The sequence below is a fragment of the Alishewanella sp. WH16-1 genome, assembly GCF_001441695.1.
GTDB lineage: Bacteria > Pseudomonadota > Gammaproteobacteria > Enterobacterales > Alteromonadaceae > Alishewanella > Alishewanella agri.
Map to the genome: position 1 here is coordinate 56,567 of NZ_LCWL01000009.1, position 105,661 is coordinate 162,227.

Here is a 105,661-nt window from a genome sequence, read left to right on the forward strand (position 1 = left end):
CTTGCCCAGATTATATTTGCGCATTTTCTCAACCAGGGTAGTGCGGCGCAAACCTAGCACCTCTGCAGCCCGGGCCACAATAAAGTCATGTCGCTCCAGTGCCTGCGAAATAAAACGTACTTCCAGCTCAGCCAAAAACTCTTTTAAATCCAAACCACTATCCGGCAAATCTTGTAATCCAAGGGGTTGCGTACCCGCAGCAAAGGCGAACTGGATTTCCGCTAAGGTTGTCTCAGATTCCGCTGCAGACTCAGCTTCTTCATCGGGTGACTGAAATAAGGAATTCAGTAAATCCCGTTCTTGCAGCTCTTCGGGGTACACCGGCTGATAAGAGTCTACTTCCAGGTGTTGATATTTTTTCGGTAACTCTGCGACGTCAACCACTTGATCCGGATACATAATTATCATCCGTTCTAACAAATTAGCCAACTCACGGACATTACCAGGCCATGGATGTAACTTCAGACTTTCTAATGCCCGCTCAGTAAACTTTACTCTGGCCTGATGCGCCTGATACTGCCGCTGTAATAGTTCATTGATTAACAATGGTAAATCGTCGGCACGCTCACTAAGAGCAGGGGTTTCAATTGGAAATACATTTAACCGGTAATACAAGTCTTCACGGAAGCTGCCATCGCTAATCATCGTTTCCAGATCGCGATGCGTAGCGGCGATAATCCGTACATCCGCTTTAATGGTTTGTGCGCCCCCCACCCGCTCAAAAATCCGCTCCTGCAGCACCCGCAGTAGCTTAACCTGCATTGGCTGCGGCATATCGCCTATTTCATCCAGAAACAGCGTGCCGCCCTGCGCCAACTCAAAACGGCCTTTACGGGTTGAAATGGCGCCGGTAAAGGCCCCTTTTTCGTGGCCAAACAGCTCGCTTTCTAATAGTTCCGCCGGAATCGCACCGCAGTTAATCGGCACAAAGGGGCCACTGGCCCGGTTTGACAACAAATGGATATTGCGTGCCACCACTTCTTTACCGGTACCTGATGGCCCCAACACCAGCACATTGGCTTCGGTTTTTGCCACCTGCTGAATTAAAAACCGTACCTTCTGCATCGCCGGCGTTTGCCCAACCATGCCATCAAACTTGGCCTGGCTATCTGCCTGTTTATGCGTGGGCAGTAAACGATGATACTGCTGCGCATCGCGCAATAATTGCGTCAAACTGGCGTAAGCAAAAGGTTCGGATAGCACGCCAATGACGTTAGCATGCTCCAGCAAGAAACTAAGACTCTCGCCGACAACTAAAAAAGCCGAAGCCGGAAACTGCCGTACCAGTTTGTCAGGTGCCAGCTCTCCACAAGCCCCCAACAACACTACCGCTTCGGGCTGCTGCTGTAATTTGTCCAGCACATTTTCAGCGGTCAATACTTGCTGTGCCTCGCCAATAAAACTCAGCACAGTGGCTAAACGCTCAGCACGATTTAATTGTAAATCAAAGATATACAGCGGCGGTGTGGAGGACATAGCAGCACAATTTATTCTGGTTATTTGACTTTATTGTACAAGCTAAGTGTGGGTATGCAAGGTGGAATGCTGGTTTTTTGACGCTAAAACAAGGTTTACGTCAAAAAACCAGCGAAAAATCACCCCAGTTAACTCAGCAGGGATAACGCCTGCTCCGAAGAAACCCGGGCCTGCAGCGCTACGTTAATTGAGCTTTGTGTCAGAATATTCGCTGCCGCCCGATCACTACTGGCACGGGCATAATCTAAATCAGCGATGCGGCTTCGCGCTTCAGAAGTCGCCACTTCACGTCCGGAAACGGCATTTAATGCACTTTGCAAACTATTAATCCCGGCGCCGGTTTCAGTCTGAAAAGCACTGATTTGTTCACTGGCAGCGCGGATACTGCTTTGTGCAGCCGTTAAACCCTGAGGGTTGGTGAGGTCGAGATTAAAGATATTCTGTGCCGACAACAGCGCCTGCGCATCACGGGTTTGCAAGCTCAATTCACCATCGCCGGCATTAAAGCTGCGCGTCGAATCAGTAAATAAGCGGTTACCGGCAAATTCTGTTGCTAAACCTTGCTGAATATTGGCCAGATAACCCTCGGCTTCTGCCTGCAACGCCTGCCGATCTTGCGCACTGTAGATACCATTGCCCGCAGCTATCGCTAAACGATCTAACTCCAGAAGATTATCATTAACCCCCTGCAACGCCTGATCGTAAACCCGTGCAAAGGCGATACCATCTGCCAGATTCCGCTGCCCTTGTTGCTGGGCATTGATGGTACTGGTTAAAGAATTGCTAATTTGCAAACCGGCAGCATCATCCGCTGCGCTGTTGATACGTTTGGCAGTGGCTTGTTGTTGCGAGAGCTTTTGTTGCTGCTGCAGTACGTTATTTAGGATATTACTGTTGGGGGGTGTAACCTTCATCAGACACCTCAGACATTTCAGATCGCTATTGGTTAAGCATAGCTGGGATTAGCAGGGTGCTCAACTTTCAAGTACATTTGTCGATACTAAGAAATTAAAACTTGACGAATCTTGCCCAATAGCAGAAAGAAACTACACTGAAGCCAAGAGCTATTGATTAGTATGACTTTTTAGATAAAACCTGCTAATTTGGCACACTAACTGCTTAGCATAATTAGTTTTTAACTACGGATGTTTATTATGTTTGATGGGAAAACGATCCTGATCACAGGCGGCACCGGCTCCTTTGGCCATAAGTATACTCAAACATTGCTTAATCGCTATAAACCCAAGAAAATCATCATATACTCGCGTGATGAGCTAAAGCAGTACGAAATGCAGCAAAAATTTAATCAGAGCTGTATGCGTTATTTTATTGGTGATGTTCGCGACGAGCAGCGCTTGATTAGAGCGATGCATGGTGTTGATTTCGTTATTCATGCAGCAGCGCTAAAGCAGGTGCCCGCCGCCGAATACAACCCTACCGAGTGTATCCGCACCAATATTAATGGCGCAGAAAACGTTATCAATGCAGCCATCGAAACCAACGTTGAGAAAGTGATCGCTCTCTCCACAGACAAAGCAGCTAACCCTGTTAATTTATATGGTGCAACGAAACTTGCCTCAGATAAATTATTTGTTGCAGCCAATAATATGACCGGTGGCAGTCGTCCACGCTTTTCAGTTGTGCGCTACGGCAACGTGGTAGGCTCCAGAGGATCTGTGGTGCCCTTTTTTCAGCAACAGATTAATCAAGGTTCCGACCATCTTCCAGTAACACATGAACAAATGACTCGCTTTTGGATCACCCTGCAGCAAGGGGTCGATTTTGTTTTGAAGAATTTCGAGCGGATGCTGGGCGGTGAGATTTTTGTCCCTAAAATCCCCTCTATTAGAATTACAGATTTGGCAAAGGCCATGGCACCCGATTTACCGATAAAAATTGTTGGTATTCGTCCTGGGGAGAAATTACATGAAATGATGTGCCCGGGCGATATGTCTTTTCATACCTATGAATTTGCTGATCATTATGTAATCGCACCGGCAATTAAGTTTTTTAACCGCAGCAATGATTTCACCACTAACGCTCTGGGTGAACAAGGTCAACTGGTTGAACAGGGTTTCGAATATGTGTCGGACACCAATCCGCACTTTTTAACCATTGATGAAATCCGTCACTGTAATCTGGTAGCTGCGCAATGATACCCTACGGCAAGCAACAACTGGATGCAGCCGATCTTGCTGCAGTACAAGAGGTTCTGCAGTCCAACTGGCTCACTCAGGGGCCTAAAGTGCCGGCTTTTGAACAAGCCATTGCCGATTATTGTAAGGTCTCGTTTGCCGTTGCTGTTAACAGCGCCACTTCCGCCCTGCATATCGCATGCTTGGCATTGGACGTTGGCCCAGGTGCTCGGGTTTGGACTTCGCCTAACTCTTTTGTGGCTTCGGCTAACTGTGCCCTGTACTGCGGTGCCACTGTCGACTTTGTCGATATTGAGCTTGAGACCGGCAATATGTCTGTGGCGGCACTTGAAGAAAAGCTAAAACAAGCGCAGCGGCAAAATCAGTTACCTAAAGTGGTGATACCAGTACATTTTGCCGGCCAGCCCTGTGATATGCAGGCAATAGCTGCCCTGGCTGAACAATATGGCTTTCATATCATTGAGGATGCCTCCCATGCGATTGGTGCCCGCTACCAAAATCAACCCGTGGGTAACTGCCGTTATTCAGATATCACTGTGTTTAGCTTCCATCCGGTGAAAATTATTACCAGTGGTGAAGGTGGCATGGCGACCACGCAAAATCCGAAACTTGCACGGAAGATGCAGATGTTACGCAGCCACGGTATCACCTCTGAAGCTACAGAGTTGACCGAACCAAGCCATGGTGTCTGGTATTATCAGCAGCAATTACTTGGGTTTAATTATCGTCTAACCGATATTCATGCCGCGCTGGGTTTAAGCCAGTTTTCAAAACTGGATAGCTTTGTGAATGCGCGCCAGCAACTGGTTGAGCATTACAACCAGGCTTTTAACCGTTATGCCGAGATAAAGCCGCTGAGCCAACACCCTGATAGCTATAGTAGTTATCATCTTTATGTTGTAAGACTAATAAGTCTGACGCAGGAACAACACAAAGCCTGTGTCGGATACCTAAGACAACAGGGCATAGTTGGGCACTTGCACTATATCCCTATTTACCTGCAACCCTATTATCAACAGTTAGGATTTAAAGCAGGCTATTGCCCACAAGCTGAAAACTATTATCAACAAGCGGTGACCATACCATTATTTCCCGGTTTATCCTTGCAGGAGCAAAACACTGTTGTTAATACTCTGGATAGGTTTTTATGCCAGCTATAAATGCTATATCTCTGGCAAAATTGGCAGAGCGGTTTCCAAAACTAAGCTGTTTAGTCTTAATTGGTAGCCGCGCCAATGGCACTTCACAACAAGAGAGCGATTGGGATTTTGCTTATTTTTTTGACGAGCCAGATGAATTTATCCGACTTGGGCAAGCTGAAGCATTACGCCAGCAACTGGCAAGCATAGTAAAGTGTGATGTTGACGCTATTGATCTGGTGGATATGCGCTCAGCCCAACTTGCGATGCGGATTGTTATTGTTAACGATGGGCAGCTAATTTTTTGCCAAAAACCTCAATTCTGGTTTAAGTTTCAAGAAAAAACATGGCGCGAACATGAATACTGGCAGTGGGAAGAGTCTCATGCAACTTGAAATCTATTTACGAGAAACAGCAAACCTTGCTACTGAGTATCAATCAATACTGGATCAAGCTGCAACAGCTATTAATGTTGGACAATCCTTTTCAAAATTAGAGCAAAATGGTCTTTTGCATGTGCTACAGGTCATTACAGAAAACGCCATCGGCAAAGCCAAGCACCTGTTAAAAGCCAATGGCCAACCCACACCGGTTTCGGCTTATGACGCGATGCAAAAATTAGCTAACTTGCAAAACTGGCCTGATGCCACATTAACACAATGGCAAGCCATTATTGGCTTACGCAATCGTATTGTGCATGAATATATGAATATTGATATGCGCTTGGTATTGAAATTAATCGAGCAAAAACGCTACCAACTCATTCTCGATTTTTTATTGAATGAAAAAATATGAATATCGCGATTATCCCGGCACGTGGTGGTAGTAAGCGCATACCCCGGAAAAATATTAAGGATTTTTGTGGTAAGCCAATGCTGGCTTATCCGATCCAGGCAGCATTACAAAGTGGCGTAATTGATAAAGTCGTGGTCTCGACCGACGACGCTGAAATTGCTGAAGTCGCGCTAGAATATGGCGCCGAGGTGCCTTTTCTCCGACAGCCGCAACTCGCCGACGATTATACCGGTACTACAGAGGTTATCCGGGATGCGATTTCGCAACTGCAATCTTTGGGTTGGCCACTCGAGCACTGCGCTTGCCTTTATGCTACTACCCCCCTATTGGATGCTGGGCTAATTGCTGAACTGCTGCATAGACTTGTCGCAACTAAGGCAGATTTTGTGTTTACGGCAGCGCGCTTTGCTTTTCCTATTCAAAGAGCATTAGTGTTAACCGAAACCGGCGGAGTTGCCCCTTTTGACCCAGCCAGTATCAGTAAACGCTCACAGGATCTGATACCGACATTTCATGATGCCGGTCAGCTTTACTGGGCTAAAGCATCGACCTGGCTTGATCTGAAAAAAAGTGTGTTTAGCACTAACTCACAACTTTACGAACTGCCATCGCATCGGGTTCAGGATATCGACACACCAGATGACTGGCGGCGGGCTGAATACCTATATCGGATGTTGCAACAGGAACAAGACTAAGATGCGGGTACTGTTTCGGGTTGATGCGTCAGTAACAATAGGTAGTGGGCATATTATGCGCTGCCTAACCCTGGCAAAAGCTTTGCTAAAACATGGAGCTATATGCCATTTTGCCTGTCGGAACAATAAAGGGCATTTATTAGACTTGCTACAACAAGCTGGCTTTAAGACGTTAAGTTTGCCAGCAGAGCTTTATTGCGAAGAAGATGATGCACTCGCTACATTAGGGCTAATTACAGAACCCTATCAGCTGTTGGTTATTGATCATTACCAGCTTGGTCAACGATATGGCAAGCTACTGCGCCAACGTTGCCAGAAAATTATGGTGATTGATGATTTGGCAAACCGTCCTCTTGAATGCGACCTGCTGTTGGATCAAAACCTGCTTCCGGATATGGATAGTCGCTATCGTTCGCTGGTACCAGCGGGTTGTCAGCAGCTGTTAGGTCCACGTTATGCTTTACTGCGCGAAGAATTTTATCAGCCGCATTGTCAAAGAGTTCCAAACCACCTTTTGGTCAGTTTTGGCGGTAGTGATGAACAAAACTTAACCTCTCTGGCAATAGCAGCCATTGCCAGCCTAAAGTCTCTCCCTGTTACTGCCGATATAGTGATAGGGTTAAATAATCCCTGGCAAGCCAGTATCAAACAGCAATGTGCACGGCTGTCGAACGTTCAGTTACATATTCAAACTGATGCTATGGCGGTATTAATGCAAAAGGCTCAACTTATGATAGGCGCCGGCGGTGCAACCCATTGGGAGCGCTGTGTTACCGGTTTACCCGCTTTGGTGGTAACGGTGGCAGAGAATCAGCTGGCGACCACGCGGTATCTGGATAAACTGGGAGCCTGTGTTTGGTTGGGATCACCAGCTGATATTTCAAAAAAAATTATGGCAGAAAAGATTGAATACTATCTGCAACAACCAGAGCTGCTGCTATCGATAAGCAAAGCAGCGACGATGATCATTTCAAATGATGCTGGCACACCACTGGTCGTCAGGCAAATTATTAATTTAGGGGCAGAAAAGACATGACAGAAATCAAAATTGGCAATCGGTTAGTCGGCCCTACACATACGCCTTTTATTATTGCCGAAATGTCCGGCAATCATGGCCAGTCACTGGACAAAGCAATGGCACTGGTCGATGCTGCCGCAGCTGCTGGCGCGCACGCATTAAAGCTACAAACCTACACACCAGATACCATTACGCTTGATGTTCACGAGCATGAATTCTTTATTGCCGATAAAAATAGCCTTTGGCAAGGCAACTCACTGTATAACCTTTATAAGGTTGCGATGACACCATGGGAATGGCATAAACCAATCTTTGACTACGCTAATAGCAAAGGTATGCTAGCTTTCAGTTCACCATTTGACTTAACCGCCGTCGAGTTTCTGGAAACGCTTAATGTACCTTGCTATAAAATCGCTTCATTCGAGAATATCGATCATGGTCTGTTGGCGGCGGTGGCGAAAACCGGCAAGCCGATTATTATTTCGACCGGCATGGCAACCCAAGCTGAACTGGCTGAATCCGTTGAGGTGCTGCGCAGCAACGGCTGTAAAGACCTCATTTTGCTAAAATGCACCAGCAACTACCCTGCCCGCCCGATAGATGCGAATTTACGCACCATTCCCCATTTGGCGCAACTGTTTGATTGTCAGGTCGGTCTCTCTGATCATACTCTTGGCTTAGGTGTTTCTGTCGCAGCTGTTGCATTAGGCGCTACCGTCATTGAAAAACACTTTGTACTGGATAGAAACGGCGGCGAAGTGGATGCTGAGTTTTCATTAGAGCCGTTTGAACTGAAAATGCTGGTAGAAGAAACTGCTCGTGCGCATGATGCGCTTGGTGCTGTGCATTATGGCTGTACCGAAAAAGAGATAGCTTCAAGGGTGCACCGCAGGTCACTTTATATCGCCAAAGATATGGAAGCAGGTGACATTTTTACCACCGAAAACATTCGCTCCGTACGACCAGGGCTTGGTTTAGCACCGAAATACCTATCACAGTTTCTCGGCCGTAGAGTAAAACAAGATGTTAAAATAGGTACCCCAATAACCTGGGAGCTAATTTAAAGCATGAAGGAGCTTTTGGAACTTAGATTAGCAACTTTGCAAGATGCTGAATGCCTATTGCTTTGGCGTAATGATGTCGGAACACGAAAGTTCAGCATTAACAAAATGAAAATTACTGAGCATCAACATATGGAGTGGTTACACCAAAGCTTAAGTAATCCGCAACGCAAGCTTTATATTGTAGAATGTCAAAAACAACCTGTGGGCACAGTCAGGGTGGACACAAAAAAGGACTATCATTATATTTCATGGACTGTTGCGCCTGACCATCGGGGTAAAGGAATAGCTAAAAATATGGTAAAACTATTGGTAAACAAGCTTAAAGGAAGAGTAGTAGCTGAAATACTACCTTTAAATACAGCATCGATAAAGGTTGCAGAATATGCTGGTTTAACATTTAAAAGACTATACAAAGGTAAAGTATATTATGAACTAATACACTAAAGATAAATCTACAGATGCTTACCAATTATTAAGATCTACCAATAAATTTATGAGAGTATAAAAAAATCTGTGTAAGTGGCATTCTATCCATGTATTTGAAAGGAATAAATAATGCCAGTATCAGACCAGCTTATCGACCAGTTATTAGCTGACTACAAATCCCCGGAAGACCTGCTTGGTGAGCAAGGTATCCTTAAGCAGTTGACCAAAAAGCTTGCCGAACGCGCCCTTGAAGCCGAGATGGAGCAGCATCTAGGTTATGCCAAACATGATGCCGCCGGTAAAAACACCGGTAACTCCCGCAACGGTAAAAGTCGTAAATCAGTGCGCAGTATTCACGGCGATATTGAGCTTGAAACACCGCGAGACCGCAATGGCAGCTTCGAGCCTAAGCTCATCAAGAAAGGCGAGAAACAGCTCGGTGGCTTTGATGAGCGAATTGTCTCCCTGTATGCCAGAGGTATGTCAACCCGCGATATTCAGGCCCACTTTGAAGAAGCCTATGGTGTTGAAGTCTCGCCGACGTTTATCTCTCAGGTCACCAATGCCGTACTGGACGAGGTCAAAGCCTGGCAGCAGCGGCCATTAGCATCGGTATACCCGATAGTCTATCTGGACTGTTTGGTTGTGCGCAGCCGCGATTCCGGCAGTATCCAGAACAAGTCTGTCTACCTGGCCCTTGGCGTAAACACCGATGGCGAGAAAGAGTTGCTGGGCTTATGGATAGCGCAAACCGAAGGTGCCAAGTTCTGGCTCTCGGTGATGAACGAGCTGAAAAATAGGGGCGTGGAAGACATCTTCATCGCTTGTGTCGATGGCCTCAAAGGCTTCCCGGATGCGATTGAAGCCGTTTACCCTAAAACGCAGGTGCAACTATGTATCGTGCATCAAATCCGCAACAGCCTGCGCTTCGTCAGCTGGAAAGAGCGTAAAGCTGTTGCAGCAGACCTTAAAACCATTTATGGCGCAGCAACCCTGCAACAGGCAGAGCAGGCGCTGGAGCAGTTTGCCGAAACCTGGGATAACCAGCATCCGAGCATTAGCAAATCCTGGCGCGATAACTGGACAAGGCTGAGTGTGTTCTTCGACTATCCACCGGAGATACGCAAGGTCATACACCACCAATGCCATCGAATCGCTTAATGCCAGCCTGCGTCAGGTCACCAAGACCAGAAGGTCATTCCCAAGTGATGATGCGGTGCTGAAGTTGCTATATCTGGCTTTACACCAGATTGCTAAAAAGTGGACAATGCCACTACGAGATTGGAAGCCAGCCATGACGCAGTTTATGATCATGTACGGTGACCGAGTATCGTTATGATAAACAGCCACTTACACAGAAAATTTTATAGTCTCAAATTTATTTTCACTTCGCTCTAAACACCGGGTAAAATTTCGGCGACTTTACAAGAGTCCGCCCTACATCAACTATCGCTAAATAATTTTAAAAATCAGATAATTTCCAACAACTTAACCGCTAACCAATCATAATAATTCTGGCCGCCATGAAAATAATCAGGTGTGCCATCGGAGTAAATTAAATCAGAAGTGTAGTCTAATGGGTTAGTGATTTCTTCGTTAAATAATTTTGCTGTATGCAAATATTCAAAACCAAGTTCTTGGAAAAGGTATTCCATTGCATCCATGTACGCTATCGCTATCGGATGCAAGTGGCTTGACTTTTCGAAATACTGCCAAAAAGGTGTGTCCGACACTACAATAACTCTGTGCCCTTGATTTTTCAGAGAAAATACTATAGATAATTGCTGGTTGAGTTTTTCATTAAAGAAATCTAAAAAATCCTGAATGGATATTTTTGAAATGCTTTCTGTTCTATTTGATTGCATCCACTCTAAAAACATTGCCACGCTTTGATGTGTTTGATGACCAATATTCGTTATAACACAGGACCGATTAAGTAAGTTTTTCTCACTGATAAATTGTAAGTTATTCGTTATTTTCTGCCACAGGTTTCGAGAAGCTGCACTCTCTAGAGGTACGAAAATATCAGTATCGTGTGTCAACAGAAACTTTTGTTGAGCAAAGCCAGAACCATTCATCACCATACCACCACTAAATTCTATGCCAAGTTTTTCTAATGATCTTGCTAGCTTAGAAAAATGGCTATCGCCAATTAAAGTGAGTAGTTTAATACTGTCTAACGAAGTATCTTGGTTTTTACTCTTTGCTATGGATTCTAGCATCTCCTCGTCGCAATCGACTTCGTAGTTCGTATCATCTGAAGCGGTAACGATGGGAGAAGCTAAAGCGTCAGCCCAATGTTTCATGACAAAATCAACCCCTTCTTTTGAGACTGTACGTCTATTTTCTAAGAAGCGAAAATCGTTTTTAAGAGGCGTAGTTATGAGTTCAAAAGAAGGAAAATAATTAATATCGCTTCTGCTTTCTGAAATAGCACCAGCAACAGCTCGCAGTACAGATTTAGAGTAGGTATTTGCTATAAGTATATGCTGATCTGTAGCTGTTGCGGTAAGTGGAACTGGTGAAACGGTAAGAATGAAATGAATATTTGAATTTATTTTTTTTACTTCCTCAAGCATTAAAGTTACATCTTTATATATTTCATTATAACTAAATACTTTTAGACTATATTTATTCGGGTCAAAGGAGCCGAACTTAACACCAGGACAAACAGGATAACAGATACCGTTTGCATCTACCCAAGATTCTATTAAACCCAATGTAAATATGAAACAGTCTGCCTTACCCAAATTTGATTTAGCCTCGGCAAGAACTTTTTTTCTAAACTCTTTTATCTCGCTTATGCTTGAATATCCGCCACCCCCAGCATTAGCAAAAAGTAAATCGTAGAATCTACCATTATCTTCATTAAAAAATATACTGAACTCAGCTAGTTCATTTTCTGATTTTAATAACCACTGTGTTAATGCAGCAGGGGTATAAATATTACCAAAAGCAAAGCTACTGATTTCTTCTGAGTTAATCTGACTTCTAATATAATCATACTGATTGGCAGTCAACCATTTACCAATGTGCTGAGCAAAGCATGAACCAGCAGAGGTTAACTTCAAGTCTTTTGAATAATTTAATCGAGGTACTAATTTTTTAAAAAGCTCGAACTCAGGATTGACATTCGCTACTCCTGTTCGCCAGAAAGATTCGTGACGACTTTTATCATAAGGTGTATTATTCATTGTCATGATTACCCTTTGAAAATCAATTTATATTTATCTATAAATTAATTAAAAGATTGTATAATTTAGCACTCAAAAAAACAAATCAAGAATTAAACATGTGACTAACATCAACCTTACAACTTGATAAAGGTGCTTTTTGAAAAGCGTCACTGGCTTTATTTAGATAATCTTTCCAAATATTGACTATAGAGTTAAATTCTCCATAAACATCAGTATGTTCAAGTTGGCCTCGGGGTATAAAACGAGTTAACACACTCAGCATATAAAGGGTCGAGCCTGAGGCCAGATAAAAAAATAGCTCTTCTCCCTTCCTATAGTTATGAAGCAACATATCCCATTGCTTTTTAATCAAATTCTCCGCATCCTCTACAGAATTAACTTCATGTAAGCTATCGGCGAGATCTTTAAATAAATGGGATACATCAGTATTTGCAATACAGGTTTTAAAAAACTCGTAATGAGAACTTAATGCTGAGTTCAGCTCATTACTGTCAAAAATAGAATTTAGCAAAGTTTTAACTTCAAACTCAGGTTTGCTTACCAATATATTGCTAGCTAATAAGGAAGATGCGCCTTCTATTAAAGCTCCATCACTACAGTTATAAAATTCGATATTTTTATTTTTTTTATTTTTAATAACTGCTTGCAGGATACTCCTTGAGAAATCAAACTCGGGTTTAGTAAAAACTTCAGGTCGAAAATTTCCAGGTATCCGTAAGCCATTGTCAAAACCGATATCTGCCTTAGCAACTGCCTGACCGTCTTCTCTGAAATAAGCTGAGTGCTTAGAATGGTGATTCTTTGGATCGAGATATCCAAGATCAACTCCAAATAAATATATTTTATTAAAGCCTAATTCAGTAAAGAGATCGAAAGCCAAATTTGAAACGGTTGGGTAAGAATATCTGAGAGAAATTATTTCGATATTCTTCTTTTCCAAATAATTTTTAAAAAAGTTTGTTGACGACTCACCTGCTTTAAAGGCTAAGTGAACAGACTTAAATAGCGAAGCTGTATCAGGATGAGCGCCATTAACAGATAAAAACCTGATCGTCTTTAACCAAGCCTTATCATTAACTTGGCTAATCCAACCAAAGGTTGCTCTATTTTGTTCAATTTCTGCATGAAAATCTGGTGTGATACCAAGTTTGTATAAAGAACGCAATGCAGTACCACAGCTAATAACAATGACATTATTACGATGCTCTTTAATGTAATGATGACTTTCATCCAGACTAGGGCCGTTACCAACAATAAAAACAGGTATATTTTGTAGTTGACGGAGGCCTGCCGAATTACAATTTTTCCTTATAAATTGATGACCTAGACGTAAACTTTCACAGGTATGAGCAATGCCATAACGAACATGGTCAAAACTTTCTCCTAATGCCAATATTTGTTGTAGTTGTGAATATAGCTTGGTTAAAGATTTACGCATTTCCGGGGTTAAAAATGAAGGAAAAATCAGACTATTCGCAATTCCATAAGCACCTGTCTGATAATACTGGGACATGACATCATTGAAATATTCCTCGCCATTTCCACCAATATTAAAGTATATTTTGCTGTCGTTCTTTTCTGCTTGCTCAAATAACTCATACCATTTTGTCGCGAACAAACTGGCATAAAAGAAATCAAGGTTTGGCTCAAATAAAAATAAATTTTTAACATCAATTTTACTTTTCAACAGTTCAATATGACGACCTAAACCAATACCTAATACTATCAAATATTCTATACGGGAAATTTCACTAAAATTTCTAGTTGGCAAGTTTTTCAAAAAAGGCTGAAGCTTCTCGACTGTTTGATAGTGAATATAACTGCGGAATTTTTCAATGCCTCCCTGATTTAAGATAACCTTGTTTTCAAGCGGATTCTGCTTAAATCTCTCGACCATTTTTTCAGAATCAGCCAGCACATTTTGATAAAAAAAACTTGAGCGCTTATTACAAAACAGATTTAACTCTTCATCCTTAACAACACACCGCCAACTTCTTGGCTTGTAGTCACGAAATACTTCATAAATAGATGGATAATACTGCTGCAGAGCATTCAGGTTTTTTTGAAAAACTTCATTCTTCGGAGCCTGTTCATAAACGCGATTAGCAAGCATTCCCATTGAACGTTCTGCGACAAATAGAGCATCTTCTGAATAACCGAGAAACTGAGGCTGACTGTTTAGCAACGCTTTTATATCACTACTATTTTCAACAAGATAATTAAAAACCTCATCTGAAACGGGATGAGCCAAATGCCTGAAGAGATATACCTCTTTAATACCGGAAACGTACTGAGTTAACTCATTTAGGTCACTGATAATTGTTGAGCCGCTATTTCCTACTTGCAGTGAAATCATTGTATTAAAAACTGTCGCCTGACCAAAAATAACCGACCAATCAATGCAGTAAAGTGAAGAAATAAATAAGTCTATAACAGGCTCATAAATTACCAGGACTCTCGGTGGCTGTAACTTGAGCAAGTTTGAAATATGCAGACCCAAGCCGACTCCGAAGATTAACACCACTGATTTTTCTGGCAATGCGACAATTTTTTTGGAGCTTTCAGTATTCACTAACCGTACTACTGGCGCTGAACGGCAAAAATCTGCAGTCTCTTCCAATAGTTCTGACGCAGGATTTTCGGAGTAGAGAACACGAGCAGTTTCGACTTCAACGATATTCAGCTCCATGTTTTTTGAACAAAACACCGAATAGTGTTTAACCTTGTGCTCATTGATACGTTGATAAATATCAGGGTAAGACTTTTGAAAAAAAATCAGGTTTTTCTCAAAAAGTTTCTGCAGTTTTAGAAATGCGGCCTGCTCGGCCAAAGATTGTAAATCCGGGTTATCGTGAACAAACTCACTTATTAGGTTTAGCATCAAGCACTCGTTTAACGGTTTTGACGATAATTGTAATCTGCTTTTCTTGCAGCACTAAGCTTTTTTAGATTATCCGCTATAGAGTCTTTATAAAGTCTCACTTTGTGCAGCGCTGAACTATACCAGATATCCAAATCAGCTAAATACTGTGCAGCCACCTCATCTGTTTTAGCAAGCATTGTAAGTTGTTTTAGCAGAGGCGTTAAACTGTTAAATTCATCTGAGAGCAGCTTCAGTTCAATATCCTGATTCTGTAACAGCTGCTCTACTTTACGTTTTTTAGCTGTAATAGTAGCTATAATTGTTTCAGCCGCCACTAAGCACCCACAACCATTTTTTGGTCACGTTGGGACTGCATACGGTAGCCAGCTTCACGATCTGCAACAGGTATTTGATCCCAAGCTGACTTAATAGTGACCATAAGTGAAATAACATCATCAATCTTTACCAAATCCAAATCACGGCTGGCGATAGTTAGATGATTCAACATAAAATCGTACAAATCAAATAAGTTCTGTGATATGTCACCACCTGAGCTCATATCCAAAGAACCTTTCAGGGCACTTATGATTGAAAGGGCTTTAGAGATAGCATGAGCTTTACCAGAAAAATCTTTACGTTCAATAGATCCTTTAGCTTTCGCCATATGTTCTAATGCACCTTGCATTAATAACTGTATCACGCGATGCGGATCGGCAACAGCTAAATCATCTTTTATACCAACAGCTTTATAAGCTTTAATACCGTAACTCATAAGAAAACTCCTTAACTAGATTTCTTTACATTAAAGCCTGGCAAGCTGGATAGCGCTGCATTGACGCTTGCTTGTTGTCTTTGCATTTGACCTAACAAAGTATCTAAAGCAGCATAACGCTTGCGAAGCGAATCTTCGAAACTAGTTAGATATCGGCTTGCAGCCTCAGAAGCTTTAGTATTTTCTTTTAATCTGGCTTGTAAATTATCTTGTCTATTCTGAATAATACCACCTGGTTTATTGTATTCAGATATCAGTGCATCTAACTTACTGACTACCCCATTCTCTCCACCGAACAATTTAGCTAGATCATCGTAATTATCTGTTAGTGCTCTATCGAAGCGCATCTTGCCAGTTTCAGAGCTAAATTCCGTACTTGTAGAAATTTCTAATTTACCCGCCTTATCAAGAGTAATACCAAGAGCAAATAAACCTTTAAGTTGTTCTGGAGCGTCGGCAATTTCAGAGCCCAAAATGCCTCGGATTTGATTTAATATGTTTCTCGGTAATGAATCTCCAGACAAAGCTCCACTATCAAGAGTAACAGTACCATCAGCACCTAAAATACGATTGCGTGTTAATGAAGCAGTCTTGTCTACCAGGTCGTTATAACTTTTAATAAAAGCTTGAAGGTTTTCTTCGACAGCTTTTTTATCTGTGGAGACTGCCAAACGCGCATTTTTCCCTAATGGTGTTTCATTTAGCACTGTTATTGAGATATCTTGTACAGCGTTTTCAAAAGTATTGGTGGCACTGGTTATTAAGATACCGTCTAATTCGATAATGGCATTTTGTGCCGCCGCTACCAAGTTAAGTCCCGGTGAAGTGGCAGTTGCAACCGTAGAAAGGTTATCCAATTCTGCATTATTATTGCGAATAACCAGGTCGTTACCTTGACCTGTGACATTAGACGTTAACACTAACTTAGTACCTGCGGTGCCGCCGGTATTCAGAATATTTGCATTAACACCAAAGTTTTGGGCAGATTCATTAATACTCAAACGTAACTGATTAAGGGTCATACCTGCTGTTACAGCAACGGTAAAACTTTTATCTCCAGCTTCAAATGTCAGTTCACCATCTGTTGAGGAAACGACTGCATCGGCACTGCTAAACAGATTATCAGACGACTCTATGCGGCTACCTTTGGCGAGTTGGTTAACCATGACATCAAAGGATGCAGCAGAAGCGGTATTTTTTGCCGTTGCCTGAATAAATGTTTTACCTTCTTCCGGTTGCGTAATACTTACGCTGCGGGCTTTTAAATTTTCACCACTTAGTTTTTTTGTTGCATCCAAAAAATTTGAAAGTGCAGAACGTAGCTGACCAACGCCCGACAAAGACGCATTCAGTGTGGTATTTGTCTTCTCAATCCGTGCCATTTTGGTCTGGCGCTCAACATTGACAAAGGTAGAAACCAGCTCATCCAGCGGCAGACCTGAAGCAGCACCTAAAAAATTAATGGACGACATGACTTACCTCACTCTGTAATAAGTTTATACTTGGCGGTCTATTAGAAACCCCAGAGATTGACCCATCTCTTCCTGTAGTTTTTTAATATCCTGCGCGACTTTTAACAATTCTTCGGATGGAATCTGCCGAATTATTTGATCATTAGTCTTATCCATCACTTTTATTATAGACCGGCCTGAGACTTCATCTATCATAAAACTTAATGACCGCTGCTCAAACACCGCTGCTTTATTGACAATCTGCAACGCCTCATCGACTTGCTCTGTACTAGGTTCTGCCTGCACTGGATTACTGCGTTGTTTTTTTAAATCAGCGCTTTCCGCGACTTTACTATTCTGAATATTGCTATCTAGGTTACCTTGCAGCTTAAAATCAGCTGTTGCCATACTACCTGTTAATACCGTATTACCGGGCATCGTATTCATAGTTTACCCCTTTTAAACAGTAAAGGCCGGGTAACAGTATCGCTATACCCGGCACTCACGCAGTATTTTAGCCTAAAAGCGACAGCGCTGCCTGTGGCCGTTGGTTAGCCTGAGCTAATACCGTTTGGCTAGTTTGCTGCAGGATTTGGGCGCGGGTTAACTCTGCCGTTTCTTTGGCAAAATCTGTGTCACGAATCCGCGCACGCGCGCCAGAAACGTTTTCAGAAACATTAGTTAAGTTACGAATGGTTGCCTGAAACCGGTTCTGAATGGCACCTAAATCAGCACGTTTAGAGTCCACACGCGCAATAGCACTATCAATACGTGCAATCGCAGTTCCTGCATTAGCTGAGGCATTTCCTGCAGATGTTCCAGAAACAGTTATAGCGTTAACGCTCAGGCCGTTAGCTCCCCAACCACCAGTTCTAGATAAACCTACTTTGATATATTCGTTAGTAGCGCCCTTTGCACCAACTAGAAAATTAAAGCTTGGTCCAGCGGCTGAACCATTTAATAATTTTTGATCACCAAAGGCGGTTGTTTGTGCAATACGACTAATCTCGACTTTTAAAGCAGATATTTCTTTTTGTAACGCTGCCCGGTCCGTCAACGAATTGATACCATTCTGAGACTGCACCGCTAAAGTCCGCATGCGCTGCAATGAAGTGGTAATTTCCTCCATCGCGCCTTCCGCTACCTGCGCCAGTGATATACCGTCATTTGCATTACGTGCGGCCTGATCCAAGCCATTAACCTGGCTGGTTAAGCGGTTTGAAATCTGCAAACCTGCAGCATCGTCTGATGCGCTGTTAATCCGGAAGCCAGATGATAAACGCTTAAATGCGACATCCAGAGCGCCGCCGGAATTCATTAACTGCCGCTGAGCATTTAATGAGGAGGTATTGGTATTGACAAATAAAGCCATGAGTCACTCCTTAGTTCTTAGCCATCTAATATAGGCCGCAAACTGTTGTTAAAAATACGGTTTTACCGTTTAGCTGGCCAAGCTGCAACTTGGCTTACCTTATATATCGGCAGCGCTGTTGAGAACTTTAGAAGAATTTTTTAATTATTTTTTGAAAATTTTAGAGAGGAAGTTGGTAGGTATTTAGAACAAAGGCTGCCAGTTGGCAGCCTTTTAAAAAGCGAGTCACTCCGCTGAAGCATTTCTGGCAAGAAGCAGAGGCACTGCAATACCTCTGTTGCTTCAGCTGGTATAATTAGCCTTGTAGTAAGCTTAATGCCCCTTGTGGCCGCTGGTTTGCCTGAGCCAAAACAGTCTGACTGGTTTGCTGTAAAATTTGCGCCCTGGTTAGCTCTGCGGTTTCCTTAGCAAAGTCAGTATCGCGAATCCGGGCACGGGCACCAGCTACGTTTTCAGAAACATTGGTCAGGTTGCGAATCGTTGCCTGAAACCGGTTCTGCACTGCACCTAAATCAGCTCGTTTGCCGTCAACGAATCCAATGGCACTATCAATACGGGCAATTGCATCTCCTGCAGCAGCAGAGGCAGTTCCAATATTTGTGCCGGAAACAGTTATAGCGCCAATGCTTAGGCCGTTAGCGCCCCAACCATTAGTTCTTGATAAGCCTACACTTATATATTCGTTACCCGTGCCTTTCGCGCCTACCAGGAAATTAAAGCCTTTATCAGTTCCGCCATTTAGTAACAGCTGATCACCAAACCGTGTTGTTGCTGCAATACGACTGATTTCAACTTTTAGAGCTTGAATTTCTTTCTGGATTGCGCCGCGATCCGAAATAGAGTTGATACCATTTTGCGATTGAACAGCTAAGGTTCTCATACGCTGTAAGTTGGTGGTAATCTCATCCATCGCCCCCTCGGCAACCTGCGCCAGAGAGATACCATCATTGGCGTTACGAGCTGCTTGATCCAGGCCATTGATCTGACTGGTTAACCGGTTTGAAATCTGTAAGCCGGCTGCGTCATCAGCTGCACTGTTAATACGGAAACCTGATGATAAACGCTTAAATGCAGTATCTAAAGCGTTACCAGAAGTGATCATCTGACGTTGTGCGTTCAGTGATGAAGTATTGGTGTTTACGAATAAAGCCATGATGTTTTCCTCGCTTTTTAACCTGTTGAGGCAATTTAGACTGCGTATTGCCTGTATCTTGCCGTGTTAATTATTTATCGGCGCTGGGCGGGGAAACTTTAGAATTTTTTTCGCTGGATTTTTAAGCTTAATATTCAGAAAGTTAAAAGCAGGCTTTGCGCCTGCTCTTACTTATTAGCGGATATAGTCGAATAAGGTCGTAGCATTAACTTTCTGAAAGGTTTGCGATGCTGCCTGCAACGCCACTTCCTGGCGCTTAATTTCGGTTAACGCAGCAGCTAAGTCGACTTCTGAAATATCCGCTTTATATTGCTGGTTAGTAATTAATAAATCGGCATTAGTGTTAAATACACTATCAACCACATTTAACCGCCCACCCAGATTAGCTAAAGAGCCATCCACATTGTTCGCAGTGGCGGTTACTTGCTGCAAGGTGTCAGCCAGTGCCTTAGCTAAATCGTCAGCGGTGGCGAGTGGGTCATTCAGGATGTCGATATAACGCTGTAATGTATTCAATACGTTAGTCTGAGTCGGTGCAGGTAACTCAAAATCAACTTGTGTTGGTAAGGTAGTGGCTGGATCGAGGTTAAACGCCAAGCCATTAAAATTAATTTGCTGACCGGCAATATAGCTCCCGCTAAAAGGCGGCGTTAAAGCTGAACCGTTTTGCAACAGTTGATAGGTACCCGCGGCATCAATTTGCAAGCTGTATTGATTATTCAGTGGGTTAAGGTTGTCAAAGTTTGCACGGTAAAAATTATCAAAAGCGGTCTGATTACTCACTTCCAGACTGGAACCGGCTGGTGCGGCTGATAACTGCGGCTGAAAACGCACAAACACGCTATCAAAAATGGCCTTGCCACTATCATTACCTGGCAAGCTAATAGACTGTGAAATTTGCAGCGCGCGACTTCCGTCATCACCTTTAAATACAAAAACACCGCTATTAGGGTCGCGCTCATAAGCCGGTGATTTATCCTGGTAACCGGCAAATATATAACTGCCATCAGCTGCCCGGGTGTTCATTAAATCGAATAATTCGGTTTGGATATTCTGCAACTCAAAAGCCACTGCGCGACGTTGCTCCAGAGAGTAAGTACCATTGCCGGACGCGATTGCTAAGGTTGAGATACGGTCATAAGATGTCCGCATACTGGTCAATACCGTTTCTTGTAACGCCAGATTATTCTTCAGCAGCGCGCTATTAGTTTGGTATTGCTCGATTTGAGTCTTGCTCTGGTCCAGACTCAGCACCTTAGCAGCACCAGCCGGGTCGTCTGCTGGTGACAGGATACGGGTTTGTTTACTTAGCTGTGATTCGGCTTTCGTCATCCGCTGTTGGGCGTTAAGAATACCATTCAGGCTTTGATTAAATTGCATATTAAAGGTTAAGCGCATGATATTACCTCACTGCCTGTAACAGGGTATCGAACACAGTTTGCGATGTTGCCAGAATTTTGGCGGCAGCAGCATAGCTTTGCTGGAAGCGCACTAAATCTGCCGCTTCTTCGTCTAAATTAACACCAGACAGTGATTCGTACCACAAGGTTGTTTGCTCTAAAATTGCAGTATTAGCTTCATCTGCTGTGCGCGCTTGCCGGGTCCGTTCCCCAATATTACCTACCATAGTAGCGTAACTTTGGTTCAGACTATATTGATTAACTCCCGCCCCAAAAGGTTCTGGATTACGTCTGACCAAAGACGCATTTTGCAATGCGGAAAGCTCCAGACCATTACGGTTATCATTAAAACCATTTTCATTAAAGGCAATGGTAAAGGTATCACCAGGGCGTGGCACACCAGTAAGATTAAAATCGAAGCCAAGAGTCTCTTTTAAGGATGGGGAACCAACGCTATTTGCCAGCACGTTATTAAAGTTGTTGCTGGTAAAACGCGCTTCACCTAAAACCGCACCAGTATTATCAGTAATGCTAAACACAAACCTATCGTTGTCGGCACTGTCCTGCCCCTGATAAGTGACCGTATAGGGGCCATTTACTAACGACGAGCTGGTAAATGCCGGGGTGTCAGTCGCAAAAATTTTCACACCATCGATCCGACCATTCCCCAGATTAGCAGATGCAAATTCGCCACGCAGCGGTCCGGCAAGCGCAACATCCTCAGCGCGATTGGTCGCCATTTGCATCGACCGCGCGGCGGCGCCTAGCGGTTTTAACACGAATTTGTCATCGACCGCCACATTACCTACCTGCAATTTCAAACCGAAGAGATCAAAGTCTGACGGTGGAACTGGCGCATCAGAAGCGTCAAAATCTGCCGGAAATCCCGTAGGGCTGTTCAAGGTCCGACTATTAGCTGTCGGGCGCCCGAATTCATCCAACGCCGTGATGGTGATATTGTTGGCATCAATCACTTCTACCAAAAAATCATTAGGTGGTAGCTGATTAGATCTACCAGGTTCAATTTCAACATTAATACCACCGCTACCGGTGTTAGCAGCAAAAGCCAACCCTTGCGAAACCGGCAACCGGAATAAATCCTGACCAAGGGTGCCATTGAGTGTTAACCCCAGTTTATTTTGCGTATTCATGCTATCAGCGAGCGCAAGGGATAGCTGCCCTAATTGGCGCTGTGTCGGGTTAACGACCTGTAAGCGATAATCGGTAAGGGCACCGATTTTGCCGCCGACGCCCTGCGCATCAAGCTCTAATTTAACTTTATCATTGGATTGTAAAGTTAACTCAATGATTCGGTCGTTGGGATCTGGCTCACCACGCATTGACAATAAATTAAATTCACCACGCTCTACTACCAGCGCCTGACCACTGGCCATAAACACCAGCTTTTCGCCACTATTGGAGTTTACGGTTTGAATATCGACGTATTCTGCCAGCTTTAAAATTGCGTTATCGCGCCGATCCAGCAAATCAAGCGGAATCGGGCGGCTATTACTGCTGCCATAAGAGACAATATCATTGTTGTAAGTCGCGATTTGGCCGATTAAGTCATTAACCTCATTAACACTGGAATCTAATTGTTGATTTAGAAACTGCTCTTGATCCGCAATCAGGGTCGACATACTTTTAAACTGATCCAACAGCGACTGACTAGTACCGATGACCAATTGCCGGTTTGACAACTGCGTCGGGTCATTATTTGCGGTTTGAATTTGTTGGAACAGATTATTCATGCCGGTCGCAATACTATTGGCAGCATTTGAAAATAAAGCATCTAGCCGGTTGGCTTCAGCCAGATATTGCGAGCTATAAGCAGCATTAGTGGTATCACGCCGTAATTGTTTTTGGGTAAACTCATTTACCAAACGTTCGGTAGTGCCCTGCCCAACCCCTAAACCGAATTGCTCAGAAACAAAGGTCGTGCGCTGGCGCACATAACCAGGTGTATTAATATTGGCAATGTTGTTACCTGTGGTATTGAGTAACCGGCTATTCGCCAACACTGCTGTTTTACCAATACTTAATAAACTATCTGCCATTAATTGCTCCGCCCACCACTGGGTATTGGCTACTCATCGGCTGCTGCCGCAAAATCTTGAGTACTTTCTAACTCGGCCCGAACCTGCTCAAAGGCAGTACTACGGTAAACCGACATGATTTTTTGTGCATAATTAGGATCTGTCGCATAACCGGCAGCTTGCAGTTCACTGAAATACGCCGCCGGTTCGGCTGCCGCAGCTACGGCCTGCTGGTAACGCAGACTGTTGGCAATAAATTCAGTATAGTCTCTTAAGCTATCTTCCGGCGAGGTATAGGCGCGGAATTTTGCCTGCTCTTTGCGCGCCACGCCCTGGCGGTATTCCAGAGTATCGACCACCGCCGTATCGCCCTGCCAGTTGCGGCTGGCTTTAATACCGAACAAATTAAAACTGTTGTCGCCATTGGCAGTTTTAATCATCCGTTTACCCCAACCCGTCTCCAGTGCAGCCTGAGCAATCAGTGCCAACGGATCTAAACCCAGGGCTCCTGCTGCTTTGCGGGCAGCAGGTAATAAACTTTTAATAAAGGCAACTGGCGAGTCAACCTGCCATGGTGCAGGGCTTGTTTGCGTTGTGGCTAAATCCGGTGTCGCCGTTTGTTGCACGGCGCTCTGGGCCGCTTTTTCCCGTTGCTGTTGTAACTTTTCCAGCAGCGGTGTCAACAACGAGGCGTCACGCCGACCAGGTTGGATCACCCCTGTCTGCACCAGCTGCTGGGCAGATTGGGCCTGTAATAGTGCCATTTCCGGCTGTTCGTTAAACTGTTGTGCTTGTGGCATGGCAAGCTCGCGATTTTGCTCGCCCGGTAGCAGTAACGCTGCCGCTTGCTGACGATTTTTAGCCGCGGCAGTCGGATCCAGTTGCTGGACTAAAATATCTGCCAGCCCCAAGCTACCTTTTTGGGCTAAATCGGTTGCCATCTGATTATCATGCATATCCCGATAAAATTCGGTGGTCTGGCTATTCATTAAACCTTCGGCTTCAAAGGCTTTGTTTGCCTGGCGCATGCTTTTCAGCAGCATATTAAAGAAAATGGCTTCAAACTGCTCCGCCGCCTGACGTAAGGCGCCTTGCTCATCCTTTTTTGACGCTGAGCGGATCTGCTGCAAACTTTGCAGATCATGGTAGGAATGCTGCAGTTTGGCGCCGTTCATCTTAGATCACCACCAGCTCACCATGGATAGCACCCGCTTCTTTTAATGCTTCCAGGATGGCCATTAGATCGCCGGGGGCGGCACCGACTGCATTTACAGTACGCACTAAATCATCCAGGGTGACACCGGGATCAAACTTAAACATCCGCGAGTTTTCCGGGCTAACGTTGATAATACTGTCTTGCACAATAGCGGTATCACCGCCCGCCAGAGGGTTGGGTTGCGAGACCTGTGGATTTTCCTCAATGGTCACAGTTAAACCACCGTGCGTTACTGCGGCGGGGAATAACCGCACGTCTTTGCCAATGACAATGGTACCGGTACGGGAGTTAATAATAATTTTCGCTGACTGATCAGCAGGTTGGAACGTCAGATTCTCCAGTGTTGATAAATAAGACACGCGCTGACTGATATCGCGTGGTGCCCGCACCTGCACAGAAGAGGCGTCCAGCGAGAAGGCTGTTTCCGGTCCCATAAAGCCATTAATGGTTTCCGCCAGCCGTTTGGCCGTAGTAAAATCCGGCCGCTTTAGATTAAAGGTAATAAAATCCCCTTTGGCAAAAGGTGACTCAACTTCACGCTCTACCACAGCGCCATTGGGGATACGGCCTACTGTCGGCGTATTGACCAGGATCCGTGAACCGTCTAACCCTTCAGCACCCAAGCCACTAACAATTAAACTGCCCTGCGCGACTGCATACACATTACCGTCTAAACCGGTTAAGAAGGTTTGCAGTAAAGTTCCGCCGCGTAAGCTCTTCGCACTGCCGACTGAAGACACCGTAATATCAATAGTCTGGCCTGGCTTGGCAAAGGCCGGTAGCTCAGCGTGAATGGCTACTGCTGCTACATTTTTTATCTGGGTGCGGGTGCCGGCAGGTAAATTAATACCAAAGTTGGCCAGCATGGTACGAAAGCTTTGTTCTGTAAAAGGGCTTTGCTCGCCGGTACCTGGTAACCCGACCACTAGACCATAGCCGACCAGCTGGTTCGAACGAACCCCTTCGATATCGGCGACATCTTTAATCCGCGCAGCATCGGCGGTGACACTGATTAGCGCCAGCAACAGACCGATAAGCAAGAATCTACTACGCATTATGTGCTCCTAGAATGGCCACAAGGGGCCATTAAAAAACCGTGCTAACCAGCCAGGTGATTGACCATGATGGTGGGCACCGGTACCACTGTACTCAATTCGCGCATTGGCAATCTTGGTTGACTCGACAGTGTTATTCACATCGACATCTTGTGGCCGGATCACCCCGGTTAAACGGATATATTCTTTCCCGGTGTTCAGCGTTAACCATTTTTCACCGCGGATCACCAGATTACCGTTCGATAATACCTGCAATACATTGACCGAAATGTCACCGACCAGGCTGTTGCTCTGATCTGCCTTAGCATCGCCCTTAAAATCCTGGGTACTACCCGCGCCAAACTGCAATACATTGCCACCAATAGACGCATTGCGTCCGGCGATATTCAATGGCTCAAAGGCCACATTGCTATCTTTCTGCGTTTCAGTTTTCGCTTTTTTTGACGCCTGAGTTTTTTCACGCAGTACCACGGTAATAATGTCACCTTCATGGCGCGCTTTATTATCGGAATACAAGCTGTTTGAATGCGTTTGAGTAAACAACGAACCCGTCTTCAGCACCGGCCGTGGTGCTGGCTCGGGCGGTAAAGGCGCAAAATACGGGTCGTCGGGCATCGCCTCACGGGTCGAGGCGCAAGCTGTGAGTAAACTAAACAGCAAGACTAACGATAACGTACGCATCAATGCCTCCTTAAAGCTGCTGAATGACATAACCCAGCATCTGATCGACGGTAGAGATCACTTTGGAGTTCATCTCATACACCCGCTGACTTTCAATCAGACTAACCAACTCTTCCGTGACATTAACGTTAGAGGTTTCCAGCGCCCCCTGCACAATAATGCCCAGCCCCTCCAGGCCCGGAATACCTTGTACTGGATCGCCACTAGCCGGCGTTTCTTTAAACAGGTTCTGGCCTATCGGTTCAAGGCCAGCCGGGTTAATAAAGTTGGTTACCGTCAACTGGCCCAGTACCGCATTTTCGACCTGCCCGGCTAAGCGCACAGACACTTCACCATCTTGCGAAACCATGATGGAAGTCGCGTCCGGCGGAATCACAATATTCGGTTGCACCTGATAGCCGGCTCCGGAGGTGACCATATTGCCATCACCGTCTACCGTAAATTGACCATTACGGGTGTAAGAAATGGTGCCATCCGGCATTAATACCTCATAAAAACCATGGCCCTGAATCATCAGGTCCAAACTGTTTTCGGTGGTAATCATATTGCCCTGGGTAAAGCTTTTTTGTGTCGCGACCACCTTGGTACCGGCACCAATCATTAATCCGTTAGGCAGTTCCGAGTTTTGTGAAGAACGGCCACCTGGCTGATTAATATTTTGATAAAGCAAATCCTCGAAAATCGCCCGGCTTTTCTTAAAGCCGACGGTGCTGGCGTTAGCCAGGTTATTCGAGATCACCGAAATATCACGCTGTTTGGCGTCTAAACCTGTTTTGCTAATCCATAAAGCCGGATGCATTTGAACCTCCCGGGCCTGAGCCCTTTGAACCGAATGATTAAGGCGGTTACCTCAATCGCTAAAACCTGATTTAACCGATAATCCGTAGCAGTTGGTTTTGTTGCTGATCCATTTGCTCAGCCTGCTTCATCATTTTCACCTGCAACTCAAACTGTCTTTGTAAGCTAATCATGCTGGTCATCTCACCAATGGCATTGACGTTACTGCCTTCATAGGCACCATGCAGCAAGCTGACTTCGGCACTGACTTCAGCTAGCTGGCCATCTTTACGCCGGAATAAACCATCATTACCTTTTTCAATTTCCGCATAAGGTGGCTTAACTAATTTAATTCGCCCTACCTGTTCCATTACGTTAGCCGGAGCGCCCTGCACTCTTGCGCTCACCGTACCGTCCTGACCAATCTCCATTTTGGCAAGCGGTACCGGCAACTGGATCGGACCGTCATCGCCGAGCACTGGCAAACCGCTGGCGGTTAACAGCATGCCGGTTGGGCTTAATTGCATATTGCCGGCGCGGGTATAGGCTTCATTACCATCTTTATCCTGAACTGCAAACCAACCGTCGCCCTGAATCGCCATATCCAGCTCACGCTCAGTAATAATCAGCGCACCGCTGTCAAAGTTTTGACCAGGTCGTTCGGTCATCGAAAACACCCGGGTTGGTAAACCTGCGCCAAAAGCCTGCATCGCGCGAGCCTGCTCAAAATCGGCTTTAAAGCCTACTGTACCGGTATTTGCCAGGTTGTTAGCTCTGACACTGATACCATGCATATTTTCTTTGGCACCGCTCATGGCGATATAAAGCAAACGATCCATCAGCAACCTCGTGTAAAGGAATTGACTCTTGGCAAGATACTAAGCAAGGAAAGTGCCAAACTGATTAAGCTTGCGGCGAAGAACACAACAGTGGTCTTAGCAATGAACAGCGGTTAAGAAATTAGTAGGTAAAAAAACAGCAACCATAAAACTCAAAAGCCACGCAACAGCTGCGTGGCTTTTGTACCGGTCAAATCGAGATTACCGGATCTGCAGAATCGTCTGCTGCAGCGAACTGTTGACTTCCAACGCTCTGGAGTTGGCCTGGAAGTTACGCTGGGCATTAATTAAATCCACCAGTTCAGTGGTTAGGTTAACGTTAGATTGTTCCAGTGCAGAGCTTTGGATACTGCCAAAAGTTCCTGTGTTAGGCTCACCGGCCAACGGTTCACCAGATGCAAGACTCGCTTTCCATGACGTATTACCAACCTGGTTTAAACCTTGTGGATTAGCAAAACGTACCATCGAGACTTGTGCTAAATATTGCTGATCACCATTTGAGTAGGTAGCCATCAGCCTGCCGCCGGTATCGATATCTAAGCCGGTTAAACGTCCAACAGTGGTACCGTTTTGGCTTAAAGTACCCACCTCAAAATTTGATGAGTATTGTGTTGGATTTCTTGTACCTGACTCATCCTGATAACGAACAGTTACATCTTGTGGAAATGTAGCACCATTTTGCAACAGACCATTTAATTCAGTCTGTGACAAGATACCATCTGTAAAGGGATTAGGTGAACCTACCGGAATCCCAGAAGGAGTAAACTGCAACGTGGAAATTGGTGCATTACTATTGAGAACATCCCCATCGAATGCACTATATACAGACCAGGTATTGTCTGTTAACGGAGCTTCCCGCACAAAATACAAACTAATAATATGAGCTTGGCCTAAACTATCGTATACGGTTGTTGAAGTCGTACTATTATAAGAAGAGCGATCTCCCACACTGAAAGCAGTAGTTGGAGTCGTTGCCCGGGAGTCCAGATTCATAGAAAGAAAAATTGAGCGCGTTGCACTTGGAGCTCCAGCTGTAGTCGGAATTTGAATTGGGTTAGTCGTACTCAAACTGACTGAGGTTGTTGAGCCAGTAGATCTATCTACCGGATAACCCTGGAGAAAATCACCATTATTGTTCACTAAAAAGTTATTTTTATCCAGCTTAAAAGCTCCCGCACGAGTATAGCCATAATCGCGGGAGCCAATTTCAGAGGCTGTAACAAAAAAACCGTCACCGGTAATCGCTAAATCAAGAGCGTTATTAGTAAATTGCAGTGAGCCCTGCTGGAACTGCTGGGCAATTGAGGCTGTCCGCACACCATCGCCAACTTTGGTTTTAGCTGATTGAAAAACTGATGACGCGTAAACATCAGCAAACTCGGCACGCGACTCTTTAAAGCCGGTGGTATTCACGTTCGCAATGTTATTTGCTGTGGTATCTAAATCTTTCTGCGCAGCAGCAATGCCGCTTAATGCAATTTGAAAACTCATATGTCACCTCACCTTAAGCGGTTGTTTAACTGTAAGAAACTTCTAACACATCGGCTAGCTTGACCGATCCTAAGCCAATCAGGTTTAGCATAATGCCATTGCCATTGTTGCCCATGCTGACACTGGAAACCGGGGTGTAGACCTGCACGGGTACGGTTTCGGTTTTACCGTTGGCACTAACTTCCACCTTGATATTGTAAAGTCCGGGTGGCATGGCTTCACCATCACCATCGGTACCATCCCAGACAAATTCATTCTTACCCAGTTGTGGATTGTCCACGTTAAAGGTATTTACCAATTCGCCATTGGGTTTGGTAATAATCACTTTCATATTGTCTGCCACAGTATCGACGTTTATCTGCCCCCGTGATAACGAATCACCGGTAAAAACCAACTGATCTGACTGCGTCAACACACTGCGGCCAACCAGTGACGACGCCTGCAGCGCCTGATTCGAACTCATACTCTGCGCCAGACTGGTAAAGTTTTCATTTAACTTTGAAATACCATCGGCCATGGTGAAGTTAGTCATCTGCGCAATCATCTGATCATTCTCAACCGGCTTGGTTGGATCCTGAAATGCCAACTGCTGGGTTAACAAGGCAAAAAAATCAGATTGGGTTAAGGCACCATTATTCTTGTCTGGCACCTTGTTTTTGTTATCCCAGTACATCCCGTCCAGGGCAGAGTTGTTATTAACGGTCGTCATCAGTTAGTCCTTAAGAGCTCTGCCCTAAGCGTAGAGTGCGCATTAACATTTGCTTGGCAGCATCGGCAGTTTGCACATTAGTTTCATAAGAGCGTGATGCCGAGATCATGTTGGCCATCTCTTCCATAATGTTGACGTTAGGCTTGTAGACATAGCCGTTTTCATCTGCCAGCGGATGATTAGGTGCATACTCCACCACCGGTGGCGCCTCTGACTCGACAATACCCAGCACTTTTACGCCGCTACCGGCATCTTGTTGCCGCCTCGCTTCGGACAGCTCTGCCGCAAATACTGGATGCCGGCCTTTATAAACCTGATCAATACTACTACTGACGCTATTAGCATTCGCGATATTACTGGCGGTGGTATTCATGCGTACCGACTGCGCAGTCATGCCTGAGCCGGCAATATCAAACACTTTAAATAAGCTCATAATTATTGTCCTGTACCTGTGATAGCTTTTTTCAGGCCACTGATTCGGCTATTCAGAAACTGCAAACTGGTTTGATACTCAATGGCATTTTGCATCATGGCATTACGCTCGCGATGCATATCGACGCTGTTGCCGTCGCCAGTATCGGGTTGATCCGGGTTACGAAACTTCACTTCCTGCCGGACTTCAGTAGAAATATGAAAATGCCCTTCATGGGTTCGGCTTACCGGCCGCGCCTGACGGGACTGCGCATTATTCAGTGCTTGTTGAAAATCGAGCTCTTTGGCTTTGTAGCCGGGGGTATCGGCATTGGCGATATTCTCAGACAGAACCTGGGCACGGCGATCACGGATCAGCAGTGCTTGCTGGTGCATGCCAAATGCTTTGTCAAAACTGATAGCCATTTTTTTGCCACCTTAAGTTGAACACTCAACCAGGTAATGCAAAGAGCAGGCCAAAAATTAGTGAAGTGTTATCAGGCTAGGTTTTCTTGCGGTAGATAATGCCGGGATTACAGCGCAGCATCTCAAAGTCTTCATTCAGACTAGACAGTGACTCGGAAGCGCCCAGAATTAAATAGCCCCGGCTGTTTAAAGCCTGCGCAAACTGGCGGATGATCTTGGTTTTTACTTCGGGAGAGAAATAAATCAACACGTTACGGCAAAAGATAATATCGAACTTTCCTAACAAGGTATAAGAGTCGAGTAGGTTTAGGTGGCGAAAACTGACGTTTTTACGAACCTGCTCTTTTACCCGCATCATCCCCTTGCCGCTATCTTCAAAAAAACGACTACGCCGCTCTGGCGACAAGCCCCGGGCTAAGGCTAAACCGTCATACTCGGCTCGCTGGCAATGTTCCAGCATAGTATTGGAAATATCGGTACCAAGAATACTGACGCCACCAGCAAAGGCGCTTGGCCGACCTTGTTGGTACTCCAAGGCAGTCATGGAGATAGAATAAGGCTCTTGCCCTGACGAACTGGCAGCTGACCAAATTTTGACGCTGCGGCAAGTTTTTTCCAGCTCCGGAAAAATTTGGCTCTTTAACAGCTCGTAGGGATAAGTATCCCGAAACCAGAGTGTTTCGTTAGTAGTCATGGCGTCAATAACGGCTGAGCGTAATTGCCGCTCAAACGGATTCATGGTTTTGGTGAGCAACTCAGACAAGGTAGCAATACTAAAACGCTGCATTAAGGGCCCAAGCCGGCTCTTTACCAGATACTGTTTGTTCTCACCCAGCACAATACCGCACTGCTGCTCCAAAAAATCACGGAACTGGCGGTATTCACTTTCTTGTAATTGCTTATCTGTCACCGAAGGTCCTCAGTGCTTAATCAGTGTGTAACCACTTTTGTACTGACTGTGCCAGCTCATCAGGATTAAATTTGGCAATAAAATCCTCAGCACCAACTTTTTGTACCATCTGCTGATTAAAGACCCCGCTTAATGAAGTATGCAGAATCACGTGTAATTTGCGCAGTTTCGGATCGGCTTTGACTTCTGCTGTCAGAGTGTAGCCATCCATCTCTGGCATTTCGATATCGGAAATCAATAACCCTACTTTTTCCGTGATCGAGGTCTGACAGTCTTTCGCTAGCTGTTGTAAATAGGTTAAGGCTTCCCGGCCATTATTTACCAAATGCATTTGCACGCCCAGCGGTTCCAGCGCCCGTTTTACCTGATTGCGCGCTACGGCAGAGTCATCGGCAATCAGAATTAAGCGGTTACCCAAATCTGTTGTAATACTCTTGGTTAGGGCTTCATCCCGGATCATCGTTGGCGAAGGAGAAATCTCTTCCAGAATTTTCTCCACATCCAGGATCTCGACCAATTCTTTGTCAATTTCCGTTACCGCCGTCAGATAACTTTGTTTGCCGCTGGTGCCTTTGGGTGGCGGCATAATCGCCTCCCAATTAATATTGACAATCCGTTCAACCCCACTTACCAGGAAGCCCTGCACTGAGCGGTTATACTCAGAGATAATAATAAAGGCCGTCGACAAATCGGCAATCGGCTTGCCGCCAGTGGCAAGGCTTAAATCGATAACAGAAATGGTTTGACCACGGATATGGGCAATACCGCGTACAAATTTATTCCGCTTCGGCATCGCAGTTAATTGCGGGCACTGCAGCACCTCTCGCACCTTAAACACATTGATGCCATACCGTTGCCGACCATTGAGTTTAAACAACAGTAGCTCAAGGCGGTTTTGCCCAACCAGCTGCGTGCGTTGGTTAACGGAATCTAGGATACTAGACATCAATGGCTCCTTTATCTGCTAATGGGCGCGGTACTTGCATAATTGGCTAGCAGTGACAGAAAAATGACTAAGCCGTACTTGGCGGTCATGTTATAACCCTTTATCTGTAAAGCATAGCCAAACTATATGAAAAAGTACGAAAATTTTATCTGCCAAGCCCTCTTTACAGCATCATTGCTGTGGCTTTGTCTGCTTAAAGTACACGCCGACGATAACCAGAGCTATACGCCAGCGCAATTAACCGAATTAGCCGAGGTCTGGGTCAATCAGCAATTTGCGACCGCTGACACCGATACGGAAGTGCAACTAACGGCGCTGGATAACCGGATTGGTAACAAAAGCTGTGCGCATGCGCCTGAGTTCAGTCTGCCGGCAAACTATAATCCCCGGCAAACCACGGTGCAGGTGAGTTGCAATGCGCCGTTAGTTTGGCAGCTATTTATTCCGGCACGCCTGACCGAATGGCTGGAGCTGGTGGTCAGCAGGCAAAATATCGCTCCAGGAACCGCTCTTACTGCCGATATGCTGGAAATACAACGTCGTGAGCGGCGATTAGTGCGAGGCGCTATTGTGCAAGAGCCTGCGCTTATCGTTGGCAGCCGTAACAAACGCAGTTTAAGTGTCGGGCAGATAATTAGTTTACAAGACTTATGTCTTGTTTGCCGTGGCGATATTGTTACAATACAAATTAGCCAAGGTGGTTTAGCAGTCAGTACCACAGGCGTTGCGCAGCAAGACGGCAGTTTGGGTGACACCGTTCAGGTTAAAAACCAGCAGTCTGGCCGCAACATCAGTTCCGAGGTCGTTGGCGTAAATCAAGTCCGGATAAAATTTTAGAAAAAAAGCTAAAGTTTTATTAAGTGCAGCCGTTAACCTGAGCATAAGGACTGTGTTTAAGGTGATGAGGTTCTATTATGGCAATTAATATCAATAACTTGCAGAATACTCCGCAAGTAAAGGCAGACAAAACTGACCAACTGGTACAGCGCCAGCAAACTACTGTGCAGCAAAATGCGTCCAGTCAGGCAACGCAAAAGCAGGATTCAGTATCAATTACCCCGCAAGCGCAGCAGTTTTCTAAATTACAGGAAAAGGCAGCCAATAGCAGTGGTATCGACCAAGAGCGTGTCGACAAAATTAAGCAAGCTATTGCGGAAGGTAAATACAAGATTAATGTTGAGATGCTGGCCAAACGCATCATGCAATTTGAAGGCGATTTATTCGACCGCAAATGAGTCAACAGCCAGATACCATTATCACCTTGTTAAATCAGCAACAAGCGCAATTGGATGCGCTTTTGCTGTTATTATCGAATGAGTTAACTGCCCTAACCCAACGTGATGCCGCGCAACTCGACTTACTGGTAGAGCAAAAAAGTGACTTGCTGCAAAAAATTGCCACCCTTGATCAAACGCTGGCACAATTCCCTGAGTTAGCGAGCTTCAGAAGCCAAGACTGGTTTATTGAACAAGTGACACAAATGGACAAGACACTGGCTGCCTGTAAACAGCAAACCCAGGTTAATCAGCAAGTCGTCGAGCAAAGCCAGCTAACGTTGCAGCGGCTTAAGAATGAGTTATTAGGGGCGCAGGGTAAATCAGGCTTAACTTATACCAGCAAGGGCCAACCAGCGGTCGATAACAAAGGCCCCGGCATTAAAGCCTGAGCCGGTCAATTAGCATTAGTCTTCAGAATTTCACCATAGATACCGCACACTACGAATACTTTGTTTTGGCTGAGTATGTTGTAATGTTGCGTAAACCTCGGCGAAATTCAGCTCCAGTTCCGTGATGTAGGTATCATCCACTGCATAGGTTTTCACAACCCGGGCACCACGGATCACGCCTTGTACTGAAGCTTCCAGCACATCGCTTTGTGCCACCATCGCACTAACTGTATTCTGGCTGTCAATTCTTTGACCATATACCCGCTCAGCTAACTCTCGGTAGGCTTCTAATTTAGACGCGCGCATCGCTAATAACATCCGCTGTGTCGCATCATTGCCTTGCTGTGCGGAAATGGGTGCAGCACCTAAGGCTGTGATTACCGGAAAGCTCAGCGGAACCTCCTGCTGATACTCAATATGCCGATCAGCCAGTTGACTACAGCCCGCTAACAGGGCGCTACAGATAAAAGCCAAGCCTGCATTTTTCATTTTGCTCACTCTTGTCAGTCGAAATCGCTATTTAACACGCTGCTGGCTAAGCTTGAAAACCAGCAGCGCAGCCAGCCAGTTAATGTTGTTGTCTTTCAGTAAAGCAAAATAAATGCCATAACCTTCGTTATGACGGCATAAAGTTTGCTATATCCACTTAAGTTCGGTATCACCGTCAAGGTTATAACAGCTGCTGTCGGGTTCCTAAAAGGTTTGAATATGAGAAATACACTTCGCGCGCTGCGCCCTGTTGGCTTTTTGTTGTTTAGTTTATCTCTTTACAGCGCCAGCGCGGCTGCCAACTGGTACGAGGCTACCGGCCAGGCACCTATTGAGCGTGGTGATATAAATGCAGCCCGACAGGCCGCAATTGCAGATGCCATACAGCGTGCCAGCTTATTTGCCGGCGCCAAAGTACAAAGCGAGCAACAAGTTATTCAGGGTATCTTGCAACATCATCAGGTAACCCTAAGTAGCGCTGCAGAATTAAAGCAGGTGCAATTATTGTCGGAAACCCACAGCCAGAATCAGGTCAGTATTACCCTTAGAGCACATATTATTGCTGAAGCGAGCCGCTGCAGCTTGCAACACCGCGCACCACTGCAACTCCCGACCATTCAGTTAGCGGCACGGCAGGATGCGATCCATGGGCAATTATTTCAACTGGGTGAACATAGCACCCGCCAACTCGCCCGACATTTGCGTGACTTTGCACCTGCAGCCAGGCTTGAGGTAACAGAGCAATTGATGCTACCGGAACAACTTAACGCGGAAGTCGCCGATGCCTTGTTTGCGGACGGACAGCAATTTATCTTACTTGCCAGCATCAATGATCTATCTCTGGGCCGTAAACTCAGTAAATTCTGGCAAAGCGACAGCTACGAGCGTTTTTTTGCTCTGGAGCTGTGGTTATACGATACCTATCAGCGCGAAATCAGCTTTCAACAAGAATATCGCACCGGCAGTCAATGGCCGCAGCAACAAGCAACTCCGGCTAGCCATAGTATGGCATTCTGGCAAATGCCTTATGGTCAGAAAATCGATCAGGTACTGCGTGCTGCCGCTCTTGATATTCAGCAACAACTGCAATGTCAGCCGCTGTTAACGCAAATTCGTCAGGTTCGCCAACAACAAATTGAAATTGGTCTGGGTAGCAGTCACGGTTTAAAAGTAGGCGACCAGGTGCAATTGATACAAGTACAACGCGACCCGCAAGATAGCCGCATTCGCCGCCTGATCCACAGTCCGGTTAAGCTAACGCTCACTGAGGTAACGCCTGACAGCGCCTGGGCCGCCTCGACTGCGCAGCAATTACTGAATCATATCCAACCGGGAGATATCGTGAGTCTGGCAGGGCAATAGCCCCGCCAGTAGTTCACATAAGGTTTTAACTCTGTTAGACTTTCGGCCGCCTTGCCCCATAGTTAAATGGATATAACGGCCCCCTCCTAAGGGGCAATTACAGGTTCGATTCCTGTTGGGGCAGCCAACAGTTAGTTCTAAGACCTCCGCTAAAGCTCGCCAACGTTCACAAAACCCGCTAATATCAAGGCTTAGGCGCTGGATCCAAGTTCGGTTTAGTTCAGCATGGTTCGGGGTAAATCGGGAGTTTTGATAACACAGGTGATAACACAGCCGATCTGTGTTACCAAGCCGTGTTATCATTTTGTGCAAAATGGCAATAAAAACAACACCTTTAAGTGATACAGAAGTACGCACTGCTAAGCCTAAAGAAAAGCAGTATTCGCTGTATGATGGCGACGGTTTAGAGCTGCGAATTTCACCTGCTGGCAGCAAACGCTGGATGCTGCGCTACAAGCGCCCTCACCTTAATAAGCCTAACGTTATTAAAATCGGCAATTATCCCGAAACCAGTTTGGCAAATGCCAGGAAGATTCGCGCCGAGTACCGCGAACTGCTGGATCGTAATATCGATCCGCAAACTCATGCTGAACAACAAAGCGAAGCTAAGCGCCGGGAGCTATCCACCACTCTGGCTGATGTGGCTGAGAAATGGTTTACCGTTAAGTTTTCCAAGGTTAGTGACCGGCATGCATTTAATATCCGGCGCAGCTTTGAATCACATTTATTCCCTGATCTTGGTAAACGCGCCGTCACAGATTTGACGGCCCCATTGGTGATCGAAACACTAAAGCCTTTGGAAGCTGCCGATAAAGCTGAAACATTATCCCGTGTTTGTCAGCGCCTGAATGAGCTGATGACCTGGTGCGTGAATACCGGCATTTTGCAGCACAACCCGCTGGCCGGTATTAAAGCTGCGTTTATTACTGCCAAACCCGAGAATATGCCAACCCTTAAACCTGAGCAGTTGCCGGAGTTGATGAAGGCGCTTAGCTTTGCCCAAATCCGGATCCAGACGCGCTGCTTAATAGAGTGGCAGCTGCACACTATGGTTCGGCCATCGGAAGCGGCCGGTGCCAGATGGGATGAAATCGACCGGGAGCAAATGCTGTGGTGCATCCCTGCAGAACGGATGAAAAAAAAGCGCGAACATAAAGTACCGCTCACTGAGCAAACCTTAGCGCTACTCGATTATATGCAGCCCATATCTGGCAGAACGCCGTTTATCTTCCCCAGCGAACGCAACCCGGGGCGACCGACTCACTCCGAAACAGCTAACCGTGCATTGCAACGGATGGGTTATAAAGGCATATTGGTATCACACGGTTTGCGCGCACTGGCCAGCACCACATTAAACGAACAGGGTTTTGATCACGATGTGATCGAGGCCGCACTGGCCCACCAGGATAAGAACCAGGTGCGGGCAGCTTATAACCGGGCAACCTATCTCGATCGGCGTAGGGTGTTAATGCAGTGGTGGAGTAGCCATATTGAAGAGGCCGCTACCGGCAAAATGGTTATGGCAGGTAAGCGTGGATTGAAGGTAATTTAATAAAGGATAGAAAAAGTGACTAAGGATCGGGTGATTTGGCTTGGCTGCGCGCTTCTTATTTTAGTAGGGTTTGTTCTTGGAGCAAATCGCGATCTTTTTACCAATATAAAAATCACCGACTGGTTGACATCTATAGGCACTCTCGGAGCTGTGTTTGTTGCTCTCTGGACTGTAAATGAAAATCACAGGCAGGATACTTACAAAATTAAAGCTGGTGTAAGAATCACATTAAAAAAAACTGGCGTACAGTTTGCCGATGAATCACGTTCTTTTTATGATGATAAAAAGACGGTTGTTAAACTCAGAGTATCTAATACTGGAAAAAGACCAATAACTTTAGAGTCATTGCTAGTTAATTATGGCGAAGGAAAATCAGTAAGAATCCCTTTTACAGTAATTGAGGTCGGAAAATCAGACCGGTATCCAATACTTGAACCAGGTGCTTTTTTTACGAAAAACTTTGAGTATTACGATACTGATTTATCAGTTGATGAAGCAGTCAATGCTAAATATCTTGTAGTTGATGCTAATGAGAAAATGCATAAGGCTGAAGTGATAGTAGATCGTAAATAAATTTTTTATGATTACTATCATGGGGTGTCAGGGGTCGTGGGTTCAAATCCCGCCGTACCGACCATTTAAAGGCCTGTTGTAAAACAGGTTTTTTTGTTTTTAAATGCTGCAGACGTCCAGACCGCCCCAAATCCACCCCAATTCCGCTCCAATATACAGTATTCCGGTTTAAGTGCATTCTGCCGCGATAACTGCCTTTTCTGGCAGCGGGTGCAGCAGTGGCGCGATACCCTCTGATCTGCCGTTAAGCCACCAGTCTGCATGCTCGAATGGAATGATCACCGGCATGCGGTGATGGTATTGCTGGCAGTATTTGTTTGGTGTGGTGGTTAGCGTTACCGCGGTAGGTTCTTCGGCGTAGATGCCGGCTGGCCAGTACAGTGCGGCCATAAACATTGGCAGGTGATTACTGGCGGTAAACAGGTATTTATGTTTGCGGCCGGTGTCGTCGGATTTCCATTCGTACCAACCAGAGCAAGGAACAAGCGCGCGGTGAGCTTGAAAAGCTGGTTTCCATAGCCGGCTGGTTGCCATCTTTTCTGCCTGGGCGTTAATAAGCAGTCGATCTGACCATTCAGGTTTAATACCCCAGCGGCAATTAAGCTGGCCGGTGCCGGTAATGGTGGTCAGTTCCTGCGTTGGCCGCAGGTCCTTGTTGGTTTTAATGCTTAGCTGAATCCCCAGCTGTTCGCACAGATCGATAACTTCAGGGCAATCGATAACGTTTAATCTGCCGCACATAAACTGCGCCTCGAATTGATATTTGCTAATTAATCTAGCACCATTTCAACATCCGATTCGCTGTTTGCAATCAATTTAGGCATAAAGGCGAGGCCGATGCCCCGCCCCATAGCTTAACTACGATTTGTTAATACCCAACGCCTGGGTAATTTCTACGAGCAGATCCCAGTACAAACTGAATATTGCCGAGGCATATCCGGGGCTGGTAGTCTCTGTAAACGATTCGTGGGTTGTCAGAACGAACGCCAGGGCCTCTAATTGCCTCAAACGCGCGGTGACAAGATCTTGTTCATCAATACCAATATTTGCTATGCTCATTGAGCCTCCATTATCCCGCTAGTGGTTGCCGCCTGGCAGATGGTCCAGATCTGCCGGGCGATTTATACAGAGCTCGTGCCCTGCCACATAATAAAAACACAGAAAATTCAGAAATAAAACCCAGCAAAAACCCGCCTAAAAACTCGCTAATCGAAATTTCAGATTAAGCGTATCTTATTGATATAACAATAAAATCCATATTGGAAAACTAGCGGCCTTGCTGTGAATCCTATTGCACTATCAATAAAATACATTCTGGATGGTAAGTATTTATAAATTAATGACTTTTTTAATAACCAATTGACGATATGTCTTTGATAAACTGCGGTAATAATCCATTAATGACAGCAAGAACTGATGTCCAAAATGGATAATTTGCGTCCATTTTGGAAACGTGACTTTTAATCTGTTATCAATCAAAAAATTCCATAAAAAATTTTTATAAATTTTTCAATTCATAGCTCAGATGGCGTTCTCCGGCAGGTTTTTTTCGGATATAGCTGAGGTGGGTAATGTTGGTTTTTGTCTGCAGGTAGCGGATCAATTCTTTGATACAGGCTGGCGATACACTGCCAGATAGCCCCTGAATCTGGGCGGTGCTGCCAAAATAGGTGATGGTGTAAGCTGCATGGAAGGTACCGTTTTTCTCTTGCGTCCGGTAAATTTCTGCAACAACTTGAGCGCCCACAGGAGCCCCCTTATTCCTCTGCTAATTTTTTTAAATCATTGGCGAGTGCAAGTAACTGCTCTCGCGTCAATGTAACACCAAACGCACCCGAACCGTCCTCTAGCAGAAATTGCCCCTTATCATCTTTTTCAATTTCGAATATGCGGCCATAGGTTACAGCTTCTAAAATCGTTTCATACTGCTGCTTTCCCTCCCACGTTTCTACTGTAAACATGCGGAGCTCCTTTATTAAACGTCGATCTGATAAAACGGCAGGTCAGCCGCTTGGCCGAGTATACGGCCGTCCTCGATATATGCACGGCTGTCGACGGCTACGCCCTGCCCCAGAACGGTAATAAAACTGCCGGATAATAGTTGTACTGTGCTGGTGCCGTCAGCGTTGTGGCTGGTAACGGTGCCAATGGTTCTGGGCTGGCTGGCGGTTAGGCCGCGCAGGCGCTGATAATTGTTAGTCATAACTGCGGATCACCCCTATTTGCTGGCGAACTGTCATGCTGCCATCGTTACCGCGGCTGGCGGCAATATTGATGCTATCGACCAACCCCTTATAAATATCGGTTTGCCAGGTAACACCCAGCAGCATGCCAGGTAAACAGGGTGGCAGATCCGGCATAATCGGCAGCGTAATGCTGTACTGCTCTTTGCGGCCACAGTCCGCGAGTATTGCGGTGCCGCGCTGGCGGGCGGCTTGTTGGTCGGTAATAATGGCGTCTACTACATCGGGCGCCAGCAAATCACCCGCGCTGCCGGTGCGCCGCACCTTGCACTCTACGCCTTGCTGTTCACCGCGCACAAATACAGCATTAAACAATGGCGTATTCGCCGGGCTGCTGTTGTAACTGATGATCACGTTGTCATGTATGGCAACATCCGGTACCGCCAGCGCCATGGCCCAAGGTACCACTGGCCACTGCGGTTTTACGTGCAGGGTGTTTGTTTCGCCATCCGGATACAGCATACCGCCAATACCCGCTACGATCTGGGCAATAGCTTCAATCGGCGTTTTATTCTGATAGCTAAATACATTGGCTGGCACGTTAAAGGCTGTCATATCAAAATCGACTGTCCAGCCGGATCCGGTCAGTTCATCGCTCATTAGTGCTACTACGTTTTTGGCTGTGGTATTGGTATAACTGCGCGCCGGTACATTGGGTGCTGCTAAGGCAGCAATACTGCTGCGGCCGCTTATACTCCAGCTGCTCTGGCCAAAGCTGTGGCTCATGCTGCCCTCTTCGGCTATGCCGTAAAACTCATAACCGTTGATTAGCAACTTAAACAGTTGCGGGCCACCGGCTAACAGGCGATCACGATCAATACGGCTGCCACAGCTCAGGTTAATTGTCGCGGCCCAGTTACTGCGACTGATTGACCAGGTAGCGCTAACAATGTTGATCTCCTGGTTATCGCTCAGGCGATAGCAGCGTAACTCTGGCTGCATGATATAGCTCCTGCGGCGCGGTGGCCGGATGGGTTTTGTTGTGTCTATGGTTGGTACGTCGGGCGATGGCGGGATTAGGCCGCCGCCGATGTCCAGATCGCAAATTATTGGGTTATTGGCGTTGCTGAAGCGCAGCGTTACGCTGCCAGCGGCTGGCTGGGCCGGATCCGCAAACTGCAGCACAACGCGGCCAACCGGTGGCCGGTAATCTTGGGTACAGATGTAAGTGGCTGGCCTTGGGCCATAGGGCAGCCGGTAGTAGCGGGTAATGTCGCCGCCGTTGCGCCAGAGCAGATCATACCTCTGGCCAGTGATACCTGGGTAACGATAGCCGGTGGTTAGCTGTTGCTGCTGGATAGCAGTTCGGCGCCAAACGGCCTGCCAGTGTTGCTGTTGTACCGGCGCTACCCGCCAGCTTGTGCCTTTAACCTGCTGTTGCAGTGGTAGTTGCTGCCAGCCAGTTTGCAACTGCTGGTTGATTACCGGCAGCACTTGCCATAGCGCACCGAACTGACTTGTAATTACCGGAGGTAAACGCCAGTTGGCCGTGGTTTGCAGCGTAGTTGGCGCCCCGGCGCTATAGCGGATCTGCACTGTGGCGGTAATGTCGTTACCCGAGCGCCACTTGGTATGCGGTTGGTTTTGCTGCAGTGTAGCGCGGCGATAGCGGGTTGCCAGGGCCATAATGGTATTTGGCAAGAGGTCTGGCGGTGGGGGTGGTGGCGGTGGCGGCGGTGCACCCTCAAAATACAGCTGTAACGGGCTAGTTGTGCCGCTATTTTCGCTTTCAAACCGCAACACCACAGCAGACAACGAAGCCCCATACTTTAACTGTATAGGGCTGGTGCTACCGTTATTGACACTACTAAACCGTAGCTGCGTCATGGATTAGTGGTTACCGTTCGGGCGTCTACCAACTGGGCCTGTACTTTATCGTTGCCGACTATGTTGTAGCTGGGTGAGCCGGAGTCGTCAAATATCATAACTAACAGGTTATTGCTGGTTGCGTATTCAATCGGCACCACCAGCTTCGCTGGGTTAGTTGGCGGTACTGGGCCGTTCCAGATTGTGGAAAGACTCATACGGTCGACAACACCGTAACGCTCGGCTGCGGGGTCAAAATCCAACTCTAATAGTGCAGCAGGTAACGGCTCTGCCGGGGTATCCCAAAAGCTAGTTAAAAGGATCATACCAATCACCACTCGCTTGAATTAGTGCAGAGCATGAGCCAGCACTGTTTGGGTTTGGTATGCCGTGATAATTTACACCCGCCTGCAACTTAACAAGTGGTAAAATTTCACCATGTCCGAAATTACTGTAGGTAACGAGTAGTCCGGGTAAAACTCCACGGAGGGCGGGTCTAATTAAACTGTCTCTAATGGGTATACCCAGTCTATCTGTTGGGCTACTTTGATTTGGAAAATTAAAGCTTGCTGTTGAAGCTATTGATACGTTATGGAATATCAAAGGGTGTGCATTTGCTGCAATTATATTTCCGCTTCCAGGGGATTGCATAGCTACTGAGGCGTAACCGTAAGTTTGAAAACTGTTGAAATTGTCTGCATCCCACAACGTTATAGCTGCGCCTGATGAATATGCGGTATTATTAATGTTATTCAGATTTCTAAGGGATTGTGGGTTCGAGTTATCGCCAGCGGAAGTAATTTCGTGAAACATTACAAACTTACCGGCATCTGTAGGAATTACAGAAAATATATCACCAGCATAAAATGACGGTCTGTTCTCTGAATTATTGACCAAACCGTTACCGTTAGCATTGATATTAGAGCCAAAGCTATAAAAATAAAACCCAATACTTGTACCAATTAAAACCCATTTTCCCGTATTTGTGGCCATATCAAACCTGGCTGCAGTCAGCCTACCCTGACCAGTCACAACACCTAATTCGCTTATTGATTTACAAGAGGTGAGCCTAATAACCGTATTATTAACATCCGTATTTGTATTACTATAAAAATACGCACTGCCACCGCTACCACCAGCTGCAACATTATTACGCCAGGCTGCTTTAAAGTTAGTCGGGTCGTAGAATGAGCGGGTCCAACCAAGTGGCACTTTATCACCATAACCCTCTACTAAACACTTGTGCAGAATATTAAAAAATGACGATATCTTGCCGTTGTCTAACTGCGGCGCACCCGGATCATCCCACCGATAAACTGTTACTGGATATGAAGCCATCTAATAAATCTCCTTAATCCGCATTACCGCGGAAATGTAATCTGATTGAATCCTGCTCAATTTGGCTATGGCCGGCGCTGACGGAGCGCAGCAGTACCAGTGGTTTTGCTGCGGCTTCGGTGTTAAACCTTACGCACTCGCCGAAGTTCCAGCCGCCGCCCCAGCCCTCTTTGCGGATAACAAAATAGGGTTGCAGGGTGTTAGGGTTAATTGGGGCGAAGTCGTTAAGCGTGTCGCCGCTGGCGATAAGGCCGAGGCCCTCGCCGATGCAGTTAAAGGCGGTTGGGCTGGTGAATACGATTACCCAGCGCTCGTTAATAGCGCTTTGGTTCTGCACTTCGATGGGGTAGTTCAGCTCATTAAAGTTGCCGGTGGCTGGGCTGCCGGTGATTGTGTCACTCCAAACGTTTTCCCACGCTGTCATATCAAACAGCACATTCGCTGCAGCTTGCAGATTACCCAGCACCTGTACGCTGCTGACTACACTGCCGGCTGGGTAGCTGCCCTCGATGGGTGTGGTTAATACCAGCTGGTTGTCGTTAACCTCTGCCACTAATGCCAGTTCGCCTATGGTGTCGGTTACCTCAAATGGGCCGGTAAAGGCGCTGGCATCCACAATGGTTACTACGCCGGTGGTTTTGTTGTAGCTGTAGTGCGCATCCAGCGGGTGCCAAAGCGAGGCTCCAGTACTGTCGACGATATCGATAAAGGCCCCAGGGCGCTGATTAAGCGTATTGCCTGGGTTTAGATCTGATACATCGCTGTACTGGTTGTGGGTGATGCTGACTACGCCAAATTCGCGGAATATCGGCACAGCGCCACCGTTGGCTATACGCAGCTGGTTAATGCTGTACAGGCTGGCTGGCGGGGTTAGTTGCGTAATCTCGTTAATATCGTAACGGATAGACGATTGCATAACCGGTGCGGTAAATGTCAGGCTGACAACGCCATTAACCAGGGTGCCGCTAACACCGGTACCGGTAATAATACCGCTGGCGTCGGCGCTGGCACTAACCAGGCCACCGGCCTGCAGTTCGGCGGTGATATATAGCGAGTCGGCCTGATACTGGCTGTAGGCTAAAACAAAGTCAGCAGTGCTTACTACGGCATCGGCTGCAGCGGTGTTGGCGAGTATGGCGGTGTAAACCAGATCGCTGTAGTTGTTGTAGTAAGTAATAGCGCCGGTATCAATGTTAATTTCGGCGGCCAGCTCGCGGCCTGAGTTGCCGTTTACAAATAACTGGTTTACCGGTGCGGTGGCTACGGTATAAACACTACGGCGTAATGCTGTTGCGTTGTTTAGTGCTGTACCAACCAGCGTTGCTGGTAGCAATTGCCGATCGGCAGGCCAGGCGGTGGTGCTGCTATATTTTTCGTAGGCGTTGGTACTGTAGTAAAAAACGGATATATCAGAGCCCTCTAACAAGTTGCGGCTGTATGATCCACCAGTTTTGATCAGCGGGATGGTAAAGCTTAGTACGCCACTAACATAATTTGTTATTGGCACAATCATGTTACCCGGCGCACCATTAAAATAAATAAAGTTCACATAAATAGATGTATCAGCCAGCGTGCCCGTAGCATTTAGGATGTCGTCAATCTCAAGTGAATATGAGCTACCAGTTGCCAGATAAGTGGCCTTTTTGCGTGCTAACCCCAGCTCTGAAACAAAGGGCGTATTATTGCTGCGCTCTACGATAGAAGTTAACTGCGGCAGTATCGAGCCAATCGTTTTAGCAACTGGCAACACAGATGCCTGCTCTACTGCAGCGGTTAAGCGGGTAACACCGTGGTAGCTTACATTGTCGTTTAAGTTGGTTCGGCGCAGCCGGGTTACGCGGGTTTGGCCGTTAACTGAAACGCTTGGCCCCGGTGTGTTAAAGGGCATTGGCGGTTCAAATACAATGTTGCCGTTGGTGTTGCTAAGCACCTTGGCGTAATGCGTAAAGCGTGGGTAGTCTACGCTGGCCGTGCCGGTATATTCGACGGCAATAGCAATAATTCTGCCAATGGCCAGATATACGTTGGTTGATTCACCGCTTACGGCATTGTTCAACAGGTCGGTGCTGGGGATAGAGTTTTGCCCGGCCAGCATTCCGCTTAATCCGCTGCGTAGCAGTTGGCCAGCCGTAACACCTGACTCGATAGCCTCGACAATATTGCTGCGCACACTGGCATCGGTTACGCCGGGTGCTTCAATCAGCATTACATCAACTTTTGGATCTTCCGGCGGCTCGTTGATTAGCACATGGGCATCTTGCAGCAGCTGGGTGTTGGCCGTGCTGACGCCTGGGTAAATTTTAACGATGTCGACGGCGCTTTGGGCGTGGTCGATGGCGCTGATATTGCCGAATACCTCATTCAGCTGGCCGTTCGCTACTTCGTTGGCCGTGCGCTGGCCGCCGGCGTTGGCGTTTTGCGTCATGCGCTGGCTTTTAAATATTTTTAAGTCGGTTCTTAGCATGGTGCGACCTTAGGTTACTTATAATTTGATCAGCCGAAGCTGCACGTTAACCATCCAGCTGTTCGCTGTTGGGTACGTTTCGCGGGTTAGGTATTCGGCTTGCAGCGGCTGGTTGCCGTAGTCCCACATGGCGGTGTGGCTGCTGCCATCCGGCAGGGTTACGTTAAAGCTGGTTAAGCCCTGTCGAATATGGGCCAGTAGCGCGTCCACTTTGCTTTTGCGGATCCAGTGGTTGCCGCTGTTTAAAATAATGGGCTCGCCGGCCTGCATTTCGGCCATTTCTACCAGCAAGGCGCCGTTACTGGCGTATTGGGTATTAATGCGGTGCCCGGGCCAGTAGCCATCGATGCGCTGAAAATCATCGTCCAGCACAATGGTGTCGATCAGCATAGTGTCGTTCTCGTTGTGTTATCAGGCAAAAGGCTTATAGCGAGGTACTGCGGGCGCGTTCTATTTGCGCAAGCAGGCGGTCGGCTTCGTTTTGGTTCATTTCGGCGTTATAGCTGCGGCCTTGTAAGTCCAGTACCAGGCGCACGGTACGGCTGGTGCCGGTTGTGCTGCTACTTGGCGTGGCGGCCGGTACAGCCTGTGGCACTGTTTGCCGCACAATAGGCGTAACATTGTTGCTGGCAGCCGCCGTTGTTTGCCGGTTTTGGTCGTTACGCTGCTTTAAATCTTCGGCAGCCTGCTGCTGCTTAATTTTGTAGATTTGCTCGGCCAGTTTTAACGCTTCGCGGGCTGCCTCAACTGCAGCACGATCGCCGCTGGCTTCTGCAGCTTTGAGTTTTTCACGCAGTTCAGCTGTTTGTTGCTCGTAGCGGCGCTTCTCGATAGCCGCTTCGTTGTCATTTAGGCGATCCAGTTCGTCCTGCAAGCTACTAACCGTGCCCTGCAGCTCTTCGCGGAATGACAGTAAGCGGCGCTCGGCATCGGTGATGGCTTGGCGTAGAACGCGCATTTCATTGTCGCCAAGCTCGCGAAAGCCGCGGTCAACTTGTCGAGTAATGTTAGCAAGCTGTGCCATTGTTAAAGCACTATCACCTAACTGCTCAGTCAAGCGGCGCATTAACAAGGTTTCGTTGATAATGGTGCGTTCACGGGTAAAAGCGGCATTACTAGCTTTGGCTAACTCAGTCCACCAGATATTGGTTACCCGGTTGTTTTGCACAATAAAGCTATTTAGCTCATTTACACGCTTACTGAGCTCTTCAGTAGATTTGTCTGCCAGCTTAAACTCTGATTGCAGTGCCTGCTGCGCATTAGCAAGCAAACTGATATAGCGTGTTGCTTTGCCGGTGCTTTCGGCAAGATCTTCTAACCGGCGTTGCTGCTCGGCTAATGACAGGTTTGTGTTACCCGTTTCGGCCTGTACTTCTTTTTCGCCATCACTTAAACCCGCAAGCATCCGCTGAATAATGCCAATAACTTCGGCATAGCGTTCGCGCTGTTGAATATACTCCTGGGCGCTGATGCCGTCTGCTTTGTATAGTTCGTCGAGCGCTTCCATCTGCTCGGTATATTCAGCCAGTTTTGCCTGCAGCTTGGTGTAGGTACCCGCCTCAATTTCTTTTATTTCATTAAGACGTTTGGTTTGCTCGGCGAGTTTGCGCTCAGCTTCAGCTAGATTTTCTGCCGCCGCGGCTTTTTCGTCTGAGCTGGCACTGCTGCTATCCAGAGTTTTGCGGTAATCCTCTATTTGCTTTTTGGTGTTTTCCAGCTCAGACTGGCTGCCTTTTAAAGCACTATTCTGTTTTGCCGCTGCATCTGCCGCTTTTGATCCAGCACCGCTTAGCTTATCCAGGCTTTCGGTTAACCCGAGCGCGGCAGCCTGCGCTTTTAGTGTTTCTGGTACGCCATCGCCAGTAGCCTGGCTGGCTTTAACCGCCGATTCTGCATATTTCAGAAAAGCCGCACGCTGTTGTTCTATTGGTTCATTGCCTGAGCTGATAACCTCATAGGCTTTTTGTGCAGCAGCCGCAGCTTCCTGCAAGCTCTGTGTAGATTGAATGCCCAGCTGCTTATAAGCCTCTTCCATGGCATTAACGCTGTTTTGCAGTTCATAGCCGTGGCCAATTAACTCTTGGGTGTTGCGCGCTATTTCTTCAGTATTACGACGCCAAATGCCGGTTGATTGATCCCGTACAATCTGGCCAGACTCTTCAGCGGCAATTACCTCTTTTAGGTTTTTATAATTACTGCCAAGCTGATCATTAATTTCGCGTAGCTCTTCACGTACCTGTGCATTGGTAATGCTGGCTTCGCCCTGGCTTTTTGATAATTCGCGCTGGGCATCGCGCAGATCTAACCAGGCAGATGCCAGCCTGCCAATTTCGATAACCCCGTAGGCAATACCGGCAAAAATACCGCCTTTTGCCAGCAGGCCACCAATGCCGGTTAGGCTGCCGATCCAGTTGTTGGCTGCACCAATTGCGCCTTTAATAGCGCTTAATAATGGTCCAAAACTGGCGCCTAACTTGGCGTTAGCAGCCTCTACACCCTTTTTAGTGGTAACAAGGGTAGTCAGGTGCTTAATGGCATCCAGTGTGCCGGTGGTCAGGTCACTTAAAAAACGCCCGACTTTTAGCGTGGCCCATACTGCACCCACCGCCATAATGGCACCGCGCCACTCGTAGATCGTGGTAACCAGTGACTTGACTGCTTCGGCTGTTGCAACAATACCGTTGCTGATGTTTTTGGCCAGTTGCTGCAGCTCGCCACTGGCAGCCATTTCGGCCATGGTTTTATTCAGACTATCTAACTGACCTTTTAACCAGTCCAGCGCACCGCTGGTGGCGATCATGTTATAAAACTGGTCTAAGTTATCTTTGGCGTTGGATATTAAGCCGCTTAAGGTGCTCATACCCTTAGCGGCCTGCCCTTCTGCGCTGCGACCTATTTCGTCGATCAGTTGTTTGATTACGTCGCGGCCAAGTTCGCCGGCGCTGCTTAAGCGTTGCAGTTCCTGAGTGTTTTTACCTGTTACGTTTTCCAAAAGCTGCCATACTGGTACACCGCGCTCAATTAGCTGCAGTATTTCCTCGCCCTGCAGTTTTTGTTTTGCCCAAGCTTGGCCAAGTGCCAGCGATATACCTTGCACCCGCTCATAACCACCACCAAGCTTTTCTGACTGGTCGACAATGGCCTGCATTGCGCCATCCATCGGATCGATACCGAAGTTCTTTAAGCGAACAAAGGTTTCGGTTACCTGATCAAGCTGTAAAGGCGTGTCTTTGGCAAATTGCTTAATCCAGGCGCTGGCTTGCTCACCGGCCTGGATCGAGCCCATAACACCGGCCAGTTGAATATCCAGCTTTTCAAACTTATCACCGGTTTGAAAAATGGCAGTAAGGGCGTTACGTAACTGGTTGATACCGACATAAGCTGCAGCAAAAGCGGCTAAGCGGGCTGTTAGTCCGCGTAGGCCCTCGCCAAATTTGCCGGTGCTTTTTTCTGAGGTGTCGAGTTCGCCCCGTAACTGGCGCAACCGATCGCGCTTTTCATTTAGCGCTGTGGATGATTCTTTAACTTCGCGTTGCAGGCGGTCTTGCTCAGATGCCAGCTTGTTGGTGTCTACCCCGTTTTGCTGCAGTTCTGTTTTGGAGCGGGTAAGCTGCAGTTGCAGTTTGTTATATTCGGTTTGCAGCTGGTTAGCTGATCGCGTGGCAAGTTTAAGCGCTTCGCTTTGTTCTTTGGTGGGCCGGTCGGCGGCGTCCATTTCACGGGCTAAGCGGGTTACTTCTTCGCGAGCAGCGGCTAATGCTACTTCGGTATTTTTGGCATACAGTTCTAAGCCCTGAGCGCGGGCAACTGCGGTCTGAGCCTGCTCTAAATTACGCAGTTGATCAGAGGTGTTTTTACTCTCAGCCTGTAATTTTTTCAGTTCTTCACTGGCTGCATTAGCGGTAGGGGTAAATAAGTCCTTACCGCGCAGGATCAGATCAATAAACTTTTGTTTTACGGACATGGAAAACCCTTAATTACAGGCATAAAAAAACCCGCCGAAGCGGGTTGTTGGGTTGTTATTGCTAGTCGAGACTATCTATTTCGGTTTTTAACTTATCAATTTCGCGATTTAGCTCGTTGATATCGGTTTCATACTTTTTTACGACCGCTGCCATTTCGGTTGATATGCTCTCTTCCCAAGTGGCGCCTGCCAAATTGTTAGCTGATCGACGTTTTTTGGCTTTTAGTTTGGCTAGTTCTGCATCGCGTTCTCTGAGTAATCGCTCTTTTCGAGCGTTTAGTCTGGTGAACTCAATATTTAAATTCCGCTTTTTTATGTTCAACGATATTTGATCGAACTCACTTACTGCAGGCTTTGCTGTTTGATTGGCATTGGCTGAACCGCTCATTTTCGGCACAGCTTTAACTTCTACCTTTTCAGAGTTATCGCCACACGGTTGCTGGCTATAAATTACTGTGCCGTTAAAGTCGCATTTATAAACTTGAACCGGACCACTTAGCAACAAGGTAAAGATCAGAGACAAAGACATTGTGTTTTCCTTAACGTTAACCATCGACCTTACCAATATAGCCAAGTTTTAACGTTAAAGAAACGTGAAAAAGCCCGGCAGTTTTACGTGCCGGGAATGCCCAGGAGTTAGCTGGCCGCGGTAATGCGGAAAAACTTACTGGTGCCCATGGGTTTGCTTTCATCGCTTAACAGCTCACCGGTTACGGTGGCGGTGGCAAACTCAGTGGTAATGGCGCTTAGGCCGGTTGGGCTTGGCTTCCAACGCCAGCAGTCGATAACGTGGCGCTTACCGTTAATGTCGTTAAGGCCGTCGATAACAACATCACCCTCTTCACCAAAGGTCAGCAGTGCCTGCAGCAGGTAGCCGGCAGGTACTTTGTAGGTGATTTTTACTTCGTCCAGCGCGGTAATTTCGCTACCAGTTGGCACGATAATGCCGGCGGCTGTTACGGTATAGTTCGGGGTGCCGTCTACACTGTGTAGCGCTGGAATAACAACATCCAGTGCGGTTTTTAACGATACCGTTTGCGTAGTGTCGATCATATGATCAACACGGATCAGCCGGTCTAAGCCGCTTACGACTAACTCTTCGTCGGTTACGTCTTGGCCGGTAATGTTGGTTACCGAGGCGTTGTTTAACAGCGCCAGGTTGGCCGCGTTTAAGCTGGTAATGCCAATGGCCAGGTTAACGGCGCTGATACGCTCGTATACGTCGGCGTTGCCGCCACCACCACGGTAATTGGGCAGGGTTTGTTTGTCTAAGTCATAAGTGATGTCGGCTGCAGAGCAGTTGCCGATATCACGGCCTTTGTAATAAATAACGCCGGAGCCGATAAACGACACCTGAACTGGTTGTGACATGGTTTGTTACTCCATAGTTTGACTATAGGTTGTGGTTAAGATCATGGATAAACCGGCATAAGGTTGGCCCGGTGTCGGTTCGATAAAGCGCGTTTCGGCGCCTTCGGTAGGCTGGCCGTTTAACAGGCCATCCCAGTTATTAAAGCGATCTGTGGGTTGCTGGCTAAATAACGCCTTGCGGTAGCTGGTTAAGTATTGAATTAACCGGCTGGGTAAGGTTTCTGGGGCTTCGTTTTCATGGTCGACGATTTGAATATGGAACTGCATATCGTCTTTTACCGCCCGCCCCTGATAAACGGCGTTGGTGACAATGGGCGCAATAGTAATAAGCGGCCACTGCTCTACCTGGCGCAGATAACTGCTGGCCCAGCCCTCTTTAACCGTGGCAGTTGGAAACGCCTGTTGCATTTTGGCGGTAAGCGCCTGCAGTACCAGGTTGCCTTTGTTGCTCATAAATTAAGCCTGCTAATAAAGTCGTCGAACAGTTGATCGCTGCTGGGTTCCAGTTCATCCCGAAACCAGCCAAAGGCCTGATCAACCGATACGCTGTATAAAATGCGAAAGTCGTCGCGTTTTTTGCTGTTGCGAATAGCTATGCCCCGGTTACCCGTTTCGGCGTTACCGCGCTTTAAATTGATAAAAAACGCCTGTTCTAATGTTGCCCGCGGATTGTTGCGAACCACATTAACGCTTACGCCAGCGGTACGCTCTGGCACCGTTTTGCCGGGCTTGTATTGTTGCTGTGCGTCGAACCGCGCTAATTGTGTGCCACGAACTCTGGCACTGATGGTTACTTGCAGGTTTTTCGGGTTGGCGCGGGTACGAACACTAATGCGCTCGGCTACATAACTGCGTTCAAGGTTATAGCGACCATGGATGGCGTCTATGGCGTCTTTACGTAGTTGGCTTGCTGCATCGTTGAGCGTTTCGGCTAAGGCGCGCTGGCCTTCTTCACCTAACTGGCGTAAAAACTGTTCCGCATCTTCTGGGCGGTTCATACCACGTACCAATTTATAAAGTGGTCGTTATTGATGCCTGCGCGGCTGAATTTACGCAGATCTGCAGGTTGATCAAGCCGATAGAATTTGCCGTTGTGCTTAACAAACAGGCCACTGCGGATATGTGGCAGTATGGCGTTGTCCATTTTCAGCACTTTGTAATCGGTGTTGATGCGATCCAGCTCTTTTGCTTCTTCGGTGCGTTCCAAAAATACGCCGTTAAAATCGCGGATTTTGGTTATCCGATCAGCGGCGAACAATTCCATTTGCTCGCCAAACTGGTTTAACACCGCCCTTTTAGCAAGGGCGGCGGCTGCGCTAAAGCGGCTCATTAAACTACTTTAAGCTTCAACTTACGAACAGCTAATGGGCGCGTGGGAATATACAGCGGGTTAGACTGTGCTTCACCAGCAATGCCTTTGCCCATTGGTGCCAGTTCGGTTTTGGCGTAGAACGGTAAACCTAAGGTGCCAACGGTTTCTACGTAATCTGCCGGGGCGTTGCGGCCAATAAACAGGCCCGGCGTAACCGGGATTAAGTAGGCTTCGTCTGGCTCCACAAACGCGATTTCGGTGTTACCGTCTGCGCCAATTACACTGGCGTCATACGCAAAGGCCGTTACGTTGTGGAAGTTCAGGCCGTCTGTCATGTCGTCAATCAGATCATTGCTGTTGCCGTTTTTGTTCTGCAGGCCGCGCACTACGTCGTCAGCTTCGCTGTAGGCGTCAAAGAACGCTGGGCCACACATTAACAACCAACGATTGACAACGCCTTGGCCAAGGTGCTTTTTCGCTGCAGTTTTCGCTGCAGTTAACAGCGCCTTGGTTTTCTTGGCAGCCGGGTCGAACTCTACTACTGGCACGGTAATACCAAATGCGGCTGGAATATCCAGGATCACATCGCCTTGTGCGTTGCGTACTTTGCCGGTAATGGCACCAGCACGCATTAACTCGCGCGTAGCCACTAAGCGCTGGCGGGCCAGTTCTAAATGGCTGTTAACCACTTGCTGTACCGCTTGCTGCTCGGTTTGGGTACCAAAAGCGCGAACGTTTTGGATCTCATCGGCTTTAATATGCATAGGCACTGGCAGGTGTACGGTTTTGAACGGGATTTTACGGCGGTTGGCCTTTTTCTGACCTTGTGCCGGTTCGCCACGCTCGCCTGGCATAACCAGAGTTAATACTTCGCCATCAAATTCCAGTTCAAAGGTGGTGGTGGTAATGCCACGCTCTTCAAACAGGCCTAAGCTGGCCAGCAGGGTTGGCGCGGTACGCGCTTCGTTGATCGCCGCTGTCAGGGTTGATGTCTGAAAGTGCGGATCAGCTAAGAACTGTTGTAAGTTCATGGTGTATTCCTTATTTAGCGGATTTTTACAATAAAAAAACCCGCTAACAGCGGGTCATTAAAGGGGTTTGGTGTGGTTTAGCCGCGCACTACAATGTAGGTTTTGGCCAGTTCTTCCACAGCACCAAGTACCTGACCGGTGGTTGCGCCATCTGGCCAGGTTAATTCTTGCAAATTCACTTCGGTCAAACGGGCGGTAAATACCCCTTTAACATCAGCGGCAGTGGCGTCTACGTAGGCATAGGTAATGCCTTTTGCTAATTCGGCACCAGTGACAGCGGCAAAATCCAGCTTTACTGCTTTACCTGCAACAACACCAAACGGCTCGCCGGGTAAAAACTTCCCACCGGAAAACATAATGGTATCGCGGCTGATAGAGCCTACTTCACTTTTGATGTACTGCCCGGCGCGGGGCAGCTGTACTTGTACATTTGACATGGTTGTGTCCTCATTGCCCGGCGGGCGTGGTTACTGGGCCCTGATGGGCGTTATTAAAAAGCCGCTTATAAGCGGCTTGGGTCGGAATAGGCTGATTTTGGATCTGGTTGTTTTGGTTGAGCGGCATTTACTGCACGCTGGCCGGCAACTTCTTTATCTTCGCTGTGGGCGGTAGCGTGGGTTAACGCCACTTGCAGCATACCGGCTGGATCGTCAATTTTGGCCGAGACTTCGGTAAAGGCATGGCCAAGGCCTGCTGCGGCCAAGGCGTCACGTACACCACCCAGTGCTGATAAACGGGCTTTTACGCCGGCTTCGGTTAGCTTGGCTTTTACCAGGTTAGCGATCTGGTCGCTCATGCCGGCATCGGCACAAAGGGTTACTACCAGTTCGGCACTGGCTGCAGTTTCGGTAGTGGTTACCGCCAGGGTTTGTTCAGTGGTTGCTTCTGCTGCTGGTGCAGCCGTTTGTGCAGTGGCTGCCGGGGCAGCGCTTTGTGTTGCAGCTGCTGCTGCGGGGTTAGCTACTGACATGCTAGTGTTTCCTATGGTTAGGGTTTTACTTAGGTTGCGGCAGTGTTCTGCCAGCATGGCTACGCCGTCGGCGCTGTGCACCAGTTCATCGGCAAGGCCAATTTGCACGGCGGATTGGCCGCTATAGGTGGCGGCTTCGGTATCCAGCACAGCTTGCAGTGACAGGCCAGTGTATTCGGCTACTTTGCTGGCGAACTGTAAGCGGGTTTCGTCAATTTCAGCCTGCCATCGGGCAGCTACGTCTTTGGGTAGCGCCTGGTATGGGTTGCCCTCTACCTTATGGCTGCCAGAATGCAGTAGCGTGATTTTGATACCTGCTGCTTCTAGGTGCTTTTCATAATCAGCGTGTGCTACAACTACACCTATCGAGCCTACTGTACCAGTTTGAGTTACCAGCCGGCGGCCAGCTGCAGCCGCCAACAGTTGGCCAGCGCTGCAGTTCATATCGTTGGCAATGGCCCATACCGGTTTAATGGCGTTAGCACGGCGTATGGCATCGGCGGTATCAAAGGCGCCGTAAACGGTGCCACCTGGGGTGTGATTGTCCAGGTAAATGCCTTTTACATCCGGATCCGACAGGGCCTGATTAAGCATGGTGGTAATGCCATCGTAACCTTGCAGGCCGCTTTTCGGCCGCACGTTACCGGTTTTATGAGCCAGCGCGCCGTGGATGGGTAACACCGCTACGCCATCAACAATTTCATAGTGGCGGTATTCACCGGTTACCGGATGTACGTAGCTATCAGCCACGGCTTTCATACCATCGCGGCTTATCTCTTGGCCTTGTGCGTCTACCAGTGATTCGGCGCCCAGTCGCAAACCCAGCGCGCTAAAAAACACTCGCGCATAACCAATTTCCATGGCCAGCGGCTTGTTAAGCGCAGCGGCGGCGATCATCTGGTAATTACTCATCGTTTTGCACTCGCTGTTGATTTTCTTCTGTTACGCCACGGCGTACTGGTACGCCACCACGCCGTTCGCGGGCGGCCTTGTTGCGTTCCTGAATGTCGATCAGGTCGTCGCCTTGCTCTGCCACCACATCTTCGTGCGATAGCAGATCGCCATCGATAGCTTTGAGCTTGGCTTCTACATCGATATTCGGGTTAATGTATGGCCAGCCATGCGGACACCAGCTGTGCTTGTGGTAGTCGTTTATGTTGTTGGCGTAGCCGGGTAAATTAATGGCACCGTACAGTACGGCGCGGTTTAGCCAGTGTTTGTACATCCAGCGTAATACTTGCGGGATCATCAGGTGCCACTGGTCCATTTGAATGCGGCGGCGGAACTCGTTAAGCACGGCGCGCACCAGGCGGTCGTTTACTTTTTCCCAGTCACCGGTTAGCAGTTCGTATGGCAGATCCTGCCCTGCTGCCTGCAGCATGGCTTGCCAGTGCATAAAGTCTTTGTAACCTTGGCCGGTGTCGTCGCCTTTGAACAAATCGATTTTCTCACCAGGCAATAGTGCCAGCATGGTGCCGGGGTCTACCTGGCCACCTTCCATTATGCTGTTTGGGCTGCGTTCTTCGCCGGTGATTGGGTCAAACAGCCAGTCCTCTTCGCCAAACTCTTCACGGTAAATGGCTCCGGTAAAGGGGGCGCGGGTTTGCTTGCGTGTTAACTCGGCATCGTCGTAGCTGTCAAAGGTGTAGGCCTTAACCATGGCGGCCGCGCCGTCTGGCTCACCCCGTATTTGCCCGGGGTGGCGCGGGTGATAATGGTGCGCCACTTCGCTGGCTGGTACGCGGATCAGGTCGGCCAGTGATGCCTGGCTGTCGCTTTCGCCAGGGTGCTCCTTATACATCCAGTAGGCTACTCGGGCACCACGGCGGTTAAACTCGATACCGGCACGAATGCGGTTGCCATTTGGTAACGTTTGGTTGTAATCGAGCGGCACAAAATCGGCTTCCAGCACTTGGAACTGGATTGGTACCAGCAGGCCGCTGGCTGGGGTGCGATAGCGAACACGGATAAAACATTCACCAGACAAGCGACGCGCACGGGCGATCTGATCCTGCATGCCGTAAACATCTAAGTTGCCTTCTACATCAAACTGAAAGCAGCTTTCGGTCCACAGATCGTTAATGGTTTTACGCTGTTCAACAGCGCTGCATAGCGCCCGGGGCGTAATGCCTATGCCGATTTCGTTGGTAACTTTCTTTTCAATACCACTGCGTAACAGTGGCATATTACGATGGCCGGCGCGGCTGCGATTGCGCAGCTCTGGCAGCGCATAGTTTAAGGCTGTGTTTACGCCCATGCTTGGGGCGTAGATACCACCCATGCGGCGCCCTTGGCTGGCTCCCTGATAGGCGCTGTTAAACACGACTATGTGCTGGCCGTTCGGGCCAAGTATTGGTGATCTGCGATAGCCCATTACAGCCCCTTATTAACGCGCAAGACAAAGCCAGCACGGCGGCGCTTTGGTGCCGGGTTTAGTTGCTGCTCGATATGCCGGATCACCTTTTCCATTTCTTCCAGGCTGCGGTAACTGAGTTCGTCACCACTAGACAGGCGGATCTTGGTTAGGCCGCTGGCGTAGGCGTTTTTCAGTTCCTGCAATTGCTCTTGGCTGTACATTAGGATCTAAACCTTACCCGGCGTTGCCGTGGGGCCGCCTGCACAGCTTTTGCTGCCGGTGCCTTGTTGTGCTCTTCGGGATGATAAACGTTGATGTTGTTTTGCCATGGCTGTGCCCAGCGCGGCGGGCTTTGCCAGAATTTCGGCTTATGCGTTTGCAGCTGATACTGGGCAGCCTCGTTGTAGCAGAGTAAATCCCAGGCTTCGTTTGGGCGTTTCTTGTTGCTGCGCTCCCAACAGCCCTGGCTATCGCGGCTTTCTGCTGTCAGTTCTTCATAAAACCAGTTGCCAAGCCAATCCGGAAAGTGGATATAGCCTGCTCCCTCGGTTTCGCGTTCCAGCTTGCTGCTTACGTTGTCTTTTAACTTGTTGGTAGCCAGGATATGCAGCGGCACATCACCCTTTGCAGCGGCCTTGCGGTCGGCGCGTTTGGTGTTGTCCGGATAGCTGATCTTGACCATTTCGGCCTGCGCTTTGCTGCCGCCTTTTACCAGCATCAGTTTGTGGTGCCGGCTTTCGCTGCGCAGCTGGCGGTAATAGCTGTAGGCGTTATCGGCCACACCATCTTCGCCGCCGTGGTCGCATACCATCAGGTGTACGTGCATTTCACGGCCGCTGCCATCTTCCAACGGGTAACCGCGATCCAGTATCAGTTTGCTTAGCTGCTGCCAATCCTCCGGATAACCTGCGGGGTCTATCTGGTGGTAGCGCTCTGCCGGATCTTCGGCGTTTTCATCTTTTACCCGGGCTGACTGTCGGATGTTGTATCGGTCTATCACCCAGCGTTCGTGCTGGCTGTTACCGTGCACCTGTACCACAAAGCGGCGGTCTTTACCGGCCTGAACGTCTACGCAGGCCACCAGGAACAGTACGCCCTCTGGTACGTGCCGTTTAGTGGTGCTTTTGGCGCGCTCGGCCAGTCGTTCAGAACTGCGCTTGCGGTCTGACTTCTGATAGCTATACGCACGGCCTTGGTCAGTGTTGATGGTTGCTTTAAGCTTTTCCTGACTGCCTGTTGCTTCAAAGTCTTTTACCGCCTGCAGATAGTTATAAACCAGCTGCTCCCAGCTCTGAAAGCTGGCAGCGGGGCCTTGCATCCAGTAACTGATAAAGTCGGTATCAATCGGTTCGCCGCTGATTTCACCTGCGGCATTGATGCTGCAGTTTTCTGGCACCCAGCGTGCCTGCATCATCATGCTGTGCTTTTCAGTTTGCCGGATCTCGCTATCGCTGCAGTGGGGGCAATAGCAGGTTACCGATCTGCTGGCTTTGCGAATGTCTGGTTCGTTTTGGTCCCAGCGCAAGTATTCCCAGTTTGCCGGGAAAAACTCGCCGCAGCTTGGGCATGGCCAATACAGCACCCTGCGATCGCCAAGGTTATATAGTGCGCCAATACCAACTGTTGGCGGAAACTCGTGCGGCTTGCTTGGGTTTGGGAACCAGTCCGGATCAATAATTTCGTAACCTGGGCTGCTTTCAGCTACGGCCATGCCGCGGCTGCGGAACGACTGGGTACGCTTCAGAGCCAAATCGAACCCGCTACCCTCGCCCTCGACATCGAGCAGGGTTGCTGTGCGGTCGTAGTCGGTGATAACTACACGCCGCCACTCAGAGCTGGCGAAAATAGACTTTGCCGGCCAGGCTATCTTGAGATAGTTGCCAGCTTTTAACACCTTATCGTGTAGGTTGTTATCATGGCCCCGGGGGCTTAACAGCGGCTGCAGATCCGGTGAGTTATCCAGCATCGGGCCGATGCGCTTTTTGCTAAACTCGGCGGCTTTTTCTTTGGTTATTTGCACCACCAGCATATCGCTGGGGTCGCATTTCACATCGTAGCCAATAAAGCCGTCGACCAGCGCCTGGCTTTTGCCGGTTCGCGCCGGACCAACAAAGATCAGGCCGCGATATTTGCGACTACTGAGCATATCGAGCGGTTCACGCATATATGGCGTGGTTTCGATATCCCACTTGCCCCAGTTGCCGCTGGCAAGCTTTACCCTGACATGCTCCTGCACTGCCTCGGATACCGATATGCGCACTGGCGGTTTTAGCAGGCTGGCCACATCGCGCTTAATGGCCTGAGCATCACCGAGCTTACTCATCTTCGTCAGCCAGTTCCGGATCCGCACCGCCTTTAACAGCGTTCAGGTACATTTGTTCGCGGATGTTGTCGATAATCAGCTGCACCCGATCCAGCGCATTGCCGGATAACCCAACTTTGGATTCCAGTTCATCAATAAGGCTATCGAGCGGATTCACGACCGCTTTCACCAGGTCAGCATACCCGCGGGCAACCTCAGTGGCCGGTACCAGTTCTTTAAGTTCTGTTTCCAGCTTTAACCGTTCGCGTTCCGACTGGTACCAGTCTTTGCGATCTTTCGGCGGCATCTGTGCCGGGTCGAGCAAGTCACCAGGTACTGCCGTTCGGGTTTCCCCAAACAGTACCGGGCCAATGTCTTTTAATAAGTAAGTCGGGTGCCCCTTGCGGATCCCGGCTGGCTCAACCCGGCTATCCTTTAGCCTGGCTGATACTGTACGCCGGTCGAGGTTAAATGCCTCTGCAATCCGGCTGATGGACCACGCATAGGCATCATCGATATTGTGTAATGTACCCATGCCATAGCGATCATCTTGTTAAGTTGTTTTTGCTAACAAATGCGCAACTCGCGCAGCCTGCCAGCCGTTGTGCTGACTAAGGATCCGGCCACTTGTGGTGGATCACATTAAAAAGCGGAAAAAAATTGCTTCACCGCGCCTCTTCGCCCCCTCGGGGGCGGTCGGGTCCGGTGGGGTCCCCTACCCCCAACTGGTTGACCAGTTGACCAGTGGTCTGATCTCGACCCTGCAGCTGCTGCATCTGCAGAAGGTGCTGCTGGCGGCGCCACTCGTGCTGCTCAAGCTCTAACCGATGACGCCGGCGGTGGTACAACCATGAGATAACGAAGGTCAGCACACTTAGTAAGATACCTATGATAAGCGCCATGTCGTTAGTAGACAGCGCACCGCCGAGTGCTGTAGTACCGCTCACTCCGTAGCTTACGCCTGTTACTGTTCTTTCCATGGTCTGACTCATTATCTTATCTGTTAGCACTTGTTTCGGTCCTCATACGCTCGGACCATTCGATTAACCGGCTAGTATTGGCATCACAGCTTTCTATCTGCTTCTCAAGCTGCTTGGCGTAATTCAACAGGTCGAGGTTAGTCTCAACAATGTATCGCTCTGTCACCTGGCACCGCTGCATGAACTCCTGTGGCGGCAGCAAGGGTTTAGTTACCGTTACTGTTATTACCCGTGGCTCGGGTGTACTTGAGCATCCGAGCAACATCAGCAGGCAAATCAGTATCAACCCAAACCCGAACGGTTTCATTTTCGCTTTGCCTCAGTTTTCGAATGGATTCCAGTTCGGACTCGAATTGCATTTCAATCCGATCCAGATCCGCTTTGTATTTCAAATTCAATTCAGATACGAACTGCCTTTCCTTTCGGAGTCGATCTGCTTCTAATTGCAATTGGTTTAGGTTTGAATTCAATTCCAAAACCAATGCGGCTTTGGTTTGAACTGCATCTGAAAGCAATTTGATTTTGGATTCGTAACTGGCCCGATCCGATTTCCATACCGAAACCAAACCGATCACAATTAAAAGCAAAACCAAAATCGAATAGCTTTTAAACTTAGTTAGCATTGGCTGCCAACCTTAAATCCAGATCGCGCAAACACATTTCCAATTCATGCTGCCGGCGTTTAACTAGCCCGCGCAATTTTTTTCCATTGGCATAAACCCAGCGGCTTAGCTGATGGCATGCATCAACCCGCTGTTCTGCATTTAGTAACCGAAGCAAAGTAGATGAACGGAAGCTGCCAGCACCCACGTTGTAATGAAAGCTGAGGTAAGCAACGTGCTCACCCTCACTAAGAGGCACCTTAACGGCCTGCATTAGCTGTGCGTTGTGCAGCTGCAGATCGGCAGCCAACATATACAGGCATTCGTCCTGGCTAAAGGTTTGCCCTGGTGCCACATGTTTACCAGTGCTGCCATAGCATGCCGTCATGATCCCGACAGGGTCGACGTAAGACCCCAGCACCTCACCCTCATGCATAGCAATGTACCCGCCGGAAATGGCAAGCACACCTGCCAAACCCAGCGCGCTTAAACGTGCTGCGATGGATTTCATTTTGGGTAGCCCTGAAAAAGAAAAACCCCGGCTGAGGACCGAGGTTTGATTGCGCTGGTAATGCTTACAACTCGTGCAAGCTTAGCGAAATATAGCCGCTTTTTTTGGGGAAAAACACGCCAAAAATGGCGGGTTGTGTTTTTTATTTCTTTTTATCGTCTTCTGTAGATCGAGTTGACTTACCAAAGCTCTCCTCATTTTCAAACTTTGTATAAGCATCACCAGATTTTAATTTATTAAGTGAATTTATATGTGACTGATATTGCTGAGCAATACTCGCTGCATGCAGAGCGCCTTGTTGTAAGGTTAAATTATTACTTAAATAAGCGCCATTACTAGAAAGTCTTGCCTTTTCAAGTTCACCTTTAACACTCTTCAACTCTTCATCAATTAGATTTTTTTCAAACTCATGGTTTTTTATCAGAGTCTGTAAGTCATCAATATCTTTACTTGACTTACTTAAGTCCAGCTCAAGCTTAATCAGTTTCTTCTTGAGATTTTCAATTTCATAATCTTTTTCACTAATTGACTTTAATTGCTTTTGAATTGTCCCATTAGCTAAATTCAGCTGCTCCTGATGCGCTTTTTGATCAGACTTGTTTTTACTCATCAACTCATCAATCTTAGCCTCTGCAACCTCATATTGAGCCTTAAACTCACTGGCTTTTTTATTTGTAACTAAGATCTCCCCCTCAGCTCTAGACTTTATGTTTTTTATGTCAGTAGAGTGTTCGTAGTGATATTTAACTACTTTTTTAGTAATCCAAGGCAATACAAAAATGTAAGAAAGTGCAGAAGCAAGTGGATAAAAAACACCACGGCCCCACAAGTTTGATATACCAATCCAGTCTGGAGACTCATAATAGCTTGAGATCATCGTTAATTTTATGGCGGCATCATCACCAGAAAATGCCATTAAGAAAAAAGCATAGTTGAAAATCAACCATGAGAATGCAAATGCAGTAACCAGCGGGTTTGAAACGCGCTCGTAGAGAAAAAGCTTAAACGAGTCAAAGTAATCAGACATGCAGCAAAGTCCTTATCGCAGATATATGCCGCAAAGATGATGGATCTAAATTAGAAAATCAACCACCAAAACTACTTAACCTTATCAATCAACCGCCCGAACTCAGCATAGGCTGATTCGTATTTGCTGTGGCTGGTACCGGTGGATATCAATTGGCCATCGACGTAGCGAGGTATGGCAACACAAATTTGGTTGCCTGTTTTGATAATGGTCATTAACCGGTGAAAGCTGCTGCCTACATCACGCCAGCGCTTTAGCTCGTTGAGGATTTCCGTTTCTTCGACTATCTGCATCTTTGCACACCTGATCAGGAATATAGATAAAATATAAATCAGGTGTAAACAGTGTCAAATCAGTAAACTGATAATATTTGCGCCTGAGCATGCCACAGCGCGATCCTCTCTGTATTGGTTAGCCTCACTGCCTTTATATAGCGGCGGTTGATAACCAGGCGCTGCGGTGTGGGTAGTTGCTCAACACAGCGGTCGATATCTTTAACCCACTCGGGAACGTATACCTGATCTGCCTGGTGGCTAAATAAGTGCTTATCCGAGCTGGCCCAGATGCCAGTTCGCATTACTTGGCAACAGCGTTCGGTAACAGAGGTGCTGGCATAGCCCTGCAGCGACTCACGCGACGCCCAGAACTTACCCCAGCTTTGCAGTAATTTATCCAGCTCTTTTACGTTCACTTTCATACTCCCTGGCTATCGTTATTGCGTCCAACAATTCGACTTTAAACACGCACTCACAGATCACAAACACGGTACCGAACTCTGGCTCACTCTGGCGGGCCTCCCAGCGCTGGTAGGTACGCAGTGGTATATCCACCATTTCGGCTACCTGCTCTTGGGTAAAGCCAATTCGCTCCCGAATCAGCTTTAATATCAAACCGCCGTGCGGGCCATGATCACGCATTATCTGCACCACCCTTTACCAGCTGACCAGTTCTGGTACCGCGGGTGAAACCAGCGGTAAAAATAGATGCTGCTGCAAATACCAATGGCACCGGCCCAACCGCTTACCCAGAATGCCACTGCCGGGTTATCAGCTGCAGACACTACTCGAGTAAAGGTAAACTGCGCGCCAGTAATACCCCAGCTGATCATAAAACACATGGCCACTCGCTGATCTCGCACGAACTGGCTATTCACACCCAGCAAGAATACGTTGGCGGCAGTAGCAATAAATAACCAGACCAGATCCATTTACACCCCAAACAATGCTATCAACGCCGCATCGCGGCAATCTTCATTGCTGCGCCCTGCCCAGCCGGTTAGCTTATTAAAGTAAGCAGCATCTTTTTTGCACATGGCTTTGTGACCACCAACTAATGGCCGGCAGCACTTGACCTGGTAACCTGCTGCTGTAATGGTTTCAATAAGCAACGTTGCCACAGCTTTAACCTGCCCTACGTTCTGGCTGATGCGATTACTAACCGCTTGTTTATTCCTGGCTGTTGGCATCATGCGTGGGAAAGTTGGCTTTATAAGGTTTGGGTCCTCAATTTTTATCAGCAAGTCATTAAGCGCAGACTGGTAACTTAACCATTTGGTCATTCCCGTAAAAGGAATTCTATCCAGCTCAAGTATTCTGCCGTTATGTATAACGGCCACACCGCTGGCAGTTAAGTCAGGATCAATACCGATAACTATCACGATTCTTTAACCCCTTTAACGATAGTAGATGCCGAAATAAGCAAATGCGAACGGCGGCTATCTGTCATAGACATGGCGTTACGCAAATGAATCAAAGCTTGCTGCAACTCCCAATCAAAGCCGTTAGCCAAAGGCCGTTTATCGCAGGTGCTCTGCTCAAAGGCCTTATTTTTTGCTGGCCCTGTCAAACCATTACAGTCTCTGGATGGGACCTGACAACCGCATTTAGGCCAGTTACAACCCTGCTCTACTGCCATGCGGTATATGTCATGCTGCTGCTTTTCTTCACTCATTTCCTGCCCCTTTTTGCTTTTGGCGTGTTCCATATTAAAAAACGCCAAATCTCGCTAAATGCCGCATCAACACTGGCGGCTAGTGTTTTTCGTTATTTTCTACGGCTGCAATCTGGCTCGATTTAAGCCCCTCTTTAATCCAGCAGTGGTACTGCTCTAAAGCCTCACGCTTGAGCTTTAGCGAGTCAGCATGGATGTAAACTAAATCCAAGCCCTTCGGTTTATGGTTAAGCAGTCTTTCTGCAACCCAGTAATCGATGCCAATCTCAGCCCATGCACTACGGGCGGCCTTGCGTAAATCGTGGGCACTAAATCTACCTTTTGAAATGGCTCGGATTTGCTTGTCTGCCTCACTGGCCGTAAGTGCATCGTTACCACCAAACAAATAATGGCCGGTTTTATGCTGCTCAAACTCCTGCAACAATTCGTAAGCAAAGTCGGTAATAGGCAGTACATGCACCACTCCTGTTTTCGTGATCTTTTCTGGAATTACAATTTGCCTGGTATCGAAATCGATATAACTCCAACGCAGCTGCCTGGTCTCACCTATGCGGGTACCGAACAGCAACATAAACATGATTAAATTTTTTGCTCTTATGGGTAATGCCATTGCAAGGCTGGCGATACGACCTATGTCCTGGACATGTAATTTGCTGAACTTTGGTGCAATGCGCTTTTGCACATGATCACTAAACTTCATGCCAGCCATAGGGTTAACAGTAATCAGATCAAGCTCAGCAGCACTTGCAAAAATGCGCTTTAGCACTGCGAAATACTGGCGAATAGTGGAAGGCTTTAAAGCCGCATTTTGTAGCGGGATTATCAGCAACTGATCAATAACCGCCTTTTTCAGATTAGATATAACAATGCCGTCAAATCTTGGCAGCAGGTGTAATTTAATCGCACTGGTAACACCTTTACGACGACTCTGGCTTTTAACGGTTTCTTTGCTAACCCGGTCTAAGTACCAGTTCAAAACCTCGTCTACGGCCACAAAGCTGCTAACTTGTAAATCAGCGCCCTTGCCAATACGCTTTAAAACATCCGGCACCATTGATAAGGCATCTTTATACTTCAGAACCGGCCAGTAACCGACACGGTGGCGATATGAACGACCCTTTTCGCGATCCAACACAACCCATGTGGCTTTAGTTCTGCATTTATGAAACCGCAGCTGCAAAGGGCTTTTGTTATCGTTCAGCTCGGCCACATTCAGATCCTGAGCAAACGATTTAATTGAGGATTCGGTTATAGCAGTCCTGATGCTTTTCATTTATCACTCACCATTGCCAGTATGTTTTTTAGTGAGATAGGCGCCTGCTTGCAGCCATTACCAAAATCGCCATTCAAGGGCGGATTAAAGGCATGAATATAGAGTGACTCAACCAAGTCTAAATGAGGCTTTTCAACCTCGATGTAAGCGTACGAGTCAAAAGATCTGAAGTTTTCATGTGTGCCAAGGCGGGTTAAAACATCAACCGACTGCCCAACGTAAACAATAGCGCCGCCGGATATCAGGAAGTAAACGCCACATATTTTTCTAAATGGCATAGATGCTTTAATTATTGATTCAGCAGTTAAAAGGTAATCGCCGCTTAAGCTTTTACTGGTCGAATTAAGCGCTTTAATTTGAGATAGCTGAGATAGTTCCTCAGTAAGCGCTAACACTTTTTCGGATAAGGATCCATGCACTTGCTTTGTTGCCAGCCTGTCTGCATCTCTTTTCGCCTTGTTTTCACGCCGTGCCGCAACCGACTTTTCAATTGCAGCTCTCCTTTTTTCTGGCGACATTAGATTCCAAGGGTTAACTTTCACAGCCCTATCTCCATATCCAAATCATTCAGTTCGGCAATGCGCGCATAACCGCTTAGCTTGCAATCGATGTCGATCAGGTAATCAGCCAGCTGGTCAGCCAGGGTAAACGGTGGCTTATCACCATCTGCAGGCATGGGCTGTAGCGCGGCTTTGGCACTGGCCACTTCGTCCAGTGCAGCTTTTATGTGTTTTATAAACTGGTCTTTATTTGCCACTTGGTACCTTAAATTTATGTTTATTACGATTCAGCGCATCACGGTGCAGCTGCTGTTGCTCTGGCGTCATTTCGCGTAGGCGCTTTTCAATCTCGGGCCTTGTCATTTCGCCAGCCCGTAACCGGTATAACCAGTAACAGGCCAGCGTATCGGCCGATGCCGCGTCTTGCTCGGCGCGGCTTTTGGCGTATAGGTTGTAATCGGTCATGCCACCGCTACTGAGTCAAACGGCTTGCGCTGGCTGTTACCGCGGAATGCCAGCACCTTACCGCCATCCTCGCGTAAACGGTCTACCACACGCTCACCAATGGCCTGCTTAACGCCGGTAATATCCAAATTGCTGATCAGGATGGTTGGCAGCATGTTCTGGTACCGACCGTCGATCACATCGAAAATAAACAGCTTTTCGGTGTCGCTATCGAACTGCAGGCCCACTTCGTCCAGCACCAGCAAATCGATGGTCGCGTAATGCTTGATCAGCTTAATTTCGTTCGTGTCAGAGCCGCGGCGCCAGGTGTCCTTTAGCTCGCGGATCAGGTCAATCAGTTTGATGATGCGACAACGCTTGCCCTTAACCAGCAGGGAGTTAACCGCAGCGCTGGCCAGCATGGTTTTACCGGTGCCCACGCCACCGCACATCACCAGGTTGCCACGCCCGCCATTGCCGACCGTGCTGGTAAATTCCTGCACTGCCTGCAGGTTGGCAATTTGCTCTTTGCTGTTGGCAAAAAAATCTTCAAACCGCACATCGAGGTTACGTAACGACACCCCGGCATCCAGCCGCTGCCGGCGCAGCAACTCGGCAGCCTGGCGTTTCTGCTCGGCCTGCTCTTCAACGGCCTTGGCCGCGTTCGCCTCGGCAATGCATTCAGGGCATTGGTCGTTAACCAGGTACCGGCCCATGATCTGGGTGTAACGGGTTTGGTAATCGCCGTGTTTACGGCAGTGGTTTACTGGTATGTTTTCTGGCAACTCGTTAATAAAATTCATAAAACCCCCGGCTCGTATTGTTGGCTTTCAAACGTGTGTGGCTTGTTCGTTCGCTTGCTGGGGGACGCCCTGGCGTTAACCATCCACTCGTATTCAAAACCCGTCCAACCCTTCACCATGCTTTCCGATAGGCAGTCGTCAACGCTAAAGCCGGCGTTGCAGGCCAAGCGGAGTTGCCGGGCAAAGCGGTTAATTACCGTCTGGTTAACCTCGGCGCGTTTTTTCTTGCGAAACGCTAACCAGTCTTTCAGCACCTGCTGGCTTGGCATGGCTGGCCACTCGCTGTAATCCAGATCCTTTGCCGGTTTTTCACGTTCAGGTTTTGGCGCATCCGCTTCAGCGGTGCGAATATCTTTTAAGGGATCCAGTAAGAGGGAATCAGGATCAAGTAAGAGGGAATCAGCAGGAGCAGTTCCGTTTTGCTCTGGTTTTAATCCAGATAAATCGCGATTAATCGTGAGTGTTGTTAAATCAATAGCTTGGCGCATGGTTGCGCTATAGGCTGGTACTTCACTACCACCAGCCTTTTCGTTCTTGTGTGGGTTCTGGTGTTTCTCGAAATTCGGTATGTTCAGCAGTATTCTTTCGCCGTCCGAGTAAAACCGAACAAATCCAGATTTATCCAGATTAATCGCGAGTTGTTTAATATCGCACTCGTCGTAGGGTAGTAGCTGAGCCTTAATGCGACCGGCCCGCCATTCCAGATCGCCTTTGTAATCGGCTAGTGTCCACAGGCCAATAAACAGCAGGCGCCCTAAAGCGCAGTTTTGTTCTGCCAGATCATCATTCAGAAAAAATGCTGGCTTAATATTGCGTGCTCTGGCCATGCTATTTCCTGTTGCTGATTGGCTGGTTAAGGGTTAAACTTTTCAACGGTGATTAACTCCATTTCAGTTAGTTACCACGGCCCCGACCACGAATCGGGGCTTTTCTTTTGGTGCCGGTCTTTCCCGGCTGTCAGTCTTTTGCCGCGCTAAACGGCTTGCAACTTAACCCAGTGGCCGGGACACAAAACAACTGCACTACTCTGCGCTACACTGCAACGCATTAACCTAATCACTGGCTGGTATCTCGGATTGACCAGCATCCACTCAGTGATCAGGTTAATACCGCCTGTCTTCCCAGGCTGCCCGGCTATGCACAATGTCGGAGGTTGGGCCCACTGTCATAACCTGCCGGTGTTATATCCCCACCGCCGGCCGGGGTTGCCTCTACACGAGCAAAGAAAACAGATTTAATACCCAAATCAAAATCAACGGGGCGTAAAAAATTACGGCCACAATTACCGCAATAACCAGGCTTACCAAAAACGGCAGCGCCGGTTCGTTCTTTCTGGCCCACAGGTAAATCAGGAACAGCACCCAGCAGTAAACAAACAACGAAATATTGAACGTAGTCATTTAGGCCTCTTTGCTAATTACAGTGGACGGATGGCGCGGCAGCTCCCGAACCTGAGCCTTTACAACCTGTTTAAGCGCCAACGCTTCTTTAATTGCCGTGGCAATCCGCTGGGTTACCTGCTCATATTCCTGCGGGTCGATAATGCCATCCTCGCGGGCATGGCGAATTTCACCCATCACAGAACCCATTTCTTCGCTAAGCTTCATTACCTGGTCGCTTAGCTCTTCGTCACAGCAGACTTGATCCGGCATCTTCACCAGCACATAGCCGCGGCTGGCTGCCCATGTCTCGATAATGGCATCGTCATTCGCCAGCTCAGTAATGGCCACTGCCTCGCCCAGGCTTAATTTATGGAACTCTTGATCAGGGTTTAGCTTGTTGCCCAGCACATTCGGGCTCACACCCAATTTGCGGGCTAAATCGCTGGTGTTATGGCGCTTGCCCAGCATGTAGGCAGCATCCTGTGGGCACTGTGGAACGCCTTTCGGCTTTAACGTGTTATTGCTCATGGCTCTGTTATCCTGAAACTGAATTAAGAGGCTTGCTGATGCTTTAAAGGTGAAAAATCAGCTTTTAATTTTCCGCCGGTAATCTTTTCAATCTGAAAAGCCCGAAGCTCAGGAACGTCCTCTGGCCAACCAGATACAGATTGGCTTTTAATCCCAAGCGCCTTGGCTGTTTCAACAACACCGCCAAAGTGTTTGATGACATCAACTTTCTTCATGGAGCCCTCAAGCATGGAGTTAGCAATTTCTGACGCCCATAAGCGTAGGTTAAACTACGTAGGTTTGTCAATAAAAACTGCGATGACAGATTTAGGTTCTGCGTGTAGGCTTTCCTACATGAACGAGACAATGGCAAGCCGCATTCGCCAGCGGCGTAAAGAGCTGAAACTTACTCAGGATAAAGTGGCTGAGCACTGCGGTATTAACCGCGTATCAGTAAGCAACTGGGAAACCATCGGCAAAAATGGCACCTCTCCAAAAGGGGCTAACCTTATTGCATTGGCAGAATTGCTAAGAGTGTCGCCAGAATGGCTGATCTCTGGTGATGAAGAGTCAAAGCACGCCTATGTAAAAGACACAGCTGCCAATTACACCCTTGGCAGTTTTGATACCTGGGATAGCAAAACGCCGCTTTCACCGGATGAAGTAGAATTACCGTTTTACAAGGAAGTTGAGTTGTCTGCCGGAAATGGATCCATAGTGCAGCGCGAAAACAGCGGCTTTAAGCTGCGGTTCGCCAAATCTACCCTGCGCCGTTATAACATTCAGCCAGATATGGCCGCCTGCGTGGTTGTGTCTGGCAACAGTATGGAACCAGTTCTACCAGATCAGGCTACCGTTGGCATCGATACCGCTAACACCAAAATCAAAGATGGCGATATGTACGCCATTGATCATGGCGGCATGCTGCGGGTAAAGGTGCTATACCGTTTACCAGGTGGCGGCATTCGGCTGCGCAGTTTTAACCGGGATGAATATCCGGATGAAGATTACGCGGCAGAACAGGCCCATGAGGTAAAGGTGCTTGGGCGGGTGTTTTGGTATTCGGTTCTTAGATAGCAAATTAAGGAGGCACGGATGCGTATTAATACCAAGGCTAGACTAGACAAATCCATCAATAACTTTATCGGTATCATCGAAGGCATAGCCATAGATGGTAAGATAAACGAACACGAAACAAACTTCCTTAACGACTGGTTAGCCGAACATCGGGAAGTTCTGCACAGACACCCTTTTAACGAAATCGCACCAGTTGTTGAGGCTGCAATTGCAGACGGCATACTAACAGAAGAAGAACGCTCCAATATTCTTTGGCTATGTGAAAAGCTTACATCATCAGATTATTTCTGCTTTATAACCGGCAGCATGCAAAGGCTGCACGGGATTATGGCTGGCATTGCTTCTGACGGCAAAATTACCGAGCATGAATTGCGAGGGTTACGTAGCTGGCTCAATGAGCACGAGCGCTTAAAAACCATTTGGCCATACGATGAAGTTGATTCTCTTATAACATCAGTAATGGCTGACGGTGTAATTGATGAAGCAGAACATAAAATGCTGCTGCAGTTTTTTATGGAGTTTACAGCACTTGCTGATGACGTAACTCTAACCTCGCCCACTGTCGATGGTGAAAACATATTCGGGATATGCGCAAGCTGCCCGGATATAGAGTTTAATGGCCGTACTTTTTGCTTTACCGGTGAATCTGCTAAATTTAAGCGCAATGATTTAGCTCAGCAGGTTATTGATCGCGGCGGTTTTTTTGTTAAGTCCGTATCTTCAAAAGTTAATTATCTCATAGTTGGCGCAAACGGTAACAGATGCTGGGCTTTCTCTTGTTATGGCCGAAAAATTGAGGAGGCCGTTAACCTTAGGCGAAAAGGCCACCCTTTAATGATCATTCATGAAAATGACTATCACGATGCAATTCAGGATTAACTGAAACAGTTTACCAATCAACCCGCTTCGGCGGGTTTTTTATTGCCTGAAAAAATAATGTAGGTTTTCCTTCCCTCACCTATTGACACTTTATGTAGGCTAACCTACTCTTTACCTACGAAACGAACGTAGGTGAACCCCATGAAACCACTACCAGACTACATCAACACCACTAAGCGCCAGCCGCTGGATCGCTTAACAGCCATTCTGGCCGCTGTAGTAACCGTGCTGTTTGTTGCAGCCGTGGTATGGGGGCGCTAATGAACCAGCCTAACGCCATTACCGAACTGCAGCGCCTGGCAGAAATCATCACAGAGCAAGACCTGCGCATGATGATCAGCCACGGCGGTGCGAACAGTGCTTACCAATACATTCAGCTTGCAATCGGCGCCCGCGTTGAGCAACTGCAGCAAATGGAGGAAACCTTAAAATGATCGCCACCACCCTAACCCAGGCTGCGCAGTTAAAAGCCGCATCTACAGTGCCAATGGTTATCCAAAACCACCCGCAAGGCTGGGAGCTGGTTAGCCGGTACAACACGCTAACTGCTCAGCAAAAAGCGGCGCTATGGGCGCTGGCTAGCATGGTTAAAGCGCAACGCGGCACATATCGAGTGCACTACGCTGTGGCGCCTATTTTCTTTGAGCAGTGCGGTGTGGCGGTTAAAGGCGGTGGCCTGGCACTGGCCCGCCAGCTGGAGCAGTTAAGCCTGCTGAAATGCTATGTAGGCAAATTTTGCCTGACGTTGGCAGCTGTAAACCTTATCGAATCTGAAACCACCGAGATTGCGGAGCACTAACCATGACTAATGCAGCACTAAAAATGGCAGCGCCGGGCGAACTGTGCGCACACAGCAAAAAACTAATGGCCTTTTGCCAAACCACGGCCAGAAGCCTTAAAGCGATGCGCCAGCATATTGGCGTAACGCACGAGCGCATGGACGCACTACTACGCGACATGCTGGCACAACGCCTGATCTGGAAGCAAAGCAACGGCATGTATAAAACCTGCACCAATAAGCTGCAGTTTCTTGATGAACAGCCAGCCGCCAATAGCCTGTTAGCGCTGGCAGATGATGCCGAGCAAGCAAAGTATGATGCCGATCTAAACAATCAATGGGATACCGCATGCACAGTAGCTGATGGCGAACTGGCCGCTGCAGAGGCAAATGCATTAGAGCAAATGGCCACCGAGGCTTCTGCTGCAGATGATGATGTAACCGAGCTGGATATTGATATTGCAGAACAGCAGCTCGGTACCAGCTTTGCCACCGCGCCGGAATTCGAACCCGCCACCTATGATCTGGGCGCTATGGCCGCAGAGTTTGAAGCCGAGCAAGAGCGTGGCGACACTCACCAGGTAGATAACATTACCGCCAAACAGCGGGCCATTAACTACTGCCAAATGCTGTTATCGCCAAAAAGCACCGAGCTACGCCGCTGCCTGGATGAACTGCAAATGGATCTGGCGGTTATTGCCCTGCAGCAAGAGCGGATGCCGGCATGACCAAAAAATACAACATCATCTACGCCGATCCGCCATGGCAATTTAACAGCGTAAAGTCTGGCGGCAGCATGAAATCAGGCGCTGCAGCTAAGTACAATGTTATGTCGCTGGAGCAGTTAAAAGCCCTCGATGTGCCGGCGCTGTGCGAAAAAGACTGTGTGCTGATCATGTGGTACGTAAGCAGCCAGCCACAAGAGGCGCTGGATCTGGTTAAAGCCTGGGGCTTTACCATCAAAAATATGAATGCGTTTATCTGGCGCAAACTATCCACAAACCTGATCCCGCACTTTGGTATGGGCTACTGGACCCGCGGCGGTGCTGAGTGTGCATTGCTGGCCGTGCGCAGCAAACCTAAATCGGTGTGCAAAAGCATTCGCCAAGTGCGTGATGAACCCGTGGGCGAACACTCAGAAAAGCCAGGCATCTTCCGCGACGACATTGTAAAGCTGTGCGGCGACCTGCCCCGCCTTGAAATGTTCGCCAGAACTGCACCGGCCGGCTGGGATGTGTTTGGTAATGAGGTCGAAAGCTCTGTTGATATCGCAGGCAATGAACCCGCGACAAAATGCGTCGAGGAAACTGGTACCGACATTGATGGCGGTACCAAAGCGCTAACCATACCTACGGTTGAGTTCACCAGCGAACAAATAGCAGATCAGCTGGCCAGTGGCAAACTGCCCTTTACCGGTGACCACCTGGCGTTAATGCTGCAGTTAGACGGTATGTTTGGTAAGCGCGGCAGCTACACCACCAGCCAAATCCGCGCCGCAGTTTTGGCGTTTGACGAACCCGGCATGGTAACCAAAGCGGGTGAAGTGGTTGCGGCCGTGCAGCCAGAAGCGACTGAAACAACCGAAGAACAAACCGCTATGTTTGAACACTTCGATGAAGCAATGGCAGCAGGAACTGAACCGGTACCAGAGCCAGAAGCCGAACCCGCACCCGCCGTTATCACCAGCAAAACTGGCAAGGTTAAATCTGATGATGCCGAAGTGTTTTTTGATCAACTGCAAATACCGCAAAACGTCAGAACGATAAGCGCGAAATGCCCCGACACCGGAATTAGTCGCAGTGGCTATGCTATTTGGGCAAAAGGCTATTTCAGTGCCGGCAAGATCAATGGCATAGGCATTAGAACAACTGGCGATTTTAAAAAGGGCTATTTCTACGAGCCAACGTTGGTGGTTTTTTACCAGGGTAAAGATGTAGGCGAATACACCAACTGGCCAGAAGCACTGGCAGCGTTAGACGCCCTACTGCAGTCAGACCCAGAGGCCGAACCGCAGGGCGAAGCACACCCATTTTTTACCGGCTTTTACGGTGGTAACGCCACCTACGCGCCAACCGTTCCCGACAAAGTAGCCAAGGTTAAAACCTTTACTCTGGAACAATGCCAAGCCGCATTAAAGCTACCGCACCTACAAAGCACCGTAGTAGCGGCAGTACAAGCGCGGATCCGTAAACTGCATAAGGAGCAGCAGCATGAAAACCCTATTAGTTGCTGAGCATATGCTTTCAACGGGCAGATCATACACCGCAAGCTTGCTGGCTAATGAGCTATCTATTTCTGCAGTTGAAGCATCGGGCAAGTTATTCAACATTCGAAATTCTAAGAAATACACTTGCCAGGTAACCCCATTGCCGGGCCGTAAAATTAGGGTTTTAGCAATTAGTGGCAGGAAAGTATCGAAATCAGCACTTTGGAACTTGGCGCTTTTTGGTAAACCATTACAAGGAACTGCAGCATGAAAAACAAATTATCCGACTTAAACAACCACCTGTTTGCACAGCTTGAGCGCCTGGGTGATGAAAAGCTTAAGGGCGAAGAACTGGCCAAAGAAATTGAACGCAGTAACGCCATAACCTCAGTTGCAAAAGAAGTGATCAGTAATGCCCGGCTGGTACTGGATGCCCAGCGTCAATACGACAGCGGCAATATGCACCGGCCACACGAACTGTTAGAGGTAAAAACCAAATGACTCGCAGCGTTTACTCAGAAAAAATGCTCGATTTTTTAAGGGCAACTTATCCAAAAATGGGCATACCCGATTTAACCGTTGCGTTTAATCACCAATTTGGCACAGATAAAACACCTAAGCAGATTAAAGGCGCCCTAAGCAATAACAAAATTCGCTGTGGCCGCAAAACCGGCTCTATTCTGCGCGGCAGGTACCGCCTTGTATCGCCAGAACAAGCTGCTTTTATCGCAGAGGGCTATAAAAAATGGACCTTAGAACAGCTAACAGAAGAATTTAATAAGCGCTTTAACGACAACAAAACCGTTAAGCAAATACGTGGCTTTACCCGCAACCACAGCGTTAAGTCTGGCCGCACAGGGTGTTTTGAAAAGGGGCATAAACCACACAATACCGGATTAAAAGGCTGGCAGCCTGGTGGTAGAGCTCAAAGCAACCAATTTAAAAAAGGCCATCTGCCAGTCAATCACCGGCCAGTAGGCTCCGAGCGTATTTGCAGCAAAGACGGTTATGTAATGGTTAAGGTTGCCGAACCCCGCACGTGGCGCATGAAGCACATTATAGAGTGGGAAAAGCACCACGGGCCAGTACCAAAAGGCCACTGCCTTTGGTTTAAAGATAACGACCGCACCAACTGGCACATCGATAACCTGATGCTGGTTACCCGGGCGCAAAAAGCGGTGATCAACAAATTAGGCATGGGCACAGTACCCGCCGAAGCTAAACAAGCAGCAGTGTTACTGGCAGATTTAACTATGAAGCGCAGCCAAATTTTACGGGAGCAGGCAGCATGAAAACCCCACAAATTCTTACCGGCCAACAGGCCATTGACCAGTTCGGCTTGAATGCGCTGATTGAATGCCGCGTAGCAATTACCACCGAGCTTAACGGCTTGGGCCATAGCGTTATGCAGATAGGCGTTATTGCGGATCCGGACAACTGCTTTATAGACCTCAGCGACGAACCGGCGGTGCTGTACGTTGAAATAGAGCAAGACGACGACTGGATCCTTCACCCGATAATGGCCGATGAACAGTTTGTTTTGCTGGATGATAAAAATCAGCCGGCAAGTAATGAGGTGTTAGCTCGGCGCGTGGTTGAGTTAACAGAAACCGTTACAGTTCTTGACAATCAGTTGGCAGCTAAACCTAGTGATAGCGGATATCAGGCTTTGATTCATGAACGGGATATTTTAAAGGCAGATAAAGAACGATTGGAGGCTCAAGTAAAAAGATTCGCTGACGCTTATATCCATCTACTAGGAATCTTCGGCGCCATACCAGCCAAAGCTGCAACTGATGTAATTTTAGAGCGTAAACGCCAATTCAACATTGAGGGTTGGTCACACGAACATGATGACCAGCACGACACTGGTGAGCTGGCTGCTGCTGCGTCATGTTACGCAAACTACACACAAGCATACCCTGAAAGTTCCCCACCTCCGCACTGGCCCTGGTCGAAAGATTGGTGGAAACCAAAAGATAAGCGAAGCAATTTAGTAAGAGCTGGGGCATTAATTCTTGCCGAAATTGAACGCCTTGATAGATCAACTAAGGGTGCCAACTGATGGATAACAACAAAATAAACCAAATGCTGTTAGCGGCGAACGGATCCAATCACGTTGGCGAATACCCCTCTGGTAGCTACAGCCCCATGCCTAACCGTGTTGGTAGTGTCCACGCAGTTTCTGACTTGCAGGAAATATTAAAGCTAAAGGCGCAGGTTGAGCAGTTGCAGCAAGAGTTATCCGCTGAGCAGGAGATGGTTAGTAATTATCACGATACTAACTCTGCCTTGGCGGCGCAGGTTGAGCAGTTGCAAAGGACTACGTTTGAAGTTGTTTGTGCTTCAGCAATTTTAGGCGTACCAATTCACGAAGAGGAAAGCCACAAATGCCTTGCCGCCCGTGATGCAGAGGTTAAGGCGTTAGCATTTGAGCAGGCAGGAATACCAAAGAAAGCCAAGGCAGGCTGTATCGGTGAATTCAAATTCACTATAGAGGGCGCTCGCTGCTGTCCAGAGTGCTACAACAATGGCCCTGCTAACGACTGCGAAATGTGCGGCGGTGAATCGGGAGAAAACGGCGTTTCAGACTTAACTGTTTCTGTTCCATGGGATTTGTGTAAAGAGATTTGGCTGACAATGAATCAATTTGCAGCGAATGAACTACGCCAGCAGGCTAAGGCAGGTGCGTGATGTTAAGTCTTATTCAGCAACCAACATCAGATACATGCACATCTGCATGCCTTGCCATGTTAACCGGCATACCGGTTGATAAAGTGATTAATGAGTTTCACCAAGGATATTTCAATAGGGATCTAAACCCTTGCGATTACTTAGCAATCAAAGGGATCCAGCACACTGTCAATTCAAACCCTTACAATAATAATTGCGATTGGGGTTGCGCATATCTTGTAGCAGTGCCGTCACTAAATATTGAAGCCGGTATGCACAACATAATCATCGACTGCACCGGTGATGAAATAGCAATACTCGACCCATGCAAAGGTCGTGATGGCAAAAAGCATTATATCAACTGGACGCAAGAGCCAACTGGCAACGAAGTAAACCTGAAAATATGGATGGTTGAGTTGGCTGTGCCAAAGGCTGCGCTGCATCAGTTTAAGGATGGTAAGTGATGAACAAAGAAACAATAAAAGAACTGGCGCTTGCCAACGGCTTTAAATTGAAAGAGCAGCCGGATGGCACAATGGATTTAAATCCGTATGCCTTTGAATTTGCAGCAGCGCTTGAGCGTGTAGCAACAGCTGAGTTAAAGGTGCAGGTTGAGCAGTTGCTTAAGCCGGCAAAAGAGGCGGCAGAGGCTCTTGGTTTTGCATCACACCACCTGCGCGGCAGAGTAAGCGAAAAAATGCTAATGGATATGGCAGAAAAAGCAGACGCATTGATCGGCGCGATAGGTTCAACACCAGCCCAATGCCTTTCAGAACATGACGCAGTTGTCGGCCGCAAGGCTTTCATTGCCGGTGTAAATGCAACTGGCCAAGGCTATAACGGTGAGCTCGGTTTAAGCGATGATGAAATTATTGATTTAGCTGAGCTCTATGTTAGTCGCAAAATACGGCAGCAGGCTAAGGGGGAGTGATGGAATACAAGTTCAAAGCCACACACCACGGCAGTTTACACGGCATACCCTGCTGGATTGATATGAGTGATGAAGTTGCACCAGGAATAAAAGCTAAAGGCGGTTTTATTGGCGAGATTGCACTGGATTTTATGGAGTTGCTGTTTGGCTGCTTTATATGGTGCGCAACGGCATTAAACCCTGATTATGAACCAATGTATGCGATTAAAGTTGGCAAAGCTGTTAGTGAAGATAAGGCAGGTGCAGCATGAGCCAGTGCATAATTTGTGGCAGCAAGAAACTGAAACACCAGGCTGACGATTTGCGTATGCGTTGCGATACCGTCGAATGCATTGATTGCGGTGTCTTGTGCCCGGCAACGCCATGGCGCGATGCAGAAACAAGAATAGCAAGGCTCCATGACAGTGCTTATCGAGCCGGCAAAACTGCTGGCTGGAATGAAGCTAATAACGAAATCAACGAGGCAAAACGCACTGGTGAGCTGGTGCTAATGCTGCCGCATACGGGGTAAGTGATGCGCTATATCACCCAAGGCAGCGAAAGCCCGGAGCGATACGAACTGCTGATTAGCCTAACGCGCATCAGCAGCGAGGATATCAAAGCAGCATTAAAAGACCACCTGGTAACAGGGCTGGCCGATGCCACTGCAGCAGCAGTTAACGGTGTACCGCTAAGCAACTTTACCCGGGCGTTAAAAACACTAAATTACACAGCGGCCACAGTTGAGAAAATAAAAGAACTCGACTGGGCGCGCTTTAAATCAGTTAACTGATAAGTTTTAAGGATTAGAAATGGCAAGAGGCATCAACAAGGTTATTTTGGTCGGCAATCTGGGGCAGGATCCGGAGGTTCGTTATATGCCCCAGGGCGGCGCAGTAGCAAACCTGAGCATTGCCACCAGCGAAACCTACAAAGACAAAGCCACCGGCCAGCCAAAAGAGGTAACCGAGTGGCACAGAGTGGTAATGTACGGCAAGCTGGCAGAAATCGCCGGCGAGTACCTTCGCAAAGGTTCAAAGGTGTACATCGAGGGCAAGCTGAAAACCCGAAAATGGCAGGACCAACAAGGCGTAGAACGTTACACCACTGAGATTGTGGCGAACGAACTGCAAATGCTGGATGGCCAGCCACAACAACCGGCGGCAGCGCAGGGTCAACGCAACAATAATCAGGGCGGATACAGGAGATAACGATGCAGTTAATCAAATTGCCCGAAGTGTTGAAAATGGTGCCGGTGGGTAAAACCACCTGGTACGGTTTAATTAACAGCAAACAAGCGCCGGCACCTATTCAACTGGGTGCCAGATCTGTGGCGTGGGATAAGGCCGATATCGAGGCTTGGATCCTGAAACGTAAAGCCGCTAATGACTCGGATCTGGAAGCGTCAAAAAATTGAAGCGCACAATAATGATAACACAGGTGATAACACAGAATGAAAAATACAGGCTACAAGCCGCTAAAAATGCGGCTTGTCGGTTCCTGTTGGGGCAGCCAGGCCTGACATGAAATTAGTCGCCAAAGTTCACTGTTTGCGGCTGCGAGCTACTGCTTATCGTCACATTCTGTGCACTAATAAATGTGATGTCATCAGGTTGCTCGGGATCGTCCTGCGTATCACAGCTAATGGCTACGGTATAAGTACCGGCATCAATATAACCCAAGCGATAACTGTAGCGAGTTTGTGAATTATCAAAAAATACCGCTGTGCTGGCATACGGCTGATAGGTGTTATTACCACCATTATCAGATAACTCCAGCAGCGGCCTATCCGCGCCACTGTATAGATAAATACTGGCTACCGCTACCCGTTCATCAGCAGGATTAACAGTACATTGGTTATTGAGTAAAAAACCTTCGCTCACTTCACCCTGCAAATGACCGACAGTGCTGTTATCCACTAACCTTAACCCGGTAGGTTTTAATAAATAATCCGGTGTCGCCGGGTTGTTGTTACCGGATGGATTAGCATCGACCAGCGCTTTGCGTAAATCGAACTCCAGGGTGTAATTAAAGGTGCCGCCCGCAGACAGGACTGGCCCTTGCAACCTAAGTTGATTGGAAGGCACTGATAGCGGCACGCGGCTACCGTCAAGCTTCTCAACATAGCTGCCAGCTGCAATATCTAAACGTAACTGACCGTAGCTCCCTGCAGGTACCGTCGCCGCGCTAATCAGAGCCTCAGCTGTCGCTCCCTGTAGCGTCAGTAAATCAACGCCGCGGGTATTAGGGACTACCGAGCCACTTAAGTTACGACACTCATCGTTCGCATCGGATGTAAACTGACCGGAACCGATAGTAAACCTTTGTGGCGATAAACCATTGCCGACCAGCTCGATTCCAGAGAAACAAACCATTACTTTAGCCGCCTCAGTGACTGGGGCATCACTTACCGCAAAGCTGAACACCGCAGTTTGATTTACCGGCACAGCAGTATCACTGTCGGAGCCACAGGCGGTTAGGCCAAGCGCTGTCAGCCCCATCAAAGTCAGTGGAAATATCGCTTTCATCTCTACTCTCCTTTTTCACCCTGTAAACTGAGATATCAGTTAAGGTTATCCTTTGATTATGCTGAGCCTTGCTGACTGACAGATGAATAAAGCTTGCGTAAGAAGTTTATGGTGACGTAAGCATTATTTATGCTACGTCACGCTGGCAGGTACTGGTTATTTTGCGCTAACGCAAGATCGAAGGATAAAGCGAACTTACCACAAAGTGTGGGATCAGCTGTTGCGAGCTGGCGGCAACCACTTTGGTCCGGAAATTGATGACTCTGGCGTTGACCATAATACCGCGCGGGGTAAATACCATAGTACCCGACAACACATAATCAATTTGCTGCAGCATATCCAGTTGACTGTGATTGCGACTAAACACAAAGTCGCCACTTGGGGTTACCTGAATATCCCGAGTCGTTTTGAAATCCACCACACTAATACCAAATTGCTGGAACTGATGAATAAAGGCTTCTGCTAACTGATTACCAATAATATTGGTGCGGTTTAATTCACTGTCCAAATCGACAAAGGAGGCAACTGCCACCCGTGACTCTACCGGAAATAAATGAAAGGTCTCTACCAGCTGCATCGCCATTTGCGCAACATAATCGTTCAGCTGCTTGTTTGAATTGAGACTGGTGACATATTGATGCGGCACCATCCAGCCGTTCTGCTTGACTCCCTGTTGATTGGTCGGCAGAGGAGTAATGCCGCTATCTTTTCCATGATCATGATAATGCCGACGCATTTCAGTATGGCAATTACCTTTGCTGTCACAACGGCTGTAGCCATCCTCTACCCTGTGATAGCTGTAGCAACCACTCAACAGTGTGACAGCGCCTAATAGCGCCAGACTTACTTTTTTCATTCTTAGCTCCTTGATTCCGACATAAGATGTCGCATTCTTTTCGGCTTATGTTGGCTAAACTTTAGCAAAAGACGAAGAAAAGTCACAAGGCGGTAAAGGTGATAACGGCGAAAGAAAAATGCAAACCGGTTGTCAGGGCGACAACCGGTGCGGAAAAAACTAACGATGCGCTGCTTATCCCTGTTTTAACTTTAGAATAGCGTCATGCTTTTGTTGCAGAATCGCGTTGTAGACCGCTGCGGGCACAAAGGTGCGGGCAGCCGAAATCACTCTTTTGCTATCAATCTGAATTAACCGTGCGTTTAACATCACCCCCGCCTGATGCGTAGTGATAGTACCGGTTACTACATATTTGATTGGCAATTCCGCTGATAGCTCGCTAAAGTCCCGGCTTAACACAAAGTCACCTTTGTCGGTCACCCGAATATAATCAGTAACTTTGAAATCCAATACCGGCACACCGAACAGATGTAGATCGTAAATAATAGCTTCGCTCAGATGATTAGAAAACACCGAGCCTTGCTGTAAATCCGACTCAACAAAAGCCAGATCAGTCACCGCGACCATTGCCTGCTCTTCTACCCGATGGTGATTAGCCATTAATTCGTGCACCAGATTACGGGCATAATGATCCAGTGTCACCAGTGGCGTCTGTCGGAAATGTTGTGGCGCCGATTGCACTGAGAATGCCTGCTGCTCCAGGATCCGCTGCTCACGCGCCAGCTCACCGCGCATGGTAACAGCATTCTCTGGCACAACTTTGGCAGCTGGCGGTGTTTGCGAACAAGCAGTCAATCCGGTCAGAGCAAGTGCTAATAACAAATAAGGTTTCATGGTTTCTCTCCGATCCGATCACTTCGATATAAATAATTGCCTCTTTTGAGCATTTTCTCGGCACTCCAGGTGACATTATCCGGAATATAATCCGTTGCTGCCGCCAGCACTTGCTGAGTCTGGATATCAATCAACCGTACATTGACTACCACACCATCCTCCTGCGGCGCATAGGTTCCGCTTAACAGGATACGTGCCTGGTGCTGGTGTTGCAGTTCCGATAATAACCGGGAAAAGCCTTGTTCATGATCCGCTTTTAGCAACACCGCTGCCCGCAAACGTAAATCAATAACGTTATAGCCACGCTGCACTGCCGCTGTCAGCATACTTTCAGCCAGTTGGTTAGCCAGGTCAATTTGCTGGCTGTTACTGTCTTCCAGGGTTAATTGGCGTACCGGCAAAAAACTACTTACGGCAATCCCATGCCGCCACTGGTTTTCAGCACCTGACACCGGATTAAACAGTTGCACCGCTAAACGATCGGTATAAAACCCCAACGGTTGCGGACTTAAACCCGTCGCCTGTACCTGCCTGATGGGCAGCGGTACGGTTAACCCGGTACTCTGTTGACGGGCACAGCCGCTCAGCGCTATTAACACACTAAGCAGCAGGCCGGCAGAAAGCTTATTCATAATCACCTCTTGCTGGTTACTACTAATGCTGTTAGCAAAAAACAGGCCACAACAAGAGATGATTTTTTGACTAGACGCTGAACGGGTATTTGATTGCCGGATGGTACTGGTAATCGTGCAATACGAAATCGTCAGTGGTAACCCAGGTTTCCAGATCGGTTAAGCTGCGGATCTCGGGATTAATAGTTAAACGCGGCGAGGGATAGGGTTCACGCTGCAGCTGCAGTTTTAACAGCTCCAGCTGATTTTCGTAAACGTGAGCATTGGCAATTTTATGGTAGGCCTTACCCGCTATGTGGCCGGTGATTTGCGCCATAAGCGCCAGTAATACGAAACATTGTACCTGATTAAAATTCAGTCCCAGCGGTACATCACAGCTACGTTGATAAGACGTCAGATACAGCTTATCTCCCAGTAAACTAAAGGTATGGGTATGCATGCAGGGCCGCAGACAACCAAGCTCAAACTCACCAGGGTTATAAAAGGTCAGGATCTCGGCACGATCGTCGATCCCCTTGCTCAGGTTGCTGACGATTTTTGCCAGTTGATCTAAAGTTGAGCCATCGGGCTTCTGCCAACGCCGGCCTTGCACACCATATACCCGGCCCATATCATCTTCACCCTTACGATGCGGGTTATCTAACCAGGCCTGATTTTCGTTGGCATTCGCGTTCCAGGTATTACAACCGATAGCACGGAATTGTGCGGCACTGTCATAACCCCTTAAGTATCCTAACAATTCAGCTATCGCTGCTTTGTAATAACTTTTACGTGTCGTCAGCAGCGGGAATTGATTATTGCCAACATCATATTCCAGATCAGCATTAATGACTGTCAGACAGCGGGTACCGGTACGGGCATTCTCAACCCAGATGCCTTCATCAACAATACGCTGACATAACTGTAGATATTGCCTCATGATTTAACTCCCCGCCGCGCTTGTTGCCGGGCGTAGAGCACTATGCCAAAGCCGGCAATAACCATTGGCAGACATAACCACTGCCCCATCGTCATCCCAAGTGACAACACGCCAAGATGGGCGTCTGGCTCACGGAAAAACTCTACCGTAAAGCGCGCGATACCGTAGCCGGCTAAAAAGACACCGCCCAATACGCCTTGTGCCGGCTTTAATTGTCTAATCAGAATAATCAAAACAAACAATAACATGCCTTCCAGAGCGACATGATAGAGCTGTGACGGATGGCGCGCCACATCGCCACCGGTGGGAAAGACCATCGCCCAGGGTACGTCGGTTGGCCGGCCCCACAGTTCTCCATTGATAAAATTGCCAATACGTCCGGCAGCCAGCCCCAACGGGATCAGTGGGGCAACAAAGTCACCCAGTGCCAGGTACGGTTTTTGGTATTTGCGGGCAAACAAGGCCATCGCAAGCAATACACCTAATAACCCGCCGTGGAATGACATACCGCCTTCCCAGATCCGAAATAAATATAATGGGTCCTGCTGCAAATAGCTGAATTGATAAAACAGGATATAACCAATCCGTCCGCCTAATAACACCCCAAGAAAACCATAAAACAACAAATCGCTGACCTGTTCCTTATTCCAGCCCGAATTGGCTTTCGCCGCCTGCCGGTTCGCCAGCCACCAGGCAATCGCAAACGCGACCAGGTACATCACGCCATACCAATGGATCTTCACCAGGCCCAAGTCCAGCAGGACTGGATTAATATCTGGAAATTGCAGCGGTGTCGTTGTCATAACAGTCCTTTTATGTGTTCTAAGCCAATACCATGCGGGCCGAGACCACTAACAAAAAGATCCCGAACACCCGCTTAATGGTCATTACCGGTAACTTTTGTGTCAGGCTGGCACCAATGGAAGTAGTAAAAATGGAGGTACTAATCACACCCAGTAAAGCAGGTAAATAGATATAACCAATAAAACCGGCATTAAGCTGATAATGCTGCCACCCGGCACTGACATAACCGACTGTACCGAAAACAGCAATGGCGATACCACTGGCCGCGGCGCACCCGATAGCGCGGCGCATATCTACAGAAAAATAGTTCAGCATCGGCACGATTAGGGCTCCCCCACCAATGCCGAGTAACGCAGCAAAGCTACCCAGCAGTGCGGCAAAACTGCCAAGTGGGATCAGACCGGGCAGCGCAGCTTTGCCAGTGGTACTTTGTGAAATCAGCATACGCAGCGCCAGTATCCCCACGGCAACACCAAAAATCAATTGCAGTGTATTACCACTCAGATTATGTGCCAGGTAACCCACCAGCAGTGCGCCGATTCCGGCACCCAGCATCACCGGCAGGGCAATATTCCAGCTCACGTTATTACGTTTATGATGCGCTCGGACCGATGACACTGAGGTGATAATAATAGAAGCCAGCGAGGTTGCAATCGCTACCACCATTGCATGCTCAGCCGGAATAACATCAAAAAAGGGTAATAGTACTACTAACACCGGCACGATAATCAGGCCACCGCCAATACCCAATAAGCCTGCCAGTAAACCCACTACGGCGCCTAAGGCGGCGGTTAACAAGAAGATGCTTAACAAAAGTGATTACTCAGCAACACAAGATAGCCCTAGTGTACCAGAAGCCGTTGGCTGCTGCAGTAGGGTTAAGCGCTGGCTCATCTTAGCTTGCGTCAGGCCCGGACCTGGGCTAACAGCTGCTTTTGTTCCAAAAAGCGCTGTACCTGCAGCCGTACTTGTTTTGGCGAGTGACAACAGAGGACTTCTGGTAACAGTAATGCCAGCTCCGACAAATCAACCCGCCGCAATAACCACTTTATCCGCGCCAAATTGCTGCTATTCATACTAAAACGCCGGAATCCCATGGCCGCCAGTAACAACACCCCTGCTGGTTCACCACCCAGCTCGCCACAGATACTGATCGGAAACTTTAACGCTTGCGCCTGCTGGCCCAATTGATACAGCGCGCGCAGTACGGCAGGGTGTAGCGCATCATAGAGGTTAGCAACCCGGGCATTATTACGATCCACGGCCAGCAGATACTGCGTTAAATCGTTGGTACCAACCGAACAGAAATCGACCTTTTCAGCCAGCTCCGGCAATAAGTATAAAACCGAAGGCACCTCAATCATCACGCCAATTTTCGGTTTTGGTAAGGCAATACCCAGCTCGTCGCTAACCTCAAAGCAAGCTTGGCGAATTAAGCGCACCGACTCATCGACTTCCGCTAAATCACAAACCATCGGCAGCAGAATATGCAGATTATTTTGGTCAATATTGGCCTTGATCATCGCCCGGATTTGCACCAGAAAAATTTCCGGATGATCCAAGGTTAACCGGATACCACGCCAGCCTAGAAACGGGTTTTCTTCGATAATACTGAAATAAGGTAAGGCTTTATCACCGCCAACATCCAGCGTACGCATCACCACGGTTTTCCCCGGATAACCGGTTAACACCTTCGTGTAGAGCTCGACCTGCTCTTGCTCGGTAGGAAAACGACTGCGGATAATAAACGGAAATTCAGTTCGGTATAAACCAACGCCATCCGTGTACTGGGCGTTTTGGTTCTCCAGCTCTACCGCCAGACCGGAATTCACCATAAATTTAAAGCGCTCACCACATTGCGACTGTGACGGCAAGTGAATTTCTTCCTGATACCTGGCATGCAAGGCGACGTCTTCACTGATCAGTCGCAGGTATTCATTACTGACCGCCTCGGTTGGCGACAGCAAAATCAAGCCCTGGTAACCGTCAACGATAACTTTTTGTTCATGCCAGTGTAAAAGAGGTAGTTCGCTGACCCCCATTACCGCTGGGATCCCCAGCGCTCTGGCCATAATAGCAGCGTGCGAGTTGACTGATCCGCGCAATGACACCACGGCAACTAACTGCTCGCGTGGAATTTCGGCCAACATGGTCGCGGTCACTTCATCGGCAACTAATACCACTTTTTCCGGCAACTTGGCCCGGCGCTGTTCGGTATCCAGCAAATTATTCAGCACCCGCTGCCCCAGATCGCGGATATCCAAACCACGCTCACGCAGATAAGGATCTTCCATATCATCAAACTGGCGGGCAAAACGCTCTACAACCCGCTTCAAGGCACTTTTGGCACACCAGCCTTCAGCAATTTGCTCTTCAATCTCCCGCCCCAGGCTGGCGGCATCCAGTAACTGGTGATAAACATCAAAAATCGCCAGCGCATCTTCCGGCAAATGTTGTGACATCCGCTCGGCCAGACGATTAAATTCCGCTTTAGTAATCTTTACTGCGCGATAGAACAGCGCCAGTTCTTTTTCCGGATCATCGGCTTTTTTCAGTGAAATCGCGGCAAAATCGCTGGCAGGCTGCAGCACATAAGCCTTACCTATCGCCATTCCCGGCGCACCGGGTAACCCATGCAACTGTGTTGCCTGTTGTTGGTAACTTGGACTGCGGCTGGCTGCATCACGCATTTCAGCATTAGCCAGCACTGATGCCAGTTGCACGCCGAGGGTCACCAAAAAGGACTCTTCATCTTCGCTAAAGACGCGCTCTGCAGATTGCTGAATCGTCAGCACGCCCAGCACTTTGCGATGATGGATAATAGGGCAGCCTAAAAACGCCGAAAAGCGATCTTCGCTGACCTCTGGCGTGACTTTAAATCGTGGGTGTAATTGGGCCTGAGCCAGATTGATGGGTTCTTCCCGTTGGCCAACCCAACCAATCAAGCCTTCGGAAAAACCAATCGACACTTTGCCAACGGCATCCTGATTTAAACCATCAGTTGCCATTAGCATAAAATGCTGCTGTTCATAATCGGCAAGATAGACCGAGCAACATTCGGTGGCTAACGCGTGTTTAATACTACTGACCAAGCCAGCGAGCGCCTTGTTAAGTATCGGCTCCTGTGCCACATCCTGAACAATACGCCGCAACTGGCCTAACATACTAACCTCATTAATTTGAAGGTTGTTTATGGTTTACGTTTACTGCTATCCCGGCGAATAAAAGGCAAAGCGACCGGAGCGAATTCTTTCATAACCTTGCGATACACTTCCCGTTTAAAGGAAACCACCTGCCGCACCGGATACCAATAACTGACCCAACGCCAGCTATCAAACTCGGGGTGACTGGTTTTCGCCAGATTTACGTCTTCTTCCCGGCAAGTCAGTCGTAGTAAAAACCACTTTTGCTTTTGCCCAATACACACCGGGTTACTGTCTTTACGAATCAGTCGTTTTGGCAGCTTATAGCGTAACCAATGTTTGGTTGTCGCAATAATTTCTACGTCTTCGGGCCTTAGCCCAACTTCTTCGTGCAGTTCACGGTACATTGCCTGTTCGGGAGTTTCCCCGTCGTCAATACCGCCCTGTGGATATTGCCAGGAATGCTGACCATATCGTTTCGCCCAAAACACCTGTCCATGGGTGTTACAAATCACTATGCCGACATTGGGCCGGAAACCCTCGGCATCGATCACACTAACCTCAAGCAAGTCTCTGTCTGCTATAGCAAAGATTCTTTCACAAAGTTGCCGTGGCGGCAAACGGTATTTTCAGCTTACTTCACACAAGTTATCCACAGCAAGATAAGTTTAAGCGGCAACACTGTGAACTTTTTCACAGAGTCTGTGCATAAAGCCTTGGATAAGCCAGAGTTAATCACTGGATAACTTCTTGTCCCTGTCGAAATCAAGATTTAATAAATAGGTTTTTATATTAAATTTCATTTAGTTAGCTAATTAACCGACTGCCAGCTTAGCAGCTTTGTCTGTGCATAAGTTAGTTTGCTGCGTTTTTAAGCAGCCGTCACAGCAAAAAAATGCTAGGGTAATAATTCACTTAGCTAACGAACGTCACGATGCCTGCTGCCCCTGCTAACCTTGATCAAATACTCGCCCGTTGTCAGCAGATTGCCGGCCTGACACTTGGCCAATTGGCGGCTGAATTACAGGTGCCGGTTCCTGCCGATTTGCGGCGTGATAAAGGCTGGGTGGGCCAACTATTGGAATTAGCGCTAGGCGCCAGCGGTGGCTCACAAGCGATCCATGACTTCCCGCACCTTGAGCTCGAGCTAAAAACCCTGCCCATTGACCGACATGGCAAGCCGCTGGAAAGTACCTATGTTTGTGTTGCCCCCCTTACCGGGGCAACCGGGCAACAATGGCCTGAATCCTGGGTCTGCCGCAAACTGAGCCGCGTCTTGTGGTTACCGATACTAGCAGAGCGAGATATGGCACCGGCCGATAGGATTATTGGTCAGGGCTTTATCTGGCAACCCGACGCCGCGCAGCAGGCTTTACTGCGACAAGACTGGGAAGAGCTGATGGAGCTGATTGCACTGGGACGTTTGGCTCAAATTAAAGGCGCGCATGGTAAGGTATTACAGCTGCGCCCCAAAGCCGCTGACAGTAAAGCACTGACAGCGGCTATTGGTGCTGATGGCAGGCCAGTACTTAGCCTGCCACGCGGTTTTTATCTAAAAGTGGCTTTTACCCGGGCTATCTTAGCGCAGGCATTTGGATTAGAGAGCGAGCGTTAACGTACCGGCAGGTCAAACTTGCTGAACATCCTGTCAATTTCTTCCTGACTACGCAAAGCATTGGCTTTTTCTACAACATCTTTAGTCAGGTGCGGTGCAAAGCGCTCGATAAAGTCGTACATATAGGTGCGTAAAAACGCGCCCTTACGAAAGCCAATTTTGGTAGTAGAGGCATCGAATAAGTGACTGGCATCCAGCGCGACTAAATCCTGGTCCAGCACCGGGTCGATGGCCATGGAAGCGATAACCCCCACCCCCAAGCCAAGCCGGACATAGGTTTTAATGACATCGGCATCTGTGGCAGTAAACACGATTTGCGGTTCCAGTTGCCGGGCGGCAAAGGCGCGATCCAACTCCGAACGTCCGGTAAAGCCGAAGACATAGGTAACAATCGGAAAACGCGCTACATCCTCAATTTGTACTTTGTGGCTAAGTTGAGCAAGCGGATGATCTTTACGGACGATCACGCTCCTGTTCCAGTGATAACAGGGCAACATCACCAAATCGTTGTATAGGTGTAACGCCTCAGTGGCAATGGCAAAGTCCGCATCACCACGCGACGCTGCTTCGGAAATTTGTTGCGGCGAACCCTGATGCATATGCAAAGAGACCCGCGGGAACTTTTGCATAAAACTACGAATCACCGGTGGCAGTGCATAGCGGGCCTGAGTATGCGTTGTGGCAATATTCAACTTGCCCTGATCTGGCAGCGTATGCTCTTTGGCGATGGCTTTGATATTTTCCACTTTCGCCAAAATTTGCTGCGCAATCTCTATCACCTCGCGACCTGCCGGGGTAACGTGCGTCAAATGTTTGCCGCTCCGCCCAAAAACCTGAATACCTAACTCATCTTCCAACATTCGAATTTGCTTGCTGATACCCGGTTGGGAGGTATACAAACTTTCAGCGGTGGATGAGACATTCAGATTATGATTCATCACCTCAACGATATAGCGTAATTGTTGTAATTTCATCGCTAAAGATCCTTTCTAACCAAATGTCACTATACCTGATGACAGAGATATTCCAATAGCTTTCTATACTAGCAGTTTCTATATCAAAATGTTGTTAGGCGAAAGTCTATACTACCGCACTTGCAGCAGATGAATTTTTGGCGCAACTTTTGCTTAAGCTAATAAATAGCAAAATTGGTTTTAGTGGTAGAACGACGGAGCATAAACAACGCCAAAGCTTGGCTGTTCATCTGTGGTTTTTCCGATTAAGATGTTGGCATATCCTGAAAGACAGAGGTGTAAATGGTCTTACCCCTGATCATCACGCTAATCTTAGCTTTGGTGATTATCGCGATTACCGTTAATGTGATGCAACAGCATCGGGAGCGGTTACGGGCATTGAAACGTGCTGAATATACGAAGCTACGACATGGTCTGGAAGAAACAGAAGAAATTTTGTTTAACGCCGCCAATGTCCCGCTATCTACCGGCCTATCGTTGATGTTACTAAGACGGATCAGTTATCTGTTACGAGCCATGGTCGAATTGGAGCCAACGGCAAAAGATCTGCAGCAACGACTTGATGAAACCGAAAAGCGCGTCAGCGAACTGAGTAATGCCCAACAAGCAATCGCAGATATACCGGGCCTGCCTGACAACGATCAACAATTACTTGCCATGGTTAAAGGTATTAAGAAACTCAGAACCCTGCTGCGGGCTGAGCATGCCAGAGGTAACATGGATACCCAGTTAGTTATCGATGAAGATCGCCGGTTAGATTTACTGCAATTGCGAATAAATGTTGAGAGCCAATTAAAACGTGGTCGTAACGCCCGAGCCAATAATATGTTGGGCTCTGCACGTCAATATTTTGAAAAAGCGTTGACTGTATTGCGTCATACCAGTCACCAGAATGATTATGTTACTAATCGTATTTCAGAAGCCCAAATGGCGCTGGAAGAAATTACCGTTGAACTCAAGCAGGGTAATGCGCGGGATATCGAAAAACGTGGTGAAAAAGAGAATAAAGATATCGATGAGCTCTTTGCGCCAAAACGCAAATGGTAATAACAAAACAGGGCCCTGGGGCCCTGTTTTGTTAAACACAACGCTGGCTATTTATCAGTAACGACCCAACGGCCATTCTCATACCAGGCCGACCAGCCGGTCGCTTTACCATTCTGCTCGGTCATTACATACTGCTGCTTAGTTTTGCGGCTATAACGCACTATAGCTGGGTTACCTTGCTTATCCTGCTCCGGCGCATCGGCCAGATAGAAAAACTTTGGCGACAGCCGGTCACGAAATTGCTTTAACTCACTCACCAGTGGCGCGCGGGTTTCACGTGATTTCGGGAAGTTTGCCGCTGCCAGAAACACACCTGAAGCCCCATCGCGCAACACAAAATAGGTATCCGACTTCTCACATTTTAACTCTGGCAAATGAACCGGATCTTCTTTCGGAGGAGCCGCTTCGCCGTTGCGTAATAACTTACGGGTGTTTTTACACTCGCTGTTAGTACAGCCAAAATATTTACCAAAGCGGCCGGATTTTAACTGCATCTGCGCGCCGCACTTATCACATTCAATCTCAGGGCCCTCATAACCCTTCAGCTTGAAGTTGCCCTGCTCCACCAAGTAGCCATCACACTGTGGATTGTTACCACAAACATGCAGTTTGCGCTGCTCATCAATCAGGTACGAATCCATCGCGGTACCACATTTAGCACAGCGTTTTTTCTGACGTAGCGCTTCGGTTTCCAGTTCATCATCGGCAACATGCACCGCTTCTTCGCCTGACACCAGATTCATCGTCGTAGTACAGCGCTCTTTGGGTGGTAAGTTGTAACCCGAACACCCGAGGAATACGCCGGTAGAAGCCGTACGAATCCCCATCTTGCGACCGCAGGTCGGACAATCAATATCGGTTAACACAAACTGGTTGACGCGCATCCCACCTTGCTCTGGCTCCAATTCAGCGGTTTGCAATTTTTGGCTAAAGCCCTGATAAAACTGGTCCAGCTCACGGCGCCAGCTTAATTGCCCTTTCGCAATATCATCCAGCTTCAGCTCCATATTGGCAGTAAAATCGTAATTCATCAGATCATCGAAGTTTTCAACCAAGCGGTCCGTTACAATTTCCCCCATTTTTTCGGCGTAAAACCGCTTATTTTCCACCCGAACATAGCCACGTTCCTGAATAGTGGAAATAATGGCGGCATAGGTCGAGGGCCGTCCAATACCACGTTTTTCCAGCTCTTTTACCAGGCTGGCTTCGCTAAAGCGGGCTGGCGGTTTGGTAAAGTGTTGTGCTGCAATAAGGTCCTGCAAACTCAGGACTTCGCCGGTTTTCACATCAGGTAGCTCGGCTTCTTCTTCGCCTTTGCGCTTTACTGCTGGTTGCACCCTGGTCCAGCCGTCAAAACGCAGTACCCGGCCTTTCGCTTTCAATTCAAAATCCGCTGCACTGACGGTGATATTGGTCACATCATATTGCGCAGCCGGCATCTGACAGGCCACAAACTGGCGCCAAATTAATTCATAGAGCTTACGGGCATCGGCTTCCATATCAGTCAGGGCCGATGCCAACACCGTGACGTCGGATGGCCGCACGGCTTCGTGAGCCTCTTGTGCATTGGCTTTGCTACCGTAACTGATTGGCTCCGCAGGCAGATAGGCTGGCCCAAAGGTATCGCCAATATATTCCCGACACTGATTGACGGCATCGACACTCAGGTTGGTCGAGTCGGTACGCATGTAGGTTATATGACCTGCTTCATAAAGCCGCTGCGCCAACATCATCGTTTTTTTCACCCCGTAACCAAGACGGGTACTCGCGGCTTGTTGCAGGGTTGAAGTGATAAAAGGTGCCTGTGGCTTACTGCTGCTCGGTTTATCTTCGCGCTCGACGACGCGGTATTCAGCCTGGCGTAATATCGCCAGTGCCGCATCGGCAGCGGCTTTATTTACCGGGTTAAAGGTTTTGCCGGCATGTTTCTGTACCGCAAGTTGCAGTGGCGCCTTGGCGGCAGTCAAGGTATCGGCATCGATACTCCAGTACTCCTCCGGTACAAAGGCTTTAATTTCCCGTTCCCGTTCTACCACTAACCGCACAGCGACCGATTGCACCCGGCCTGCGGATAGCCCGCGGGCAACCTTTTTCCACAGCAGTGGCGATACCATAAAACCGACCACCCGATCGAGGAAACGTCGTGCTTGCTGGGCATCGACCTGGTCCAGATTCAAAGCACCTGGCACCTGGAAGGCCTGGGTAATGGCATTCTTAGTAATTTCGTTAAAGACCACCCGCTTAAATTTTTGCTCATCACCACCAATGACTTCACGCAAATGCCAGGCAATCGCCTCCCCTTCACGGTCTAAGTCCGTTGCCAGATAAACCGTATCCGCTTTCTCAGCCAAGGCTTTGAGCTCTTTCACCACTTTTTCTTTGCCGGGCAGAATTTCATAGCGGGCTTTCCAGCCATGCGCCGGATCAATCCCCATCCGATCCACCAGGGCCTGATATTCCTTCTCGGCTTTACTCAGGCTTTTATCCGTGGTTTTGGCTTTATCTTTGCTGCTACTCGTGGGCAGATCCCGGATATGCCCCACACTGGATTTAACGATAAAATCGCTACCCAAATATTTATTAATGGTTTTCGCTTTTGCCGGTGATTCAACTATAACCAGTGATTTTGCCATTTTTAATCCAAAGATCCTTCAGCACGACGCCCTAGTCTGACGCCCCTTTTTTAAACGTATATCCGCAAACCGTTATTGTGACAAGTGTCTAAACTGATTATTATGCCTGTTGGCTGGTTTTTTCGCTGAATTGACCAGTCTCTGACCATCTAAAAAAATGAAGCATAACATCCCGCGACCAAAAACAACAAAAACAGCGTCGCAACAAATAAGGATAAATATTGAAATGCAAGCTTATGAAGCCAATTTTGACGGCCTGGTAGGGCCGACGCACAACTATGCCGGTTTGTCAGTCGGTAATGTTGCCTCTTTAAACAACGCTAAAAACGCTTCCAGCCCGAAGCAAGCAGCCAAACAAGGGCTGCAAAAAATGAAAGCCCTGCACGATCTGGGTATGTTACAAGGCGTGTTAGCACCACAAGAGCGGCCAGACCTGGCTGCGCTGCGCCGGTTAGGATTTAGCGGTACTGACACCCAGGTGATTACTCAGGCTGCAACACAAGCGCCAGAGGTTTATCGTGCGGTCTGTTCAGCATCCAGCATGTGGACAGCTAACGCGGCAACGGTATCGCCGAGCGCTGACACCGCTGATGGCAAGGTCCATTTTACCCCTGCGAACCTGACCAATAAGTTTCATCGCTCGTTAGAGCCGGAAACTACCGGACGTATTTTGCGGGCGATGTTTAATGATAGCCGCCATTTTGCACATCATCAGCACTTACCGGATAACGATCATTTTGGTGACGAGGGCGCCGCTAATCATACGCGCTTATGCAGCGACTACGCCAAAGCCGGTATCGAGCTGTTCGTTTATGGCCGTCACGCCTTTGATAGCAGTAAACCCGCACCGCAACGTTACCCGGCCCGGCAAACGCTGGAAGCCTGTCAGGCAGTGGCACGTTTACATGGCTTAAGTGATACTGGCACGGTTTATCTACAACAAAACCCGGCAGTGATCGATCAGGGCGTGTTTCACAATGATGTTATTGCGGTAGGTAACCGTAATGTGCTGTTTTATCACCAGCAAGCATTTTTAGACACCCAGCAGAAACTGGCTGAAATCCGGCAGAAATTTGGTGAAGCCAGCCCGCTGCATTTTATTGAAGTTAAAGATCAACAGGTTTCAGTCGCCGATGCAGTCAATACCTACTTGTTTAACACCCAATTAATAAACCTGCCATCCGGTGAAATGGTGATTATCGCGCCTACCGAATGTCAGGAGCACGCCGGTGTGTATCGCTATCTCACCGAATTATGCGAACAGGATACGCCCATTCGCCAGGTTAAATATTTTGATGTTAAACAAAGTATGCGCAACGGTGGCGGCCCAGCCTGCTTGAGACTGCGTGTCGTGCTAACCGAACAGGAACGTCAGGCTGTTAATCCGGCAGTATTGATGTCCGATGCACTATTCGGGCGTTTAAATACCTGGGTCGATAAGCACTATCGCGACCAGTTAAGCGAAGCTGATCTGGCCGATCCACAGCTGATGATTGAATCGCGCACTGCTTTAGATGAGTTAACCCAAATTCTGCAGTTAGGTTCGGTTTATAGTTTTCAGCGTTAAGTTCTAGTACTAACTAGCTACCGTATTTTTCTGGTAGTGCATAATATAAAAAGGAGCCGACTGGCTCCTTTTTAGTTATCATCAATCACATTAGTCCGCTGTAGCGCAGTTGGCTACCACGCCAAACGGGTTATCAGGAGGCGCTATGTTCTCTTGAGTAACATCTGCCGCAGCCACCGGTAGGGCATACTCTCGGTAGCTAATATTTTCGGTACCGGCAGCAAAGCCCGAAACCTGCAACCTTACGTCTAACCACGGGGCGACATCTCTTGGATAAGTCACGTTGAAGACGGCAATCCCTTCATTATTAGAGGTCACGGTTCTGGGCACTGTCGCCAGATTGCCTGGAGTGAGCTGATTGTCACCATTAAAGTCTTCGCCACTATCCATGATGCCGTTGAAATTAACATCTTCTGTTACACAAGAGGCGGTGGTAACTGCAGCCCAAACTTTAAAAGTCTCCGGTGGTGGTGGCGATTTTTCCCAGTAGCCTTTACGGTACCCAAGTGAGACAACTGCAAGATTTAGTGGTTGGTTAGTTACTGGATTACCTGACGCATCAGTGACAATAATCGAGAACTCTTTCCGATAAAGGCTCGGGCTCGGCAATTCAACAGTATTACCAGTACCAAAGCGGAAAAACAGTGTCCGGCCACCAACACTAATATCGGTTGTATCCGCAATACTACTATTGTTGACCAAAGAAGCATTCACCACAAGATTCCTCTGCTCAACACCAGCTCCAGTATTGAGGTCAGCAGTAAATGATGTCGTTGCTACACCTTGAGAGTTAGTGATCGCAGTTCCGGAGCTGATAGAGCCTCCGGCGCTATTTTCAAGCGAAAATGCGACCAGCTGGTTTTTGACAGGGTTATTATTGGCGTCGCGGACAATAGCACGAATTGCGCTGCTTTCACCCGGAATTACCTGAGCAGGAAATGCCTGCACTTCTACTATACTTGGGTTTACTGCTATAAATTCCACCAACCTTTGGGTATTAACCTCATTATCGCCACCACGAGCAGATATGGTAGATAAACCTGCAAAAGCTGACCGTATGAAGACTTCAGCCTGACCATCTGTTCCAGTCGTAGTTTGAGCAACTACTTGAGCAGTCGCTAAACCTGCCTCCGTCTCAGCAATTTGGCCCCGCGTAGTCGAGAATAGCACTGGGCTATTAGCATTCGGAATACCATCTGTTAGCCACTCGAGTCGTAATGACTCCGGTTGATTTAACTCAATTTCCGGAACTTGCAGATCATCGGCAGGTAAAAAAACGAAACTATCGGCTTTAACACTGATTGCAAAGGTTTGACTTAAGCCTAACGCAGTGACCGTAACGGTATCGTCACCACTCATCGCTGCGTTATATTGAATACTGACCTGACCATTATTGCCCGTTGTCGGATTCGTCTGACTCAATGCATTACCTAATGCCGACGTTACCTGAAGTTGCTGATTCGCAATCCCCTGACCAGCAGAGTCTTGCAGGGAAAAGTTGAAGGTAACCTGATCGCCGAGCACCACGGCTGAGGGGGCAACCACCTCAAGGATAGTGCCAACTACCCGCACCATTATTACGTCCTCAACGCCACCAACTCTGGCACTAACTCGGATGTCACGAATTGACTTATCAATTTGACTGGTCAGTTTTGCCTTGGCAACACCATCTTGTTCTGTCGTACTGGAAACAATTTCCAATTCACCAGAGTCCGCAGAAAACACAACTGGGATATCCGCCAACAAAACATTATTAGCATCCCGTACCAATGCAGAGAGCTGAATTGCCTCTGACGCTCCCGATCCCAGTTGGGTGCGATCTGCCAAAACGCGAACGCTGGAAATAGTAACACCGGTTTCACCACCTCCATCTCCGGCAGACTGAAACCCAACTGCTCGACTGGCACGGACGGTTTCGCCTTCGCTATAGGTTGCGGTGAGCAAGCCTGCACCGCTTACCGTACCGACATTGAGCGTCAGGGTGGCGACACCATTACTGTCTGTCAACGCAGTGCCGGTATTACTGGATAACGACGCCAGACCTTCTCTGTCAATGGTAAAGGCAATGACTTTGCCAGCGATGGCCGCGTTTTGGGTTGCGGTTAATGTCGCTCTAACGGTTAATGGCTGGCTTGCAGAAAGCGAGCTGTTAGCCGCGCCAGTGGCATTAAGGAGTTCAACTTGCAAAGTGTAAACAGGTGTCGAGCCAGAGCCTCCGCCGCCTGACCCGCCACCGCTTTCTAAAGTACCGCCACCGCCACAAGCTGACAGTGCGAAAATAACAATCACAACCCAGAGTTGCCGGATGCTCAGCATGAAAACTCTCCCTAGCTCTTTTTATATAGTTTTGTTAATTCTGTATCTTAAACTAATAAATATCCAGCCGGCAGCGTTATTTAAAAAAAATTATTCCTGATCTGCCATGCAGCTGCACAAACTGTTACCCTATAATTATTACCAGTATTAGATGATGAGTAAGATGACAACAACTAAAAAACTCAGCCTGACCGCCCGTATCGTGTTAGGTATGACGGCAGGCATCGCCGTGGGCTTTTTCTTCCAATGGTTATTGGCAGGAGCGGATGAACGCCATTTAACGCTGCTTGGTATGTCGTTACCGCTTAAAGCTTTTTTTGTTGACGGTATTTTTCACGTCGGCGGTGAGATTTTTATCGCCAGCTTAAAAATGTTGGTGGTGCCGCTGGTATTTGTTTCACTGGTTTGTGGTACCTGTTCCTTGTCGGATACCTCTAAGCTGGGCCGCCTTGGTGGAAAATCTATCGGGCTCTATATTCTGACTACGGCGCTGGCAATTAGTTTGGCGATCGGCGCAGCGCTACTGGCCAGCCCCGGCAACGGCGTTGAAATGCAAAGCGATGCGACTTTTGACGTTAGTTCTGCCCCTACCCTGGCACAGGTATTTATTAATATTTTCCCAAGTAACCCGATTCAATCGATGGCTTCCGGCAATATGCTACAGATTATTGTCTTTGCCGTGTTGTTTGGTTTAGCGGTTGCCTTGAGTGGGCAGGCAGGTGAACGGATTGCAGCATTATTCAATGATTTTAATGAAATCATTATGAAGCTGGTGACGTTACTAATGAATCTGGCACCCTATGGCGTGTTTTTCCTGATGGCCAAGCTATTTACCACCCTAGGCTTTGAAACCATTGCCAGTTTATTAAAGTATTTTTTAGTGGTGCTCTTTGTCCTGCTGTTCCATGGCCTGGCGGTTTATCCTACGCTGCTGAAAACACTAACCGGTTTAAATCCGCTGATATTTTTACGTAAAATGCGCGATGCGGCGCTGTTTGCTTTTAGCACTTCCAGCAGCAATGCCACCTTGCCGGTGACTATGGAAACGGTAAATAAAAAACTTGGTGTTAATAACAGTATCAGCTCTTTTACCGTTCCATTAGGGGCAACCATTAATATGGACGGTACGGCAATTATGCAGGGGGTTGCGACGGTATTTATTGCCCAGGTTTTTGGCGTGGATCTGAGCCTCACGGATTATCTGATGGTCATTCTAACCGCAACCCTGGCATCAATTGGTACAGCAGGCGTCCCCGGTGTCGGCTTAATTATGCTGGCAATGGTATTGCAACAGGTTGGTTTACCGGTGGAAGGAATAGCGCTGATTATCGGTGTTGACCGTTTACTGGATATGACCCGGACCTCGGTCAATATTACCGGTGATGCTATGGTGTCAGTGATCGTAGCAAAAAGTGAGGGGGAATTTGACCAAAAGGTATTTAATGATCCGCGAGCAGGCTTGAAAGAGGAAACTATCGACTTTCACCATTTGCGGGATTAACCTGACCGGTTTCCAAACTCGGCGCCACTAGGCGCCGTTTTTGTAACGGATTGTCCAAATTTTTTCCAGCAAGTAACTGGTCGCCATCCGGCGGCGACCAAAGCCCTGCCCGGTAATATCAACGGTATCTAACAACTCGATCTGGCAATTTGGAAATAACACCGTTAATTCCGCTGCCGGTACTGAAAATGGCGGCCCTGATCGCTCCTGCTGTGGATACTCCAGCGTAATGACCAGTAACTCAGCACCAAGCACTAACCAGGACATCAGCTTTGTTGCATAGTGTTGGCGCATCTCTGCCGGCAAGGCAATTAACGCTGCCCGGTCGTAAATGAGTGCGCTGTCTGATACCCATTTATCAGGCACCTGAAAGAAATCGCCCTGCCAAAGCTGAATGCGTTCTGCCTGATAATGCATAAACTGCAGCTCAGGATCCGGCCAGGGCTGACAGCTGACTGCCAGATTATGCTCCCGAAAAAAATCCTGACAGGCAATCGGCGATAACTCAAACCCCTGCACCGGTAAAAATTGCTGGCAAAACAGTAAGTCGGGCGTTTTGCCACATAGTGGCAACACAATTTCATTACAGTCATCCGGGCGTTTCGCCAGGATCCGGGGGAGATACTGCTGCAATAGCGGGTGAGGTTCTGTAAGTTGAAACCCCAGTTGATTCTGCTGCCAGCACTGATGCCAAAATTCCGCTTCCATCGCCGCTAAAACCAGCGCTTTTGTTGCAGCTTTTGCCACAAGTCAGCACCAAAACTGGCACTTGCTGAGCCGAGCTTTTCAGCCAGACGTTTACGCTGACTAAATTTTACCGCGAGTACCTGACGTTCCTTGCACGCGGCCTGCAAATAATCATCACTGGTACTAAGCACATCGACCAAACCTAACGCCTTAGCTTGATAGCCAAACCAGTGTTCACCGGTCGCTACCTGTTCCAGAGCCAGTTGTGGTCTATGCTCAGCAACAAAGGTTTTAAACAACTGGTGTGTTTCTTCCAACTCCTGCTGAAACTTTTGCCGGCCTTTGTCCGTGTTTTCTCCAAACAAGGTTACCGTTCTTTTGAATTCACCTGCAGTAAACTGCTCAAAATCCACATCGTGCTTTTTCAGTAATTTATTGAAATTAGGTAATTGCGCGATCACGCCGATAGAGCCAACAATAGCAAAAGGCGCAGCGAGGATTTTATCAGCGACACAAGCCATCATATAACCGCCGCTGGCAGCGACCTTATCGACGGCAACGGTTAAGGTTATTTTTTGCTGCTTTAAGCGATCTAACTGAGAGGCCGCCAAGCCATAACCATGCACTACACCGCCGCCACTTTCCAGTTTCAATAATACCTCATCCTCAGGCGTGGCAACGGCTAATACCGCACTGACTTCCTCCCGCAATGCCTCGGCCTCGCGGGCATCAAGGCTGCCATTAAATTCCAGAACAAACAGCCGTTTAGGTTGTTCGGTTAAGGCGTCATAGGCTTTATGGGCGGTTTTTTGCCATTTTTTGAAGGCCTTTTTGTCTAACAAATGCTGTTGCAACAATTCCTGATGCTGATAAAAGCTTTGATTTAAATCCGTTACCTCTAACTGACCTTTGCGGGGTCGGCTTTTAACTGCTGCGCCAGTGACTAAAGCAATAATGACCGCCAGTGCGACAACCAGGGTCGCAACCTGAGCTAAAAACAGCCCATATTCATATAAAAATGCCAAAGCATCCTCCTACTACAGCAATGTTTCGCTATGTTATGCCGATATCCGAAAAAGCAACAGCCCGGCGCAAGTGCAGCCGGGCTGTTTAGTTTAAGGTCGCCAGACCTTAATTACCGGCGATAACTGCCGGATTCTGCACCCCAATCTGGGTACCGCGACTGAGGAAGAAGGTTGCCGTCTGGTATTGCATCTCACCCGTGGCGGCGGCACTGGCTGCCGGGCTCAGAATAGAGCCATGGTCACCGGCATTAAAGCGGGTTAAGGCATTGTTACCATCCAGCGCGACACCCGGTGCCTGCGCCGGCACGGCGACAACACCTAATAGACGCGCCAGCGGTTCAGTACCGGCCAAAGCCATCCGGCCTTGCGCTAACGCCGTCAACGGATTAAAGAAGCCGTTTGGAATAACCTGATCCGGCTTATTGTCTGCGCCATCACCTACCACTTCAATAATATAGGTTGGGGTGTTACCCGCTACCAACATTTGTGCATAATTATTTGGGTCACCGCTATCGGTTACGGTTTGCGCCGCAAAGGCGAACTGCGTCAGCGTTGCGGTAATACGCGCTAACTGAGCAGTATTACCGGTTTGCTGCAAGCTCGCCAGATAAGTATTAACAGCAGGTGCTGCACAGGCTGGCCAGGTTGCCGCCGTTGCTGCCGTTGGCGCACCACAATCGGTATTGGTCGCAATATAGGTTACAAATTGACTGGTTAACTCCCCGCCTGCACCCAACATCACACTGGCTTTAATCAGTGGACCAAATGACGGCGAATCTAACAGGAAGTTAGCAACGGCACCGCCTGGCATTGCCAGCACGGCCGTTTCAACCTTAAAGGCCGCGTCTAACATGGCGTTACCAGACGGCGCATTAGCAACAGCAACCATACTGGCACCGGTAATACCACCCAGTGAATGGCCTAAAAATTGAACCCGGCTTAAATCAACAGTGACACCGCTAATCGTATTTAATGCAAAACGCAGCGCTAACATGTCAGCAATACTTTGCCGCAAGTTATCGCGGGTTACTAACAGGTTAGACAGGTTCATATAATCTGTCGCTGAGTTAGTCGACGCATTAAAGTTTAAAGTACGGTCAGGGGTTTCATAGCTAAAACCGCGGCTACCATGCAATGGATGGTCGATCGCAATAGTCGCAAAGCCCTGAGAGCTGAGTGTACCCGTGATAGCCAGCATCGCTTGCTTATTCGACGTAATACCGTGCTGCAGAATCACTACCGGCCACCCGGCTTCAGGCATTGGAATAAAGTTGGTATCCGGCACTGTCATCTGAACTTCGACGTTCTGATAGCTGTTGATCTTAGGAATAGTATTAAATTTGGTCAGGTGACGGGCACTGTCAACACCTAAATCGCGCAAAGCACCGTTACTGACTGCCTGGCAAAAACCATCATTCTCGGAAACCGGCGTGGCAGGTTTCATACTTGGTGGTAGCGCAGCAATAATAGCACCACTGTCACAACGCGCTGTCCAACGGGTATTTAGCGGTGCCGTGACATTTTCAGCTGAAGGTACGCCCAGGAAATAAGGAAGCGTCATGCTGCCCTGATAATAGCGTGCTAACTGAAACGCCGGCGAAGTAGCAAACGCCGGATTTAATTGAGACACTCTCAAGCCGGTATTCTGCACCGTTAACTGACCAGGCGCATAACCGGTTGGTGTAGGAGATGCCATCAGCAGCTTTAAGTTAGCAATTACCGCTGCCGTCGATTGTGTAGTAATGGCAGCGGTGTAGATAATACTTTCTTTCGGTAAACCTTCGTCGCGCAGCATAGTGCTTTCGAAGCTATTGATCACTGCCTGCAGGCCGCGCTGTGCATCGGTCGCTAATGGATTAGTCGCCAGATCTTGTTTTACCAGTTCATAAGTGGTCGATGGTTTAATGGCTGCGCCGGTGCTGTCTTTCAAGCCATTGGTTAACGCCAACAGATAAGTGGTTGCCCCCTCCAGTGGCTTTAACGGAATCACAGCGACACTGTTACCACTGCCCGCCGATACAAAATCAACGCCGTATTGTAATTCAGCGACAATTTTACACGCCAAACCGCGAGGTACTGGCCGACAATCCGCATCAGGTGATGCCGGATCGCCCATCAAGGCTTTAAACAGACGAACAGAGCCTGGTGCCCGCGCCGAATCCATATTCAGCGATACGCCGGCTGGGAAGTTTAGTGCAATACTAAAAGGATTCTGCGTTGACCAACCATCCAAGGCACCTAAAGCTACTTGCGGGTTAGTGTAGTCAGGCGTAGCACCACTATCCAGAGTTAAGGTGCCGTCGTTAGTTCCCTGAAATAGTAAGTCATTTGGTACCGAAACCTGACCGGCTGTAGGGTCAAACACAACTCGGGAACTAGGGACTACCACCGTCCCGGAGTCCACGACATCCTGTTTGATATCATCCAGCGAATCACCACAACCCGCCAGACCGAGCGCCGCTGTGACAGCAATACTTATTGCCAGCTTGTTCATATCTTCTCCCCTGTCCATCACTGGTATTTTTTTATTGCAAAGCAAAACCTTACTCTGCTTATTTCTGAATTAGGCGGCTGTTAATGGCTAACAGCTACGACCAGTTAAAGTTAACTCAAAGTTTTCAAGAGCGCTAGAGCAAAAACAAAGATATCGTGAAGAAAGGTGCAAAATGCCGGCTTTCGGCGTATCCTGACGCCATTTTTTCTGGCTTGGGAGCATGAAATGCAAGTTCCACCATCTTATGATGCACCGGCGGGTGTGCTGCAAGACAAAGTCATCTTAATCACTGGCGCCGGAGACGGTATTGGCAAAACCGCCGCTGTAACTTTCGCCCGCTACGGCGCTACCGTTATTCTGTTAGGAAAAACAACCGCTAAACTCACTGCAGTTTATGACGAGATCGTGGCGGCAGGTTATCCGGAGCCGGCAATAGTGCCACTGGATTTAAAAGGCGCGACCAAAAAGCATTATCAGGATATGGCGGCAACGATCCGTGCTGAATTCGGTCGCCTTGATGGTTTACTGCATAACGCAGGCCTGTTGGGGGTTTTAACGCCCTTTGAACATATCGACTTGCCTACCTGGCAAGATATTATGCAAATCAATGTTACTGCGGCGATGTTAATGACTCAGGCGCTAATTCCTGTGTTGCAGTTAAGTCAGCAGCCATCAGTGGTATTTACATCATCGGGTGTTGGTCGCAAAGGCCGGGCATTTTGGGGGCCATATGCAGTGTCAAAATTTGCCACTGAAGGATTGATGCAAATCCTCGCCGATGAATATGATAATACCAGCCTGAGGGTGAACTGTATCAATCCGGGTGCTACCCGCACCAGTATGCGTGCTAAAGCCTATCCGGGTGAAGACCCGCAAAAACTGAAAACGCCGGAGGATTTAATGTGGCTTTATTTATATCTGATGAGTGATGCCAGTATTGGTGTTACCGGGCAATCGCTGGATGCGCAACCAAAATAGCTCGCTTCTTACAATGATAAACCCGGCAATGCCGGGTTTATTGGTAAAGACCTTGCTTTGAACTATTACAAGCAAGACATCAGCTTAACGCTGTTCTAATAACTCACCACCATTAACTCTGGCCCAATCATTCCAAACTAACACTTTCTGATTATAGTTTGTGACTGCCTGCTCAGTGGCATCGGCTAATAAACGCTCAATATCTTTAGCAAACTTTTTGTCTACCTTGGCGGCGGGAACCACATCAATTCCGCGTTCCTGCAAACCTTTTTTCATTGTATGAGTCCGCAATAATTGTAACTTGCCATTCTCAACATAAAAATACTGGCTATCTTTATTCAGCGTTTTAAATTTAGGCTTAACTGGCTTTTTGTCATCACTGCTTACTGACGCCGGTGTACTGGCAACCACCTCTTGTACCTGTTTATAACCTAACTGCTCCAGTGTAAATCCTTTTTCACGGGCGAAGCGTTCAATTTCATTGATCGCATCCAGCTCAGACTGACGTTCTGCCAGCACTGATTGTAACGTCTCCAGAACATCATTTAACTTAGCCAGCGTTAATTCTCTTGCGGCTTTCTTTAACTCGCGTTTATCAAGTAATAAAGACATCTTAGACTCCCGTTTAATAATCCGCGACATGATAACGGAAATGATGTAACAACAAAAGTGCTTTTATAATATCGATATTATTCAGCTATCATTCATTTAATATTGCGTTACTAATTTGTCCCCATTAGTGTTGATATATGCTATCTAAATTTATTGTAAACGCCTGTGCTGCCAATACAGTAGCTGAGTCTGTTTTGGCTGGTCAGTGTTGTAGTTTGCGAAAAATCCGTTATTGTGTCGCGATTTTGTCTTCGTGAGCGCTAAGATGCCAGACTTTAACAATTTGTTTATTAACAACCGCAATTGGGCCGATCGTATTGAACGTGAACAGCCTGGCTTCTTTAAACAACTCTCCGAGCAACAGGCACCCGAGTATCTGTGGATTGGTTGCTCAGACAGCCGGGTGCCTGCTGATGAAATCGTCGGCCTGATGCCGGGCGAACTCTTTGTGCATCGCAACGTCGCTAATCTGGTGGTGCATTCCGATATGAACTGCTTGTCGGTATTGCAATACGCTATCGATATTTTGAAAGTGAAACATATTTTAGTGGTTGGCCATTATGGCTGTGGTGGTGTTAAAGCAGCGCTATTGAATCAGCGCGTCGGTTTCGTCGATAACTGGCTACGTAATGTAAAAGATGTTTATGCGCTGCACCGCCAGCAAATTGATTGCCTGGAAACCGAGGATCAACGGGTGAACCGCCTGAGGTATCCCCAGAAA

Annotated in this window: 119 protein-coding genes, 1 tRNA gene and 3 pseudogenes (1 of these 123 only partly in view); 41 read left to right on the forward strand and 82 right to left on the reverse strand. The window is 47.9% G+C overall.

Annotated features, from left to right (window positions below; all coding sequences use genetic code 11):
- Together AAY72_RS01250 and AAY72_RS01255 are read right to left on the reverse strand one after the other, a co-directional pair.
- On the reverse strand, positions 1-1,476 hold the 5' portion of the coding sequence (locus AAY72_RS01250) for a sigma-54 dependent transcriptional regulator (protein ID WP_008983057.1). It extends 9 nt beyond the left edge of the window; 1,476 of the gene's 1,485 nt are visible here — the first part of the coding sequence; it begins with the start codon at positions 1,474-1,476; its stop codon lies beyond the left edge, outside the window.
- 128 nt (positions 1,477-1,604) lie between these two features.
- The gene (locus AAY72_RS01255; RefSeq protein ID WP_057785261.1) at positions 1,605-2,390 is read right to left on the reverse strand and encodes a flagellin; all 786 of its coding nucleotides are present in this window, start codon (positions 2,388-2,390) and stop codon (positions 1,605-1,607) included.
- 240 nt (positions 2,391-2,630) lie between these two features.
- Between AAY72_RS01255 and pseB the strand changes: the two genes are divergently transcribed.
- The 9 genes and pseudogenes from pseB (at position 2,631) to AAY72_RS01300 (ending at position 10,108) form a co-directional block, all read left to right on the forward strand.
- A complete protein-coding gene (pseB, locus tag AAY72_RS01260) occupies positions 2,631-3,632 on the forward strand; it encodes a UDP-N-acetylglucosamine 4,6-dehydratase (inverting) (protein ID WP_057785372.1) in 1,002 nt (333 codons plus the stop codon).
- Positions 3,629-4,792, forward strand: a complete 1,164-nt coding sequence (gene pseC / locus AAY72_RS01265) for a UDP-4-amino-4,6-dideoxy-N-acetyl-beta-L-altrosamine transaminase (protein ID WP_057785262.1) — start codon at positions 3,629-3,631, stop codon at positions 4,790-4,792. The genes pseB and pseC overlap by 4 nt, the downstream gene beginning before the upstream one ends.
- Positions 4,780-5,166, forward strand: coding sequence for a nucleotidyltransferase domain-containing protein (locus AAY72_RS01270; RefSeq protein ID WP_057785263.1), 387 nt, complete (start codon positions 4,780-4,782; stop codon positions 5,164-5,166). The genes pseC and AAY72_RS01270 overlap by 13 nt, the downstream gene beginning before the upstream one ends.
- A complete protein-coding gene (locus tag AAY72_RS01275; RefSeq protein ID WP_057785264.1) occupies positions 5,156-5,566 on the forward strand; it encodes a DUF86 domain-containing protein in 411 nt (136 codons plus the stop codon). The genes AAY72_RS01270 and AAY72_RS01275 overlap by 11 nt, the downstream gene beginning before the upstream one ends.
- Positions 5,563-6,261 (forward strand): pseudaminic acid cytidylyltransferase, encoded by a 699-nt coding sequence (gene pseF, locus AAY72_RS01280; protein ID WP_057785265.1) that lies wholly within the window; start codon positions 5,563-5,565, stop codon positions 6,259-6,261. Before AAY72_RS01275 ends, pseF begins: the two co-directional genes overlap by 4 nt.
- 1 nt (position 6,262) lies before the next feature.
- Positions 6,263-7,297 carry a UDP-2,4-diacetamido-2,4,6-trideoxy-beta-L-altropyranose hydrolase gene (gene pseG / locus AAY72_RS01285; RefSeq protein WP_057785266.1) on the forward strand — a complete coding sequence of 345 codons (1,035 nt, stop codon included), beginning with the start codon at positions 6,263-6,265 and terminating at the stop codon, positions 7,295-7,297.
- Positions 7,294-8,343, forward strand: coding sequence for a pseudaminic acid synthase (gene pseI, locus AAY72_RS01290; protein WP_057785267.1), 1,050 nt, complete (start codon positions 7,294-7,296; stop codon positions 8,341-8,343). The genes pseG and pseI overlap by 4 nt, the downstream gene beginning before the upstream one ends.
- A gap of 3 nt (positions 8,344-8,346) precedes the next feature.
- On the forward strand, positions 8,347-8,787 hold the full coding sequence (locus tag AAY72_RS01295) for a GNAT family N-acetyltransferase (RefSeq protein WP_057785268.1): 441 nt from the start codon (positions 8,347-8,349) through the stop codon (positions 8,785-8,787).
- A gap of 111 nt (positions 8,788-8,898) precedes the next feature.
- Positions 8,899-10,108, forward strand: a pseudogene (locus AAY72_RS01300) (IS256 family transposase).
- Between the two features lie 130 nt (positions 10,109-10,238).
- Here AAY72_RS01300 and AAY72_RS01305 read toward each other — a convergent pair.
- From AAY72_RS01305 to AAY72_RS01405, 21 genes are all read right to left on the reverse strand, one after another.
- The gene (locus AAY72_RS01305; RefSeq protein WP_057785269.1) at positions 10,239-11,969 is read right to left on the reverse strand and encodes a GSCFA domain-containing protein; all 1,731 of its coding nucleotides are present in this window, start codon (positions 11,967-11,969) and stop codon (positions 10,239-10,241) included.
- A gap of 79 nt (positions 11,970-12,048) precedes the next feature.
- Complete coding sequence (locus AAY72_RS01310) at positions 12,049-14,847, reverse strand: 6-hydroxymethylpterin diphosphokinase MptE-like protein (protein ID WP_156411256.1); 2,799 nt, start codon at positions 14,845-14,847, stop codon at positions 12,049-12,051.
- An 11-nt stretch (positions 14,848-14,858) separates the two neighbouring features.
- The gene (locus AAY72_RS01315; protein WP_057785271.1) at positions 14,859-15,164 is read right to left on the reverse strand and encodes a hypothetical protein; all 306 of its coding nucleotides are present in this window, start codon (positions 15,162-15,164) and stop codon (positions 14,859-14,861) included.
- Positions 15,164-15,601 carry a flagellar export chaperone FliS gene (gene fliS, locus AAY72_RS01320; RefSeq protein ID WP_057785272.1) on the reverse strand — a complete coding sequence of 146 codons (438 nt, stop codon included), beginning with the start codon at positions 15,599-15,601 and terminating at the stop codon, positions 15,164-15,166. The genes AAY72_RS01315 and fliS overlap by 1 nt, the downstream gene beginning before the upstream one ends.
- 11 nt (positions 15,602-15,612) lie before the next feature.
- Positions 15,613-17,073 (reverse strand): flagellar filament capping protein FliD, encoded by a 1,461-nt coding sequence (gene fliD / locus AAY72_RS01325; protein ID WP_057785274.1) that lies wholly within the window; start codon positions 17,071-17,073, stop codon positions 15,613-15,615.
- A gap of 24 nt (positions 17,074-17,097) precedes the next feature.
- On the reverse strand, positions 17,098-17,499 hold the full coding sequence (locus AAY72_RS01330) for a flagellar protein FlaG (RefSeq protein ID WP_057785276.1): 402 nt from the start codon (positions 17,497-17,499) through the stop codon (positions 17,098-17,100).
- Positions 17,500-17,566: 67 nt separating this feature from the next.
- A complete protein-coding gene (locus AAY72_RS01335) occupies positions 17,567-18,424 on the reverse strand; it encodes a flagellin (protein WP_057785277.1) in 858 nt (285 codons plus the stop codon).
- Positions 18,425-18,719: 295 nt separating this feature from the next.
- A complete protein-coding gene (locus tag AAY72_RS01340; RefSeq protein WP_057785279.1) occupies positions 18,720-19,577 on the reverse strand; it encodes a flagellin in 858 nt (285 codons plus the stop codon).
- A 174-nt stretch (positions 19,578-19,751) separates the two neighbouring features.
- Positions 19,752-20,975: a flagellar hook-associated protein FlgL gene (gene flgL / locus AAY72_RS01345; protein ID WP_057785280.1), complete on the reverse strand. Its 1,224-nt coding sequence runs from the start codon at positions 20,973-20,975 to the stop codon at positions 19,752-19,754.
- 4 nt (positions 20,976-20,979) lie between these two features.
- Positions 20,980-23,034, reverse strand: a complete 2,055-nt coding sequence (gene flgK / locus AAY72_RS01350) for a flagellar hook-associated protein FlgK (protein ID WP_057785282.1) — start codon at positions 23,032-23,034, stop codon at positions 20,980-20,982.
- Between the two features lie 29 nt (positions 23,035-23,063).
- Positions 23,064-24,188 carry a flagellar assembly peptidoglycan hydrolase FlgJ gene (gene flgJ, locus AAY72_RS01355; RefSeq protein ID WP_057785284.1) on the reverse strand — a complete coding sequence of 375 codons (1,125 nt, stop codon included), beginning with the start codon at positions 24,186-24,188 and terminating at the stop codon, positions 23,064-23,066.
- 1 nt (position 24,189) lies between these two features.
- Positions 24,190-25,284 carry a flagellar basal body P-ring protein FlgI gene (locus AAY72_RS01360; protein WP_057785285.1) on the reverse strand — a complete coding sequence of 365 codons (1,095 nt, stop codon included), beginning with the start codon at positions 25,282-25,284 and terminating at the stop codon, positions 24,190-24,192.
- A 9-nt stretch (positions 25,285-25,293) separates the two neighbouring features.
- Complete coding sequence (gene flgH / locus AAY72_RS01365) at positions 25,294-25,965, reverse strand: flagellar basal body L-ring protein FlgH (RefSeq protein ID WP_008983026.1); 672 nt, start codon at positions 25,963-25,965, stop codon at positions 25,294-25,296.
- Positions 25,966-25,975: 10 nt separating this feature from the next.
- On the reverse strand, positions 25,976-26,764 hold the full coding sequence (flgG, locus tag AAY72_RS01370; RefSeq protein ID WP_008983025.1) for a flagellar basal-body rod protein FlgG: 789 nt from the start codon (positions 26,762-26,764) through the stop codon (positions 25,976-25,978).
- A gap of 70 nt (positions 26,765-26,834) precedes the next feature.
- A complete protein-coding gene (gene flgF / locus AAY72_RS01375) occupies positions 26,835-27,581 on the reverse strand; it encodes a flagellar basal-body rod protein FlgF (RefSeq protein WP_057785287.1) in 747 nt (248 codons plus the stop codon).
- A gap of 201 nt (positions 27,582-27,782) precedes the next feature.
- Positions 27,783-29,072 (reverse strand): flagellar hook protein FlgE, encoded by a 1,290-nt coding sequence (gene flgE, locus AAY72_RS01380; protein ID WP_057785289.1) that lies wholly within the window; start codon positions 29,070-29,072, stop codon positions 27,783-27,785.
- Between the two features lie 25 nt (positions 29,073-29,097).
- Complete coding sequence (locus AAY72_RS01385) at positions 29,098-29,781, reverse strand: flagellar hook assembly protein FlgD (protein WP_057785291.1); 684 nt, start codon at positions 29,779-29,781, stop codon at positions 29,098-29,100.
- Positions 29,782-29,791: 10 nt separating this feature from the next.
- Positions 29,792-30,214, reverse strand: coding sequence for a flagellar basal body rod protein FlgC (flgC, locus tag AAY72_RS01390; protein WP_057785293.1), 423 nt, complete (start codon positions 30,212-30,214; stop codon positions 29,792-29,794).
- 2 nt (positions 30,215-30,216) lie between these two features.
- Positions 30,217-30,618: a flagellar basal body rod protein FlgB gene (flgB, locus tag AAY72_RS01395; RefSeq protein ID WP_008949729.1), complete on the reverse strand. Its 402-nt coding sequence runs from the start codon at positions 30,616-30,618 to the stop codon at positions 30,217-30,219.
- A gap of 76 nt (positions 30,619-30,694) precedes the next feature.
- Positions 30,695-31,528, reverse strand: a complete 834-nt coding sequence (locus AAY72_RS01400; protein WP_057785294.1) for a protein-glutamate O-methyltransferase CheR — start codon at positions 31,526-31,528, stop codon at positions 30,695-30,697.
- Between the two features lie 16 nt (positions 31,529-31,544).
- Entirely contained in the window at positions 31,545-32,474 is a 930-nt protein-coding gene (locus AAY72_RS01405; RefSeq protein WP_008983020.1) for a chemotaxis protein CheV, read from the reverse strand.
- Between the two features lie 126 nt (positions 32,475-32,600).
- Between AAY72_RS01405 and flgA the strand changes: the two genes are divergently transcribed.
- From flgA to flgN, 3 genes are all read left to right on the forward strand, one after another.
- Positions 32,601-33,311, forward strand: coding sequence for a flagellar basal body P-ring formation chaperone FlgA (flgA, locus tag AAY72_RS01410; RefSeq protein ID WP_057785295.1), 711 nt, complete (start codon positions 32,601-32,603; stop codon positions 33,309-33,311).
- A gap of 77 nt (positions 33,312-33,388) precedes the next feature.
- Positions 33,389-33,709: a flagellar biosynthesis anti-sigma factor FlgM gene (flgM, locus tag AAY72_RS01415; RefSeq protein WP_057785296.1), complete on the forward strand. Its 321-nt coding sequence runs from the start codon at positions 33,389-33,391 to the stop codon at positions 33,707-33,709.
- The gene (gene flgN / locus AAY72_RS01420) at positions 33,706-34,140 is read left to right on the forward strand and encodes a flagellar export chaperone FlgN (RefSeq protein ID WP_057785297.1); all 435 of its coding nucleotides are present in this window, start codon (positions 33,706-33,708) and stop codon (positions 34,138-34,140) included. The genes flgM and flgN overlap by 4 nt, the downstream gene beginning before the upstream one ends.
- Positions 34,141-34,170: 30 nt before the next feature.
- On the opposite strand, the gene AAY72_RS01425 is transcribed toward flgN, so the two are convergent.
- Positions 34,171-34,629, reverse strand: coding sequence for an LPP20 family lipoprotein (locus tag AAY72_RS01425; protein WP_057785373.1), 459 nt, complete (start codon positions 34,627-34,629; stop codon positions 34,171-34,173).
- A 219-nt stretch (positions 34,630-34,848) separates the two neighbouring features.
- Here AAY72_RS01425 and AAY72_RS01430 point away from each other — a divergent pair, with 219 nt between their 5' ends.
- From AAY72_RS01430 to AAY72_RS01445, 4 genes are all read left to right on the forward strand, one after another.
- Positions 34,849-35,991, forward strand: coding sequence for a flagellar assembly protein T N-terminal domain-containing protein (locus AAY72_RS01430; RefSeq protein ID WP_057785298.1), 1,143 nt, complete (start codon positions 34,849-34,851; stop codon positions 35,989-35,991).
- A gap of 52 nt (positions 35,992-36,043) precedes the next feature.
- A tRNA-Arg gene (locus AAY72_RS01435) sits at positions 36,044-36,118 on the forward strand.
- A gap of 186 nt (positions 36,119-36,304) precedes the next feature.
- A complete protein-coding gene (locus tag AAY72_RS01440; RefSeq protein WP_057785299.1) occupies positions 36,305-37,543 on the forward strand; it encodes an integrase domain-containing protein in 1,239 nt (412 codons plus the stop codon).
- A 15-nt stretch (positions 37,544-37,558) separates the two neighbouring features.
- Positions 37,559-38,116, forward strand: coding sequence for a hypothetical protein (locus AAY72_RS01445; RefSeq protein ID WP_057785300.1), 558 nt, complete (start codon positions 37,559-37,561; stop codon positions 38,114-38,116).
- Positions 38,117-38,284: 168 nt separating this feature from the next.
- Here AAY72_RS01445 and AAY72_RS01450 read toward each other — a convergent pair whose 3' ends face one another.
- From AAY72_RS01450 to AAY72_RS01560, 23 genes are all read right to left on the reverse strand, one after another.
- A complete protein-coding gene (locus AAY72_RS01450; protein ID WP_057785301.1) occupies positions 38,285-38,857 on the reverse strand; it encodes an SOS response-associated peptidase in 573 nt (190 codons plus the stop codon).
- A 117-nt stretch (positions 38,858-38,974) separates the two neighbouring features.
- Positions 38,975-39,175 carry a hypothetical protein gene (locus tag AAY72_RS01455; protein WP_057785302.1) on the reverse strand — a complete coding sequence of 67 codons (201 nt, stop codon included), beginning with the start codon at positions 39,173-39,175 and terminating at the stop codon, positions 38,975-38,977.
- Between the two features lie 439 nt (positions 39,176-39,614).
- On the reverse strand, positions 39,615-39,863 hold the full coding sequence (locus AAY72_RS01460; protein ID WP_057785303.1) for a hypothetical protein: 249 nt from the start codon (positions 39,861-39,863) through the stop codon (positions 39,615-39,617).
- A gap of 10 nt (positions 39,864-39,873) precedes the next feature.
- Entirely contained in the window at positions 39,874-40,077 is a 204-nt protein-coding gene (locus tag AAY72_RS01465; protein ID WP_057785304.1) for a hypothetical protein, read from the reverse strand.
- A 14-nt stretch (positions 40,078-40,091) separates the two neighbouring features.
- On the reverse strand, positions 40,092-40,319 hold the full coding sequence (locus AAY72_RS01470) for a hypothetical protein (protein WP_057785305.1): 228 nt from the start codon (positions 40,317-40,319) through the stop codon (positions 40,092-40,094).
- Positions 40,312-42,186 (reverse strand): hypothetical protein, encoded by a 1,875-nt coding sequence (locus tag AAY72_RS01475; RefSeq protein ID WP_057785306.1) that lies wholly within the window; start codon positions 42,184-42,186, stop codon positions 40,312-40,314. Before AAY72_RS01475 ends, AAY72_RS01470 begins: the two co-directional genes overlap by 8 nt.
- Entirely contained in the window at positions 42,183-42,491 is a 309-nt protein-coding gene (locus AAY72_RS01480; protein ID WP_057785307.1) for a hypothetical protein, read from the reverse strand. Before AAY72_RS01480 ends, AAY72_RS01475 begins: the two co-directional genes overlap by 4 nt.
- Complete coding sequence (locus tag AAY72_RS01485; protein ID WP_057785308.1) at positions 42,475-43,503, reverse strand: hypothetical protein; 1,029 nt, start codon at positions 43,501-43,503, stop codon at positions 42,475-42,477. The genes AAY72_RS01480 and AAY72_RS01485 overlap by 17 nt, the downstream gene beginning before the upstream one ends.
- Positions 43,504-43,516: 13 nt before the next feature.
- Positions 43,517-45,967: a hypothetical protein gene (locus AAY72_RS01490; protein ID WP_057785309.1), complete on the reverse strand. Its 2,451-nt coding sequence runs from the start codon at positions 45,965-45,967 to the stop codon at positions 43,517-43,519.
- A gap of 18 nt (positions 45,968-45,985) precedes the next feature.
- Positions 45,986-46,357 (reverse strand): hypothetical protein, encoded by a 372-nt coding sequence (locus tag AAY72_RS01495; RefSeq protein WP_057785310.1) that lies wholly within the window; start codon positions 46,355-46,357, stop codon positions 45,986-45,988.
- A 34-nt stretch (positions 46,358-46,391) separates the two neighbouring features.
- A complete protein-coding gene (locus AAY72_RS01500; protein ID WP_057785311.1) occupies positions 46,392-49,931 on the reverse strand; it encodes a tape measure protein in 3,540 nt (1,179 codons plus the stop codon).
- A gap of 61 nt (positions 49,932-49,992) precedes the next feature.
- On the reverse strand, positions 49,993-50,460 hold the full coding sequence (locus AAY72_RS01505; RefSeq protein ID WP_057785312.1) for a DUF4124 domain-containing protein: 468 nt from the start codon (positions 50,458-50,460) through the stop codon (positions 49,993-49,995).
- Positions 50,461-50,567: 107 nt separating this feature from the next.
- Positions 50,568-51,302, reverse strand: coding sequence for a hypothetical protein (locus AAY72_RS01510; protein ID WP_057785313.1), 735 nt, complete (start codon positions 51,300-51,302; stop codon positions 50,568-50,570).
- A gap of 6 nt (positions 51,303-51,308) precedes the next feature.
- Positions 51,309-51,755 (reverse strand): hypothetical protein, encoded by a 447-nt coding sequence (locus AAY72_RS01515; protein WP_057785314.1) that lies wholly within the window; start codon positions 51,753-51,755, stop codon positions 51,309-51,311.
- Positions 51,752-52,300 (reverse strand): hypothetical protein, encoded by a 549-nt coding sequence (locus AAY72_RS01520; protein ID WP_057785315.1) that lies wholly within the window; start codon positions 52,298-52,300, stop codon positions 51,752-51,754. The genes AAY72_RS01515 and AAY72_RS01520 overlap by 4 nt, the downstream gene beginning before the upstream one ends.
- A complete protein-coding gene (locus tag AAY72_RS01525) occupies positions 52,297-52,632 on the reverse strand; it encodes a hypothetical protein (RefSeq protein ID WP_057785316.1) in 336 nt (111 codons plus the stop codon). The genes AAY72_RS01520 and AAY72_RS01525 overlap by 4 nt, the downstream gene beginning before the upstream one ends.
- Positions 52,632-53,645 (reverse strand): major capsid protein, encoded by a 1,014-nt coding sequence (locus AAY72_RS01530; protein ID WP_057785317.1) that lies wholly within the window; start codon positions 53,643-53,645, stop codon positions 52,632-52,634. The genes AAY72_RS01525 and AAY72_RS01530 overlap by 1 nt, the downstream gene beginning before the upstream one ends.
- Positions 53,646-53,722: 77 nt before the next feature.
- Positions 53,723-54,082, reverse strand: a complete 360-nt coding sequence (locus tag AAY72_RS01535) for a head decoration protein (protein ID WP_057785318.1) — start codon at positions 54,080-54,082, stop codon at positions 53,723-53,725.
- A 65-nt stretch (positions 54,083-54,147) separates the two neighbouring features.
- On the reverse strand, positions 54,148-55,527 hold the full coding sequence (locus AAY72_RS01540; protein ID WP_057785319.1) for a S49 family peptidase: 1,380 nt from the start codon (positions 55,525-55,527) through the stop codon (positions 54,148-54,150).
- Positions 55,520-56,989, reverse strand: a complete 1,470-nt coding sequence (locus AAY72_RS01545) for a phage portal protein (protein WP_057785320.1) — start codon at positions 56,987-56,989, stop codon at positions 55,520-55,522. The genes AAY72_RS01540 and AAY72_RS01545 overlap by 8 nt, the downstream gene beginning before the upstream one ends.
- Positions 56,989-57,192 carry a phage head-tail joining protein gene (locus tag AAY72_RS01550; RefSeq protein ID WP_057785321.1) on the reverse strand — a complete coding sequence of 68 codons (204 nt, stop codon included), beginning with the start codon at positions 57,190-57,192 and terminating at the stop codon, positions 56,989-56,991. Before AAY72_RS01550 ends, AAY72_RS01545 begins: the two co-directional genes overlap by 1 nt.
- Positions 57,192-59,294 (reverse strand): phage terminase large subunit family protein, encoded by a 2,103-nt coding sequence (locus tag AAY72_RS01555; protein ID WP_057785322.1) that lies wholly within the window; start codon positions 59,292-59,294, stop codon positions 57,192-57,194. The genes AAY72_RS01550 and AAY72_RS01555 overlap by 1 nt, the downstream gene beginning before the upstream one ends.
- Positions 59,287-59,808, reverse strand: a complete 522-nt coding sequence (locus tag AAY72_RS01560; RefSeq protein ID WP_057785323.1) for a DUF1441 family protein — start codon at positions 59,806-59,808, stop codon at positions 59,287-59,289. Before AAY72_RS01560 ends, AAY72_RS01555 begins: the two co-directional genes overlap by 8 nt.
- 94 nt (positions 59,809-59,902) lie before the next feature.
- Here AAY72_RS01560 and AAY72_RS16870 point away from each other — a divergent pair, with 94 nt between their 5' ends.
- Positions 59,903-60,097 (forward strand): hypothetical protein, encoded by a 195-nt coding sequence (locus tag AAY72_RS16870; RefSeq protein WP_057785324.1) that lies wholly within the window; start codon positions 59,903-59,905, stop codon positions 60,095-60,097.
- Positions 60,098-60,106: 9 nt separating this feature from the next.
- On the opposite strand, the pseudogene AAY72_RS17000 reads toward AAY72_RS16870, so the two are convergent.
- From AAY72_RS17000 to AAY72_RS01655, 19 genes and pseudogenes are all read right to left on the reverse strand, one after another.
- A pseudogene (locus tag AAY72_RS17000) lies at positions 60,107-60,265 on the reverse strand (HP1 family phage holin); the annotation flags it as partial.
- A 4-nt stretch (positions 60,266-60,269) separates the two neighbouring features.
- Positions 60,270-60,560 carry an Rz1-like lysis system protein LysC gene (gene lysC, locus AAY72_RS17010; protein WP_369815326.1) on the reverse strand — a complete coding sequence of 97 codons (291 nt, stop codon included), beginning with the start codon at positions 60,558-60,560 and terminating at the stop codon, positions 60,270-60,272.
- The gene (locus tag AAY72_RS01570) at positions 60,460-60,876 is read right to left on the reverse strand and encodes a hypothetical protein (protein WP_057785325.1); all 417 of its coding nucleotides are present in this window, start codon (positions 60,874-60,876) and stop codon (positions 60,460-60,462) included. The genes lysC and AAY72_RS01570 overlap by 101 nt, the downstream gene beginning before the upstream one ends.
- On the reverse strand, positions 60,866-61,366 hold the full coding sequence (locus AAY72_RS01575; protein WP_057785326.1) for a lysozyme: 501 nt from the start codon (positions 61,364-61,366) through the stop codon (positions 60,866-60,868). The genes AAY72_RS01570 and AAY72_RS01575 overlap by 11 nt, the downstream gene beginning before the upstream one ends.
- 142 nt (positions 61,367-61,508) lie before the next feature.
- Positions 61,509-62,393 (reverse strand): hypothetical protein, encoded by an 885-nt coding sequence (locus tag AAY72_RS01580; RefSeq protein WP_057785327.1) that lies wholly within the window; start codon positions 62,391-62,393, stop codon positions 61,509-61,511.
- Positions 62,394-62,464: 71 nt separating this feature from the next.
- Positions 62,465-62,686, reverse strand: coding sequence for a hypothetical protein (locus AAY72_RS01585; protein ID WP_057785328.1), 222 nt, complete (start codon positions 62,684-62,686; stop codon positions 62,465-62,467).
- A gap of 59 nt (positions 62,687-62,745) precedes the next feature.
- On the reverse strand, positions 62,746-63,084 hold the full coding sequence (locus AAY72_RS01590; protein ID WP_156411258.1) for a hypothetical protein: 339 nt from the start codon (positions 63,082-63,084) through the stop codon (positions 62,746-62,748).
- Positions 63,062-63,310 carry a helix-turn-helix transcriptional regulator gene (locus AAY72_RS01595; RefSeq protein WP_057785330.1) on the reverse strand — a complete coding sequence of 83 codons (249 nt, stop codon included), beginning with the start codon at positions 63,308-63,310 and terminating at the stop codon, positions 63,062-63,064. The genes AAY72_RS01590 and AAY72_RS01595 overlap by 23 nt, the downstream gene beginning before the upstream one ends.
- Positions 63,310-63,600 carry a hypothetical protein gene (locus tag AAY72_RS01600; protein ID WP_057785331.1) on the reverse strand — a complete coding sequence of 97 codons (291 nt, stop codon included), beginning with the start codon at positions 63,598-63,600 and terminating at the stop codon, positions 63,310-63,312. Before AAY72_RS01600 ends, AAY72_RS01595 begins: the two co-directional genes overlap by 1 nt.
- Positions 63,601-64,050, reverse strand: coding sequence for a hypothetical protein (locus AAY72_RS01605; protein ID WP_057785332.1), 450 nt, complete (start codon positions 64,048-64,050; stop codon positions 63,601-63,603).
- Positions 64,047-64,343, reverse strand: a complete 297-nt coding sequence (locus tag AAY72_RS01610) for a hypothetical protein (RefSeq protein WP_057785333.1) — start codon at positions 64,341-64,343, stop codon at positions 64,047-64,049. Before AAY72_RS01610 ends, AAY72_RS01605 begins: the two co-directional genes overlap by 4 nt.
- Before the next feature lie 79 nt (positions 64,344-64,422).
- Positions 64,423-65,553 (reverse strand): site-specific integrase, encoded by a 1,131-nt coding sequence (locus AAY72_RS01615; protein WP_197408355.1) that lies wholly within the window; start codon positions 65,551-65,553, stop codon positions 64,423-64,425.
- Positions 65,554-65,612: 59 nt separating this feature from the next.
- Complete coding sequence (locus tag AAY72_RS01620) at positions 65,613-66,158, reverse strand: GIY-YIG nuclease family protein (RefSeq protein WP_057785335.1); 546 nt, start codon at positions 66,156-66,158, stop codon at positions 65,613-65,615.
- Positions 66,155-66,373, reverse strand: a complete 219-nt coding sequence (locus AAY72_RS01625; RefSeq protein ID WP_057785336.1) for a hypothetical protein — start codon at positions 66,371-66,373, stop codon at positions 66,155-66,157. The genes AAY72_RS01620 and AAY72_RS01625 overlap by 4 nt, the downstream gene beginning before the upstream one ends.
- A complete protein-coding gene (locus AAY72_RS01630; protein WP_057785337.1) occupies positions 66,363-66,581 on the reverse strand; it encodes a hypothetical protein in 219 nt (72 codons plus the stop codon). Before AAY72_RS01630 ends, AAY72_RS01625 begins: the two co-directional genes overlap by 11 nt.
- Positions 66,578-67,363 carry an ATP-binding protein gene (locus AAY72_RS01635; RefSeq protein WP_057785338.1) on the reverse strand — a complete coding sequence of 262 codons (786 nt, stop codon included), beginning with the start codon at positions 67,361-67,363 and terminating at the stop codon, positions 66,578-66,580. The genes AAY72_RS01630 and AAY72_RS01635 overlap by 4 nt, the downstream gene beginning before the upstream one ends.
- Positions 67,360-68,190: a hypothetical protein gene (locus tag AAY72_RS01640; protein ID WP_057785339.1), complete on the reverse strand. Its 831-nt coding sequence runs from the start codon at positions 68,188-68,190 to the stop codon at positions 67,360-67,362. Before AAY72_RS01640 ends, AAY72_RS01635 begins: the two co-directional genes overlap by 4 nt.
- Before the next feature lie 573 nt (positions 68,191-68,763).
- Positions 68,764-69,273, reverse strand: coding sequence for a phage regulatory CII family protein (locus AAY72_RS01650; protein WP_057785341.1), 510 nt, complete (start codon positions 69,271-69,273; stop codon positions 68,764-68,766).
- Between the two features lie 23 nt (positions 69,274-69,296).
- Complete coding sequence (locus AAY72_RS01655; RefSeq protein WP_057785374.1) at positions 69,297-69,488, reverse strand: Cro/CI family transcriptional regulator; 192 nt, start codon at positions 69,486-69,488, stop codon at positions 69,297-69,299.
- A 118-nt stretch (positions 69,489-69,606) separates the two neighbouring features.
- Here AAY72_RS01655 and AAY72_RS01660 point away from each other — a divergent pair, with 118 nt between their 5' ends.
- The 18 genes and pseudogenes from AAY72_RS01660 (at position 69,607) to AAY72_RS01740 (ending at position 79,192) form a co-directional block, all read left to right on the forward strand.
- The gene (locus AAY72_RS01660) at positions 69,607-70,329 is read left to right on the forward strand and encodes a S24 family peptidase (RefSeq protein WP_057785342.1); all 723 of its coding nucleotides are present in this window, start codon (positions 69,607-69,609) and stop codon (positions 70,327-70,329) included.
- Positions 70,330-70,347: 18 nt separating this feature from the next.
- Positions 70,348-71,208, forward strand: coding sequence for a BRCT domain-containing protein (locus AAY72_RS01665; protein ID WP_057785343.1), 861 nt, complete (start codon positions 70,348-70,350; stop codon positions 71,206-71,208).
- Between the two features lie 260 nt (positions 71,209-71,468).
- On the forward strand, positions 71,469-71,642 hold the full coding sequence (locus AAY72_RS16640) for a hypothetical protein (protein WP_156411260.1): 174 nt from the start codon (positions 71,469-71,471) through the stop codon (positions 71,640-71,642).
- Positions 71,639-72,007: a hypothetical protein gene (locus AAY72_RS01670; RefSeq protein WP_057785344.1), complete on the forward strand. Its 369-nt coding sequence runs from the start codon at positions 71,639-71,641 to the stop codon at positions 72,005-72,007. The genes AAY72_RS16640 and AAY72_RS01670 overlap by 4 nt, the downstream gene beginning before the upstream one ends.
- Before the next feature lie 2 nt (positions 72,008-72,009).
- Positions 72,010-72,714: a hypothetical protein gene (locus tag AAY72_RS01675; protein ID WP_057785345.1), complete on the forward strand. Its 705-nt coding sequence runs from the start codon at positions 72,010-72,012 to the stop codon at positions 72,712-72,714.
- A complete protein-coding gene (locus AAY72_RS01680; protein ID WP_057785346.1) occupies positions 72,711-74,219 on the forward strand; it encodes an MT-A70 family methyltransferase in 1,509 nt (502 codons plus the stop codon). Before AAY72_RS01675 ends, AAY72_RS01680 begins: the two co-directional genes overlap by 4 nt.
- Positions 74,197-74,463: a hypothetical protein gene (locus AAY72_RS01685; protein WP_057785347.1), complete on the forward strand. Its 267-nt coding sequence runs from the start codon at positions 74,197-74,199 to the stop codon at positions 74,461-74,463. The genes AAY72_RS01680 and AAY72_RS01685 overlap by 23 nt, the downstream gene beginning before the upstream one ends.
- Positions 74,460-74,693: a hypothetical protein gene (locus tag AAY72_RS01690; protein WP_057785348.1), complete on the forward strand. Its 234-nt coding sequence runs from the start codon at positions 74,460-74,462 to the stop codon at positions 74,691-74,693. Before AAY72_RS01685 ends, AAY72_RS01690 begins: the two co-directional genes overlap by 4 nt.
- Positions 74,690-75,484, forward strand: a complete 795-nt coding sequence (locus AAY72_RS01695; protein WP_082628914.1) for an HNH endonuclease signature motif containing protein — start codon at positions 74,690-74,692, stop codon at positions 75,482-75,484. The genes AAY72_RS01690 and AAY72_RS01695 overlap by 4 nt, the downstream gene beginning before the upstream one ends.
- A complete protein-coding gene (locus AAY72_RS01700; RefSeq protein WP_057785349.1) occupies positions 75,481-76,257 on the forward strand; it encodes a hypothetical protein in 777 nt (258 codons plus the stop codon). The genes AAY72_RS01695 and AAY72_RS01700 overlap by 4 nt, the downstream gene beginning before the upstream one ends.
- Positions 76,257-76,886: a hypothetical protein gene (locus AAY72_RS01705; RefSeq protein ID WP_057785350.1), complete on the forward strand. Its 630-nt coding sequence runs from the start codon at positions 76,257-76,259 to the stop codon at positions 76,884-76,886. Before AAY72_RS01700 ends, AAY72_RS01705 begins: the two co-directional genes overlap by 1 nt.
- Positions 76,886-77,329 carry a hypothetical protein gene (locus AAY72_RS01710; protein WP_057785351.1) on the forward strand — a complete coding sequence of 148 codons (444 nt, stop codon included), beginning with the start codon at positions 76,886-76,888 and terminating at the stop codon, positions 77,327-77,329. The genes AAY72_RS01705 and AAY72_RS01710 overlap by 1 nt, the downstream gene beginning before the upstream one ends.
- The gene (locus AAY72_RS01715; RefSeq protein WP_057785352.1) at positions 77,329-77,796 is read left to right on the forward strand and encodes a hypothetical protein; all 468 of its coding nucleotides are present in this window, start codon (positions 77,329-77,331) and stop codon (positions 77,794-77,796) included. Before AAY72_RS01710 ends, AAY72_RS01715 begins: the two co-directional genes overlap by 1 nt.
- 62 nt (positions 77,797-77,858) lie before the next feature.
- Complete coding sequence (locus AAY72_RS01720) at positions 77,859-78,047, forward strand: hypothetical protein (RefSeq protein ID WP_156411261.1); 189 nt, start codon at positions 77,859-77,861, stop codon at positions 78,045-78,047.
- Entirely contained in the window at positions 78,044-78,307 is a 264-nt protein-coding gene (locus tag AAY72_RS01725) for a hypothetical protein (RefSeq protein ID WP_057785354.1), read from the forward strand. Before AAY72_RS01720 ends, AAY72_RS01725 begins: the two co-directional genes overlap by 4 nt.
- A gap of 3 nt (positions 78,308-78,310) precedes the next feature.
- Positions 78,311-78,568, forward strand: a complete 258-nt coding sequence (locus AAY72_RS01730; RefSeq protein ID WP_057785355.1) for a PapB/FocB family fimbrial expression transcriptional regulator — start codon at positions 78,311-78,313, stop codon at positions 78,566-78,568.
- A gap of 19 nt (positions 78,569-78,587) precedes the next feature.
- Positions 78,588-78,977, forward strand: a pseudogene (ssb, locus tag AAY72_RS01735) (single-stranded DNA-binding protein); the annotation flags it as partial.
- A gap of 11 nt (positions 78,978-78,988) precedes the next feature.
- Positions 78,989-79,192, forward strand: coding sequence for an AlpA family transcriptional regulator (locus AAY72_RS01740; protein WP_057785356.1), 204 nt, complete (start codon positions 78,989-78,991; stop codon positions 79,190-79,192).
- Between the two features lie 112 nt (positions 79,193-79,304).
- On the opposite strand, the gene AAY72_RS01745 is transcribed toward AAY72_RS01740, so the two are convergent.
- The 9 genes from AAY72_RS01745 to rppH form a co-directional block, all read right to left on the reverse strand.
- Entirely contained in the window at positions 79,305-80,303 is a 999-nt protein-coding gene (locus AAY72_RS01745) for a DUF4382 domain-containing protein (RefSeq protein WP_057785357.1), read from the reverse strand.
- A gap of 166 nt (positions 80,304-80,469) precedes the next feature.
- Positions 80,470-81,159, reverse strand: a complete 690-nt coding sequence (locus AAY72_RS01750; RefSeq protein ID WP_057785358.1) for a FlgO family outer membrane protein — start codon at positions 81,157-81,159, stop codon at positions 80,470-80,472.
- 174 nt (positions 81,160-81,333) lie between these two features.
- On the reverse strand, positions 81,334-81,993 hold the full coding sequence (locus tag AAY72_RS01755) for a FlgO family outer membrane protein (protein ID WP_008983012.1): 660 nt from the start codon (positions 81,991-81,993) through the stop codon (positions 81,334-81,336).
- Positions 81,990-82,625: a FlgO family outer membrane protein gene (locus AAY72_RS01760; protein WP_057785359.1), complete on the reverse strand. Its 636-nt coding sequence runs from the start codon at positions 82,623-82,625 to the stop codon at positions 81,990-81,992. Before AAY72_RS01760 ends, AAY72_RS01755 begins: the two co-directional genes overlap by 4 nt.
- A gap of 70 nt (positions 82,626-82,695) precedes the next feature.
- Positions 82,696-83,544: a thymidylate synthase gene (locus AAY72_RS01765; RefSeq protein ID WP_057785360.1), complete on the reverse strand. Its 849-nt coding sequence runs from the start codon at positions 83,542-83,544 to the stop codon at positions 82,696-82,698.
- Positions 83,541-84,347, reverse strand: coding sequence for a prolipoprotein diacylglyceryl transferase (gene lgt / locus AAY72_RS01770; protein WP_057785361.1), 807 nt, complete (start codon positions 84,345-84,347; stop codon positions 83,541-83,543). Before lgt ends, AAY72_RS01765 begins: the two co-directional genes overlap by 4 nt.
- Before the next feature lie 19 nt (positions 84,348-84,366).
- Positions 84,367-85,161 carry a sulfite exporter TauE/SafE family protein gene (locus AAY72_RS01775; RefSeq protein ID WP_057785362.1) on the reverse strand — a complete coding sequence of 265 codons (795 nt, stop codon included), beginning with the start codon at positions 85,159-85,161 and terminating at the stop codon, positions 84,367-84,369.
- Positions 85,162-85,253: 92 nt separating this feature from the next.
- Positions 85,254-87,512, reverse strand: coding sequence for a phosphoenolpyruvate--protein phosphotransferase (gene ptsP / locus AAY72_RS01780; protein WP_057785363.1), 2,259 nt, complete (start codon positions 87,510-87,512; stop codon positions 85,254-85,256).
- A 26-nt stretch (positions 87,513-87,538) separates the two neighbouring features.
- Positions 87,539-88,045 (reverse strand): RNA pyrophosphohydrolase, encoded by a 507-nt coding sequence (rppH, locus tag AAY72_RS01785; protein WP_040291187.1) that lies wholly within the window; start codon positions 88,043-88,045, stop codon positions 87,539-87,541.
- A 380-nt stretch (positions 88,046-88,425) separates the two neighbouring features.
- Here rppH and mutH point away from each other — a divergent pair, with 380 nt between their 5' ends.
- On the forward strand, positions 88,426-89,106 hold the full coding sequence (gene mutH, locus AAY72_RS01790) for a DNA mismatch repair endonuclease MutH (protein WP_008983005.1): 681 nt from the start codon (positions 88,426-88,428) through the stop codon (positions 89,104-89,106).
- On the opposite strand, the gene cysB is transcribed toward mutH, so the two are convergent.
- Positions 89,103-90,080, reverse strand: a complete 978-nt coding sequence (cysB, locus tag AAY72_RS01795) for an HTH-type transcriptional regulator CysB (RefSeq protein ID WP_008983004.1) — start codon at positions 90,078-90,080, stop codon at positions 89,103-89,105. The genes mutH and cysB overlap by 4 nt on opposite strands.
- A gap of 282 nt (positions 90,081-90,362) precedes the next feature.
- On the opposite strand from cysB, the gene AAY72_RS01800 reads away from it, so the two are divergent.
- Positions 90,363-91,127, forward strand: coding sequence for a hypothetical protein (locus AAY72_RS01800; protein WP_008983003.1), 765 nt, complete (start codon positions 90,363-90,365; stop codon positions 91,125-91,127).
- A gap of 47 nt (positions 91,128-91,174) precedes the next feature.
- Here AAY72_RS01800 and topA read toward each other — a convergent pair whose 3' ends face one another.
- Positions 91,175-93,760 (reverse strand): type I DNA topoisomerase, encoded by a 2,586-nt coding sequence (gene topA, locus AAY72_RS01805; RefSeq protein ID WP_008983002.1) that lies wholly within the window; start codon positions 93,758-93,760, stop codon positions 91,175-91,177.
- A 226-nt stretch (positions 93,761-93,986) separates the two neighbouring features.
- On the opposite strand from topA, the gene astB reads away from it, so the two are divergent.
- Positions 93,987-95,327, forward strand: coding sequence for an N-succinylarginine dihydrolase (astB, locus tag AAY72_RS01810; protein WP_057785364.1), 1,341 nt, complete (start codon positions 93,987-93,989; stop codon positions 95,325-95,327).
- A gap of 90 nt (positions 95,328-95,417) precedes the next feature.
- Here astB and AAY72_RS01815 read toward each other — a convergent pair whose 3' ends face one another.
- Positions 95,418-97,643 (reverse strand): Ig-like domain-containing protein, encoded by a 2,226-nt coding sequence (locus AAY72_RS01815; RefSeq protein WP_057785365.1) that lies wholly within the window; start codon positions 97,641-97,643, stop codon positions 95,418-95,420.
- A 163-nt stretch (positions 97,644-97,806) separates the two neighbouring features.
- Here AAY72_RS01815 and AAY72_RS01820 point away from each other — a divergent pair, with 163 nt between their 5' ends.
- Positions 97,807-99,144: a dicarboxylate/amino acid:cation symporter gene (locus AAY72_RS01820; RefSeq protein ID WP_057785376.1), complete on the forward strand. Its 1,338-nt coding sequence runs from the start codon at positions 97,807-97,809 to the stop codon at positions 99,142-99,144.
- A 27-nt stretch (positions 99,145-99,171) separates the two neighbouring features.
- On the opposite strand, the gene AAY72_RS01825 is transcribed toward AAY72_RS01820, so the two are convergent.
- The 3 genes from AAY72_RS01825 to AAY72_RS01835 form a co-directional block, all read right to left on the reverse strand.
- On the reverse strand, positions 99,172-99,891 hold the full coding sequence (locus tag AAY72_RS01825; protein WP_231728868.1) for a thiopurine S-methyltransferase: 720 nt from the start codon (positions 99,889-99,891) through the stop codon (positions 99,172-99,174).
- Positions 99,858-100,856 (reverse strand): protease SohB, encoded by a 999-nt coding sequence (gene sohB / locus AAY72_RS01830; protein ID WP_008982995.1) that lies wholly within the window; start codon positions 100,854-100,856, stop codon positions 99,858-99,860. Before sohB ends, AAY72_RS01825 begins: the two co-directional genes overlap by 34 nt.
- Before the next feature lie 106 nt (positions 100,857-100,962).
- Positions 100,963-103,350, reverse strand: coding sequence for a VolA/Pla-1 family phospholipase (locus AAY72_RS01835; RefSeq protein WP_057785366.1), 2,388 nt, complete (start codon positions 103,348-103,350; stop codon positions 100,963-100,965).
- A gap of 225 nt (positions 103,351-103,575) precedes the next feature.
- Here AAY72_RS01835 and AAY72_RS01840 point away from each other — a divergent pair, with 225 nt between their 5' ends.
- Complete coding sequence (locus tag AAY72_RS01840; RefSeq protein ID WP_057785378.1) at positions 103,576-104,328, forward strand: YciK family oxidoreductase; 753 nt, start codon at positions 103,576-103,578, stop codon at positions 104,326-104,328.
- An 84-nt stretch (positions 104,329-104,412) separates the two neighbouring features.
- Here the strand turns inward: AAY72_RS01840 and AAY72_RS01845 are convergent, their stop codons facing one another.
- Positions 104,413-104,940, reverse strand: coding sequence for a hypothetical protein (locus AAY72_RS01845; protein ID WP_008982992.1), 528 nt, complete (start codon positions 104,938-104,940; stop codon positions 104,413-104,415).
- A 265-nt stretch (positions 104,941-105,205) separates the two neighbouring features.
- Here AAY72_RS01845 and AAY72_RS01850 point away from each other — a divergent pair.
- A partial coding sequence (locus AAY72_RS01850) for a carbonic anhydrase (protein WP_057785367.1) occupies positions 105,206-105,661 on the forward strand: 456 nt, incomplete at its 3' end.

What these genes read in the sequence shown, in the direction of transcription:
- AAY72_RS01340 (WP_057785279.1), bottom strand. Translation starts at nt 19,577, where the DNA reads ATGGCTTTATTCGTAAACACCAATACTTCATCACTGAACGCACAACGT.
- cysB (WP_008983004.1), bottom strand. Translation starts at nt 90,080, where the DNA reads ATGAAATTACAACAATTACGCTATATCGTTGAGGTGATGAATCATAAT.
- AAY72_RS01405 (WP_008983020.1), bottom strand. Translation starts at nt 32,474, where the DNA reads ATGTCTAGTATCCTAGATTCCGTTAACCAACGCACGCAGCTGGTTGGG.
- AAY72_RS01440 (WP_057785299.1), top strand. Translation starts at nt 36,305, where the DNA reads ATGGCAATAAAAACAACACCTTTAAGTGATACAGAAGTACGCACTGCT.
- AAY72_RS01330 (WP_057785276.1), bottom strand. Translation starts at nt 17,499, where the DNA reads ATGAATACGATGCCCGGTAATACGGTATTAACAGGTAGTATGGCAACA.
- AAY72_RS01305 (WP_057785269.1), bottom strand. Translation starts at nt 11,969, where the DNA reads ATGACAATGAATAATACACCTTATGATAAAAGTCGTCACGAATCTTTC.
- AAY72_RS01310 (WP_156411256.1), bottom strand. Translation starts at nt 14,847, where the DNA reads ATGCTAAACCTAATAAGTGAGTTTGTTCACGATAACCCGGATTTACAA.
- AAY72_RS01535 (WP_057785318.1), bottom strand. Translation starts at nt 54,082, where the DNA reads ATGTCAAATGTACAAGTACAGCTGCCCCGCGCCGGGCAGTACATCAAA.
- AAY72_RS01800 (WP_008983003.1), top strand. Translation starts at nt 90,363, where the DNA reads ATGGTCTTACCCCTGATCATCACGCTAATCTTAGCTTTGGTGATTATC.
- AAY72_RS01845 (WP_008982992.1), bottom strand. Translation starts at nt 104,940, where the DNA reads ATGTCTTTATTACTTGATAAACGCGAGTTAAAGAAAGCCGCAAGAGAA.
- flgF (WP_057785287.1), bottom strand. Translation starts at nt 27,581, where the DNA reads ATGGATCGTTTGCTTTATATCGCCATGAGCGGTGCCAAAGAAAATATG.
- lgt (WP_057785361.1), bottom strand. Translation starts at nt 84,347, where the DNA reads ATGACAACGACACCGCTGCAATTTCCAGATATTAATCCAGTCCTGCTG.
- AAY72_RS01550 (WP_057785321.1), bottom strand. Translation starts at nt 57,192, where the DNA reads ATGTACAGCCAAGAGCAATTGCAGGAACTGAAAAACGCCTACGCCAGC.
- AAY72_RS01755 (WP_008983012.1), bottom strand. Translation starts at nt 81,993, where the DNA reads ATGAAACCTTATTTGTTATTAGCACTTGCTCTGACCGGATTGACTGCT.
- AAY72_RS01740 (WP_057785356.1), top strand. Translation starts at nt 78,989, where the DNA reads ATGCAGTTAATCAAATTGCCCGAAGTGTTGAAAATGGTGCCGGTGGGT.
- AAY72_RS01600 (WP_057785331.1), bottom strand. Translation starts at nt 63,600, where the DNA reads ATGGATCTGGTCTGGTTATTTATTGCTACTGCCGCCAACGTATTCTTG.
- AAY72_RS01480 (WP_057785307.1), bottom strand. Translation starts at nt 42,491, where the DNA reads ATGATCCTTTTAACTAGCTTTTGGGATACCCCGGCAGAGCCGTTACCT.
- ptsP (WP_057785363.1), bottom strand. Translation starts at nt 87,512, where the DNA reads ATGTTAGGCCAGTTGCGGCGTATTGTTCAGGATGTGGCACAGGAGCCG.
- topA (WP_008983002.1), bottom strand. Translation starts at nt 93,760, where the DNA reads ATGGCAAAATCACTGGTTATAGTTGAATCACCGGCAAAAGCGAAAACC.
- AAY72_RS01730 (WP_057785355.1), top strand. Translation starts at nt 78,311, where the DNA reads ATGCGCTATATCACCCAAGGCAGCGAAAGCCCGGAGCGATACGAACTG.
- AAY72_RS01660 (WP_057785342.1), top strand. Translation starts at nt 69,607, where the DNA reads ATGAACGAGACAATGGCAAGCCGCATTCGCCAGCGGCGTAAAGAGCTG.
- AAY72_RS01560 (WP_057785323.1), bottom strand. Translation starts at nt 59,808, where the DNA reads ATGGGTACATTACACAATATCGATGATGCCTATGCGTGGTCCATCAGC.
- flgC (WP_057785293.1), bottom strand. Translation starts at nt 30,214, where the DNA reads ATGAGCTTATTTAAAGTGTTTGATATTGCCGGCTCAGGCATGACTGCG.
- AAY72_RS01570 (WP_057785325.1), bottom strand. Translation starts at nt 60,876, where the DNA reads ATGCTAACTAAGTTTAAAAGCTATTCGATTTTGGTTTTGCTTTTAATT.
- AAY72_RS01685 (WP_057785347.1), top strand. Translation starts at nt 74,197, where the DNA reads ATGAAAACCCTATTAGTTGCTGAGCATATGCTTTCAACGGGCAGATCA.
- pseB (WP_057785372.1), top strand. Translation starts at nt 2,631, where the DNA reads ATGTTTGATGGGAAAACGATCCTGATCACAGGCGGCACCGGCTCCTTT.
- AAY72_RS01275 (WP_057785264.1), top strand. Translation starts at nt 5,156, where the DNA reads ATGCAACTTGAAATCTATTTACGAGAAACAGCAAACCTTGCTACTGAG.
- AAY72_RS01515 (WP_057785314.1), bottom strand. Translation starts at nt 51,755, where the DNA reads ATGAGCAACAAAGGCAACCTGGTACTGCAGGCGCTTACCGCCAAAATG.
- AAY72_RS01520 (WP_057785315.1), bottom strand. Translation starts at nt 52,300, where the DNA reads ATGAACCGCCCAGAAGATGCGGAACAGTTTTTACGCCAGTTAGGTGAA.
- AAY72_RS01820 (WP_057785376.1), top strand. Translation starts at nt 97,807, where the DNA reads ATGACAACAACTAAAAAACTCAGCCTGACCGCCCGTATCGTGTTAGGT.
- AAY72_RS01595 (WP_057785330.1), bottom strand. Translation starts at nt 63,310, where the DNA reads ATGCGTGATCATGGCCCGCACGGCGGTTTGATATTAAAGCTGATTCGG.
- AAY72_RS01580 (WP_057785327.1), bottom strand. Translation starts at nt 62,393, where the DNA reads ATGTCTGATTACTTTGACTCGTTTAAGCTTTTTCTCTACGAGCGCGTT.
- AAY72_RS01450 (WP_057785301.1), bottom strand. Translation starts at nt 38,857, where the DNA reads ATGTGCGGCAGATTAAACGTTATCGATTGCCCTGAAGTTATCGATCTG.
- AAY72_RS01430 (WP_057785298.1), top strand. Translation starts at nt 34,849, where the DNA reads ATGAGAAATACACTTCGCGCGCTGCGCCCTGTTGGCTTTTTGTTGTTT.
- AAY72_RS01675 (WP_057785345.1), top strand. Translation starts at nt 72,010, where the DNA reads ATGACTAATGCAGCACTAAAAATGGCAGCGCCGGGCGAACTGTGCGCA.
- AAY72_RS01465 (WP_057785304.1), bottom strand. Translation starts at nt 40,077, where the DNA reads ATGTTTACAGTAGAAACGTGGGAGGGAAAGCAGCAGTATGAAACGATT.
- pseF (WP_057785265.1), top strand. Translation starts at nt 5,563, where the DNA reads ATGAATATCGCGATTATCCCGGCACGTGGTGGTAGTAAGCGCATACCC.
- AAY72_RS01695 (WP_082628914.1), top strand. Translation starts at nt 74,690, where the DNA reads ATGACTCGCAGCGTTTACTCAGAAAAAATGCTCGATTTTTTAAGGGCA.
- flgH (WP_008983026.1), bottom strand. Translation starts at nt 25,965, where the DNA reads ATGCGTACGTTATCGTTAGTCTTGCTGTTTAGTTTACTCACAGCTTGC.
- pseI (WP_057785267.1), top strand. Translation starts at nt 7,294, where the DNA reads ATGACAGAAATCAAAATTGGCAATCGGTTAGTCGGCCCTACACATACG.
- flgM (WP_057785296.1), top strand. Translation starts at nt 33,389, where the DNA reads ATGGCAATTAATATCAATAACTTGCAGAATACTCCGCAAGTAAAGGCA.
- astB (WP_057785364.1), top strand. Translation starts at nt 93,987, where the DNA reads ATGCAAGCTTATGAAGCCAATTTTGACGGCCTGGTAGGGCCGACGCAC.
- AAY72_RS01525 (WP_057785316.1), bottom strand. Translation starts at nt 52,632, where the DNA reads ATGAGCCGCTTTAGCGCAGCCGCCGCCCTTGCTAAAAGGGCGGTGTTA.
- AAY72_RS01745 (WP_057785357.1), bottom strand. Translation starts at nt 80,303, where the DNA reads ATGAAAGCGATATTTCCACTGACTTTGATGGGGCTGACAGCGCTTGGC.
- AAY72_RS01665 (WP_057785343.1), top strand. Translation starts at nt 70,348, where the DNA reads ATGCGTATTAATACCAAGGCTAGACTAGACAAATCCATCAATAACTTT.
- flgL (WP_057785280.1), bottom strand. Translation starts at nt 20,975, where the DNA reads ATGCGCTTAACCTTTAATATGCAATTTAATCAAAGCCTGAATGGTATT.
- AAY72_RS01545 (WP_057785320.1), bottom strand. Translation starts at nt 56,989, where the DNA reads ATGGGCTATCGCAGATCACCAATACTTGGCCCGAACGGCCAGCACATA.
- AAY72_RS01385 (WP_057785291.1), bottom strand. Translation starts at nt 29,781, where the DNA reads ATGACGACCGTTAATAACAACTCTGCCCTGGACGGGATGTACTGGGAT.
- AAY72_RS01475 (WP_057785306.1), bottom strand. Translation starts at nt 42,186, where the DNA reads ATGACGCAGCTACGGTTTAGTAGTGTCAATAACGGTAGCACCAGCCCT.
- AAY72_RS01575 (WP_057785326.1), bottom strand. Translation starts at nt 61,366, where the DNA reads ATGAAATCCATCGCAGCACGTTTAAGCGCGCTGGGTTTGGCAGGTGTG.
- AAY72_RS01490 (WP_057785309.1), bottom strand. Translation starts at nt 45,967, where the DNA reads ATGCTAAGAACCGACTTAAAAATATTTAAAAGCCAGCGCATGACGCAA.
- AAY72_RS01640 (WP_057785339.1), bottom strand. Translation starts at nt 68,190, where the DNA reads ATGGCCAGAGCACGCAATATTAAGCCAGCATTTTTTCTGAATGATGAT.
- AAY72_RS01710 (WP_057785351.1), top strand. Translation starts at nt 76,886, where the DNA reads ATGTTAAGTCTTATTCAGCAACCAACATCAGATACATGCACATCTGCA.
- AAY72_RS01585 (WP_057785328.1), bottom strand. Translation starts at nt 62,686, where the DNA reads ATGCAGATAGTCGAAGAAACGGAAATCCTCAACGAGCTAAAGCGCTGG.
- AAY72_RS01270 (WP_057785263.1), top strand. Translation starts at nt 4,780, where the DNA reads ATGCCAGCTATAAATGCTATATCTCTGGCAAAATTGGCAGAGCGGTTT.
- AAY72_RS01335 (WP_057785277.1), bottom strand. Translation starts at nt 18,424, where the DNA reads ATGGCTTTATTTGTCAATACCAATACCTCCTCATTAAATGCTCAGCGG.
- AAY72_RS01505 (WP_057785312.1), bottom strand. Translation starts at nt 50,460, where the DNA reads ATGTCTTTGTCTCTGATCTTTACCTTGTTGCTAAGTGGTCCGGTTCAA.
- AAY72_RS01540 (WP_057785319.1), bottom strand. Translation starts at nt 55,527, where the DNA reads ATGAGTAATTACCAGATGATCGCCGCCGCTGCGCTTAACAAGCCGCTG.
- pseG (WP_057785266.1), top strand. Translation starts at nt 6,263, where the DNA reads ATGCGGGTACTGTTTCGGGTTGATGCGTCAGTAACAATAGGTAGTGGG.
- AAY72_RS01455 (WP_057785302.1), bottom strand. Translation starts at nt 39,175, where the DNA reads ATGAGCATAGCAAATATTGGTATTGATGAACAAGATCTTGTCACCGCG.
- AAY72_RS01510 (WP_057785313.1), bottom strand. Translation starts at nt 51,302, where the DNA reads ATGTCACAACCAGTTCAGGTGTCGTTTATCGGCTCCGGCGTTATTTAT.
- AAY72_RS01655 (WP_057785374.1), bottom strand. Translation starts at nt 69,488, where the DNA reads ATGAAGAAAGTTGATGTCATCAAACACTTTGGCGGTGTTGTTGAAACA.
- pseC (WP_057785262.1), top strand. Translation starts at nt 3,629, where the DNA reads ATGATACCCTACGGCAAGCAACAACTGGATGCAGCCGATCTTGCTGCA.
- mutH (WP_008983005.1), top strand. Translation starts at nt 88,426, where the DNA reads ATGCCTGCTGCCCCTGCTAACCTTGATCAAATACTCGCCCGTTGTCAG.
- AAY72_RS01700 (WP_057785349.1), top strand. Translation starts at nt 75,481, where the DNA reads ATGAAAACCCCACAAATTCTTACCGGCCAACAGGCCATTGACCAGTTC.
- AAY72_RS01715 (WP_057785352.1), top strand. Translation starts at nt 77,329, where the DNA reads ATGAACAAAGAAACAATAAAAGAACTGGCGCTTGCCAACGGCTTTAAA.
- flgN (WP_057785297.1), top strand. Translation starts at nt 33,706, where the DNA reads ATGAGTCAACAGCCAGATACCATTATCACCTTGTTAAATCAGCAACAA.
- lysC (WP_369815326.1), bottom strand. Translation starts at nt 60,560, where the DNA reads ATGAAACCGTTCGGGTTTGGGTTGATACTGATTTGCCTGCTGATGTTG.
- AAY72_RS01750 (WP_057785358.1), bottom strand. Translation starts at nt 81,159, where the DNA reads ATGAAAAAAGTAAGTCTGGCGCTATTAGGCGCTGTCACACTGTTGAGT.
- AAY72_RS01670 (WP_057785344.1), top strand. Translation starts at nt 71,639, where the DNA reads ATGATCGCCACCACCCTAACCCAGGCTGCGCAGTTAAAAGCCGCATCT.
- flgJ (WP_057785284.1), bottom strand. Translation starts at nt 24,188, where the DNA reads ATGAACGGCGCCAAACTGCAGCATTCCTACCATGATCTGCAAAGTTTG.
- AAY72_RS01255 (WP_057785261.1), bottom strand. Translation starts at nt 2,390, where the DNA reads ATGAAGGTTACACCCCCCAACAGTAATATCCTAAATAACGTACTGCAG.
- AAY72_RS01630 (WP_057785337.1), bottom strand. Translation starts at nt 66,581, where the DNA reads ATGACCGATTACAACCTATACGCCAAAAGCCGCGCCGAGCAAGACGCG.
- flgA (WP_057785295.1), top strand. Translation starts at nt 32,601, where the DNA reads ATGAAAAAGTACGAAAATTTTATCTGCCAAGCCCTCTTTACAGCATCA.
- AAY72_RS01610 (WP_057785333.1), bottom strand. Translation starts at nt 64,343, where the DNA reads ATGAGTGAAGAAAAGCAGCAGCATGACATATACCGCATGGCAGTAGAG.
- AAY72_RS01725 (WP_057785354.1), top strand. Translation starts at nt 78,044, where the DNA reads ATGAGCCAGTGCATAATTTGTGGCAGCAAGAAACTGAAACACCAGGCT.
- AAY72_RS01680 (WP_057785346.1), top strand. Translation starts at nt 72,711, where the DNA reads ATGACCAAAAAATACAACATCATCTACGCCGATCCGCCATGGCAATTT.
- flgB (WP_008949729.1), bottom strand. Translation starts at nt 30,618, where the DNA reads ATGGCTATCAGTTTTGACAAAGCATTTGGCATGCACCAGCAAGCACTG.
- AAY72_RS01485 (WP_057785308.1), bottom strand. Translation starts at nt 43,503, where the DNA reads ATGGCTTCATATCCAGTAACAGTTTATCGGTGGGATGATCCGGGTGCG.
- fliD (WP_057785274.1), bottom strand. Translation starts at nt 17,073, where the DNA reads ATGTCGTCCATTAATTTTTTAGGTGCTGCTTCAGGTCTGCCGCTGGAT.
- AAY72_RS01650 (WP_057785341.1), bottom strand. Translation starts at nt 69,273, where the DNA reads ATGAGCAATAACACGTTAAAGCCGAAAGGCGTTCCACAGTGCCCACAG.
- AAY72_RS01705 (WP_057785350.1), top strand. Translation starts at nt 76,257, where the DNA reads ATGGATAACAACAAAATAAACCAAATGCTGTTAGCGGCGAACGGATCC.
- AAY72_RS01555 (WP_057785322.1), bottom strand. Translation starts at nt 59,294, where the DNA reads ATGAGTAAGCTCGGTGATGCTCAGGCCATTAAGCGCGATGTGGCCAGC.
- AAY72_RS01295 (WP_057785268.1), top strand. Translation starts at nt 8,347, where the DNA reads ATGAAGGAGCTTTTGGAACTTAGATTAGCAACTTTGCAAGATGCTGAA.
- AAY72_RS01840 (WP_057785378.1), top strand. Translation starts at nt 103,576, where the DNA reads ATGCAAGTTCCACCATCTTATGATGCACCGGCGGGTGTGCTGCAAGAC.
- AAY72_RS01635 (WP_057785338.1), bottom strand. Translation starts at nt 67,363, where the DNA reads ATGAATTTTATTAACGAGTTGCCAGAAAACATACCAGTAAACCACTGC.
- AAY72_RS01765 (WP_057785360.1), bottom strand. Translation starts at nt 83,544, where the DNA reads ATGAGGCAATATCTACAGTTATGTCAGCGTATTGTTGATGAAGGCATC.
- AAY72_RS01760 (WP_057785359.1), bottom strand. Translation starts at nt 82,625, where the DNA reads ATGAATAAGCTTTCTGCCGGCCTGCTGCTTAGTGTGTTAATAGCGCTG.
- AAY72_RS01690 (WP_057785348.1), top strand. Translation starts at nt 74,460, where the DNA reads ATGAAAAACAAATTATCCGACTTAAACAACCACCTGTTTGCACAGCTT.
- flgG (WP_008983025.1), bottom strand. Translation starts at nt 26,764, where the DNA reads ATGCATCCGGCTTTATGGATTAGCAAAACAGGTTTAGACGCCAAACAG.
- AAY72_RS01360 (WP_057785285.1), bottom strand. Translation starts at nt 25,284, where the DNA reads ATGCGTAGTAGATTCTTGCTTATCGGTCTGTTGCTGGCGCTAATCAGT.
- AAY72_RS01815 (WP_057785365.1), bottom strand. Translation starts at nt 97,643, where the DNA reads ATGCTGAGCATCCGGCAACTCTGGGTTGTGATTGTTATTTTCGCACTG.
- AAY72_RS01500 (WP_057785311.1), bottom strand. Translation starts at nt 49,931, where the DNA reads ATGTCCGTAAAACAAAAGTTTATTGATCTGATCCTGCGCGGTAAGGAC.
- AAY72_RS16640 (WP_156411260.1), top strand. Translation starts at nt 71,469, where the DNA reads ATGAACCAGCCTAACGCCATTACCGAACTGCAGCGCCTGGCAGAAATC.
- fliS (WP_057785272.1), bottom strand. Translation starts at nt 15,601, where the DNA reads ATGAGTTACGGTATTAAAGCTTATAAAGCTGTTGGTATAAAAGATGAT.
- AAY72_RS01530 (WP_057785317.1), bottom strand. Translation starts at nt 53,645, where the DNA reads ATGAACTTACAACAGTTCTTAGCTGATCCGCACTTTCAGACATCAACC.
- AAY72_RS01470 (WP_057785305.1), bottom strand. Translation starts at nt 40,319, where the DNA reads ATGACTAACAATTATCAGCGCCTGCGCGGCCTAACCGCCAGCCAGCCC.
- flgK (WP_057785282.1), bottom strand. Translation starts at nt 23,034, where the DNA reads ATGGCAGATAGTTTATTAAGTATTGGTAAAACAGCAGTGTTGGCGAAT.
- AAY72_RS01720 (WP_156411261.1), top strand. Translation starts at nt 77,859, where the DNA reads ATGAGTGATGAAGTTGCACCAGGAATAAAAGCTAAAGGCGGTTTTATT.
- AAY72_RS01835 (WP_057785366.1), bottom strand. Translation starts at nt 103,350, where the DNA reads ATGAACAAGCTGGCAATAAGTATTGCTGTCACAGCGGCGCTCGGTCTG.
- AAY72_RS01495 (WP_057785310.1), bottom strand. Translation starts at nt 46,357, where the DNA reads ATGCTGATCGACACCATTGTGCTGGACGATGATTTTCAGCGCATCGAT.
- flgE (WP_057785289.1), bottom strand. Translation starts at nt 29,072, where the DNA reads ATGAGTTTTCAAATTGCATTAAGCGGCATTGCTGCTGCGCAGAAAGAT.
- AAY72_RS01425 (WP_057785373.1), bottom strand. Translation starts at nt 34,629, where the DNA reads ATGAAAAATGCAGGCTTGGCTTTTATCTGTAGCGCCCTGTTAGCGGGC.